The organism is Psychrobacter sp. AOP22-C1-C5, assembly GCF_052378885.1.
GTDB lineage: Bacteria > Pseudomonadota > Gammaproteobacteria > Pseudomonadales > Moraxellaceae > Psychrobacter.
In genome coordinates this window covers 403,701-517,488 of record NZ_JBQSYC010000003.1, presented here as the reverse complement: position 1 = coordinate 517,488, position 113,788 = coordinate 403,701, and the positions used below count along the sequence as shown (strand labels likewise).

Annotated in this window: 89 protein-coding genes, 1 tRNA gene and 1 other RNA gene (1 of these 91 running past the window's edge); 25 read left to right on the top strand and 66 right to left on the bottom strand. The window is 43.4% G+C overall.

The genetic code is table 11. The features are described 5' to 3' along the window. Window positions 1-84: 84 nt before the first annotated feature. From ACT3TH_RS06935 to ACT3TH_RS06925, 3 genes are all read left to right on the top strand, one after another. Window positions 85-519 (top strand): CidA/LrgA family protein, encoded by a 435-nt coding sequence (locus ACT3TH_RS06935; protein WP_444755109.1) that lies wholly within the window; start codon window positions 85-87, stop codon window positions 517-519. 16 nt (window positions 520-535) lie between these two features. After that, window positions 536-1,225 carry an LrgB family protein gene (locus tag ACT3TH_RS06930; RefSeq protein ID WP_444755108.1) on the top strand — a complete coding sequence of 230 codons (690 nt, stop codon included), beginning with the start codon at window positions 536-538 and terminating at the stop codon, window positions 1,223-1,225. Between the two features lie 483 nt (window positions 1,226-1,708). After that, a complete protein-coding gene (locus ACT3TH_RS06925) occupies window positions 1,709-2,521 on the top strand; it encodes a lytic transglycosylase domain-containing protein (protein ID WP_444755107.1) in 813 nt (270 codons plus the stop codon). Between the two features lie 181 nt (window positions 2,522-2,702). On the opposite strand, the gene tsf is transcribed toward ACT3TH_RS06925, so the two are convergent. The 10 genes from tsf to ACT3TH_RS06875 form a co-directional block, all read right to left on the bottom strand. Further along, entirely contained in the window at window positions 2,703-3,584 is an 882-nt protein-coding gene (tsf, locus tag ACT3TH_RS06920; protein ID WP_444755106.1) for a translation elongation factor Ts, read from the bottom strand. Between the two features lie 306 nt (window positions 3,585-3,890). Then, on the bottom strand, window positions 3,891-4,682 hold the full coding sequence (gene rpsB / locus ACT3TH_RS06915) for a 30S ribosomal protein S2 (protein WP_444755105.1): 792 nt from the start codon (window positions 4,680-4,682) through the stop codon (window positions 3,891-3,893). A 455-nt stretch (window positions 4,683-5,137) separates the two neighbouring features. Continuing rightward, window positions 5,138-5,587: a chemotaxis protein CheX gene (locus ACT3TH_RS06910; protein WP_444755104.1), complete on the bottom strand. Its 450-nt coding sequence runs from the start codon at window positions 5,585-5,587 to the stop codon at window positions 5,138-5,140. Window positions 5,588-5,625: 38 nt separating this feature from the next. Continuing rightward, window positions 5,626-6,075, bottom strand: coding sequence for a chemotaxis protein CheX (locus tag ACT3TH_RS06905; protein WP_444755103.1), 450 nt, complete (start codon window positions 6,073-6,075; stop codon window positions 5,626-5,628). Window positions 6,076-6,105: 30 nt separating this feature from the next. After that, complete coding sequence (locus ACT3TH_RS06900) at window positions 6,106-6,468, bottom strand: response regulator (protein WP_444755102.1); 363 nt, start codon at window positions 6,466-6,468, stop codon at window positions 6,106-6,108. Window positions 6,469-6,530: 62 nt separating this feature from the next. Then, entirely contained in the window at window positions 6,531-8,723 is a 2,193-nt protein-coding gene (locus tag ACT3TH_RS06895; RefSeq protein ID WP_444755101.1) for an ATP-binding protein, read from the bottom strand. Window positions 8,724-8,735: 12 nt separating this feature from the next. Beyond that, complete coding sequence (locus tag ACT3TH_RS06890; RefSeq protein ID WP_444755100.1) at window positions 8,736-9,611, bottom strand: transporter substrate-binding domain-containing protein; 876 nt, start codon at window positions 9,609-9,611, stop codon at window positions 8,736-8,738. 344 nt (window positions 9,612-9,955) lie between these two features. Next, complete coding sequence (locus ACT3TH_RS06885; protein ID WP_444755099.1) at window positions 9,956-11,215, bottom strand: multidrug effflux MFS transporter; 1,260 nt, start codon at window positions 11,213-11,215, stop codon at window positions 9,956-9,958. A gap of 256 nt (window positions 11,216-11,471) precedes the next feature. Next, the gene (locus ACT3TH_RS06880; protein ID WP_444755098.1) at window positions 11,472-12,284 is read right to left on the bottom strand and encodes a crotonase/enoyl-CoA hydratase family protein; all 813 of its coding nucleotides are present in this window, start codon (window positions 12,282-12,284) and stop codon (window positions 11,472-11,474) included. Window positions 12,285-12,526: 242 nt separating this feature from the next. Next, window positions 12,527-16,015: an ATP-binding protein gene (locus ACT3TH_RS06875; protein ID WP_444755097.1), complete on the bottom strand. Its 3,489-nt coding sequence runs from the start codon at window positions 16,013-16,015 to the stop codon at window positions 12,527-12,529. A 442-nt stretch (window positions 16,016-16,457) separates the two neighbouring features. On the opposite strand from ACT3TH_RS06875, the gene cysM reads away from it, so the two are divergent. From cysM to ACT3TH_RS06845, 6 genes are all read left to right on the top strand, one after another. Next, a complete protein-coding gene (gene cysM, locus ACT3TH_RS06870; RefSeq protein WP_444755126.1) occupies window positions 16,458-17,411 on the top strand; it encodes a cysteine synthase CysM in 954 nt (317 codons plus the stop codon). Between the two features lie 45 nt (window positions 17,412-17,456). Then, the gene (locus ACT3TH_RS06865) at window positions 17,457-18,281 is read left to right on the top strand and encodes a 3'-5' exonuclease (RefSeq protein WP_444755096.1); all 825 of its coding nucleotides are present in this window, start codon (window positions 17,457-17,459) and stop codon (window positions 18,279-18,281) included. A 72-nt stretch (window positions 18,282-18,353) separates the two neighbouring features. Beyond that, window positions 18,354-19,895 (top strand): 23S rRNA (uracil(1939)-C(5))-methyltransferase RlmD, encoded by a 1,542-nt coding sequence (rlmD, locus tag ACT3TH_RS06860; RefSeq protein WP_444755095.1) that lies wholly within the window; start codon window positions 18,354-18,356, stop codon window positions 19,893-19,895. A 386-nt stretch (window positions 19,896-20,281) separates the two neighbouring features. Next, entirely contained in the window at window positions 20,282-22,834 is a 2,553-nt protein-coding gene (locus tag ACT3TH_RS06855; RefSeq protein ID WP_444755094.1) for a RelA/SpoT family protein, read from the top strand. 55 nt (window positions 22,835-22,889) lie between these two features. Further along, entirely contained in the window at window positions 22,890-23,816 is a 927-nt protein-coding gene (gene mutM, locus ACT3TH_RS06850) for a bifunctional DNA-formamidopyrimidine glycosylase/DNA-(apurinic or apyrimidinic site) lyase (protein WP_444755093.1), read from the top strand. A 242-nt stretch (window positions 23,817-24,058) separates the two neighbouring features. Beyond that, window positions 24,059-24,499 (top strand): hypothetical protein, encoded by a 441-nt coding sequence (locus ACT3TH_RS06845; RefSeq protein WP_444755092.1) that lies wholly within the window; start codon window positions 24,059-24,061, stop codon window positions 24,497-24,499. 124 nt (window positions 24,500-24,623) lie between these two features. Here the strand turns inward: ACT3TH_RS06845 and typA are convergent, their stop codons facing one another. After that, window positions 24,624-26,474, bottom strand: coding sequence for a translational GTPase TypA (gene typA, locus ACT3TH_RS06840; RefSeq protein WP_444755091.1), 1,851 nt, complete (start codon window positions 26,472-26,474; stop codon window positions 24,624-24,626). Between the two features lie 356 nt (window positions 26,475-26,830). Then, window positions 26,831-28,147 (bottom strand): OmpA family protein, encoded by a 1,317-nt coding sequence (locus ACT3TH_RS06835; protein ID WP_444755090.1) that lies wholly within the window; start codon window positions 28,145-28,147, stop codon window positions 26,831-26,833. A 557-nt stretch (window positions 28,148-28,704) separates the two neighbouring features. On the opposite strand from ACT3TH_RS06835, the gene ACT3TH_RS06830 reads away from it, so the two are divergent. Next, the gene (locus ACT3TH_RS06830) at window positions 28,705-29,433 is read left to right on the top strand and encodes a prepilin-type N-terminal cleavage/methylation domain-containing protein (protein ID WP_444755089.1); all 729 of its coding nucleotides are present in this window, start codon (window positions 28,705-28,707) and stop codon (window positions 29,431-29,433) included. 21 nt (window positions 29,434-29,454) lie between these two features. Here the strand turns inward: ACT3TH_RS06830 and pdxJ are convergent, their stop codons facing one another. The 19 genes from pdxJ to coaD form a co-directional block, all read right to left on the bottom strand. Continuing rightward, window positions 29,455-30,234: a pyridoxine 5'-phosphate synthase gene (gene pdxJ, locus ACT3TH_RS06825; RefSeq protein WP_444755088.1), complete on the bottom strand. Its 780-nt coding sequence runs from the start codon at window positions 30,232-30,234 to the stop codon at window positions 29,455-29,457. Between the two features lie 109 nt (window positions 30,235-30,343). After that, a complete protein-coding gene (gene recO, locus ACT3TH_RS06820; RefSeq protein ID WP_444755087.1) occupies window positions 30,344-31,117 on the bottom strand; it encodes a DNA repair protein RecO in 774 nt (257 codons plus the stop codon). An 80-nt stretch (window positions 31,118-31,197) separates the two neighbouring features. Further along, window positions 31,198-32,163, bottom strand: a complete 966-nt coding sequence (gene era, locus ACT3TH_RS06815) for a GTPase Era (protein WP_444755125.1) — start codon at window positions 32,161-32,163, stop codon at window positions 31,198-31,200. A gap of 358 nt (window positions 32,164-32,521) precedes the next feature. Next, window positions 32,522-33,319 carry a ribonuclease III gene (gene rnc, locus ACT3TH_RS06810; protein WP_444755086.1) on the bottom strand — a complete coding sequence of 266 codons (798 nt, stop codon included), beginning with the start codon at window positions 33,317-33,319 and terminating at the stop codon, window positions 32,522-32,524. A 125-nt stretch (window positions 33,320-33,444) separates the two neighbouring features. After that, window positions 33,445-33,837 (bottom strand): DUF4845 domain-containing protein, encoded by a 393-nt coding sequence (locus tag ACT3TH_RS06805; protein ID WP_444755085.1) that lies wholly within the window; start codon window positions 33,835-33,837, stop codon window positions 33,445-33,447. 150 nt (window positions 33,838-33,987) lie between these two features. Continuing rightward, window positions 33,988-34,890, bottom strand: a complete 903-nt coding sequence (gene lepB, locus ACT3TH_RS06800) for a signal peptidase I (protein WP_444755084.1) — start codon at window positions 34,888-34,890, stop codon at window positions 33,988-33,990. 103 nt (window positions 34,891-34,993) lie between these two features. Beyond that, window positions 34,994-36,793: a translation elongation factor 4 gene (lepA, locus tag ACT3TH_RS06795; protein WP_444755083.1), complete on the bottom strand. Its 1,800-nt coding sequence runs from the start codon at window positions 36,791-36,793 to the stop codon at window positions 34,994-34,996. 212 nt (window positions 36,794-37,005) lie between these two features. Then, window positions 37,006-38,244 carry a capsule biosynthesis protein gene (locus ACT3TH_RS06790; RefSeq protein ID WP_444755082.1) on the bottom strand — a complete coding sequence of 413 codons (1,239 nt, stop codon included), beginning with the start codon at window positions 38,242-38,244 and terminating at the stop codon, window positions 37,006-37,008. A gap of 147 nt (window positions 38,245-38,391) precedes the next feature. Then, entirely contained in the window at window positions 38,392-40,902 is a 2,511-nt protein-coding gene (locus tag ACT3TH_RS06785; RefSeq protein WP_444755081.1) for a capsular polysaccharide biosynthesis protein, read from the bottom strand. Between the two features lie 55 nt (window positions 40,903-40,957). Then, window positions 40,958-42,730: a polysaccharide biosynthesis/export family protein gene (locus ACT3TH_RS06780; RefSeq protein WP_444755080.1), complete on the bottom strand. Its 1,773-nt coding sequence runs from the start codon at window positions 42,728-42,730 to the stop codon at window positions 40,958-40,960. A 52-nt stretch (window positions 42,731-42,782) separates the two neighbouring features. After that, window positions 42,783-43,889 (bottom strand): capsule biosynthesis protein, encoded by a 1,107-nt coding sequence (locus ACT3TH_RS06775; protein WP_444755079.1) that lies wholly within the window; start codon window positions 43,887-43,889, stop codon window positions 42,783-42,785. Then, entirely contained in the window at window positions 43,867-44,538 is a 672-nt protein-coding gene (locus ACT3TH_RS06770; RefSeq protein WP_444755078.1) for an ABC transporter ATP-binding protein, read from the bottom strand. Before ACT3TH_RS06770 ends, ACT3TH_RS06775 begins: the two co-directional genes overlap by 23 nt. Before the next feature lie 40 nt (window positions 44,539-44,578). Continuing rightward, window positions 44,579-45,391, bottom strand: coding sequence for an ABC transporter permease (locus ACT3TH_RS06765; RefSeq protein ID WP_444755077.1), 813 nt, complete (start codon window positions 45,389-45,391; stop codon window positions 44,579-44,581). Between the two features lie 246 nt (window positions 45,392-45,637). After that, window positions 45,638-45,714 (bottom strand) — tRNA-Met (locus ACT3TH_RS06760). Between the two features lie 121 nt (window positions 45,715-45,835). Next, an RNA gene (gene rnpB, locus ACT3TH_RS06755) (RNase P RNA component class A) lies at window positions 45,836-46,201 on the bottom strand. 77 nt (window positions 46,202-46,278) lie between these two features. Continuing rightward, complete coding sequence (gene bioD / locus ACT3TH_RS06750) at window positions 46,279-47,019, bottom strand: dethiobiotin synthase (RefSeq protein WP_444755076.1); 741 nt, start codon at window positions 47,017-47,019, stop codon at window positions 46,279-46,281. Further along, complete coding sequence (bioA, locus tag ACT3TH_RS06745) at window positions 47,019-48,326, bottom strand: adenosylmethionine--8-amino-7-oxononanoate transaminase (protein WP_444755075.1); 1,308 nt, start codon at window positions 48,324-48,326, stop codon at window positions 47,019-47,021. The genes bioD and bioA overlap by 1 nt, the downstream gene beginning before the upstream one ends. A 56-nt stretch (window positions 48,327-48,382) precedes the next feature. After that, window positions 48,383-48,631, bottom strand: a complete 249-nt coding sequence (locus ACT3TH_RS06740) for a YfhL family 4Fe-4S dicluster ferredoxin (protein ID WP_087042101.1) — start codon at window positions 48,629-48,631, stop codon at window positions 48,383-48,385. A gap of 227 nt (window positions 48,632-48,858) precedes the next feature. Continuing rightward, a complete protein-coding gene (coaD, locus tag ACT3TH_RS06735) occupies window positions 48,859-49,386 on the bottom strand; it encodes a pantetheine-phosphate adenylyltransferase (protein ID WP_444755074.1) in 528 nt (175 codons plus the stop codon). Between the two features lie 251 nt (window positions 49,387-49,637). Here coaD and smpB point away from each other — a divergent pair, with 251 nt between their 5' ends. Beyond that, window positions 49,638-50,114, top strand: a complete 477-nt coding sequence (gene smpB / locus ACT3TH_RS06730) for an SsrA-binding protein SmpB (RefSeq protein WP_444755073.1) — start codon at window positions 49,638-49,640, stop codon at window positions 50,112-50,114. Between the two features lie 95 nt (window positions 50,115-50,209). Here smpB and rarD read toward each other — a convergent pair whose 3' ends face one another. Next, complete coding sequence (rarD, locus tag ACT3TH_RS06725; RefSeq protein WP_444755072.1) at window positions 50,210-51,232, bottom strand: EamA family transporter RarD; 1,023 nt, start codon at window positions 51,230-51,232, stop codon at window positions 50,210-50,212. A gap of 240 nt (window positions 51,233-51,472) precedes the next feature. On the opposite strand from rarD, the gene ACT3TH_RS06720 reads away from it, so the two are divergent. The 5 genes from ACT3TH_RS06720 (at window position 51,473) to ACT3TH_RS06700 (ending at window position 56,999) form a co-directional block, all read left to right on the top strand. Then, the gene (locus tag ACT3TH_RS06720; protein ID WP_444755071.1) at window positions 51,473-51,940 is read left to right on the top strand and encodes an Lrp/AsnC family transcriptional regulator; all 468 of its coding nucleotides are present in this window, start codon (window positions 51,473-51,475) and stop codon (window positions 51,938-51,940) included. Between the two features lie 138 nt (window positions 51,941-52,078). Beyond that, window positions 52,079-52,810, top strand: coding sequence for a hypothetical protein (locus ACT3TH_RS06715; protein WP_444755070.1), 732 nt, complete (start codon window positions 52,079-52,081; stop codon window positions 52,808-52,810). A 214-nt stretch (window positions 52,811-53,024) separates the two neighbouring features. Continuing rightward, window positions 53,025-55,472: a YgiQ family radical SAM protein gene (locus ACT3TH_RS06710; RefSeq protein ID WP_444755069.1), complete on the top strand. Its 2,448-nt coding sequence runs from the start codon at window positions 53,025-53,027 to the stop codon at window positions 55,470-55,472. Window positions 55,473-55,807: 335 nt separating this feature from the next. After that, window positions 55,808-56,221 (top strand): hypothetical protein, encoded by a 414-nt coding sequence (locus ACT3TH_RS06705; RefSeq protein ID WP_444755068.1) that lies wholly within the window; start codon window positions 55,808-55,810, stop codon window positions 56,219-56,221. 214 nt (window positions 56,222-56,435) lie between these two features. Further along, a complete protein-coding gene (locus ACT3TH_RS06700; protein ID WP_444755067.1) occupies window positions 56,436-56,999 on the top strand; it encodes a hypothetical protein in 564 nt (187 codons plus the stop codon). Window positions 57,000-57,049: 50 nt separating this feature from the next. Here ACT3TH_RS06700 and ACT3TH_RS06695 read toward each other — a convergent pair whose 3' ends face one another. The 5 genes from ACT3TH_RS06695 to ACT3TH_RS06675 all read right to left on the bottom strand — a co-directional run bounded on the left by ACT3TH_RS06695 (window position 57,050) and on the right by ACT3TH_RS06675 (window position 67,992). Continuing rightward, on the bottom strand, window positions 57,050-59,263 hold the full coding sequence (locus ACT3TH_RS06695) for a tetratricopeptide repeat protein (RefSeq protein WP_444755066.1): 2,214 nt from the start codon (window positions 59,261-59,263) through the stop codon (window positions 57,050-57,052). Between the two features lie 3 nt (window positions 59,264-59,266). Beyond that, window positions 59,267-61,390: an NAD-dependent DNA ligase LigA gene (ligA, locus tag ACT3TH_RS06690; protein WP_444755065.1), complete on the bottom strand. Its 2,124-nt coding sequence runs from the start codon at window positions 61,388-61,390 to the stop codon at window positions 59,267-59,269. A 358-nt stretch (window positions 61,391-61,748) separates the two neighbouring features. Further along, the gene (locus ACT3TH_RS06685) at window positions 61,749-62,762 is read right to left on the bottom strand and encodes a cell division protein ZipA C-terminal FtsZ-binding domain-containing protein (RefSeq protein WP_444755064.1); all 1,014 of its coding nucleotides are present in this window, start codon (window positions 62,760-62,762) and stop codon (window positions 61,749-61,751) included. Window positions 62,763-63,069: 307 nt separating this feature from the next. Then, window positions 63,070-66,984: an AAA family ATPase gene (locus ACT3TH_RS06680; RefSeq protein WP_444755063.1), complete on the bottom strand. Its 3,915-nt coding sequence runs from the start codon at window positions 66,982-66,984 to the stop codon at window positions 63,070-63,072. A 72-nt stretch (window positions 66,985-67,056) separates the two neighbouring features. Beyond that, complete coding sequence (locus ACT3TH_RS06675; RefSeq protein ID WP_444755062.1) at window positions 67,057-67,992, bottom strand: hypothetical protein; 936 nt, start codon at window positions 67,990-67,992, stop codon at window positions 67,057-67,059. A 304-nt stretch (window positions 67,993-68,296) separates the two neighbouring features. On the opposite strand from ACT3TH_RS06675, the gene ACT3TH_RS06670 reads away from it, so the two are divergent. Next, complete coding sequence (locus tag ACT3TH_RS06670) at window positions 68,297-69,307, top strand: biotin--[acetyl-CoA-carboxylase] ligase (protein ID WP_444755061.1); 1,011 nt, start codon at window positions 68,297-68,299, stop codon at window positions 69,305-69,307. An 84-nt stretch (window positions 69,308-69,391) separates the two neighbouring features. Beyond that, a complete protein-coding gene (locus ACT3TH_RS06665) occupies window positions 69,392-70,120 on the top strand; it encodes a pantothenate kinase (RefSeq protein ID WP_444755060.1) in 729 nt (242 codons plus the stop codon). An 82-nt stretch (window positions 70,121-70,202) separates the two neighbouring features. Here ACT3TH_RS06665 and ACT3TH_RS06660 read toward each other — a convergent pair whose 3' ends face one another. From ACT3TH_RS06660 to ACT3TH_RS06605, 12 genes are all read right to left on the bottom strand, one after another. Continuing rightward, a complete protein-coding gene (locus ACT3TH_RS06660) occupies window positions 70,203-70,682 on the bottom strand; it encodes an energy transducer TonB family protein (protein WP_444755059.1) in 480 nt (159 codons plus the stop codon). A 123-nt stretch (window positions 70,683-70,805) separates the two neighbouring features. Beyond that, window positions 70,806-71,993: an isovaleryl-CoA dehydrogenase gene (locus tag ACT3TH_RS06655; protein WP_444755058.1), complete on the bottom strand. Its 1,188-nt coding sequence runs from the start codon at window positions 71,991-71,993 to the stop codon at window positions 70,806-70,808. A 187-nt stretch (window positions 71,994-72,180) separates the two neighbouring features. Further along, entirely contained in the window at window positions 72,181-73,101 is a 921-nt protein-coding gene (locus ACT3TH_RS06650; protein ID WP_444755057.1) for a hydroxymethylglutaryl-CoA lyase, read from the bottom strand. 14 nt (window positions 73,102-73,115) lie between these two features. Continuing rightward, window positions 73,116-75,200 carry an acetyl/propionyl/methylcrotonyl-CoA carboxylase subunit alpha gene (locus ACT3TH_RS06645; RefSeq protein WP_444755056.1) on the bottom strand — a complete coding sequence of 695 codons (2,085 nt, stop codon included), beginning with the start codon at window positions 75,198-75,200 and terminating at the stop codon, window positions 73,116-73,118. A 128-nt stretch (window positions 75,201-75,328) separates the two neighbouring features. Beyond that, window positions 75,329-76,141: an enoyl-CoA hydratase/isomerase family protein gene (locus ACT3TH_RS06640; RefSeq protein WP_444755055.1), complete on the bottom strand. Its 813-nt coding sequence runs from the start codon at window positions 76,139-76,141 to the stop codon at window positions 75,329-75,331. A gap of 169 nt (window positions 76,142-76,310) precedes the next feature. Continuing rightward, window positions 76,311-77,921 (bottom strand): carboxyl transferase domain-containing protein, encoded by a 1,611-nt coding sequence (locus ACT3TH_RS06635; protein ID WP_444755054.1) that lies wholly within the window; start codon window positions 77,919-77,921, stop codon window positions 76,311-76,313. 113 nt (window positions 77,922-78,034) lie between these two features. Beyond that, window positions 78,035-79,789: an AMP-binding protein gene (locus tag ACT3TH_RS06630; protein WP_444755053.1), complete on the bottom strand. Its 1,755-nt coding sequence runs from the start codon at window positions 79,787-79,789 to the stop codon at window positions 78,035-78,037. Window positions 79,790-80,097: 308 nt separating this feature from the next. Next, window positions 80,098-81,354, bottom strand: coding sequence for an FAD-dependent oxidoreductase (locus ACT3TH_RS06625; RefSeq protein ID WP_444755052.1), 1,257 nt, complete (start codon window positions 81,352-81,354; stop codon window positions 80,098-80,100). A gap of 334 nt (window positions 81,355-81,688) precedes the next feature. Continuing rightward, a complete protein-coding gene (locus tag ACT3TH_RS06620) occupies window positions 81,689-82,408 on the bottom strand; it encodes an amino acid ABC transporter ATP-binding protein (protein ID WP_444755124.1) in 720 nt (239 codons plus the stop codon). Between the two features lie 175 nt (window positions 82,409-82,583). After that, window positions 82,584-83,255: an ABC transporter permease subunit gene (locus ACT3TH_RS06615; RefSeq protein ID WP_444755051.1), complete on the bottom strand. Its 672-nt coding sequence runs from the start codon at window positions 83,253-83,255 to the stop codon at window positions 82,584-82,586. After that, window positions 83,252-83,998: an amino acid ABC transporter permease gene (locus ACT3TH_RS06610; RefSeq protein ID WP_444755050.1), complete on the bottom strand. Its 747-nt coding sequence runs from the start codon at window positions 83,996-83,998 to the stop codon at window positions 83,252-83,254. Before ACT3TH_RS06610 ends, ACT3TH_RS06615 begins: the two co-directional genes overlap by 4 nt. A 97-nt stretch (window positions 83,999-84,095) precedes the next feature. Then, the gene (locus ACT3TH_RS06605) at window positions 84,096-85,088 is read right to left on the bottom strand and encodes a glutamate/aspartate ABC transporter substrate-binding protein (RefSeq protein ID WP_444755049.1); all 993 of its coding nucleotides are present in this window, start codon (window positions 85,086-85,088) and stop codon (window positions 84,096-84,098) included. Window positions 85,089-85,475: 387 nt separating this feature from the next. On the opposite strand from ACT3TH_RS06605, the gene hslO reads away from it, so the two are divergent. Next, the gene (hslO, locus tag ACT3TH_RS06600; protein ID WP_444755048.1) at window positions 85,476-86,456 is read left to right on the top strand and encodes an Hsp33 family molecular chaperone HslO; all 981 of its coding nucleotides are present in this window, start codon (window positions 85,476-85,478) and stop codon (window positions 86,454-86,456) included. Window positions 86,457-86,612: 156 nt separating this feature from the next. Here the strand turns inward: hslO and ACT3TH_RS06595 are convergent, their stop codons facing one another. The 10 genes from ACT3TH_RS06595 to ACT3TH_RS06550 all read right to left on the bottom strand — a co-directional run bounded on the left by ACT3TH_RS06595 (window position 86,613) and on the right by ACT3TH_RS06550 (window position 98,224). Further along, on the bottom strand, window positions 86,613-88,118 hold the full coding sequence (locus ACT3TH_RS06595) for a PGAP1-like alpha/beta domain-containing protein (protein WP_444755047.1): 1,506 nt from the start codon (window positions 88,116-88,118) through the stop codon (window positions 86,613-86,615). A 357-nt stretch (window positions 88,119-88,475) separates the two neighbouring features. Beyond that, window positions 88,476-90,701 carry a PhoX family protein gene (locus ACT3TH_RS06590; protein ID WP_444755046.1) on the bottom strand — a complete coding sequence of 742 codons (2,226 nt, stop codon included), beginning with the start codon at window positions 90,699-90,701 and terminating at the stop codon, window positions 88,476-88,478. A 254-nt stretch (window positions 90,702-90,955) separates the two neighbouring features. After that, window positions 90,956-91,585 carry a fumarylacetoacetate hydrolase family protein gene (locus tag ACT3TH_RS06585; protein ID WP_444755123.1) on the bottom strand — a complete coding sequence of 210 codons (630 nt, stop codon included), beginning with the start codon at window positions 91,583-91,585 and terminating at the stop codon, window positions 90,956-90,958. Window positions 91,586-91,763: 178 nt separating this feature from the next. Beyond that, window positions 91,764-92,489, bottom strand: a complete 726-nt coding sequence (locus tag ACT3TH_RS06580; RefSeq protein ID WP_444755045.1) for an ABC transporter permease — start codon at window positions 92,487-92,489, stop codon at window positions 91,764-91,766. 12 nt (window positions 92,490-92,501) lie between these two features. Then, complete coding sequence (locus ACT3TH_RS06575) at window positions 92,502-93,236, bottom strand: ABC transporter permease (RefSeq protein ID WP_444755044.1); 735 nt, start codon at window positions 93,234-93,236, stop codon at window positions 92,502-92,504. Window positions 93,237-93,659: 423 nt separating this feature from the next. Continuing rightward, on the bottom strand, window positions 93,660-94,565 hold the full coding sequence (locus ACT3TH_RS06570) for an ABC transporter substrate-binding protein (protein WP_444755043.1): 906 nt from the start codon (window positions 94,563-94,565) through the stop codon (window positions 93,660-93,662). An 84-nt stretch (window positions 94,566-94,649) separates the two neighbouring features. Next, entirely contained in the window at window positions 94,650-95,624 is a 975-nt protein-coding gene (locus ACT3TH_RS06565) for a transporter substrate-binding domain-containing protein (RefSeq protein WP_444755042.1), read from the bottom strand. Window positions 95,625-95,674: 50 nt separating this feature from the next. Next, window positions 95,675-96,472 carry a transporter substrate-binding domain-containing protein gene (locus ACT3TH_RS06560; protein ID WP_444755041.1) on the bottom strand — a complete coding sequence of 266 codons (798 nt, stop codon included), beginning with the start codon at window positions 96,470-96,472 and terminating at the stop codon, window positions 95,675-95,677. A 289-nt stretch (window positions 96,473-96,761) separates the two neighbouring features. Continuing rightward, a complete protein-coding gene (locus ACT3TH_RS06555; protein ID WP_444755040.1) occupies window positions 96,762-97,559 on the bottom strand; it encodes an ABC transporter ATP-binding protein in 798 nt (265 codons plus the stop codon). Between the two features lie 308 nt (window positions 97,560-97,867). Then, a complete protein-coding gene (locus ACT3TH_RS06550; protein WP_444755039.1) occupies window positions 97,868-98,224 on the bottom strand; it encodes a hypothetical protein in 357 nt (118 codons plus the stop codon). Window positions 98,225-98,676: 452 nt separating this feature from the next. Between ACT3TH_RS06550 and ACT3TH_RS06545 the strand changes: the two genes are divergently transcribed. From ACT3TH_RS06545 to ACT3TH_RS06525, 5 genes are all read left to right on the top strand, one after another. Further along, on the top strand, window positions 98,677-99,978 hold the full coding sequence (locus ACT3TH_RS06545; protein ID WP_444755038.1) for a glutamate-5-semialdehyde dehydrogenase: 1,302 nt from the start codon (window positions 98,677-98,679) through the stop codon (window positions 99,976-99,978). 174 nt (window positions 99,979-100,152) lie between these two features. Beyond that, window positions 100,153-100,905: a ribonuclease domain-containing protein gene (locus tag ACT3TH_RS06540; protein ID WP_444755037.1), complete on the top strand. Its 753-nt coding sequence runs from the start codon at window positions 100,153-100,155 to the stop codon at window positions 100,903-100,905. A 1-nt stretch (window position 100,906) separates the two neighbouring features. After that, entirely contained in the window at window positions 100,907-101,266 is a 360-nt protein-coding gene (locus ACT3TH_RS06535) for a barstar family protein (RefSeq protein WP_444755036.1), read from the top strand. Window positions 101,267-101,426: 160 nt separating this feature from the next. Further along, complete coding sequence (gene gltS / locus ACT3TH_RS06530; protein ID WP_444755035.1) at window positions 101,427-102,701, top strand: sodium/glutamate symporter; 1,275 nt, start codon at window positions 101,427-101,429, stop codon at window positions 102,699-102,701. 196 nt (window positions 102,702-102,897) lie between these two features. Continuing rightward, window positions 102,898-103,596: a ZIP family metal transporter gene (locus ACT3TH_RS06525; protein ID WP_444755034.1), complete on the top strand. Its 699-nt coding sequence runs from the start codon at window positions 102,898-102,900 to the stop codon at window positions 103,594-103,596. 168 nt (window positions 103,597-103,764) lie between these two features. Here the strand turns inward: ACT3TH_RS06525 and ACT3TH_RS06520 are convergent, their stop codons facing one another. The 6 genes from ACT3TH_RS06520 to ACT3TH_RS06495 form a co-directional block, all read right to left on the bottom strand. Then, the gene (locus ACT3TH_RS06520) at window positions 103,765-104,850 is read right to left on the bottom strand and encodes a helix-turn-helix domain-containing protein (protein WP_444755122.1); all 1,086 of its coding nucleotides are present in this window, start codon (window positions 104,848-104,850) and stop codon (window positions 103,765-103,767) included. Further along, on the bottom strand, window positions 104,828-105,511 hold the full coding sequence (locus ACT3TH_RS06515) for a hypothetical protein (RefSeq protein ID WP_444755033.1): 684 nt from the start codon (window positions 105,509-105,511) through the stop codon (window positions 104,828-104,830). Before ACT3TH_RS06515 ends, ACT3TH_RS06520 begins: the two co-directional genes overlap by 23 nt. A 254-nt stretch (window positions 105,512-105,765) precedes the next feature. Then, window positions 105,766-106,506 carry a type 1 glutamine amidotransferase gene (locus tag ACT3TH_RS06510; RefSeq protein WP_444755032.1) on the bottom strand — a complete coding sequence of 247 codons (741 nt, stop codon included), beginning with the start codon at window positions 106,504-106,506 and terminating at the stop codon, window positions 105,766-105,768. Window positions 106,507-106,598: 92 nt separating this feature from the next. Next, window positions 106,599-107,855, bottom strand: a complete 1,257-nt coding sequence (glyA, locus tag ACT3TH_RS06505; RefSeq protein ID WP_444755031.1) for a serine hydroxymethyltransferase — start codon at window positions 107,853-107,855, stop codon at window positions 106,599-106,601. A gap of 460 nt (window positions 107,856-108,315) precedes the next feature. Beyond that, on the bottom strand, window positions 108,316-108,819 hold the full coding sequence (locus ACT3TH_RS06500; protein ID WP_444755030.1) for a chorismate--pyruvate lyase family protein: 504 nt from the start codon (window positions 108,817-108,819) through the stop codon (window positions 108,316-108,318). A gap of 37 nt (window positions 108,820-108,856) precedes the next feature. Continuing rightward, a complete protein-coding gene (locus ACT3TH_RS06495; protein ID WP_444755029.1) occupies window positions 108,857-110,203 on the bottom strand; it encodes a GNAT family N-acetyltransferase in 1,347 nt (448 codons plus the stop codon). Window positions 110,204-110,914: 711 nt separating this feature from the next. Here ACT3TH_RS06495 and ACT3TH_RS06490 point away from each other — a divergent pair. Continuing rightward, window positions 110,915-113,134, top strand: a complete 2,220-nt coding sequence (locus ACT3TH_RS06490) for an NADP-dependent isocitrate dehydrogenase (protein ID WP_444755028.1) — start codon at window positions 110,915-110,917, stop codon at window positions 113,132-113,134. A gap of 200 nt (window positions 113,135-113,334) precedes the next feature. On the opposite strand, the gene icd is transcribed toward ACT3TH_RS06490, so the two are convergent. Beyond that, window positions 113,335-113,788, bottom strand: partial view of an NADP-dependent isocitrate dehydrogenase gene (gene icd / locus ACT3TH_RS06485; protein WP_444755027.1) — the 3' portion only. Its footprint extends 806 nt past the window's final position; 454 of the gene's 1,260 nt are visible here — the last part of the coding sequence; its start codon lies beyond the right edge, outside the window; its stop codon occupies window positions 113,335-113,337.

Sequence of the window (113,788 nt, the reverse complement as noted above, 5' to 3'; positions counted from 1 at the left end):
AGTACAAACGTATAGGTCATCACAACTGGCCTATTTTAAATCATGCTACTGCCCTACCTATCTCTGACTTGGCCAGAATTTCTTATGAAATCTACGCATTCCTCCAATTTACCCTTATGGCTGGCAGTCATCCTAACGTCGTCGTTGGTCATTTTTGTCCGTGAGTCAGCCGTGATTATCTGCCAATGGGCAGGTATCGAAAAAGCCGCCAACATCGTCGGACTGGTTGCTATGTTTTTTATCCTAATGACGTGGCGACTGCTCAGAGGTTTGCCTAACTGGCTCACACACGCCAGTAATACCTTATTGGTCGATAGTGGTTTTGCCTTCCTACCCGTTTCCGCTGGGGCAGGCTTATTGTTGTTTGCTTTAGGAGATGAGCTATGGGGCGTGATGATCACAATTTTAATCAGTACGTTGATTCCCCTTTGGGGGCTGGCCATACTTGCCAACCGCTGGTTGAATCACGGTGCTGGTATCGATAGCAGCACGATTAATGAGCAGAAGGGACAGCGTTGAGCTGGGGAGAGATGTCATGATTTTTAATAGCATGTTTATGGCGACCCTTGCGGCGATATTATTGACCTTAGCGGCGCACGTAATCGCTCGAGTACTGGCACGTAAGCTTTCATGGCTGCCAATGGTGATTACCGCCCTTGCACTAGTTCTTGTATTTTTATTCGTTTTGCAGTGGGATTATAATCATTATTATAGTGCTGCCAAGCCTGTATTTGATCATCTTTTAGGATACGTCACCGTACTATTGGCAGTGCCACTAGCAGCGATGAACTTTAAAGGGTTGCCGATTAAAAAGCTTACTTTAATCGTCGTCATTGCGAGTGTCGTCGGTGCTTTATTACCCATGTCATTGGCTTATCTATTGTCGTTGAGTCATGATACGATACTTGCCTTTGCTACGCGGTCAGTCACCACACCCATTGGCCTGAGTGTGGCTGATTTAATCAAAGCCCCACTGGCAATGGCCAATTTGATTATCATTGTTTCAGGACTTATCGGCGGTACTGTCGCGCGCTTTTTGTTTCGCGGTGTTGATGATGACCGCGCCAAAGGCTTGGCACTGGGCTTGGCGGCTCACGCTTTTGGTACGGTAGAAGCATGGCAAATCAGTCATACCGCTGGGCGTTATGCAGCTTTTGGACTGGCGGTAAATGGTCTTGTTACCGCTGTCTGGGTACCTATCTTTATTAGTACGTTTAGCGGTTAAATGAGTAAGATGTCTTGCATAGATGGCATCCTATCCTCTCTTAACCGTTTTACTCAGATGAATGAGAGTCTGAGCCTCAATTTTTGAGTATGGGTAAAATATACAATACCGAAATACCGAAATACCGAAATACCGAAATACCGAAATACCGAAATACCGAAATACCGACGAGTGAGTAAATCAGACTGGTAAAATAAAAAAACAATATCCTATTGATTTATTTACAGTTATTTAAAGGATAATTTTGATATTTAGTGCTTATTTCTATAATTGAATGCGCTGAAAAGTTATTATATGTTATAGTAAGCCACTATTGTTTTTTGTATCTATCGCAAGTGGTTCTTAGTTAGACGTGGTTTTTGCTAGGTCGCTATATCCCTTATGGCTGTAAAACCCTACAAACACAATGACCGCTTAAACGCGCAAACCAACACGCCTATAAGCAAAGCAATTTGCTATTACTCGAGAAAAAGTGATAACCCTATGATAAATCTTGTAACCTTAGTTAATCGCTGCCTGCCTCCTGTTTTATTCACCACTTTCGTTCTCTCTAGCTTTCCCCTTGCTGCTCAAGCGGGCAATATGTATATCTACAAAGACAAAGGCGGACAAGTTCTACTGACCAATGTCAATCCAAGTGGTAACTTTGATAAATTTACCAAAAAAGTCAAAGTCACTTACTATAAAGACTCCAAGATGTATGACGGCAGCGCTAGCAGTAATGACTACGGTAGTAGTGCTGCCAGTAATAGCGGTAGCCGTAATGCTTATGACAGCTATATTCGTGCCTCCGCCCAGCGACATGGCGTGGATCCTGGCCTCATGAAGGCGATGATGCACACCGAATCAGCGTTCAATCCGAATGCACGCTCGCCTGTTGGCGCCCAAGGTCTGATGCAGCTAATGCCAGCAACGGCGCGCCGCTTCAATGTAAGCAATCCTTGGAACCCTGCTGACAATATTGAAGGCTCTGCCAAATATATCGCTTGGCTCATGCGCCGCTTCAACAACAATATTGAACATGCAGTTGCAGGCTATAATGCAGGTGAAGGTAATGTCGACAAATACGGCGGCATCCCTCCTTTTAAAGAAACACGCAACTATGTTCAAAGAGTAATGAGTCGTTATCATAGCTTATATAAGAATGATGTTGGACTTTCAGGTGGTGGCATGAGCGCCAGTAATCAAACGACCAACTCCAATATGAAAGATGGTTTACAAAATGTCAGTTATGGCACCAGTAGCAACATCAATAACGCCAGTTATACCAACTCAGCCTATGCTGCCTTACGCTAACATCAAGGCAAAGCGATCAATTAAATAACCAATATCCAAACATAAAAAAAGCCCGCTAATAAATTAACGGGCTTTTTTTATGTTGGTAGCTTTATCCTATATTGATGATATTAAGAATAAAGCCAAACAGTGAGCATTAAAGCTTAATTAATACTCACCATCATTCCAAGCATATTAACACTTACTTATTTGCCGCTTGTGTGGCAGCAACTTCAGCAGCAAAATCTTCTTGCTTCTTCTCGATGCCTTCGCCAACTTCTAGACGTTTGAAACCAAGTACTTTTACGCCTTCAGATTTTAGTACGTCACCAACTTTTTTCTCGTTGTCCATGACGTATGGCTGACGTAGTAAAGTTACTTCGTCTAGGTACTTACGTAGGCCACCTTCGATCATTTTTTCAACGATGTTGTCAGGCTTACCAGACTCTCTTGCTTTGGCTTCGATGATATCTTTTTCACGTGCTAATACATCAGCAGCAACGTCTTCATCATCTACAGCAACAGGGTTGAACGCTGCGATATGCATGGCAAGGTTTTTGCCAGTGTCAGCATCGCCGCCTTCATAAGATACTACAACGCCGATACGTAGACCGTGACGGTATGAAGCAATATTAGCACCTTCTAGCGTTTCAACACGGCGGATCTGAATGTTTTCACCGATTTTCTGTACAAGTGATACACGTGCTTCTTCAACAGTTTGGCCATCGCCGTAAGGCAATTCAGAGATAGCAGCTACGTCAGTGACGTTGTTTTCTAGCGCAAGATTGGCTACTTTTTCTGCGAAAGCTGTGAAGCTGTCATCTTTTGCAACGAAGTCAGTTTGGCAGTTAACTTCTAACAAGAATGCTTTGTTGTCACCTTGAGCAATGATGATAGCGCCGTCAGCTGCGATATTACCCGCTTTTTTAGCGGCTTTCGCTTGACCAGATTTACGTAGGTTATCAATGGCAACTTCAACATCACCGTTTGATTCTTCCAACGCTTTTTTACATTCCATCATGCCAAGACCAGTACGGTCACGCAATTCTTTTACCATTTTGGCAGATACTTTTACTTCTGTCATAAGAGTTACCTTAGTATTGTTATGTATGGGAGTGCTTAACTTATACTTGATGTTTTTACTGTTTATTTGTGCGATGTCGCTTTTATCTTAATTAAAATACTCATCATCGATCATTGATCATTGTAAGAATACTATATGACCAATACTCACTTATTTACGAGCTATTCATCAATAATAAGGCATGACGAGTAAAACTACATCATGCCTATTATAAGCTTGCTTGTACGCTGTTAATAACCTGACATGGATCATGATAGACGAACTACCATGGTATCCTTATGAGGTCAAACCCTACGGGTCAGCTATTTATTCTGCTGGAGTCGCAGCTTCTTCTGTTTCAGCTGGCGCTTCTTCAGTAGCAGCAGGCTCTTGCTCGGCTTTACCACCAGCTTGAGTTTGAGCGTATTCTTTACCAGCGATGATAGCATCAGCCATAGAAGTTACATACAAAGTCACAGCACGGATTGCATCATCGTTAGCTGGAATGATGTAATCAACGTTATCTGGGCTAGAGTTTGTATCAACGATACCGATAACTGGGATACCCAAGTTTTTGGCTTCTTTGATAGCGATTGCTTCATGATCTACGTCTACAACGAAGATAGCGTCAGGTAGGCCGCCCATATCTTTGATACCGCCCAATGAACGCTCAAGTTTTTCCATATCACGAGTACGCTCTAACGCTTCACGCTTGGTTAGTTTAGCGAAAGTACCATCTTCTGCTTGCTTCTCAAGCTCTTTTAGACGGTTGATTGACTGACGTAGTGTTTTCCAGTTAGTCAACATACCACCTAACCAGCGATGGTCAACATAAGGCATGCCAGCGCGGGTAGCTTGCTCACGTACGATACCGCTTGCAGCGCGTTTAGTACCAACGAACAATACTTTGTTTTTCTTAGCAGCTAAGCCGTTTACGTAAGTCAAAGCTTCGTTAAACGCTTTTACAGTATGCTCTAAGTTAATGATGTGAATCTTGTTACGGGCGCCAAAAATATATGGACCCATTTTTGGATTCCAAAAACGTGTTTGGTGACCAAAGTGAGCGCCAGCTTGTAATAAGTCGCGCATTTCGATTTTGGTTGGATTCTTTGTAGCCATGTGAAAATGTCCTATTGGTTGGGTTATGCCTCCACATCACAAAAACTGCCTATCTAGCGACACGCATCTGCTTACGGTTAATGTTGCTTAAGACCCCACTAACTTTTTGCAAATTAATCAAGTCACCAAACACCCAGCAATTTTTTGCCATGATGTGTGTGTCATTGGTTGGTTTAATGAAAGCTATTATCAGACTTGAAAAAAATGTCCAAATCTAACGATAAAGAAAATGATAAAAATAGCTGTGCTGTATTTTATCATACAATCCATTGAAACCTCTAGCAGTTTATCGCTCTAATGTCATTCGAGTAAGGCCGAAATATAGAAGTATCAAACGATAAAAAAGGCGACACAAATTGTGTCACCTTTTTAAATTTGGCTTCTACGTTTAGTATAGCCGATACTGACTCATCTTAAACAGCGCATGATTCAGTTTTTAGGAAGTTTGCTTTAGATTAAGCGATACAAATTCCGATCACTGCCTTATAACCGCGCCAAGTAAATGGCGTGATATAGCTTTGACGATCTTTTGGCAGATATGACACGCTTGGCGCACCTTCAACGATGTGCGGCGGTGAGATAATGAACTCCGAGCCAAACTCAGTACGAGCGTTACCAGAAATCGTATTGGCCATCTCACCCAGCAGATCTTTCATCATCGTGATTGAAGAGTCAGGCTCTTCCATCATTTTTATGACTTCTCGCAACATGGAGCTTGGCGCACTCACATACACGCACCCTTCAAGCGGCCCCGATATTTTGATAACCCCACTGTAGTCGTAACCAATAGCACTTTTATTGCTGTTTAAGTAGGGGGTATCAATCGCTACTTCTGAGCTATTGATCTGCACAAAAAATGCGTTAATCGAACTAAGAAACACACCCAGCTTTTCTACTTTAACCATAATATATTAATATCCATCTTTATTAAGCGGCAGAATAATTAATCCTGCAAACAGACCACGATCTCGCCAACTTGAGCGTGCCAAGTGATGGGAATGATAAAAGAACGCTCATCGTTTGGCAACACGATGCTTTGCGGCGCCCCTTTGAATACAAATGGTACAGAGATATGAAACTCCGGACCAAACTCATTGCGTGCATTGCCTGCGATTGTATTGGCAACTTCACCCGCCAAATCTATATAGTTTTCTTCACTTTTATCGGTTTCGCCCATGCTATCCAATATAGAAGAGAGTAACGGATGGGTTGCCGAAAAATACACCACGCCTTTTTGCTCACCTGATATACCGATAACACCTGTATAGTCATGAACCTTTGGCTGTTTGTTTTCTAACAGATATGGGGTATCAGCGATAAGCTCTTCTCCCCCAAACTGATTAAAGTAATTACTAATAATGCTCAAAAAAATCTGTAGCTTTTGTTCTTTCATAATGACATCTACTTAAGTCGTTGAATGGTATTAGTCTTGCACCAGCTCATACAAAGCCTCAACAAGCTCTTCTTCTGAGAAGGGTTTGCACAAAAAGCCGCTGGCACCCAACGAAAGCGCTTCGATACCAGTGGATTTATCAGACAAAGCTGATACCACCAAGATACGAACATCAGGATCGATAGCGATGATCTTTTCAATACATTCAAGTCCATCCATTTGCGGCATGGTCAAGTCCATGGTAATCACATGAGGACGATGTATATTGAACTTTTCAATGGCCTGAACACCGCTGGTGGCAGTTGCTACCAGCATGAACTTTCCTGAATCGTATGCGCGCTGAATACGGTTTCTGATAATATTTGAATCATCAACAATCATTAACTTATGCATAACTTATCTATTACCTTTAATGAAGTGCTTGTCGTCCTTGACAATATACCTGCTGTTGTTAATTAAGCTTTAGGTAGTGTAATAATAAATCGCGTCATCTGACCCAGTTCACTATTTACATTAAGCTTGCCATCATACTCTTTCACTTTTGCTTTAATGATGTCAAGACCAACACCGCGGCCGCCATCTTCGTCTGCGTGTTCTTTGGTCGAGAAACCAGAAGAAAACAGGTGTTTCAGTAAGTCATTTTGGCTAAGTAGGCTGGCCTCTTCTGTGCTAAAACGACCTTCTTGACTCAATTTGGTACGGATACTATCGTAATCAATACCTTGACCATCGTCTTGCACTGTCAATACGATGTCTGAACCCGTGTCTTTTATGTCTAAATCAATGGTTCCTACCGCTTTCTTGCCAGTCGCTTGGCGAGCTTCTGGCGCTTCAATACCATGTACCACTGCATTACGTACTAGCTGAATGCTAATCTCTTTGATCGGCTTTTCAAGATGCGCTGGTATCTGCACCTGTGCCAGAGTAGCACTTGTTAGTTGTACTTGCTTGCCTTGTCTTGCTGCAATGTCTTCAGCAAACGATTTATAGAATCCCAACTGATCGTCTGCTACATCACCGCCCAAATCGATGTTTTGACTGCCATCATTATCTAGGCTTACGACATCTTTTGCGATACTATTATGTGCAAGATTATCATTTAATGTAGCCGAGGCTTTTGTAGTGGCAGGCTTAGCGCTCGCTGGTGCTGAACGGTTGATGCGCTCACCCAAGGTTGTAATAGTATTCGATAAGCTGAGCAAGTCATCCAAGTGTACTGCCAATGGCAAGAAATCATTACCTGATAGCTGGCCTTGATTTTGTAAACCGTGTAACTTGTCTTCCGCCTCTGACGCAATTTTGGTAAAGCTGTGCAGTTTTAAGGCAGAAGCTTCGCCCTTTAAGCTATGCATTTCACGATAAATGGCTTTTAGTTTGCCTTCAAGCTCATACTGTGAGCTACCAGGATTTTTCAAGATATTGTTCATCTTCTCGATATGCAACTGAGTATTGGCGATAAACTCATTAATAATCTTCGGGTTTACATTCAAGATAGTGGTTAACATCTCAATCTGCATGTCATTTTCTGAACGTTCTTTTTCTAGGCGCTGCTCTAGATAAACAGCATCAGACACATCGTTAACGTTGACCAAAATACGGGCAATGTCTTTGTTGTCATAAACACGTGAGAATTTGAAATCTAAGAAGCGCTCATTAAGCGTCTTATTACCAGAGGTGTTATGTAGCATAACCTTGTGCAAAGGATTAAGAGAATCTACCAACTTTTCTTTAACGCGCGGATTATAAAGCTGCTCAATAAACTGCTGCGTAGTCTTTAGATCTTTATCAGAAATACGACCGCGTAGGACATTGGTAAAGTTCTCCCCTGCCAAACGATCAGCACCGATAATATCGTTTAGTGCTCGAGAATGCTGCTGTCCAATACGCAAGTCTTTATCAAGTAGGAATAGACCCGTATTTACCGTTTCCATAATTTCTTGAGTTTCACGACGCGCGGCTAGTGCCTCAGCATCTGTCTCACGCAAACGACGTACGAAGAAGAATACGAAGATCAAGAAGTAGGCAAAGATAGCAACAACCCCTAGTGCCTGAATAAGACGAATAGCAGTCGCTTCACGTTTTGCGGTGTTAAACACGTCGTTAGTAAGACTGTCTAAAGAATCGTTAATAAATAGACTCGATGTCTTTGCCTGCTCAACGGCCTGCGTCAACGCATCGGCAGAGGGTACCATAACGTTATCTGCATCTTTAAGATAAGCCTGAATCTTAGGCTCTAAAGCTGCCCATTCTTTATTGGCGGCAGCAATATTTGCCTGTGCATCACTATCAATTTTCGGCAGGTTATAGCTGTTGCCTTCATTGTCAGTAACCTTGCCACCTTGTTCGATAGCAGCAATAGTGCTGGTGATCGAAGCGGTGTTTTGCTCCAAGCGCTCTAACACTCGTTGCATGTGTGGGGAGTTGGTATCCTCACCATAACTTGCATCTAAGTCAAAAAGATCTTTAATTACTGCCTGTGCGCTGTTAGCGACTTGGTTGGTCTGGTCAATTAAAGCTGTGTTTCTTACTAATAAGCTTGAGGTAAAAAACGTAAACGCTAGCAAGGCACCAATCAAAGATAAGAATAGTGCAATTGAAATGATTAGACCTTGATAGCGCTTATTGTCAATATTTGGTGTGGTTGCCATCTTTAGAATTCCTTAGTTCAATTGCTTAGTAGTATCAGAAGCGCTCTTATCAGCAGAGGTATCTGCACTCAACCAACGCTCTTCAATCTTTTTAAAGGTACCATTCGCTTTTAGCTTAGTAATACCTTCATTCACCTGATTGATAAGCTTACTATTGCCTTTCGCCATCAAGATTACTTGCTGAGCGGCTGGATTATCTTGACCTTCATAAGGAACAATTTTGACGTCATACTCTGGGTGGTTTTTTGCCGTATATTGCAAAATAGGCAAATCATGCAATATAGCATCTACCTTGCCTTGTACGAGATCCTCATACATTAAAAAAGGAGTAGTTCTGGTAGTTAAATTACTGTAACTACCCATTGCTTTAAGCTGATCCTCTTGCTTTGTGCCTTCCACAATCCCTACATTCATACCTTGCAAATCTTCTAAACTATCGAGATTCAAATCGCTTTTAGCATACATGATTGCTGCTGGATTAAAAAAGTAAGGGACTGATAAGCCGTATCTTGCGGCTCGGTCATCTTTGTAAGAAATACCTGCAATACCCAAATCTCGGTTGCCTGACTCAACACTGTCAAACAAGTTTTGCCACGTCTCTTTATAGAATTCGACCTTGAATCCTTGTTCTTCGCCAATAGCACGAATGGAGTCAATATCAATGCCCTGCATATTGCCATAATCATCTTGGAACGAAAAAGGAGGCGTTGTACCAGTTGTCGCAACCTTAATAACGGGCGCAGTATCAGGTAGTTTGCTGACAAAGCTGTCTTTATTTTCTGTTACTGATGTACCAGCAGCGCCAGCATTTTCTTGAGTGGAGTTATTACCGCACCCAAATAATCCAACACTCAATATGATTGGTAGTACTCGATATAACTGCTTCATGATGTACCCTTTAAGCTCAACGTTGTTCCAAAATTCAGTGAATGACATTCTAGTGAGGTGAAGTAATATCTTCACAACATTTAATTACAGAAAGTTACGTAGGATAATACTTCTCTAACTTTGTTATTGCAATAATTATGTTTGGTTGTTACAAAGAATTTGCCCTATATAGCAAAAAAAGCTGAAATTTGGCGTTTATAAACTACTATTTTCGTTAAATATATAAATTTAATCAGAAAATGTTAGAGAGCTATATAAATATGTGAGACATAAAAAAAGCACTTATACAGAGTCAATGTATAAATGCTTTTCAAATAGGGCGTAAAAATATTAGCGGCTTTTAGTTATTCTGCATCATCTAAATTTAAAGTACGGTCTATTTTCCAGACTAAAAAAGTACCTAAGCTCATCAACGCAAACATGGCAATACCAATTTTGAGTACGGGGTTAACTGGAAACAGATTCAATAATAAACCGCCGAAAATACCAACTGAAAACATGAGTGAGCCTTGTAGCGCACTTGCCATACCAGCGCGACGTTTTTGAAAAGCAAGCGCAATCGCAGAAGCATTTGGCTGAGTCAAACCCAGACCTGCAATACAAAAGAAAATGCAGGCGAGCACCAATGGCAACCACGCATCTGTACCTAAGAAAAGACCAATAACGAACAGCACACCTGCAGAAATAACCTGCATCATCGCACCAAAACGCAAAATACTTAAAATCCGAAAACGATTGGTGAGCCATTGGTTTAATTGGGTGAGCGCCACAAAGCCTGCTGCATTCATGCCAAAGAGCCAGCCAAAATGCGTCGCTGATACGCCGTAAGTATCCATAATCAACTCAGAAGCTGAGCTAATATAGACAAACATCGCACCCATTAGTAGCCCGCCACCAATCGCTGGATAATTAAAGGTTGGGTCTTTTAACAAATCCCAATATTGACTCAGAACTTCTCTGGCAGGACGCACATTGCGATTTTCTTCAGTCAAGGTTTCAAAAAAGAAAAACTTGGTGAGTAACAAATTCAACGTACCAAAAGCTGCTAAAAACCAAAAAATAGAGTGCCAGCTAAAAAACTGTAAAAATACCGCTCCAAGCGAGGGCGCTAATATCGGTGCCAAGCCCATTACCAAAATCATAATAGAAAAAGCTTTTGCCGTTTGTTTGGCCGTTAAACGATCACGAATAGCAGCACGCGTCACCACTGCCCCCACACAAGCGCCAAGTGCCTGCATTGTCCGTCCGACAAACAACACATACTCATTATTAGTCGTTGCACAAATGATCGAGGCAATCACATATAATGTCATACCGATGTACAAAGGCTTCACTCGGCCTACCCGATCACTAAAGGGCCCATAAAATAGCTGACCGAACACCAAACCTAAAAAGTACGCAGGAACAGAGTTGGCCATAAAGGCAGTTGATACTCCAAAGTCATCGGCCATGGAAGGCAGCGCTGGCAAATACATGTCGATGGACAATGGCCCTACCGCTACGATAAGTCCAAGCATCATGATCCATGCAACAGGCAAATCAGCCGATCGCACTCGCTCAGAGGCGATGGGTCTATTGGGTAGGGAGGATTTTGGAGCAGACATATTCAGACCATTTTATATAGTGATTGTTTTATTATTCATGCGTTCTTACCTATCGATGTTCATTCGCTGTTAAAAGTGACCGCCATACATGATAAGACAACGTTACTTTTATATAGGTGCGCGTATATCGACAAGCAGACAATGCTATATTGCACTATACGCCTGTATTTCAATGTTTATATGACATTAACAAAACAAATCCTAACAATTATCGATTCCATGCGTTAAAAGATTAATTGGTTGTAGTGAAAATCTATTAGCGAAACTGACGCTTGGCAAAAGCGGTACTGGCTTGTTTGGCTTTTCTCAAGGCAAGCTTACGGTTACGACCGAGCATCATCTTAAGCTGCCATATTTTTTCTTTATATAAGGTAGTTGTCGATTGCTGATACATGGCATTGACGATTCGCTTACTCGCCAGCACAGCATCAGGGGAGCGCTCTGCAAATTCAGCGGCAAGCTTTTGTGCGTGTTCAAGTGGGGTGTCACTGCAATGACTGACCAGACCCAGCTCTCTGCCTTCAGTAGCGTCAATCATACGCGCACTCATTGCCAGCTCTTTTAGAGTATCTTCTCGCACCACTCCAAAGGCAGATTGAGTCAGTCCCATGTCTGGTACTAAACCCCATTTGGCTTCCATAATAGACAATTTGCAATCAGGATGACTAATACGCACATCGCACGCCAGCGCCAATTGTAGTCCGGCGCCAATACAATGACCTTCTAGGACAGCAATGACAGGTACTGGTAAATCGCGCCATACAAGACACACTCGTTGGAATGAGCTCTGACATGGCTTGATCAGCTCCCAAAGCGCAAATGCTTGGTTCTTTGGATGATTCAAATCGCTCAGATCAATACCTGCACAAAATGTCCCGTCTGCCCCTTTTAAAATGACTGCTCGTATCGTTCTGTCTTTAGCGATGTGACCTGCTACTGCAATCAGCTCATCCATTAACTGGAAGCTCATGGCATTTTTTTTGTTTGGACGATTTAAAGTAACCGTGAGTATCTGGTTAGTGATACTTACTTGTAATGTCTCATATTGGTAAGTGGCAATCGCGTTCATAATCGTCCTTATTAAAGAATAAATATCGTGTTGTTAATAGCAATATTATCAGGCTTACCCTTATCCCACCGCGGCAATCATTGACTGCCACGTTATTACTCATAAGCCCTCTATAAACGCAACTTTTTACAGGATAATAAAAAAACAGCGTTGCTCCATTCTAAATGAAAGAATGTAAACCTTTATAACGTGCTGTTAGGCCACTTTTGGCTACTAGGCCTAGGTAAACAAAAACTGCGAGTTTATATCATCTTCCATGTCATGTCGTTTTCACTCAAACGGTGATAATTGAGCTGAGGGTAAGTAGACAAATCCAGCGTTTGCAAATTGTTCAATGCCGTTAAGAGCGCTACATAATAAGGCTCAAGCATAGCAAACTGGGCAGGTGTGGTATGTTGCAGATTCAACAAACACTTATCTTCCAAGTCTTGACTGGCTTGTCGCAATTGCGGAACACCTGTGTAACGACTGCCCCCCAATATACGATGAGCTATTTGTGCCAGCATATGACGGTCACGGTTGTCCCAAGCTTGGGTCAAAGCCTGTTTTTCATCATTAATGGTATCAAGCATCATGATAATAAGCTTGGCTGCCAGATCAGGTTTGTTCGCTGAACGAGTAAGCGCGTCTTGCCAATCCAAAATATCTAAGGAATGGCTATCATCAACCCTTGGATAATGATGACTTGGATGATGACTACCTAAGTTTATTTTTTCTTGTTCATAAAGGGCTGACCCCATACTTGCTGTGCTTCCTTCATTGGCACTGTCCAGAGTATCTTTTGATGAATATAGTGATGAAGTAGCGCCCTGTTTGTGTAAGCGTAAGCTCTCATAACGTGGCTGGGTTTCGCGCGGCGTCTCTCGTCTATAATCCTCACGTGGCTGGCTATCGCGTAAGTAATCATCACGAATTTTTTTCAGTGATAAGGGACGCGTGAGTTTGCGCTGATTCGCCATATCAGGCACACCTTCCATACGGTTTTCATCACCTTTAATAATTGGATACGCCATCATCGTAGAATCTGATGGCCATGTCGAATAGTCATCAACATTTTGGCTTTGCGCAGGATTTTCTTGCAGATCCATGCCTTGTAAAGTGGTATCGGGCAATGCCGTTAATTGCGGCGTGGTCGTCGTACGTCCAAGCCATTTTTGTAATACTTGTAGCAACTGTGGCTGACTAATGGGCTTACCTACATAGTCATTGATGCCGCTTGCGATGAGCTTGTCACGCTCGTCCGCCAAGCCATGCGCGGTCAAAGCAATAATGGGCACACGGTTATCATCACTTTCGATATTACGAATTTGTCTTGCGGCCTCATGTCCTGACATACGCGGCATCTGAATATCCATAAATATTAGATCAATGTTACTCTTATCCTGAACCGTTCCTTTATCTTCGCTACTGGAATCTTCAGTATAAAGCGCACTATTTGATTTTTTGCTGATCTCATCACGAGCTTCAGCTTTGGAGAGCTGGGTTTTATTCGAAAGACTGCGCTTGTCACTCTTGGCTGTTTTGAGATTTTTGGTTTGTTGCTTGCTAATAATTTCAATAGCATCAAAACCACTACTCGCGGTGATAACCTGAATGCCAAGCTCGCTAAGTAAAGCATCAAGCACCAATAGATTGGGCAAATGATCATCCACTGCCAGTACCGTCACCCCCTTCCAGCGTGGTTCTTGCATACTATTTGGCACACTACGGTTTTGGGTATCGAGCATGGCGTAGAGCTGCCTTTTGTCCAGCGGCTCATACAGTATGTTAGCGTGATAACGGTTTAACAGAGCTTGGTCAGCGGCAACTTGATAACCAAATACCGCAAGCTTGCCTTGATAATGCAAACGAATCTGTTTGAGGAGCGCCATCATATCGTCTTGGGTGTCATCATCGACGATGACCCAGTCCCAATAGTTACCTCGCTCTTTTAAAGACTCAAGGACACCCGGTAACGAGTTGGCTTGGGTCAGTTTAATCGGTAAGTACTGCAAGCTGGCCTTGAGCACTTGAATAGAAGCAGTATGATTGATCCATACCAGTACATTGAACTCATCGGTGTCACTTGCAAGCGGTGCCAAAACTGGCAGCTCTATCGTCTGACCTGTAGCAGCTTCCAACACATCGACATGCGCTGGCATGCGAAACCAAAACGTCGCACCCTGATTGGCAATGTTTTCTTGAGCATTGTCATGAAAACCAATGTCGCCGCCCATCAGTCGGGTCAATTGCTTGGAGATGACCAATCCCAATCCTGTACCGCCATATTGACGGGTAATTGATGGATCACCTTGGCTAAAGCTTTGAAACAGCATTTTTTGATCGGCCAAAGAAATTCCTTTACCGCTGTCTTGCACGCTAATCATCAAATAGTTGTCGCGGTGATCGTCTAGGCTAACGCGCACGACCACATCGCCACTGTCAGTAAACTTAATCGCATTGCCAACAATATTGGTCAATACTTGCTTGAGCCTCAGGGCATCACCATTGATACGCATCGGCACATCGTTATAAAACAACACCGCCATGCGCAGACCTTTTTCTGCGGAAACAGGTGAGAGCATATCGACCACATCATAGATGGTGTCATAAAGATCAAACTCGTGACGATCAAGCACCAATTTGCCGGCTTCAATTTTAGAAAAATCCAAAACATCATTCACCAGTGCCAGTAAGTGTGCCGAGGACTTACGTATGGTTTGTACATATAAGTCTTGTTCTGGATTCAATTCACCATGACGTGCTAATAGGTTGATAAAGCCATCGATACTGTTTAGGGGCGTGCGCAGCTCATGGCTGATGTTGGCCAAAAACGCGGATTTGGCTTGGCTGGTTGAGATAGCGGCATCGCGCGCATTACGAATAGAGATGTTTTGCATCTCCATCTCATCGAAAGCAAGTCGCAAATCATCTTCAGTTTGCTCAGCGTGATCTTTCAGTTCTTGAAAGCTTCTGTGCAACCGGCGCAAGGTTTTGACCAAGTCTTGCTGCAACAAATTCAGCTCACCATCTGACTCCACCGGAATAGGCTGATACAAATTGTCGACATGGGTGCGTTGCAGCTGCAAACGTAGCTCATAAATGGGCGCAATCCAACGCTTTGAATAGATGTTTAGGCTGAGTAATAAAATAAGAATGGTGAACAAACCAGTAATTACCAGTGCCATGGCAATACGATAACGCGCAATATAAAGCGGTTCATTGTCCATATCCACTAGCAACCACAGCCTTCGCCCTTCAAAGTCTCCTAACACACTGCCATAAGCCGTACCGATCGCCGTTGGCTTTTGCGACACAAAATTCTCTTTTACATCTGAGCCGATATCTAGCGGCGGCCACTCTTCATTTAGCCCATAGCCGACCGCCATAAGTACTTCATTGTTCTCATTAATAATCGCAATACGCTGTACGTGTTGCTCTGACTGCATACGACCCAGCTTATCTCGAATGCCTTCAAGCTTGGTTGCCGCGGTCTCATCTGCAGCGGCCTCGCTATCTGTTTGTTGGCGTTGTTCTTGCTCTAATAGTTCAGGAACCAACTCGGCAATTGCTGGAGCATGGCGAATCAATACGGCTTCAGCCAATACCTCTTGTTCTGAATTGCTGGCACGCATGGTTTCATAAAAAACCAAAATACCGCCGACAGCTGCTAGTACACAGATTGGCAAAAACACCAATATGATGAGCTGACCATACGCACTACTGGTATCAAAACGTTTTTTGTATGCCATGCTCGCTTTACTCTCTACTGGGATTTGTGCTATCTATAAATAACAGAGATAGATTGCTTTTATTTATAAGCAAATGCTAAATAATTCAGGCATTTTAACAGTATTTATGAACGCCGATACTGTCATCGCACATCGTTGCTGACAAACGAGATCGCTCAAATATATTTTAGCTGGCTTGCTATTTTTAGACCCTACTCATTTATTAAAATTTCTGGATGCCATCAGCGTAGCCAAAAACAAAATGATATAATGACGCAACTTATTCCTTGTCGGTATTTTTTTGTGAAACTCATAATATAATTACTTACTAAATCAAAAGCTTACGCCGATAGTCACTTTATTAAATTATTTACTCAAAAACCAGAATTATATTTGAAAAATAAACCGTCATTTGAAAATCAATTTTGCAAACCAATAAGGATACCTTATGTCCGCTACGGCCATGTCAAACGCCAACTTTATCACTCAAGTCACTGTCCTCGCCGATTGCGTTGGCCAGACGCCGTTGGTTAAATTGCAACGCTTGCCTGAGCAAGCACCAATAACCAATGGTGCTGTACTACTAGCCAAACTTGAAGGGAATAATCCAGCTGGCTCTGTCAAGGACCGTCCTGCTTTCAATATGATTTATCAAGCAGAACAGCGCGGTGATATAAAGCCTGGTGACATGTTGATCGAAGCCACCAGTGGTAATACAGGCATTGCCTTGGCTATGGTTGCAGCCATGCGTGGCTATCCAATCACCCTATTGATGCCAACCAATTCGACTCAAGAGCGCAAAGACGCCATGATTGCTTATGGAGCAACTTTAATCGAAGTCGATGAAGGCATGGAAGCAGCACGCGATTTGGCATTGCAAATGCAAGCAAATGGCGAAGGTGTCGTTTTAGATCAGTTTAACAACCCTGATAACAGCCAAGCGCATTACCTAACTACAGGCCCTGAACTATGGACACAAACGGACGGTAAAATCACTCATTTTATCAGCTCAATGGGTACGACAGGCACTATTACGGGTGTCTCACGCTATCTTAAAGAGCAAAATCCAGACATCAAAGTTATCGGTCTGCAACCAGATGAAGAGGCTTCTATTGCTGGTATTCGTCGCTGGCCTGCCGCTTATATGCCGGGCATCTTTGACGCAGATTTGGTCGATGAGGTTATGGATGTCGATCAGCATACTGCAGAAATCTATATGCGTAAACTGGCCAAAAACGAAGGTATTTTCGCAGGCGTCTCTTCAGGAGCAGCTGCATGGGCTGCGATACAAGTGGCTAAAGAAAACCCTGACGCTGTCATCGCTTTTATCGTTTGCGATCGCGGCGATCGTTACTTATCAACAGGTCTGTATAGTGTTAATGACAGTCATGTCGATGATGGTAAAGAAGTTAATTAACGTACAGAACGCCGTTCAGTTTAGTTGGTTCAATCAGGAATCCTTATGCCACAAGCCCTACCATCCGACCCTATATTGGTCTTTGATATCGAGACTGTCGCTGATATCCAAGCAGCGCGCCGTATCTACCCACAATTGGCGGATCTCAATGATTCAGATACGCTAAGCGCGTTGACCGCGATACGCACACAAGAAGCGGGACACGACTTTATGCGCTTGCCGTTGCAGCGTATTGTTTGTATTTCCGCGTTGTATATCAAGGATGGCAACTTATCATTATTTTCTTTGACTGCCGATAAGTTTAGTGAAAAAGACATACTTGCTAAGTTTTTTCGAGCATTTAGTGATCTTGAAAAACTGCCTCAGCTCATCAGTTGGAACGGCTCGGGTTTTGACATTCCTGTATTGATATATCGCGCTATGCAATATGATTTGTCAGCGCCATGGTTGTTTGAAGAAGGCGAACGCATCAAAAACATGCGTTTTAACAATTACGTCAATCGCTTCCATACGCGTCATCTTGATTTGATGGACAGATTCAGCCAGTACGGTGCTAGCCGCCGCGAAGCCATGGACGTGGTTGCCAGCTTATACGGATTGCCCGGTAAGACAGATGTCGATGGCAGCATGGTAGGCGATCTTGTCAACAATGAGGATTGGCAGACGCTGTCTATCTATTGTGAGTCTGACGTCATGAATACTTGGCTGATATATCTGCGTTGGTTGCGTCTAACAGGACAGTTGTCCTCACCAGACTTTGAGGCGTGGCAGCAACAAAGTTATGATTATTTGGCAAAATATACCCAAGCAGATGGCAGTGCACGTCATCAAGATTTCATTGCTGATTGGTCATTTACGCCTAAATCTTAACAGACCATATTTTAAACAATCGCTTTCATACTTATTTTTTAATTATTTATCATTTATTACTAAGGCAGGTTTATGCAACCCACCGATTCAAAAACGTCTACAACACTTGATGCTCCTCAAACATCCAATGACAACCAAACCATTGCGATTCCCCCTAATAAGAAAAAGTCTAAACCCTCATCGAAGACGCGTCGTCGTCTAAAAGATGCAGAGCCTCTACCTTTTACTATTGATGGTTTGTCACATGATGGTCGCGGCGTGGCAGTATATGGCAATGGTTTTGGTGTAGCGGATGGCCATGTCGAAGACAAACATGGCAAAAAAGTGTTTGTGAGCTTTGCTTTGCCGGGTGAAAGTGCGGTGGTCAGGTTGACCAACGTTCGTAATAGTTTTGAAGAAGGCGATGCCATTAGTATCACTGCCAATCCAAACCCTGAGCGTGCTGTACCACCCTGCCCGCATTTTGGCGTTTGCGGTGGTTGTAATTTGCAGCACTGGGCACCTGAAGGACAAATCAATTTTAAACAATCTGTATTGGCTGAAATGCTTTTGCATCAAGCCAACATAGCGCCCGATCATTGGCTTGAACCAGTCGTTGGTGATCGTCTAGGCTATCGTACCAAAGCCCGATTGGGCGTACGTTATGTCGTCAAAAAAGAAACTGCCTTGGTTGGCTTTCGTGAGCGCTCAAGTAATTTCTTAGCGGAATTGAATGAGTGCCATATCTTAGATCCGCGTATTGGTTTTGAGATTGAGAACTTAAAAGCGCTGATTGGCAGCCTAGAGAGCCGTGACAAGATTGCTCAACTCGAATTGGCAATGGGTGAGAAAATCTCTGAACTACCCGACGGCGATCAACCTGTTGCCCTGATTGTACGCAATTTAGAGCCGTTGTCAGACGCTGATGTCGATAAGCTAAAGGTATTCTTTGCTGCTCGCAATTGGCAATTATACTTACAGTCTAAAGGCGTTGATAGCATCCAGCGTATTGCCTTGACGGATGCGGACGATATGAGCCAGCAATTCGGACGTTTGTATTATCAATTGCTAGAATATGACCTTACTTTTGAGTTTATTCCTACTGACTTTACTCAAGTAAACTTATCTGTCAATCGTCAGATGACAAAGCTTGCTTGTGACTTGTTGGATTTAAAAGCGGGCGAACGCGTACTGGATTTATTTAGCGGTCTTGGTAACTTTAGCTTGCCATTGGCGCGACTCGTTGGCGAGACAGGGTCGGTTGTCGGCGTTGAAGGTAGCGAAGCGATGACCGCACGTGCAGCAGATAATGCACGTCGCAATGGCATCAATAATACTGAGTTTTACAGTCAAGATTTGACACAAGATTGCACTGATAAACCTTGGGCCAATCAAGGCTTTGATGCATTATTGATTGATCCGCCACGTTCTGGCGCGTGGGAAATTATGCAATATCTACCTAAATTTAATGCTGAACGAATCGTTTATGTGTCTTGCAACCCGGCCACACTTGCTCGCGATACAAAAGCGTTATTAGAGCAAGGTTACCGCTTGACTCACGCTGGCGTGATGGACATGTTCTGCCATACAGGCCATGTTGAATCCATCGCACGTTTTGAAAAAATAGCTGTTTAACACTTACTTATTTAACCAAATCCTTCGAAGTAGTAAATGGCCGTTTTTTCAATAACTTATGCTTAATCAAAACCTTGGTTAAGCATGACTAATAAATGACGGCTATTTATCTTATTCACAACAGACATTACACATAGCCTCGCTTGATTTGTCATCTTAAAATGAGATAATAATAAACAATCTTCCTATATTTGTTTAGTCAAAGCATAGTGAATGTTTATACTCATAGCTTTATATACTGCACACGCATTTTATAACTGCTAAAAATAGAGATTTTTAGCAGTTATATTGATTTATGGTTGATGTTTTTTAGTATTCATAAATCGAAAGTATGTACATAATAGATGAAGTTATATTTAATTCAGGATAGCTAAGAGGAGTCGGCTATGGTAAAAATTCGTGAAGGATTGCCACTAGTGGATGGACAGACCACACAGGCCGATAGTGCAGCGCTTGCGGCACAACTGGTGGCGAGCCAACGCTCTCATCAGTCTGCGAACAGCTATGCCCAAATCCCGCTCGATATCAAATACCAGCTGTCTACCAATAAGCTACATACCACGTTTGATCGCTCAGCCTTGCACTCTTTTCACAGTCACGATTTACGACTCGAAAATGGGTATGACGATAATCCCTTTTTAAGCAAAAACAGTGCCCTTTCAGAAAAAGAGCTTGAGACGATAGATTTAGATCAAGTAAATATTGATGTTCCTACTTGGTTAGACAATGTCGCCAAGCGTATCGGACAAGAGTCAGTACCCAACTTAAGCGCTGCTTGTGAGTTTATTCGCAATCATATGAATACCAGTAAATCTGAGCGTTCAGGCGCTTATGTGACTGGTATCGGCATGACTGACATATTGACCTATCTTTATCAAGACGAAGATGCCCTTGTCGCTGCCATGCTATATCGAAGCGCCCGTAAATCAGTTATCAGCCTGGCTGATATAGAAAAAAACTTCGGTGCGGACATATCCACCTTAGTTAAAGATACTCTGGCCATGGGGCAGCTATCTGAGATTATCGAGAGTAATAAACGCTTAGAAGACCACTTTGTTAATAACCAACGCGACCAGCTGTCTAATATTTATAGCATGCTCATCTCTGTCACCAACGACGTGCGCGTGGTGCTCATTAAGCTTGCTGAACGTACCTTTGCCATGCGTGAACTGACTTTTTCTAATGAAGAGCGTCAAAGCCGCGTGGCACGTGAAGTCATGACTATTTATGCTCCTTTAGCCCATCGCTTGGGCATTGCGCAGCTGAAATGGGAACTTGAAGATTTAGCATTTCGTTATCTTGCGCCTGAGCGCTACAAAGAGATTGCTAAACTGTTGTCGGAGAAGCGTAGTGAACGTGAATCCTACATTCAACGGGTGCAAGATAAGTTGAATGAAGCGTTGGCGGAAGCCAACATCGAAGGTGAAGTCTCGGGGCGCGTCAAACACATCTATTCTATCTATCGAAAAATGAAGCTCAAAGGCTTATCGTTCGATCAGCTTTATGACATTCGTGCTTTGCGAGTATTGGTCACCAATCCTTCGGACTGCTATCACGTGCTCGGATTGGTACACGGTTTATGGCGTTATATTCCTGAACAGTTCGATGATTATCTCACTAATCCTAAGTCCAATGGTTATCGCTCCCTACATACAGCTGTTATCGCCGAAAATAAGTCTCTTGAAATACAAATTCGTACTCATGAAATGCATTTTGAGGCCGAGCTTGGCATGTGCGCGCATGTCAACTATAAAGAAGGCCTGAAAAATAAAAAAGACAACTATCTTAATCAAAGAATCAGCTCTCTACGTCAGCTCTTATCTATCAACAATGAAACGCGAAATCAGCCACGCTCGTCTTTATTAACAGGCGAAGATATAGATGATATGGGCTTTGACGAAGAAGAACAGCTTGTCGATTTTGATGAGCTTGAACGTATTTATATCTTTAGCCGCGACGGTGACATTACTGAATTACCAAAAGGCGCGACCGTTCTTGATTTTGCTTATTACGTACATACGCAAGTTGGCAATCGCGCCCAAGCCGCTCGAGTCAATCAGCGCTATGTGCCGCTGACCTATCAGCTCAAAACTGGCGAACAAGTTGAAATCATTACCAAAGCCTCACGCGAGCCAAACCGCGACTGGCTAGTCGCTTCGCTTGGTTATATACATACTAACCGCGCTCGCTCGAAACTGCGGCAATGGTTCAACAAACAAGACCGTGATAAAAATATCGAAATTGGTCGGCATATGCTTAGTAAAGAGCTTGAACGATTGTCAGTGCATCCAAACAGTATTGATTTAAACGACTATACTCAGCATTTTAATGTCAATAATACTGATGATATTATCGTTGGATTGGTTACGGGCGAGATTGGTCTCAACCAATTGACCAGCCATATTTCTCGTCAGCTACATTTAGAGCCTGAAAAACCACCAGAAGATTTTGTCCTAAGCATAGATACCAGAGATGTCGGCAAACTCGATGCTTATAAAATCCGTATTGATGGACTGGATAACATCGAGATCAATCTAGCAGGCTGCTGCCATCCTGTACATGGGGAGCCAATTGCTGGCTATATCACCTTGTCACGCGGGGTTAGCGTCCACAATCGTGGTTGTCCTGAGTATTTGCGACTTATCGAGCGCGACCCTGAGCGTGAGATAGCAGCGGCTTGGCGGGTTCAATCTGGGCGCTATCAACCAGTAGATATTCATGTAGAAGCGTACGACAGACGTGGATTGTTGCGTGATTTGACACAAATTATCGACAAAGAGAATGTTAATATTCGTCAGGTTGAGACATTAAGTAATGACGACAATATTGCCTTCTTAAAGTTTCATATTGAAGTATCAGGACTGGCACATTTATCTAAGTTGCTAGCCAAACTAGAGCAACAGCATGGTATCTTGCATGCCCGGCGTGCCGTTGCTTAAATATAAAACTGAGCGAAAATACATTCATTAAACAATAGAGTCATTATAAAATATCATGCCTGAATTGCCCGAAGTCGAAACAACGAAAACCAGCCTTGAACCATTATTAGGGCAACGTATTACTGATATTAGAGTATTTCAACCAAAGCTGCGCTGGGCGATGCCGGACGACTTGGATACGCTAGTCGATTATGTATTGGACAGCGTTGAGCGCAGAGCAAAATATCTGATACTCAATTTTTCACCTTTGCTGCCTGGTCCAGTTAATTCTGTTAATACCGCCTTTCAAACTGACCTACTGGCGCCGCGACAACTATTGATTCATTTGGGAATGTCAGGCAGTCTACAGCAGCATAGCTATGGCACTGACAAGCGCAAGCACGATCATCTGATGATTGAATTTAGTGACATCAACAATAAAAAATCGCAGCTACACTATTATGATCCAAGACGGTTTGGCTCAGTGTTATGGTATAAAGACTATGGAAATAAATTATTAGATCATCTTGGTCCTGAACCTCTTTCAGATGAATTTACGGCAGACTATTTATATCATTTTATTCAACGTACAAGCATAGCCGATAAGAACAAATCGAATAAACGACTTCAGCCTATCGCGCGCCCTATTAAATCAGTCATTATGGAACAGCAAGTTGTGGTTGGCGTTGGCAATATTTATGCCACAGAAAGTTTATATCTTTCAGGTATCAATCCCGCGACTCCTGCTCATCAATTGTCTTATGATCAGATAGCAGTGTTGGTTGGACATATTAAAGTCATTTTAAATAAGGCTATTAAACTGGGTGGTTCAACTTTACGAGACTTCACAGTTGCTGATGGTCAAACCGGTTATTTTCAACAGACGCTGAATGTCTATGGCAGACAAGGTGAAGCATGTTTGCAGTGTGATACAGTGCTTGAAAATATTAAATTAAATGGTCGAGCAAGTGTTTACTGCGCTAAGTGTCAACCTCTCCTTTAAATGCTATACAGACTTAAAACGTATCCAATTCATTAACCTACATATTTATCTATCGTCGATGTATCCTGCGTATTTTTGTTGCTTATTAATACGCATCTTGCTTTAATAGGACAAGCACTTACATAAATAGTGCAAAGTGTTAATTTATCTGTAGTATCCATTCTATTTGTCGCTATAGAATATTTCTGAACAGAAATAATAAAGCCCGTAATCATACTCATTGTGAATTTTAGGATATCGTCATGATTGTTAAAGCCAAGAACCCACGCACAGTAAAACAGAAAGTTTTTACTGTCGCTGCAAGCTTAAGTCTAATGGCCATTAGTATGCAGCCTGCCTTGGCAGCAATAGAAATCGATGAGACGGACTTCGGACCCTCTTACGAGACGATGGTGGTTGACACTGTGGTGGGTAAGCCTCTACAGTTTGTAAATGCTGTTGCTGGTACTGCCGCTTATCTTGTCAGCCTGCCCTTCTCTCTTATCGGTGGCAACGCAGATCAGGCGCAGCAGAAGCTGTTTGTTGAGCCTTGGAATGCAATGGGACGCTGCTTAGGATGTACTGTTGCCGAAGACAATTATTACAAGTCGCAAGTCACCAATAACAGTGTTGTACGTATTGTTGTCGATCAACCGTCAGAGATTTTGATTAATACCAACGATTATGTAGTAGTGAAACCATAAACGATTGTCTTAAGTTTTTTGCATAATACATATGTACTAAATGCTCAAACTTTATCAATCGACAAAAAAAAGGCTAACTTTGCGTTAGCCTTTTTTGTTGCTTGATTTCAGTCAAATCAAACGATTACGCACCTTTTTTGCTACGACCGTGACGCTTACGCTCACTTTCAGTCAAATAGCGTTTACGAATACGAACCGCTTTTGGTGTTACTTCCACCAATTCATCGTCCTGAATAAATTCAAGCGCTTGCTCAAGAGTAAACTTAATGGCTGGTGTTAGTGTCAACGCTTCATCAGTACCACTAGCACGAACGTTAGTTAACTGTTTAGCAGTGGTAGGGTTAACGGCCATATCGTCGTTACGAGAGTTAAGACCGACAATCATACCTTCATAAACTTCAAGCTGTGGCTCAGCAAATAGCTTACCGCGCTTCTGAAGGTTGAACAATGCAAAGCCTAGGCAAGTACCATTCGCCATAGAAACCAATACACCGTTAGAACGACCACCAACATCACCGATCTTTTGTGGACCGTAATGAGAGAAGCTCGACGTCATGATTCCGCTACCTGATGTCAGTGTTAGGAACTCTGAACGGAAACCAATCAAACCACGAGCTGGCATTGTCGCTTCAATACGCATACGACCTTTACCATCAAGCTCCATGTTGGTCATCTCGCCTTTACGCAAACCAACCTGCTCCATGATAGAACCTTGATGCTCGTCTTCAATATCAAAAACAACATTTTCATAAGGCTCTTGTAGCTTGCCATCTACTTCTTTTACGATAACTTCTGGACCTGATACACCAAGCTCAAAACCTTCACGACGCATGTTTTCAATCAATACAGATAAGTGAAGCTCACCGCGACCTGATACTTTAAATTTATCAGGAGACTCAGTATCTTCTACACGCAATGCCACGTTATGAATCAATTCACGCTCAAGACGCTCACGAATATTACGTGACGTTACGAACTTACCTTCACGACCAGCAAAAGGTGAATTATTTACTTGGAAGTTCATAGATACTGTTGGCTCATCTACCGTTAGTGCTGGTAATGCTTCAACGTTATTAGGATCACAAATAGTGTCTGAGATATGAAGCGCATCAATACCAGTAATACAAATGATATCGCCTGCTTGTGCATCTTCTACTTCGATACGGTCAAGACCATGATAGCCCATAATTTTTAAGATACGGCCATTACGTGTTTTGCCATGCTTATCAATAACAGTAACTTGAGTATTGGTTGTAACTTTACCACGCTGAATACGGCCAATACCGATCACACCAACGAAGCTATTGTAATCAAGACTTGAGATTTGCATACGGAATGGTGCGTCTGCATCAACTTGTGGCGGCTGTACAACATCAACGATTGTTTTGAAAAGTGGCGTCATGTCGTCAGCCAAATTATCAGCTTCTAGACCTGCAACGCCGTTCAATGCTGAAGCATAAACAACCGGGAAATCCAACTGTTCATCAGTCGCACCTAGGTTGTCAAACAAATCAAAAATTTGATCCATTACCCAATCAGGGCGTGAACCAGGACGGTCAATTTTGTTAATAACAACAATCGGCTTTAGACCTTGCTCAAATGCTTTTTGCGTTACAAAACGAGTCTGAGGCATTGGGCCATCAACAGCATCAACAACTAGAAGTACGCAGTCAACCATTGACATAACACGCTCAACTTCACCACCGAAATCGGCGTGACCTGGGGTATCTACAATGTTAATACGATATTCTGTATCTTCTGTGTGATCCGTCCATCGGATGGCTGTATTTTTAGCCAAAATAGTAATACCACGTTCTTGCTCAATATCACCTGAATCCATTGCACGTTCAGCAATGTTTGCGCGGTCGCCAAAAGTACCAGATTGATGTAATAACTTATCAACCAAAGTCGTCTTACCGTGGTCAACGTGGGCAATAATTGCAATGTTACGCAGGTGTTTGATATCGTTCGCCATATAAAATGCTCGTTTTGTCTTAAAAAAGTGCAGTAGCAGTAAGCGCCGCTGGATAAACTTTTATCATAAATCAGACAGATATTGAATACTTTCTTTTATTAAACCTTATGTTAAAAGAGGTTCATAAAATAATTTCAATATAATCATATATCTATGCTGATAAATTCATCATACAGATAGCTATGCTAATGTACATTCTGTCAATTTACAGAATGTTTCGGCAGCTAGTATAACATTATTGCTTCACAAATTTATGTAATAACTCACTTTTCTCTAGTCATAAACAAAAAAAAGCCACCCGATGGGTAGCTTTTTTTGTAATTAAATATTTATTAATATAACCAATTAACGGTTACTTATTGAACAACCATATCTTTAGTTTGTTCAACAGTCATTGTTTTGTCACCAGTGATGATGGCATAAACACGACGGTTCATAGCGCGACCTTCTTCAGTGTCGTTTGGCGCGATTGGGTTGTCATAACCATAACCAACTGTTGACAGACGGTTTGGAGCGATACCGAATTCATTAGTTAGCATAGATTTAACCGCAACAGCACGAGCTTCAGATAGGCGTTGGTTATAACGTGCTGAAGGACCAGTCTTAGAAGCATGGCCTTCGATGCGTGCTACAGAGTTAGGATACTCGCGCATCTTCTCAGCTACTTTAGCGATCTCTGGCTTGTATTGGTTTTTGATAGCTGATTTGTCGTTATCAAAGAATACACGTAGTTCCATTTTCAGCTCATCAGTAATATCTACTGGTACTGGGCAACCAACTTCATCAACAACCACATTCATCGGAGTGCCTGGGCACTGATCGATGCTATCAGGTACGCCATCGCCGTCAGAATCAAGATCAGACTCAACTACTACTACTGGAGTAGGTGCAATTGTTGGCTCTTCCATTGGTGGTACAGCTACTGTAGGTGCTAAATGGCCACCAAGTACAACTTCTAGACCGGCCAAAGCCATGCCTTCCCACCAGTTGTTATCAAAGTTGTGAATCGCACGAGCTTCACCACGTAGGCTTAATGCATCATTGATACGATACATAGCACCTAGACCTAGGTTACCGATAGTGTCTTTAGAGCTTGATACTTCAGTACCAGCATTAACAGTACCACCAGCAGGGATACCCGCTACTTCTGAGTCAGCAACATAAGTTTCTTGGTTTTCTACTTTAATCTTAGATTGACCAGCACCAACTAGTACGTATGGTTTGAACGCACTATCAGTGTATCCAGTGAATTCTTCAGTTCCGATTAAGAAGTTACCAGAAAGCATGGTTTGTTCTACGTCAAAACGGTTGATACCTGCTTGTGCAGAATCTTCAGAAGCTTCACCATTAGCGTTAGATACGCCATATTCTACTTGAAACTGAGTAGAAGGAGTAAGCTCGATACCTAGTGCAGCACCAGTGTATAGGCTGCTTTCTTTAGCAACGCCACCGTTGTTGTTACCACGAGTACCATCACCAATTACATCGCCATTAGCGTTTTCATATAGGTTTTTACCAGTACGCAAGATTTCACGTTGCTTATCAGCTGTATCACTGAAATCTTCAGTGAAGTGGTAACCTAATAATAGTGGGCTGATAGTAACGCCAGCATTAGCTGCTAAAGGGGCAGCTGTTACGGCAACCAGAGCTAGAGCAATTTTATTCAATTTCATGGACTTCCTCCAAAGGATAATTTTAGTGATGCGTTAAGCAAAACCGATTTTCAAGACGCTCTAAAGTAGACATCTTTACGCATTTCAAGTTACAAAGCAAAACCAATTACGAAGTAGCTTAGCGATTATCAATTCAGTTTACAACTTTTTTCGTTAACCAGCTACACATTATTACACGATAATGTTGTAACTAAAACACAATAAGCAGCTGAAGTTACCTAGAACTAACACACCTTACGCTTTTTATCTTTTGTATGTCAGTTCACAATAGATAGTGAACATAACAGTATCTATTGTCTGAGCGTATTTTAATACAGTTAGTAATTTTTCTCTATTATTAAAATCCTTTGTTCACTAATTGAAACATTTTTTGACAGTAGACATATATTCTGTTTATATTACAATAGTCAACATAATTTCATATTCACTTTGATTAGTAATTATTTGAGCTCATAAATCCTTACCTTTTAAGTTCTGAATTTTTAGTGAGTTTCTTCAAATAGTTAGCAAAACAAGGTGAGATAAATCAGGTTATTTATTATAAACAGTCAAACCTTATGACATTACTCTTTAAAGAATCGTTACGTTATAAAAATTTCTCTACAGGTATCTTGTTTAGGTACACTTTAATTAAGAATAGATTGATTCTTACTCCATTCTCCTCTTGCAGCAGCAAATCTTGTATTGCCCCTACACGCAAAACTACATTTGCCGAAAATGCCACAGTAGATACAATCATCCTTAGAGATAAAGTCACACAGGGTTTTACATTGGTTGAACTTATTATTACGGTAGCGATATTGGCGATTATCTTGGCTATCGCAGCGCCCAGTGTTCAAACAAAATTGGCAAGCATAGAAGCCTTACGTATCAAAAATCAGGTAGAAACCTCGCTCGCTATAGCGAAATCTGAGAGTTATATCAGAAAGGAAAACGTGCTTGTCTGTTTGTCTAATGATGGAGAGCACTGCCAAAGAGATGATGACAAAATGCTTTTGGTATTTATAGATAAAAGTGACAGTAAGAATTACGATGCCCAAGTAGATTTATTAATCACTCAGCAATCCTTAAATCCTAAATACAGTAAGCTAAGCTTACGAGTGGGAAATAGGCGTCATTACACTAAGTTTTGGGGTGATAGTGGGACGCCTCGAGGTCATTTCGGTCATATTAAGTATTGTCCAACTGCTGCTTACAATAAAGCAATGTACCTCATTTCTTTTAACCAAGCAGGCATCGTTAAACAAAAACTTGACGAAAACCATCCCACTCAATGTGATGAATAGTAAGACGGACAAGACGTGTTTTTAGTCTCTTTCGTGCATGGCACTTTTCATCATAATAACCGCTTGCTCAAGACCTACAAATATCGCATCTGCAATAAGCGCGTGTCCAATATTTAACTCGTAAATACCATCAATTTGCGCGATAGCGTTGACATTATCACGTGTCAGACCATGACCTGCATTAATAAGCAATTTGGGCCTAAGACGTTGTGCGCTAGCGACAGCTTGTTGAATCCGTTTTAGCTCAGCAGCTTGTATTTCCACATTACCGGTCAAACCAGCTTCAGCATAAGCGCCTGTATGCAACTCGATGGCATCTGCTCCACAATCAATGGCAGCTGCAATTTGAGTTTCATCTGGGTCAATGAATAAAGAAACCTGAATGCCTACAGCTTGCAGCTTTTTAATATAGTCTGTTAGCCAAGTTATTTGCCCTGAGACATCGAGACCGCCTTCTGTGGTCAGCTCTGCCCGTTTCTCAGGTACTAGGCATACCCAAAATGGTTCGACCTTACAGGCAATGGCTAGCATCTCAGTAGTAGCTGCCATTTCTAGATTCATTCTAGTTGTCAACTGCTCTGCTATTTCATAGACATCTGAATCTTGTATATGACGTCGGTCTTCACGCAAGTGTATGGTGATACCATCCGCCCCCGCCTTTTCACACAACAAGGCCGCCTCCAAAGGACTGGGATAACTTACACCACGCGCTTGACGCAATGTCGCCACATGGTCAATGTTTACCCCTAGCAACGGTTTCTTTGAGGCGTTTGCTGATAAAGGTGATGAGGAGATGGTCATAAGAAATCCTTTTAATAACCAGACCCAATTGACTGGTAAATGATCGTAAACAGCTGATATTTTATATGGTTGTTACTTTAACCATAATAGTCTTAAAATAATGAAATATTCATTGGTAACGTTGCTGTTGTTGCCACAATAAGCGACTGTGCAGCGGTTGATAATCAAGTAAATGATCAATCAGATGACGATGTATTTTCGACCAATGATTCAGAGTGTTGTCAGTAATGCCTAACTGTGACATTGCCATAATATCACTACCCATAAAAACACTTTGTCCAGTCGCGCTTTCTAGGTGTTCAGACTGTATATTATTTTGTGAAATAGCTACCAAACCTACATCTGGCAAAAAACGATAGGAAACGTCAGGCTCAATAGCATCTTGGACACTATCATGTGTCAGTGCCAAGCTGAAACCTAGCTCGCTGAACAAGTACTGCTCAAACTTGCGCAAGCACAAACGCAATTCGTCAGCACTCAAAGGCTGCCTAAGTTGCTGTAGACTGTTTTGATAATGTTGCCATAGTAGTGGCATTGGGTCTTCAGTAGGCAATAGCCGCCACAGTATTTCATTTAAATACAATGCCGAGTATTGATGTTGGCCAGTGATGTTTTCGTAAGGTAGTGCGTTTATAGCCGCAGCGTCATTGTCTTTTTCTATAGCGGGTTGAGCCGAGTGTTGCGATGCGATACCAATTTGACTGAACGTTTTTAAGTCACGTTTGCCCGTAGCAAAGAGCTGTAACGGCATAAATAATGGTGCGCCTTTTTTTCCAACACCATGTATTAGACCATGTTGTTGGGAAAACAAATAATATAAAGCGCGCTTTTCTTGATAAGGACGCTGATGTAATAAATAACCGACTAACGCTTCATTACGCATTTCTTATTACCTCAGCATCTAGCCCTGCGAATATCGATACGAGTGTCAACAGGCTATTCCCCAATCGCTACTCTAAGCTATCAATACCCTAAACTGGTCAATGCACGTTCGTCATCAGACCAACCGCGTTTCACTTTTACCCACAGTGTTAGCATGATTTTTTTGTCAAAAAGTTGTTCCATGTCTTTACGAGCATCCATACCGACTTGTTTGATACGTTGACCTTTATCGCCGATAACAATGGCTTTTTGACCACTACGCTCGACATAAATAGTCGCATCAATAAAGGTACATGCTTTACGCGGACGACCAGTCTTTGGATCAATATGCGCAGGCTCATCTTTAAAAGCATCAATTTGTACAGTTAGATCATACGGTACTTCATCACCCGCACTACGCATGATTTTTTCGCGGATAATTTCACTTGCCAAGAAGCGTTCTGAGCGATCGGTAATTTGCTCTGTATCATAGATAGGATCAGCGATTGGTAGATGAGAAGCGATCACTTCTTGCAACCGATCTAAGTTCTGATTTTTTAGAGCCGATACTGGTACGATATCAGCAAAATCGAAACTGTCATTAAAGGTCTCTATAAGTGGCAATACACTGCCTTTGTCCTTTAAAGTATCTGACTTATTAATGACCAGTACCACGGTCAAATCTGTATTGCCAAGCTTTTGCAAGGTCAATAAATCATCATCACGCCATTGGTCTGAGTCAACAACGAACAGCACCAAGTCTACATCTACCAAGGCAGACACAGCGGCTTTATTCATACGTTCATTGATAGCACGCACTTCATTACGGTGAATACCTGGCGTATCCACAAACACAGCTTGCATTTCATGATTGGACAAAATCCCGTGAATGCGGTGGCGAGTTGTTTGCGGTTTGCGTGAAGTGATAGACAGCTTTTGACCCAATAAGTGATTCATTAGAGTCGACTTACCAACGTTTGGACGTCCAACAATGGCAACATAGCCTGCTTTGAAGTTATCAGCAATACGACTCTGACGGCTAGGAGCGAAAAACTCTTCAATTGCCATGTCGTTTTCTAATGCGGCATCCTCTAAATGATGGGCTTCATCATTCGTTATACCAGTATTGTCTTGGTTTGAAGTCATGTCTGTATTTTCGGTCATATCGTTGGCACTATCTTCATTGTTTGATGGCAAATCAGTATGATTGTGCATGAATTAATCCTATAAGGTTTATAACCAGCCAAATGACGCTTGATAATATATTGGTTATATCAGCACTAAACAGGCAAAACCATCATTAGCTGGCGAGTATTTGAGTTTTAAAGCAAGTAAGGTTTTAAATAAATAAGTGGTTGCTAAAATAAAGAACACTTGAAAAATTTTCACAACGTTGTATTGATACTTGCAGCGAACTTTATATCAACTATGAGCGTTTCTTGGCGGAACTTGGCAGTTTATGTAACTGATTGATCATAAGCTCTGCAGCTTTTTGCTCAGCAATACGGCGGCTTTCGCCTGATTCAGTGATATCGGAGCAGTTATGAATATTGACATGACAACGCACAATAAAAATTTGATTCGGTGCATTGCCACGCGTTTCCATAAGCTCATAGGTTGGCAAATCGAATTGCTTAGATTGTAACCACTCCTGCAACCGACTCTTGGCATCTTTTAACGCTTTTTGATCATTGACGCTATCAATCAAATCGCCATACCATGAAAGAACACAGTGACGAGTAATATCCATATCTTGGCTGTCTAGGTAAATAGCACCAATCAAAGATTCTACTGCGTCAGCCAAAATAGAAGCACGATTTCGACCACCACCTTTACGCTCACCTACCCCTAATATAAGGTGGTTAGACAGTTCTAAATTTTGGGCAATGATAACCAGTGATTCTTGGCGTACCAAAGTCGCACGCATACGAGTCAGCCGCCCTTCGTTTTGACCAGGATAACGATGGTATAGCGCTTCTCCAACGATCATTCCTAAAAGTGCGTCGCCCAAAAACTCTAAGCGCTCATAATTTTTTTTGCTATCAAACGATCGATGCGTCAATGCAAGTTTTGGCAGACTCAAATCGTTAAAAACATAGCCCAACTTGCGCGTTAATACCGCTAACCGTTGAATAAATTCTGAGCTAACAACAAGCGTGTCGACAGACGTGCTATTTTTCTGGGGAATAGGAACCGCTTGGGAATGTTGCGAAGTTGGTTTCATGCGTGACTTATGGTTATCCCTTCTGTTTTACTGGTTGAATAAGTAATGGTATATGATGATTGGGTTTATAAAGAACATTCAAATGTTATTAAAAAGAATTAAAAGTGGTTTAACAACTGCTTAAATTATTTTGCAGTTGTCATATCAATATCACCTTCGAAACGATTGAGAATATCAATATTGCCAAAAAAATTGTTGGTTACTGCATATTGTTTACGAATAGCCAATTGACCTGTCTTCTTATTAGTGAAGATAAAAACATCTTCTGCTTTTGTATCATAATCGGCATTGATAGATAACTGTTTATCAACACGTTCCACAAACTGTTTGGCCGTCTCATTATTGCTATTTGCTTCTTTGAGCTGCGAGCTTAACGTTTTGGTAAATTGATAATCGCCAACTTGCGCGGGTATGATGGCAATCATCAATTTAATCGCCACGCCCAAAAAGATAATCATTAAAACGATACCAGTCACACCAGCACCGCGCTGCGTGGCCAACCCAGATAATTGCTGCATTACCGTATTCCTCTACTGGTCAATAACTATTTTTAGTAGATATCTTTTTTCAAAAGACACCCAAATGCTAACCATCATTATTTGTTAAATAGTCACAATATTAGCATAAAACTATTATTGGTAAATCAACCAATAAAGACTCTTGCAGTCTTAATTAATAGCACCGTTGCGTTCAAAGGTAGGTAGATTCAATCCTGGTGGTTTATGCATCCAAATATAAACCGCCTTACCTGCTAAATTCTCATCAGGGACAAAGCCCCAAAATCGACCATCAGCACTTCTATCACGATTGTCACCCATAACAAAGTAGTGACCTTCTGGAACAGTAATACGCCATTCCGTACCTTCTGAACTAACAACCTCTGGTGCTTGCTGCTGCAAAAATGGTGCATACTGAGCACTATTCATACCAGTCAAATAACGAACGAGGTGCGTGTTGTCGCCTTGCGTCTCTTGAAGGTACCGCGCGTTCTCTTCTTCTTGTTGACCCATCGCAGCTGCGCTTTCTTCTGTAAGCACTTCATTTGGCCCAACTTGTCCTGGCAAATAAAGCTGTGAAGTCAACTCAGTACTTGCCACAAAATCTAGTGGTGTCGTATCGACTGGTACGTCATTGATAGCCAGTATGCCTTGATTATAGCTGACGGTATCGCCTGGCAAACCAATGACACGCTTAATATAATAAATGCTGGGATTTTCAGGATAACGGAATACGGCTACGTCACCATGTTCAGGTTCGCCTGTATCCAATACTTTGTTGTAAGACAGTGGTAGTCTGACTCCATAAGCATATTTATTAACAGCAATAAAATCGCCTGTATATAGTGTTGGCACCATCGAAGAGGAAGGGATGTTAAAAGGCTCGATCAAAAAAGAGCGCACTATCAAGACCACGGCCAGTACGGGGAAAAAATCATAAGCCCAGCGTACCAGTAAACTTTCCTTACCAGGCCCACGTGTTTTGCGTTGTTTGAGCGCCAGCTTATCCAATAGCCAAACAATACCCAAGCCTATAGTCAACGGCACTAAAATCAAATTAAAATCAAAATCCATACCAAATTGCCTATTAACGAGCCGCTTATCTCATTGTATTGATGATAAAACTGGCTACATTTGACGTATTATGTGCAAAAACTGAATAAAGTTGACGCTAGTTTTAACTATCCGCTTTTAGCACCGCTAAGAAGGCCTCTTGCGGGATTTCTACATTCCCCACTTGCTTCATACGTTTCTTACCTGCTTTTTGCTTAGACAGCAGCTTTTTCTTACGTGAGACATCGCCACCATAACACTTAGCTAATACGTCTTTGCGCATGGCTTTGACCGTACTACGGCCAATAATCTGGCTACCGATCGCAGCCTGAATGGCCACGTCAAACATCTGACGCGGAATCAATTCTTTCATCTTGATCACCAATTGATTGCCACGGAAACGGGCTTGGTCTTGATGCACAATCATCGCTAGTGCATCTACTTTATCACCATTGATTAGCACGTCCACCTTGACCAGTCTATCCACTTGATAACGCTCAAAGCTATAATCCAATGACGCAAATCCGCGCGAGACAGACTTTAGACGGTCAAAGAAATCCATGACCACCTCACCCATCGGAATATCAAAAACCAGCTGAACTTGCTTACCCATAAAGCGCATATCGACTTGCACACCGCGACGCTCTATACACAAAGTCATGACGTTACCCAAGTAATCTTGCGGTACCAAAATCTGGCAGCGAGCAATCGGCTCACGAAACTCTTCGATATTGTTAGGCTCAGGCAATCTTGATGGATTATCAATGTGAATCACATCACCATTTTTCTTTTCAATCTCATAAATAACCGACGGTGCAGTAGTGATTAAATCCAAGTCATATTCGCGCTCTAGGCGCTCTTGGATAATCTCCATATGTAGCATACCTAAAAAGCCACAGCGAAAACCAAAGCCCAATGCGTCAGAGGTATCCGGCTCAAAAAATAATGACGCATCATTAATTTGTAACTTTTGTAGGGCTTCGCGGAATTTTTCAAAATCATTAGAATCGACTGGAAACATACCAGCGTACACTTGCGGGGTAATCTGTTTGAAACCAGGGATACGATCAACATCAGGTGTCTTAGAATGAGTAATCGTATCGCCGACTGGTGCGCCAGCAATGTCTTTAATACCGGCAATAATGAAACCTACTTCACCCGCCTCTAGAATACCCGTGTCTAAAGGTTTAGGAGTAAACACACCGATAGAGCTGACTGGATGCGCCTCTTTAGTCGATTTGATATAAATCTTATCGCCTTTTCTAACGGTACCTTGACGCACACGTACCAGAGAAACCACACCCAAATAACTGTCAAACCAAGAATCAATGATAAGTGCTTGCAAGGGCGCTTCACGATCGCCTGTTGGTGGTGGAATGAATTCGACCAACGCCTCTAATAGCTTATCAACGCCCAGACCTGACTTGGCAGATACTCTCGGCGCGTCTACTGCATCAATACCGATAATGTCTTCAATTTCTTGAATCACGCGTTCAGGTTCAACTTGCGGTAAGTCTATTTTATTCAACACCGCCATGACCTCTAGACCTTGATCAACAGCAGTATAGCAGTTAGCCACGGACTGAGCTTCTACCCCTTGCGCCGCATCAACGACCAAAAGCGCACCTTCACAAGCGGCTAATGAGCGCGACACTTCATAAGAAAAATCAACGTGTCCTGGGGTATCAATGAAGTTGAGCTGATAACGCTCACCATTAGGATGGTCATAAAATAACGTGACCGACTGCGCTTTGATAGTGATACCGCGCTCACGCTCAATATCCATGGAGTCAAGTACTTGCGCCTGCATCTCGCGATCTTGCAAGGCACCGCACATTTGAATAAAACGATCGGCAAGCGTCGATTTGCCGTGATCAATGTGGGCAATGATTGAGAAGTTACGAATATTGGCTAATGCAGTCACAAAGCGCCTACTAAATTAAGGGTGATAGAAAAATAAAACCAACGGGTATTCTAGCAGTTTTCCACTATAAAGTAAGGCGATTTTATTAGGAGAGATGTGATTAACAAATGAAGTGATAAGCTAAAAACGGTAAAGATAGAAAGCGAAGTACTTAATAAAGCTTCGTGAATTTCTAATACTTTACCGCTGAGTCACAAATTGAGATAAATAGACTAATGAGGCGTCTTAGTTTCAGAGAGCTCTACAGAGCTATCCCCCTTTTGATGTAGGTATTTATACATCCAAGGCGAACGACCATAGAATGCCCCATTTAACTGTGTTTGCTCTATCAAATACTCGCGAAATCGCAGATAAAACTCATTATCTGGACTACGGGGCTGTTTCCAAAAATCATTGAGTGACTTTTGATCAATCAATTTAGGTGTATCGTAAATCGCGCGGCCCATAATTTTGGTGGGTTTTTTGTGGTAGACCGACTGTAGACCTGTCGTACTGTTGATAGTTACCATACCAATACTATGCTTCATCAGAGTTGGCAAGTGCATGTCACAACCGTAAAAAACACGATGTGCGACTTGATAGCGCTCAGACAAACTAGAAACCAATTCGCGATAGTCTCGGTGACCGCGATCTAAGGGATGATGCTTAAATACCAATAGCTGTTTTTCATCAGCATAATCTGCAAAACTTGCGATAGACTCATCGATAAACTGCACCACATCACGATAATCACTGTGATGCGTAATCTGCGAGTCATTATGCACTTGTAAGCTAATCAGAAAATAATTATCACTGTCTTGATTGGTTAGCCTATTTTGCAACTGTTTATCAGGCAAATACCCACGCAATTTGCGCCATGGTGCTTTTAACCAAGCGATGGCTTCTTGCCATGCGGTCATACCGCGATAGTGTGAATAATGGGGATAACGGCTTTTATATATCCAAGCGATAATGTAATAGACAATGGCGGCAATACTCAATCGATAAAAACGATTGTGCGTATAAATAGGATGGTCATTGGCTTTTTTGAGTGCTTTGATATCGGCCGTATTCAAACGTGAATAGCCATTGATACCGTATTCTTGCAGGGTAATATAATCAGGACGCAAGTACCCTTCTTCAAACACAAAAAAAGAGATGCCCAACTGCTCACTGATACAACCAGCTTGAGTGTGATGCGGTCGGCAATCACCAAAGCATACAATCGCATCAATGCCATGCTTTTTAATAAAAGCATGCAACCAAGTAGAAAATTGCGCTAATGTGTCGGTGTATTCATACGTATTGGGATGATGGTAGAAAAACGCATCACCAGCATTAAAGTTAATTTTACTAACTTTAATATCCTGAGTTTGCAAAAATGCTGAGAAGCGGTTAAAGAATCCGCCCATTTTTCCTTGTAGCAGCAAAACGTGTCGATGAGTAAGTAAATGAGACATCGAAGCTGCCATAGAATTGAATTACCTTTAGCTAAAAGACAAAAAATGAAAACAAAAATAGTAATCAATTGCATGAATACATACAATTGACAAGTGGTTGATTATACCGAAAATTTCCATGCTTGTCGCAATGGATTTACGTTGCTAGTTTCGAGCGAACTAACGAGACAGTTTACGCAGCTTTTGTTGCCATCGATGACGCTGCTGCATAAAACGCGTGGCAGCGCGACGTTTAAAACGTGTAGGCAAAGTTAATACCACTGAAGTCAAAGTGTGATTTGAACTCTCTTGGTTGCTAGATACTCCAATTTGAGATTCTGCCTTATGAGTGTTTTTCAGCGGATATAAATAGTCAATCACTTGCTCTACTTGCGCAAGCCCGTACCCGTTAGGCAATCGATATAGTGGGTAGCAAATCAACGCACAATGTAGCAATTGCTCAAGCGTCAACGCAGTCTCCCGTTTGCGCCTTTCTAGATATTCAGCTTTTGGTGATAGCTGCGTATCAATGTCCGTCGTCAAACTCCAACCTGCATAAAAAGGTAAACCATAACAAGTCACGTTTAGACCACGCAGCAATGCCTCAAAGCCAGTTAATGAACTGATAGTATGAATGTCATCGACATATTCTAAACAGTCAGGCATGGCCGTATCGTAGGCGACTGCTTGTACCTGATGTAAGCAGGATTCTAACACCTTACCGGCTCTTAGCCCCGCTTCAACATCGGGGTGTGGCTTATAAATCAAATAAGCATCAGGGTTATCTTGGCGCACACGCTCAATCAAACCACTGTTGGTTTTGATGTTTGAACCACAATACTGTACGGACAAATCGTCTTCTACTTGACCGATGATAAGAATACGAGGTTTTCCAGACAGCTTCGCTTCTTGCATCCAAAAAGTCTTTTGACCATCGGTATTATCTACATTGGTACCAACATTGTATTTGCTGACGCGCTGCGTCAACAGTTTGGCTTGAAGTTTTTGTACACGTACATTCTGAGCTGCGCTCAATGGTCTACATTGACGCAATAACGTTTCTAAATCTGAAGACTGCGTAGCATCGTAATAAATGCCCTGCTTGTCTATGACAACGGACAATGGTGCCAATAACGTAGCGCCCAAACCATTGGAGCGGATAAACCCATCTTCCATACAGTAGATAGATGGCGTGTCTGAGTGCGACTGAGCCAACTTGTTTTGTCGTTGTTTTTGTACTTGTTGGCGTTTGGCCAAACCCCATACAAGTAGTGGTTGCTGATAATTAACCCGAAAATGATCAGGGTGCAATAAGTTTTTTAAACGTGGCTTTGGTTTGATAAACAATGTCGTGCGAGGTAGATTAACAAACGCTTTAACGAAGGGGAGTTTCCAACGACTGAATTCAAATACGGTCAAACTACCCTCAAGGCGTACTTGCCAGTAACGATTGGCGACCAACCACTCAATTGCCGTCTCAATATCGCAAGCTTGTCTCGTCGCTGGATCAACATAATGACTATAATCTATGTAGGCACTGTAGAATAATGTTTCTAACGTTGCATTGACTTTATTGTCAGAGGATAAAGGAAACAGCGCCAAGTTTGTACTTTTGCTATTCTTTAATACAGTGGCTGCCAGTGCTTGCCGGCGTTGCTCGACGATTTTTAGCAAACGTTTGGGAGCCCCACTATCATCTGTCAGCCCCCAGCCACTATACCAATTAACCCCAAAGCAGTGAACCGTTTTCCCTAGCATCAATGCTTCAAAACCCATATGTGAGCTGACGGTATAGACATGATCTACTTGCGTTAACAACTCAATAGGATTGAGCGCTTGATTTAATAATCGGACGTTTTTTGGCAGGTTTAAAGAGGTAAGGTATCCTGATGTTGCTGCAGGGTGAGCCTTGATCCAAATGTTAGCATTGGGGTGATTGCGACAGGCGGCTTTTAACATCCGTCTAAACTGACCCTTGTTTGCACCAGCGCCCTGAATAGAGGCGTCACCCGCAACTTGATCAATCAATAAGACATGGGTTTTTAAAATATTTTTTGAGGCATCGGCATTACCTGCCCCAGCCAGCGTATCTAATGAAGGACAGTCAATTACGGCATTATATTTACTAAGTTTTTCGTCACAGATACGCTTCATTAATCGCTGAGCATATTTGTTATCTAACACCCGTGTCTCAGGCTTAGTATCACCCTTAGTACGTGCAATGATCAATTGTTCAAGACGTGAACGCTGTGTCAAATCGAAGTAAATACCGATATCATCAACGACTACGCTTAACCCGTGACGGCTGCTTATTCCTGAATCTAATGAGCGCAAAAAGCCGTCTTCGATACTCAAGGTCGTAAGCTTTTGACGCGCGGCCACTTTATTAGCTCTTTGATAGCTTTTTTTCTGGCCCCAACCAATAAAAGCGTCGGGTTGCTGTTTCGATAAATCACCAGTTCGATAAGGTAGACTCGATTTTAGACCTTGTTGTAAACGCGACCACGGATACCAGCGCTGGATATCTGCTTGTAGAGCTTGGGATAATAGCGCATTGTTATGACGCATGCCTTTACCAATGACTGCCAGACGTTTCGGTATTTGCGGCTCGGTTAATGGCAAAAGTGACGCATCTTCAGAGGCAGATATGACTGCTACCTTACCCTTCTTATCTGCGACACTTTTTACCATTTTTACCACCTTTGTTCATTATGTTTACTTTAACCAATAACTCTGTGGTTGATTATCATAGATCTAAGACAACTTTTGCGGCAATTGCTAACTGATAAACAATCTGTGATAAACCACGAGTAATTTCTACACGCTTGGTTTTGACTTTTGGTAGAACCATAATCTCATCACCTTGCTGTATACGGTAAGCAGTATTGACCACCTCACTAGCACCATTTTGGTGAATGATTAGGATCTCTTTAGTGTCTGCATTATCCGAGAAGCCGCCAGAATTGGCAACATAATCACCAACGGTATAATCTGGATTGAAGGTAAGCGCGCCTTGTGCTCGTACTTGGCCATTTACCGTAACCACTGAGGTTTGCGCCGGTATCTCAATAACATCGCCTTGCTGCAGAATAATGTCCTGCCATGAGTTTGGTACGACGACAATCTGCCCATCAGTCTGTACATTACGAGCTTTTGCCACAAACTGTTTGACCAAATTCGCATCATCTTGACGAAGTGCAGCCTCTTCACGAGTCGTTGACTGGCTTGCAAGAGTTAACTCTTCTAAGCGATCAAGCGACTCATTAATCATGCGTTTTTGTTGCTCAGCAACCGATTCGCGATAAATCGTCAAATGAGTCAACCTTGCTAAAGGACTTGGTTGCAATTGTGGCACAATGTCTTTAAGACGCGCGCCATATGGAACAACCATCGCACCATTACCAGTATGGGCGCCCTTTACTTGTACAGCGATCGTACCAGCATAGCGATCTGAGGTAACTACCATTTGATCGCCATTATAGACAGGAACGTTTTGTGCCTCAACCAGTGAGTAATACTCTGCCGTTTGAGCACGCCCTGCACTACGAGTAATGCTAACGTTAGTGGCATTTGCTTCTGGATTGGCAACTTGTAACACATCACCGATGGTTAAATCGTTTACATCAAATTCAAAGGTATATTCGTTCTGGACTTGACCGCTTACCTCAAACGTTTTCTTTTGCGGCGCAACGGTAATCACATCACCATCGCGGAAGGAGAATGCCTGCAACTTACCTGCCAGTAAAAAATCGTACAGATTGACTTGCTGTAACATCTGACCATTACGCTTGATCTGGATATCAATATAACTACCACGAGTTGGGTCAACACCGCCGGCTCTATCTAAATATGACAATACTGAATCCGCTGCAAGACCGCCATAATAGCCAGGCTGTTTGACAAAACCTGTAACGAACACTTTAACTGGCTGCGCTTGCTCTAATGAAGCATATACACCAACGTTTGAGCGATAAATGCGACTGACAGCATTTTTGACTACATTTTGTAGACTGCCATTTTGCACACCAGAAATACGTACTGGACCAACATTAGGTAAGAAAATATTGCCTTGTGGGTCAACAGTCATGGTCGCGGCGTATTGGTAAGCACCCCACATCCGTACTTGAACATTATCGCCAGGATTAATCACATAACTGTCATTAAAAGTAGAACCAGATGTCGTTGAAAACGCGCCACGAAACAGCTGCTCACCAAACATTAAGTCTTGAGTATTAATATCTTGATAAGGTCGTGTAGTATTGATAACCGACTGACTTGGCAAACTTGCTGCATTAACGGCTTCTTGCGTTGTGGCTTGCCCTGGCACACCGCCAGCAAACGCTTGTGTTGAGACGTTAATATTATTGCGATTTTGATCCTGACTCATATTGTTATTGCTAGTACCGAATCCCGATCCCGATATTTGATCGGCATAACTCGTGGCTGCCATGACTGACATGCTCGTCGTTGCCATTGCCAAACTTATCATCATCACGATAGCACGTGGTTTCATATTCATGCGTTGTATTCCTTTGCTGATCTATCGATCATTACTGATATCTGGTTGAAAACTAGCTGCGATGATCACGAACAACCGCCATTACCAAGCGTACAAATCCATAAAGCATCAAAAGCAAAGCTAACGATGTCCAAATAATGTAAGCGCGACGTGGATAAGTTGCTTCTTCAGCCTCATAAGGGGTTGAGATGACAATCAAGTTTTTCATTTTCTTGAAAGCTTCTAAGCGCGCTTTTTCGAGTGATGATAAAGATAACTTATACAACTCGGTCGCGAAATCAACATCGGCTTTGATAGTCTCAAACTGTACAGCTTGACGATTTAACTTAGTCGTATTTGGTGATGTTAGTTTGGTTTGTTCTTGAGCAATTTGCTCCTCAACGGCCTTTATTTGACTTCTTAGTGAAACCACTTGCGGTGCATCTGGGTTCAAATAACTGAGGAGCTGTCGCTCTTCAGTACGTAATGAGCTAAGCTGAGCTTGCAGACTGCCGATTAGCTGATTAACGATCTGAGCGTTGGATTGCGGATCATAAATTTCATTTTCATTTTGGTATCTTAACAGCTGTTCTTTAGCCTCATTTAGACGATCTTGCGACTCATCCAATTGGGTCTCAGCGAATACCAACTGATCGCGCGCAACCTCTTGCGAAATACGGTTTACGAACTGCTCAGACTCATTCAGAATCGTTTTATTAAGCTCAAAAGCATATTTTGAATCAAAAGCCTCTGTCGATACTGAGAGCACATAGCTCTGTTCATCTAAATTGATGTGGACACGTTTTTTAAAATATTCTAGTAGCTCTTCTTGCGTGGCATTAGGATCGATCTCATTGATCGGATCCGAACCATCTACATGATAAGCTTCGCGAAACTTAAACTTATTATCAAGTCGCTTCACCATATCATTGGATAGAATATATTCTGTCAGATAGGTCGCGTCTTCTTTGCTCGTACTGTTGACACCTAATAAAGCTGATAGCCCGCCGCCAGAGGGCACACTAGTATCACTCACCTGCTTAACGACAACATCAGCAGTTGATATAAAACGCGGATGTGCAAGCGTCATGACATAAAATATCACAAGCACCCAAGGAAGTATCACCAAGCCGATAAACAGCGAGAAGTTGATTATGTTATTTTTTCGCTTTGTGGACATGCTCTTCATATATCTCAATCGCTTCTGTTGTATCGTCAAAGACGTGTGCTGTTTGATCCATTAGTACAATACCAATGTCACAGTTGCGCTTAATATCGCCGATGTTGTGCGATACTATTAAAAATCCTGCTTGCGCACGGCGCGCAGCCAAAATCTCTTCACTACGCTTACGAAAAGCGGCATCACCAACCGCGCCCGCTTCATCAAGCATATAGTAATCAAAATCAAAGGCCAAACTTAAACCAAAGGTTAGGCGTGCTTTCATCCCGGACGAATAGCTTTTCACTGGCATATCAAAATAATTACCAATATCTGCAAACTCTTCGACAAAACGAATTTTTTCGTCAATATAAGGGCCACTTGAATATAAACGACAGACAAAACGTACGTTTTGACGACCCGTTAGGCTACCCTGAAAACCTCCAGCTACCCCTACTGGCCACGAAATCGTAGAATTAGTAATAATTTCGCCATGATCGGGCTTATCTAGTCCGCAAATAATGCGTAACAAGGTTGATTTACCTGCACCATTTCGCCCTAGCAAACCCACACTTTGTTTGTCACCAATGGTCAGGTTTAAATCTTTAAAGAGATAATGTCGACCTTTTTTGGTCATAAATGACTTAGACACATTTTTGACTTCAATCATTTGCTTGCCTTAAGTTAAAACTGGTATCACACCTAACAATTTATTTAGAACGTATTAAATCTCTTTCTACTGCTTTATACATTAGAAGACCCAAGAAATTTACTGCAACCGTCCATTTTAGAAAATAAGTCATATCAATATGGTAGGCTGGGTAATTCGGGGCAAGAGCATGACGTATTAACTCAATATTATGAATAAAAGGATTGTATAACAGATAACTGAAATAAGGCTCAGGAACAATATGAATAGAATACATAATTCCAGAAACGAAATACAAAATAGTAAAAATTAAAGTAATGATCTTACTAATCTCACCGCCATAGTAACCTACGACCATCATGATCATAGCTAAACCAAAACCAAATAAAAACAAAGTTATCCAACAAAACAGCACTATATGCAATTGTGCGAAACTAATCGGGATGCCAATAAAAGCTAGCATAACTAATAGCAGTACGAAGGTAAAAAAATAGATTACCAATTCTAAAAATGATCGTGCAATAATTACATCGATATGACGTACTGAACGATACATCAAAAGTCCTTGATTAGCTTCTACTGCTCCCAATGATCGCGTTGCTATCGTACTCATCATACGGAAAGGAACTAAGCCTGCTACCAGAAACAACATGTAGTCCATTCCTGGCAAAACTCGGGACATAATAGCCCCAAATATCACCAAATAGATAATGACCTGAAAAAGAACTTCTAGCGGTGCCCACAAATAACCCAGTCGATAACCACCAAAGCGCGTTTGCAGCTCACGCATCAATAACGCGTGGAATGCCGCACCCATGACTTTAAGGCCACTGCGATGCTTGATAGGACGATAAGGGGGTAATTGTACAGACATAACGTTACAGGGCTTTACCGAAAACAGTCCCTATGATAAGTAAGCGGGACATAAGTTACAACAATTAATCTGTGTCTACACAGATATACCTGTGATTGAGCAAGAAACCAGTAGGGATTAAGTATAGATTCTGCTGAAATATTAAAAGAGCTTGAATATTATATACAATTTTCAAACCTTTATTTGAGCCAAAAAAAAACCAATCACGAAGGATTGGCTTTTTAAATACTACAGTCTTGCTATAAATGGTGGCGATGAAGAGACTTGAACTCTTGACCTCACGATTATGAGTCATGCGCTCTAACCAGCTGAGCTACATCGCCATTTTAGGCTCGGTATTATGCCGATACAGGCATTGGTCGTCAACCCCTATTTGGCAATTTTTGCAAAAAATATGAATATTTCTTCAAATTAATGCAAATATTACTACCACGAACGATAAAAAAGTTTGGTAAACCGATAAGCCGGGTTCTGTCGTGGACAATCATTCCTCTAGGCGTATCATCGCTAATACGCTCAAGCAACCTACCCGCATCGAACGCGGGCCGCGCCATACCGATGCCTATTTGGTCTTGCTACGCGTGGAGTTTACCATGCCGTGAACTGTTGCCAGCCACGCGGTGCGCTCTTACCGCACCCTTTCACCCTTACCGATGATATCTAGGATACCAAAGGCGGTCTACTCTCTGCTGCACTGGTCGTCAAGTTACCCTGCCCAGCCGTTAGCTGGCACGCTGCCCTATGTAGCCCGGACTTTCCTCCCCTGCATGTCTGTTGCCAGTGTGCAGCGGCGATTGCCTAGTCTACCAAGCGCGATAGTATAGCAAACCTGATAGTTGGCTGGGAACCTCTTTTTGGTTTATTTTTACCTATAAGCATAAACCCTTTTAAATAAAATCGTTTGGTAAAGATAAATGATAAGCCTCTGACAGTCTTTTAGTATTAGCCAAGGATTCATTGTCTAAATAGGGTATTTGTAGCCAATGGGTGGCTGGATAATGCTGTTTGAGATGCTGTTGTAAAAACTCAACGGTACTGTTTGCTATTTCGGCATCCGTATTCGCACTGCTATCATGGATGTGATTATAGATGATAGTGTGAACCTTTAAACCACGCGATGTGATGGCTTCCAGACTCAGCAAAGTATGATTGATACTACCCAAGCGGCCGGAAGTGACCAAAACAATAGGATAGCCTTGAGCGGCAACATAATCTAAGGTTAGCAACTGCTCCGTTATTGGTACCAATAACCCACCTGCGCCTTCTAACAGCACCACGTCATAGTCTGCTTGCAAGCAGCGCGTTGCATTAGTAATCATGTCAGGATTAAGCGTTTGCCCTGCAAGTCTTGCAGATAAATGCGGTGATGCAGGCTTCTCATATCGATAAGGACAAGTGGTGAAATCAAGGTCACACGGCTGTAGCGGCATGCGCATCAACTGACGATGGGTAATAATATCGTCGGCAATGCCTATATCGCCGCTATAAGCATCCACTGCTACGCCCGTTTGTACGAGCTTTTGGGTAATAACATTAACCCCTTGCTGCATGAGCGCTTTGGCCAGCATCCCAGTTGCATAGGTTTTGCCAATGTCGGTATCGATACCAGAAACAAATAAAACACTCATCATTGACCTTGCTTTGTTAAATAAGTGCGCACCACTTTTGCCAACGCTTGGCATAAATGAATAAGCTCATCATCAGTGATCACGTAAGGCGGCATAATGTAAACCAGTTTGCCAAAAGGTCTGACCCAAATACCATTATCAATCAGTAAAGACTGAAAAAGTGGCATATCAACAGCCTTATGCAATTCAATAACGGCGACCGCACCAAGACAGCGAACATCTTTCACACCAGTCAAAGTCGCAGTAGAAGCAAGTTGCTCTGTCATTATGGCTTGCATATTGGCCGTGCGCGCTTCGATGTCATAAGACAATATCAAGTCAATTGACGCACACGCGACGGCACAGGCCAGCGGATTGCCCATAAAAGTAGGTCCATGCATAAGCGCTGGATAATCACTATGATGAATCGTATCCGCAATCTTGCGAGTACATAAGGTTGCAGCAAAGGTCATGTAGCCGCCCGTCAACGCTTTGCCAATCGTCATAATGTCAGGACTGATATCGGCGTGCTCACAAGCAAAGAGCTTGCCGCTACGACCAAAACCCGTCGCAATCTCGTCCGCAATCAATAGCACCTCATGCTCATCACACAGCTGACGCAACAGCTGCAAATATTCAGGGCTGTAGAAGCGCATTCCACCTGCACCTTGAATGATTGGCTCAATAATAAAGCCAGCAAGCTGCGAGCCATACTCTACAAAGAACTGAGAAAGCGCAGCGCAATCTTCTCCTGTCAAAGGACGTTCAAACCCTAATGGCGGTGCAAAGACAAAATGTTGCATCGGTAATTGCTTACCATACAAGCTGTGCATACCGTTAACTGGATCGCAAACACTCATGGCATGCCACGTATCACCATAGTAGCCTGAATGCGTAGAGGCAAACTGCTGCTTAGAGGGACAATTGGCGGCGATTTGATATTGCAAAGCCATTTTTAGCGCCACTTCCACTGCTATACTGCCACTGTCCGCATAAAATATCGCATCAAGTCCAGCAGGCACAATCGAGAGCAGTTTTTTGCCTAAATCTATCGCTGGTTGATGGGTCAAACCCCCAAACATCACATGTGCCATCTTGTTTAACTGTGCAACGATAGCTGCATTCAGTTGTGGATGATTATAGCCATGCACACTTGCCCACCATGACGACATACCATCGATAAGACGGGTGCCATCTTGCGTGACAATATAGATGCCATCAGCGTGGTCAACAACGATATTAGGATACGTTGGCGGCAGGCTGGCATACGGATGCCAGAGGTGTTGTTGATCAAAATCGCTCGTTGACTGAAGTACATCTGTCGTCATGGTTTTATCCCTAAAACATTTTTTATGCTAACTGTTATCCATCTTCTTTCAATAATTTATTGACCAGTAATACGCTTATACTTGGCCAACAAATCATTTTCGGTTTCGACATGGTTTGGATCATGAGGAATACAGTCCACAGGGCAAATCACCACGCATTGTGGCTCATCGAAATGACCCACACATTCGGTACACAAATCAGGGTTAATGACATAAATATCATCCCCTTCTGAAATTGCCTCATTCGGGCAAGCAGGCTCGCAGACGTCACAATTGATGCATTCATCAGTGATTAATAGCGCCATAAACCGCTCCTTTTTAATTTGCTCAAATCATTTGTCATATAGTTGATGCTAAATAAAGTAGGTACAAGAGATTATAACGCGTGACTGGAATAAATTTTTCTCGCTTGCTGTTCGCAAGCGTGACAGAGGCTTCGAAAAATTTATTCCAGCCCTGCTATCTCTCTTTTGTACTGAATTCTCTATAGTAAAGTCCATCAGCGCATATTCTATCTACTTAGTAATTAAATCTATTTAAGATTCAACTTTTCAATAAAGGCTTGCGAGACACAGGGCGGGACAAACTTATTCACATCACCGCCAAGCTTGGCAATTTCACGAATCATGGTCGATGAGATAAAGGAGTAGTTTTGAGAAGGCGTTAAAAAGACAGCTTCAAAATTTTCATCAAGCTCACGATTCATATTAGCCAGCTGAAATTCATACTCAAAATCTGACATGGCACGTAATCCACGCAAGACGGCCGTGGCGTTTTTTTCACGCATAAAATCAACGAGCAGCCCTTCAAAGCCAATCACTGATACTTGCGGCAAATCCGCAAATACGGTTTTGACTAAGGCAACCCGCTCCTCAAAATTAAACAAAGGCTTTTTGTGATGACCTGAGGCGACGGCTATCACAACCTCATCAAACAACTTAGTTGCGCGTGTGACCAAATCCACATGACCATTGGTAATAGGGTCAAAAGTACCAGGGTACAAAATCTTGGTGTGTAGCTTTGAAGACTTGGAGGAATGAGAAGAAGTAGGAAGGCTCATAGCATGGCTAATAGGGTCGGTAATATTGGACTATATGCTAGCAAATTTTGCTCAAACTTAATACTTATCTGCTACATTTGTCCTAACAGCTGACTTACAATTTCACCAGAGGCTTTGCTACAATACTTGGTTCGACTCATCCGTCTTACCAGTCAAAGGTAAGACAATCCTAATGGTAGGGTTTAGATGAGGAATTAGTGGGACTAGTCAGATAAGAACGCTGTTTTCTAGCCCGTTCTTATGGAGAAATTATGTCAAAAAAATCAAAAAAACCGGACAATCAGATTTGTGCCAATAAAAAGGCGCGTCATGAGTACTTTATTGAAGAGGCATTTGAGGCCGGTCTGGCGCTACAAGGCTGGGAAGTCAAAGCGATTCGTGCTGGTAAAATGACCATCACGGAAGCTTATGTTATCTTCCGCAACAACGAAGCTTTCTTATTTGGTGCGCATATTCAGCCGCTGTTATCCAGTTCAACGCATGTCAGCCCAGACAGTATTCGTACGCGTAAGCTATTGCTTAATCGCCGTGAAATTGAAAAGCTATTTGGTGCAGTCAATCAAAAAGGTTATGCCTGCGTGCCTTTGTCTTGCTATTGGAAAAACTCACTGGTGAAATGCCAGATCGGATTGGCTCTGGGTAAGAAACAGCATGACAAACGTAAAACACTAAAAGACCGTGATTGGGAACGTGATAAGCAGCGCGGCTTTAAACAGCATTTAGATTAAAAGTCGTTTTACTTTAATCTAACGCAAAAAAGACGATTTAACATTGAGTTAGATCGTCCTTTTTTATTAGCTCGGTCGGTTATTCGGATACTATTTTAGACGGCTTCAGCCATTTTTTTCATTTGTACACCTTTACTAGCACAGCGTAATTGACGTACACCATGGACAATCAAGCAAGCAATACCAAGCCAAATCAATCCATAACTGTAAATCATCGCTGATTCAAAAGGATTACCCAATACCGTTATCGCCAAAATAAACAACAATGCTGGTTCTAAATAACTCATCATGCCATACACATTCACTGGTAGCATTTGACTGGCATCCACGTTGGTTTTCATCGCTAAGACACTGAGCACACCCAATCCTGCCAGCATTATGATAAAAAACCCTGAACCACTAACGAGCGTCAAACTGCTGGGCGCAAAGAAAGATAAGTAAGCCAAAGCAAACGGGGCAAAAACCGTCAAATCAACTAATAGACCTGTCACTGCGCCAATACCTTGCTTGCGGCGTAAAATATAATAGATCGGATAAGACCCGCAAACCCAGAGCGTGGCCCATGACACGCTTTGCGTGCGCACAATCTCACTGCCCACCCCTAAGGCCGCAAAGCTGACGGCCAGCCACTGTAAACGGCTCAATTTTTCACCAAACAAGACGCAGCCAAATATCACCATCATAAGTGGGAAAAGAAAATAACCCATCGCCGTTTGTACGCCTTGCCCATTGACGGGCGCCCACATAAACAACCAAAACTGACTCAAAAATATCGGCGTTGGCAATAGCAACCAAGCCCATTGCTTTACTGTACCAAGCGCTTTTAACTTACTCACGTGTAAACCCAAACGTCCACTAATGAGCAAATATCCTACCAACGCCGCCCACATCGCTAGCATGCGCCAGATGAATACTTGCGTACCTGATAACGGTGCTAAAAAACTGCTATAAGCGTAAAGCACGCCAAACAAGAGATTTGATACTACCGCTAATACCACGCCCAATATTAAGGTGCGTTGCTGGGCGCTTCCTGCTGTCCAAATCGCAGGCAAAGGCAATCGCGAAACCGTATTCGCTAGCGTATTAGCAAATGCATGAGACAGCATTGAGGTAGACATATAAGCACCATAAGGTTAAGTAGACGTTGAAAAGGACAAGGATTTTTTACAACTGAGCATCGCTTGTTAGGGTTTATTCTACTGAAGCAGCATGCAAAAAATTCTCTTTATAAATTTATATTTGAATTTATTTTTCAAAATATCTGTTAATTTCTAAATTATTTATTAGTTATAAAGTTATAGAGATAATAATTATGAAAATATAAATTAGTAAGATTACGTATTATTAGAGGAAATCCCATGAGTGAGAATCTAGATGATATCGACAAAGCCATTTTAAATTTGCTGCAAGATGATGCGACGCTGCCATTAAAAGCAGTGTCAGAAAGCGTTCATGTCTCTATCGCCACAGCACAACGCCGTATTCAAACTTTAATCAACAGTGGTGTCATTACCAAGCAGGTCGCTATCGTCGATCCTCATAAGGTCGGTTACGGACTGACGGCGGTGGTGATGATAGAAATGGCACGCTCGAATACTTCGATGCAACATCGGTTTGAGCGCTTGATGAATGCACAGCCACAAGTGATGAGCTGCTATGAAGTGTCAGGTGATGCGGATTTTATGTTGATGGTCAATGCCAAAAATATGAGCGATTACCATCGGTTCACTACTGGTCTGCTCACCTATGAAAACAACGTGCGCAACTTTAAAAGCCAGTTTGTAATGAATTTCACCAAAAGTGGCACGAAGATTTTATTGGATTGATCTGTCTATAAATTATGAATCATTTCTAAAGTTAATTATGAGTAGATATGTCGTGACCAAACGAGGTACGATATAAACGAAAGTTTAGCAATAACTATTAAATAAAAAATCAATCGTCATAGACAAGGAAATCCTACCATGACCGAGCACAAAAACACCCTAACGACACGAGTTAGTTTAAAAACAGCCATAGTTGGGGCGTCAATCGTCACATTGCTCGCAAGCTCAGGCTGCGCCACCAGCTCATTATTGGAAGACAACAAGCGCGTCGACACCAAGACCACTAAAACTGTCTTGTCTGAAGATCAAATTGTCGCCTTTGGTCGTCCCGCGCAAGCATTGCCAAAAATGCCCAACGCGACGATGGTTATCGTTGGCGAAAAGAACAGCTATGTGCTGACCCAAGGCGGGACAGAGATGGTGGGTTTATTGACCAATCTGACACCAAAAAATATCCAAGTCGATAATGACATGAATTTTTATGTGCCCAATAACGATGGATATTTTCAAGGAGAAATGAAGCTATCTTATGCCAAATTAAAGGACGAATTTAAGCGCTCAGATTATCAGTTCTTTTTACAAAATGGTGGCCGAGAATGTACCTCAGCCAGCGACCAGCGTATCAATGCTCAGCGCTTTTGCTTCAGCGTTCCTGTGAAAGGCGCTATCTATCCGCAAGTCAGTAATTTAAGCCTCATCCAGTCGAATTATCGCGCCTTGACCAAACCTTATACGGTAAGTTTTTATACCCAAAACCAGCAAAGCCAAGTGTCTCGTGGTGGCACAAATACGGCTCAGAAATTGGTACTGCTACCTTTTGCGCTCGCTTTTGATGTAGTGACCTTCCCCTTCCAATTGTTAGACAATTAGAAAAGTAATCGCCCGACTAGAATTTGGTCTCAAGTAAGAATAGTTTTTAATGTTTAAAAGCTATTCTTATCTATAGATTATCTTACGCTATCAATAACTTATCCCTACCTGAGTGCAATTCATGTTAAAATGAGCGCTTTTAAATTCGCCATGATTATTGCTTATCAATAATGGCTAAATTTTAGTGCCACTTTTCTACTTAACAGGTCCGCTCATGTCTGCCGATACCATCGCCCGCACCGCCTTTAAACAAGGCACCAAAGCCCTTTATGACTACGACAAACATTGGGCGAGCTGCTACGAGCCAGCCCCTTACCTGCCCATGAGCCGCAAAGAGATGGACGATTTGGGCTGGGATGCCTGTGATGTTATTATCATCTCAGGTGACGCTTATGTCGATCACCCAAGCTTTGGCATGGCTATCATCGGTCGTTTACTTGAGTCACAAGGGTTTCGTGTTGGTATTATTGCCCAGCCAGATTGGAAGAGCAAAGACGCCTTTATGGAACTTGGCAAACCCGTCTATGCTTATGGCGTGACGGCAGGCAACATGGATAGTATGATCAACCGTTACACTGCCGATCGTAAGATTCGTAGTGACGATGCGTACTCTCCAGGAAATGTCGCCAATAAACGCCCCGACCGTGCAGCTATCGTTTATAGCCAGCGTTGCCGTGAAGCTTATCCTGATGTGCCTATTATTTTGGGCGGTATCGAAGGTAGCTTACGCCGCATCGCGCACTATGATTATTGGTCAGACAAAGTACGCCGCAGTATCTTGATGGATGCGCGTGCCGATGTCTTATTGTATGGTAATGCTGAGCGTGCCATCGTCGATGTGGTACATGGTCTATCAAAAGGCTATACCTTTGAGCAGATGAGTAAATTGCGCGGTACGGCATACTTGTTGACCCCAACACGTCGCCACTGGCAACAAGACATGACGGAAGTTGCGAGTAATGATGTCGATACTGTGGGCCGTGTTGATCCGATTATCAATCCATATGTAATGACCGAAGACGTCGATAGCTGCAAAATTGAGCAAGAAAAGCCGTCTGATTCGCCCGTTGGTCAAGCCATGCCAGCGCTGTCATCAATGTCATCGCAGTATCAGGGCTTTGTGGCCGAGCCAGTGACCAATAAAATCATCAACGCTGACCAAGTCGATGAAGAGACGCAAGTGGTGCAAATGCGCGGCTTCGACAAACCAATGACGGCGCGTAAGCATAAACTGAAAATGCCACCACGCGAGCAGACTGTGATTCGCCTCCCAGACTATGAGCACGTCAAATCTGACCCTGTGCTATACGCGCATGCCAGTCGTATCCTACATCTTGAGACCAATCCGGGTAATGCACGTGCTCTTGTGCAGCGTCATAGTAGCGGTGCGGGTAATTCGCACACGTCTATCGATGTTTGGCTTAACCCACCACCCATTCCTCTCTCAACTGAAGAGATGGATTATGTGTTTGACTTGCCGTATGCGCGTTTGCCGCATCCAAGTTATGGCGATGCGCGTATCCCTGCTTATGACATGATTAAGTTTTCGGTCAACATCATGCGCGGCTGCTTTGGTGGTTGTACTTTCTGTTCTATCACGGAGCACGAAGGGCGCATTATTCAAAACCGTTCAGAAGACTCGATCTTGCGTGAAGTAGAAGCGATTCGCGATACCGCGCCAAACTTCACAGGCGTTATCTCTGATCTTGGCGGGCCAACTGCCAATATGTATCGTCTGAGCTGTAAAGATGAGACGATTGAAAAAAATTGCCGTAAGCCATCTTGCGTTTATCCTGATGTGTGCGAGAACCTGCTGACCGACCATAGTAATTTAACCAAGCTGTATCGTAAAGCGCGTGACATCAAAGGCGTAAAAAAGATTCTTATCGCGTCAGGCTTGCGTTATGACTTGGCCGTTAAAGATCCTGAATACGTTAAAGAATTGGTCAGCCATCACGTCGGCGGCTATCTAAAGATCGCGCCTGAGCATTCAGAGGAAGCGGTGCTATCAAAAATGATGAAGCCTGGTATGGGCAGCTACGATCAATTCAAAGCCATGTTTGAGCAGTACAGCCAAGAGGCTGGTAAAGAGCAGTATCTGATTCCTTACTTCATCGCCGCGCATCCGGGCACCAAAGATGAAGACATGATGAATCTTGCCCTTTGGTTAAAAAGTCATGGCTACCGCGCGGACCAAGTACAGGCGTTTTATCCCAGCCCAATGGCGACCGCGACCACCATGTATCACACGCACAAAGACCCGCTACACAAGATTAGCCGTAGTGAAGGCGACATGGACATCGTCAAGTCCGGCAAACAACGTAAATTGCACAAAGCCTTCTTGCGCTATCACGATCCCAAAAACTGGGTCATGCTACGTAAAGCATTGCAAGACATGGGTCGCAGTGATTTGATTGGTAAAAACCGTGGTTGCTTGATTCCGCCGTTTAATGCCAGTTTAGAAGGTCGCGATGCGGCGCAAGACAGCTATCAATCCGCGCGCAAAAAGAACAGCCGTCTTGGTAATGACTCGGTAAAACGCAGTAATAATTCAGCGACCAATGCTGCGGGTAAAAACTCTAGTAGCAACAATAAAAAGAAAGTGAGTAAAGGCAATTTCCAAACTCAACATACAGGTCTACCACCGCGCAAAACCAAATAGTTGGAATAGTAGTTCACACTTTTATGCTAAGATTGTGCAACTAGGCTAGTGTGTCTTAAAGAAGTTCAAAACAAAGCGCCTATCGGCTACAAAGTCGATAGGCGCGTTTTTATGGAAGCAAGTTTGTCGCCTCAGCTTTCGCAATAGCCCATTCTCGTTATTCCAAAACCCTGTGAAAGGAGTGTTACATTAGTCAATGATCGAGTAACGAAGCAAACATGTAACAAACAATTTCTAACATTCTCTAAGAACCGTTTTGGTTACCATATGCGCTATATGCTTAACGCATAGTTAAAAAGAAATACATGATAACCCTAATATCTTTGGAGAACACCGTGAATACATTGACTAAAATTGTAACCGCCCTACCTGCTCTTGCTTTACTGAGCGCCTGCGCAACCACTGCGCCTACGACGCCAAATGCTTCAGAAACGCCTGTCAAAGACAGTATGCCTGATGCGGCTTATGACCGTATGGCAGCAGCCCCTTATACTTGTACTGATGACAGCAAAATCATGGCAAAGCAGTCTATTAATAAAAAACAAGCCATGGTTAATGCTACTTTACCTAAAGTAAAATGGGCAGAGCAAAAGATCGTCTTAAATGGCGGTGTGCAAGGTGATGTCGCAAGCTACGTCAATGACTCAAACCCAGAAGCGACTTATGCATGGCACATGAAAGGCGATAAAGGCATCTTCGCCATCAAATGGGCAAACGGCAAAGAATATCAAGTAAACTGCCAAATCTAGTACGCTAATCATTTTCGAAAAGTAAATATAAATATAGAACAGTCATCATAGGGTGGCTGTTTTTTTGTGCCTGCATTATCTAATATTTAAATCGAAAAACTGATGTAAGAAACCCCATTTTTGACAATTAACTTTATTAGAATTGATGGCTTGCTGCTTTTATCTAGAGAAGCGGCAAGAAACCTGTCAAAATAGCGCTTATATGACAGGATTTATGACCAATAATACAAAGGATACGTCGATGGCTAAGCGCTTAATAAATGGGATAATCATTGCTACTGCAAGTGTATGGGCATTGGCAGGTTGCGATAACAGTACTAATACTACTGAGCAAGCCGCTGAACCAGTAGCAACGACAGCAAAATCTCCAGTGCCTGCTAAAACTACCGTAGACTGGTCGCTAGTCGCCAGTGGCGAAACGCCTGCAAATCTTGCAAGCTATCAGTATCCATTTGCGCTTGATAGCCGAAATGTGCGTGATTACGCAGAGTACTTCGATGTGGATAATGCCACCGCTCAGCACAATCTGACGATAAGTATGGCTAGTAATGAAGCATTATCAAAAGCCTTGGATCAGCTGAGTGACAGCTATGTCTCCCATGAGCTAATCGATGGCGAAGACATGAAGCTCATCATTCATACCACCCCCGATGTCGCTGCCAGTCGCTATGATTATGTGCTGTCCGATGACTTTGCTAAAGGACTGGTATTACCCATTGAAATCAAACCTGATGGTAAGATAGGTGATGTGAAGGCGCATGGGGAGGTGGTGGAGTAGAAGTAGATAGCGTGTGGTTTAATTGATGTGACACACGCTACTCAAAAATATTAAGTTTGACGGTAAGGGTTGTTTGAAAGTTCTATTTTCACGTTAGTGTCACAAAGTAGCTTAGCTAAATAAGGCTGGTATTGAGTAGCAGCGGGTGCGATATAAATTTTATCAAGATTATCTTTAATATCCGTTTCATATTCTATATATAAAGCTTGTCCATATACCATCTGAACTTTCGAATTATTGATTGTAGTTATATACATCATTCTGCATTCTTGCTCTTCTTGAAATGCAGAATGCTTGATTAGATATTTTAGAGGTAGTAAAATTTCATTTAGAAGAACGTCTAATTTCTTACCTAGCTTAGGGTTTTCTTCAAGAGCCTGATTTTTAGCATTAGTAATACCTAAATAGCTATTCTTCAAATCAGTAAGCAAGCTTTGAACCTTATCAGTCTTAGAATCTATTTCTTTCTGATAATTTTCCCAACGCTGTTGAGCATCTTTTTTGTCACTGAATTCACGATAAAATGTTAGCTTATCTCTTTGAGCTAATCTAATATAACCACTATTAGGTTCAAGATATACACAGCGTAATAAAATTTGTTTTGAAAAAGAAGAGTCTTCCTCACTATTATTCTCAACTTCAAAATCCCTATTGAATCTACGTGGTAACTCAAGGTTGCTCACTTCGTTGTAATAATCAGTTTGAAAATAGCTATTCTTAAAAATCAAACTGACACCTGATGCTTCTCTGTTGTCCTCTTTACCATACAAGCGAAACTGATTCAGACTATCATGATTGAAGGTAAAACAACTTACGAATACTTGATTGTTTTTTTCAAACTTTAGAGTGTTGACATTACTTTCAGTTAGATAGTTAAAAAGCACTAATCCTTCACTTGGATCATTAACATTATTGATAGTATTTAGTCGGAATTTACTTCCTAACTCGCAAATATCATTTTTATAGTCGTGCTTTAAAAGTAAATCAGCTACATAGGTACTAGTATAGTGTGCAAACTTACGTTCAGGAGCTTTCTTAGTACTATCAAGATATTTTGAATAGATTGTTAACTCTTCAATTATATCTAGGATTAAAATAAAAGATGTCAGAAAACCATTGGCTATTTCTGAGTTTAGATCCATTCTAAACAACTTATCAATCTCTCCAAAGCAATTCATCTTAAATGAATATTTGTTGCCAAATTTGATACTTCCACTAAGCTCTTTCCATATACTATATGCTTTGTCTATTTTACCTTCTCTGAAATAACACATCCCGATATTACGTTTAGCAGTTACATAATGTTCGTAACCATACTGTAACTTTATATTTCCCCAAAATTGAATAGCCATATTAGTTTCATTTTGGCTGGCATATAGGTCAGCTATATGTAGCTGAGCCTTACTATATGCTTCTGTATTATCTTCAATCCTTATATTTTCCAGTATAGTTAACGCATCTTCTTTTTTTCCTAGCTCGAGGTATACAATTCCTGTATTGAACTGTGCTTCCGCATAAAATATGGAGTTGTCTTCACGTATTATTGACTGCCAAGCTGTCAAAGCACTATCTACATCCTGTTTTTTTTCAAGAATTGTTAAACCTAGGTGAAAAGCTGCAGCACCAAAAATTTCAGAAGAATATTCTCGTTTTACTCTAGAGAAATATAGTATTGACTTTTCAATTAAATTTAATTTGTAGTATATAATTCCTAGACGTAATTGTGCCTCTGCATACACTCCCACATCATCTTTTAAATCAATACTTTCAAGTATACTAACAGCTCTTTTTACATTGCCTTTTTTATAATAAGCAACGCCTATATGAACCTGCAACTCAATATAGGTTTTAAAATCATCATTCTTTCTTATTTTACCCCAAGCCTTTAAAGCTTCATCATACTTTTCCTCTTGAGCATAGACTATTCCTAAATTAAACTGTGCGTCTACAAACGTTTCTTTACCCCACTTACGCTTCACTTTACTCCAAAAAGCTATAGCATTCTCTGTATCTCCCAATTTTGCACATGCTAACCCTTTGTTATATAAAGCGTAGCTATAAGCTTCTAGACCATCGCTTTTCTGTACATTTTTCCAAGCTTCCATTGCTTGTATTAGGTCATCATGGCTAGCGTAGATATTTCCAAGACTGTGTTGAGCATTTACAAAAGCCTCTACCCCATCCTTTTCACGTGTTACCTTCTGCAACTCTTCAATTTCTTTCCGTGTCGCCTCATCTACACCTTCCATGTCATCAATATTCATCATTTACTCCCCAACCAACGCCAAAAACTCATCCTCGCCCACCACTTTGACGCCCAGCTTTTCCGCTTTTGCCATCTTGGAGCCAGCTTTTTCGCCTGCCAGTAGCGCAGTGGTTTTTGCCGAAATGCTGCCCGAGACTTTTGCTCCTAGAGCTTGTAGCTTGGCTTTGGCTTCATCACGTGCCATGCTACTAAGCGCGCCTGTGATGACCCACGTTTGCCCGTCGAGCGGCAAACCAGTCGTCGCTTTTCGCTCAACCTTATCCCAATGCACGCCCGCTTCTCGTAACGCCGTGATGACTTCGATATTGTGTGGCGCGCGGAAGAATTTATACGTCAGCTCGGCGGTGATTTCGCCAACATCTGGGGTTTTTATCAAGGTTTCAATATCGGCATTCATTAAGGCGTCAAGATCGCCAAACTGCTGCGCGAAGTTCTGTGCCGTGCCTTCACCAACGCCGCGAATACCAAGCGCATAAATAAAGCGAGCCAATGTCGTATGCTTGCTGGCATCGATGGCAGTGATGATGTTTTGAACCGATTTTTCGCCCAATTTTTCAAAGTTAACCATCTCGTCCTGATGCTCATGCAGTTTATAAATATCAGCGACCGTCTTGACCAAGCCATGCTCAAAAAAGCTGATGAGCCAGCTTGCACCTAAGCCATCGATATCCATGGCGCGGCGTGAGACAAAGTGGATGAGAGCTTCCTGCTGCTGCGCGGGACAAAACAAACCGCCAGTACAACGTGCCAAGGCTTCATCTTCGGGCAAAACCACAGGCGAGTCGCAGACAGGACAAATCGATGGTAGTGTTACAGGTTCAGAGTTTTCTGGACGCTGATCTGTCCAAACGCGCGTGACTTTGGGAATGACATCGCCTGCACGGTGGACGCTGACCATATCGCCTGCGCGTACGTCCAAACGCTGAATCTCGCCAAAGTTATGCAAAGTAACATTGCTGACGGTGACGCCGCCGACTTTGACCGGTTCAAGCTTACCGACTGGCGTGATTTGTCCTGTCCGTCCGACTTGCCATTCAATCGAGTGCAAGCGCGTCATGACAGTTTCGGCAGGGAATTTATAAGCGGTAGCCCAGCGCGGCTCACGCGATAAGAACCCAAGCTGCTGCTGCAATGCCAAGCTATTAACCTTAATTACCATGCCATCGATCTCAAACGGCAAGTCACTGCGCGTTTCAATCATCGATTCATAATAGGTTTGTGCCTCTCGTGGATTTTTTACCACTTTCACGGCACTGGCGCTAAAGCCTAGCGCCTCTAGCCACACTAGAGCGGCTGACTGGGTCTCAATAGTCTCAGGCAGACCTTGATTGACTGAATACACATAAAAAGCCAATGGACGACTGGCCGCCACATTAGGATCTAATTGACGCAAACTGCCGGCTGCCGCATTGCGCGGATTGGCAAAGGTCTTGTCACCGCTTTCGCTTGCCAAGCGGTTAAGGCGCTCGAAGCCTGCTTTTGGCATCAGTACTTCACCGCGTACTTCTAGCAACTCGATATCGGCAGCATCGGCGAGCCAAAGGGGCAGATTACGAATGGTTTTAGCATTTTGAGTAATGTCCTCGCCCGTTTGTCCATCGCCGCGCGTGACGGCTTGCACAAACTTGCCGTGCTCATATTTTAATGACACTGCTAAGCCATCTAGCTTTAGCTCCATTTCATACTCAGGGTTTTGTTGCGACACGCTAAGACGATCATTGACGCGGCGCATAAAGTCACGCAGATCATCGTATTCAAAGACATTGCCCAATGACAGCATCGGAATATCATGAGTGACTTGAGTAAAGGCAGACAGTGGTATGTCACCGACTTGATTGATCGGACTGTCAGGCTGCACCAAATCTGGATAGGCTTCCTCTAACTCAAGTAGTGTGCGACGCAATTGATCGTATTCGCTGTCTTCTAACGTGGGATTGTCGAGCACATAATAGGCATAGTTATTTGTTTTGATAGCATCAATAAGCGTGCGCATCCGCGAGACAATCTCTGTACTATTATTTGTACTGTCATCGGTCGAACTGGACATAGTAGATTTCGCAAGTGTTTGGGTTTCTACTTGAGTAGATAGGTTTTTAGAATTATCTGGTGAGTTAGAGTCGGTCATAGTCGGCGTCTTTTTTGCGATTCAAGATGTCGATATGATAACAAGTTTGGTCGATGCTCAGATACAGTTTTATCGAAAATCAGGATATAAGCGGAACACCTTAAAAACAGCTATGGTACGGCTGGTATGCGTATTTATGTACTGAGGGTTTTGCAGCCTCTGTCTATAACGGCACAGCAAGCAAGAAAAAGTTATACCAGCAGTACGTGATACATTGATATCACTTTTCTCAGACTATACTTAAAAATAAACATGATTAAAAAGTAAAAAAAGGCAAATAACGTCAATCGCTATTTGCCTTTTAGAATACAGTTAATATTTTTCAGTACTTAGTATTCAGCGCTTAACCTTCAAGCTCTTAACCCTCATAGTCACGAACTTGGTTGCGCAGTTGTTGCTTATATTCTGGCGTGATTGGTTCGTTTTCTTCATCCAGCATAATGGCGTCCAAATCACTTGCCATCATGTAGGCAATGCTCATCATACTATCAAAACTACGCAAGGCTTGTGGATGCGGTAAAGATAAGAACACCACCACGCCATTGTAATTATTGGTCGCCACGCTGTGTGGATCAAAAGGTGCGATTCCATCGTCAGTAATGCCCATCATACTGAACCATAGCATGCCAGTACCGTCTTTTTGCTCATAGCGATGGAACATATTCATTGCGCCATAACGCAGACCGTATTTATCAATCAATGCCAATAAGTCACGACCACGAATAATAGACACAGGACGATCACGGTATTGGTGCGGCAAGATGGTGATGTTAATATTATCTTTAGCATTAATTAATGGGCCATTTTGAGCTTCATCAACTGGCTCTGACAGATGCTGGTCAAGTATCGGACTGTTGTTATCAAAACTTGGCTCTTCTGCCGTGTCAATCGTTGGCATCAGGCTGTCAGTGGCTGACACCAAGCTTGAAAACGCATCAGGCTCTTGTTCGATATGCATTTGCTCAGCAGCTTCTACAAACTCTGCATTATCAGCGCGTCTTTGCTCTTCCTGCCAGCGCGTGTAGTCATCACTTTCTACTATGTCGCTATCAACGCTTACATCACTGCGCGCAGCCGTCAGCGGTGCATCGACTTTGGTATGTGCTTGGGTCACAGGCTCTTCTTCCACAACCGCATTTAAATAACTTCGATCAGGACCAATGCTCGTCTCGCCAGCGACCGTATCATCTAAGTCTGGCTGATCGATAAGATTGCGCTCGTGACGCGGTATGATGGGAATACCGTTTTTATCATAATTGACCGCTGCAGCTTCAGCATCTTTGCGGCGCTTAAAGCTACGAATGACCATAAATAGCCCTGCGAGCACGATAAATGCAGCAATGGCAATCAATATAAACTGAATAGCGGTCATGAGAAATACATCCTAATATACGACAAAAGGGAATACATAAGAGAGGATAAATGGCAATAGTCTAGCATGGCTAATTCATATCGTCACCATATAGTCATCGTTTATCGTCAGCCCGACACACTTGCGTGACCTTACCATCTAAACCGTAACTGTATCATAGCAATCCCTGCTATCATTTCGTTATTTATACCAATCAACGACGTCATTATTGCTAATAATTATTCTTACTAATAATCATCGGTACTCATAGTCATTGGTGCTAATCAACAACGCATTTAGTCAGAAATGCACTTAGTCAGAAATAGCATTAATCAGAAACGTAACGCGCGGCCTCATCGAGCGAGACGCTGACCAAAGTAGAAATACCAGCGCTTGGCATGGTAACGCCTTTTAACTCATCCGCAATCTGCATGGTCAGCTTGTTATGACTGATAAAAATGAACTGCAAATCGTCCGCCAACTCGTAAATTAAACTGGTAAAACGAGCGACATTGGCATCATCAAGCGGTGCATCGACTTCGTCAAGCACACAAAACGGTGCGGGATGCTGCTTAAATATGGCAAAAATTAAGCTCAAGGCCGTGAGGGTTTTTTCGCCGCCTGAAAGCACAGCAAGACGGCTATTACGCTTGCCTTTTGGCTGCGCCATCAATGTAAGTCCTGCCCGCCATTGCTCTGACTTGTGTTTATCTGCGGGGATATTGGCTGGCATATCATCTGTGTTTAAAGTTAGACTGGCTTGCCCGCCGCCGAAGACTTTGGCAAACAAATTGGACAGTTCTTGATTGACCGCCTCTAACGTTTGCATAAACAAGGTTTTGGTCGTCTCATCAATTGACGCAATCGCTTGAGTCAAAGTTTCCATACTCGCAGCAATGTCTGTCGTCTGCTGCTCAAGTGGCTCTAGACGCTCATTGACCTCTGCCAATTCTGCCACAGCCGCGAGATTGACCGCGCCAATCTTACTCAACTGCTGCTCAAGCGTGGCATGTTCTTTTTCAAGCTCAGCAATTTTATCTGGCCGCACACGGCGATCATGCACAATAAAATCTGCCAACAGATTAGAGACACTCAGCGTTTGCTTGGGTAAATCGGATGGCGCTTTATGCTTATTACTCACACTAGAATATGCTGCTATAGCCTCTTGTGTGTGACGACTAGCATCGTCCAAACGTGCTGCGCTCAGCGCCAGATCGGTGGCGTGCTGCGCAAGCGCGCGTTGCTGGCTTTGTAGCGTCTCTTGTTGCGTCTCCAGCAGCGTTTGCTGCTGAGCATAATTTTGCTTAAGCGCGCTCAATACAGACTCGCGTTCTATTAACAAAGCTTGCTGTTCATCACGCGCGCTCTGTGCTTTTTGCAATGCCTCTTGCAACGCTGGCAGTTTATTCTGCTGTTGCTCATAACTGACTTTTAGACGTTGCTCACTTTGTAGCGACTGCTCATGCTGCTCGGTTGCTCGTGCGAGACTGTTGACACTGTGTTCAAGCCGCATCTCGCTTTGCTGAATGCGAAGCTGCAATGCTTGCCAAGCATCTTCGTCTGATTGGCGCGCGCGATTTATCTCACTGCGCTCAGCTTGCAACTGCTGACTGGTCGTCCGCGCCTCGGCTATTTTGGGTGTCAGCGCTGCGATCTCGCTGTCAATATGCTGCTGCTCTTGACTCAGCATTTGCTGCTCTTGCGCCAACTCGTGCTGCTCTTGCTCGAGCGCTACTTTGTCACTATTAAGACGCAGGCTATCGGCGCTCAGGCGCTCAGCATTGGCTTGCTTGGTGGTAAGCTTTTGCTGACACTGATGTTTATCACGAGTCAATTGCTCAATTTGAGCGCGCGTTTCTTCTACATTCACCGTTAAGGCATCATAGTCACGTTGGCTTTTGGCGATAGATTTTGTCTGGTCTTGTATGCTGGTTTCGATTTCATTAAGCATGTCTTCTAACGCTTGCAAACGAATACGCTGCTGCAAGCGCTGCGTCAAGAACTGGCTGCTTTGATCGTTTTGCGTGCCAGCAAATTTGCTGAGATTGATCGTTCCTTGGCGACTGATGAGCCAACCGTCAGTGGTGAGCAAAATGGCTGATGAGGGTAAGGCTTTTAAGACATTTTTAAGCGTTGTTTTATCATCTGAGTCAGATTCTGCTGCGTATACATAACACTGCTGCCAAAGCGCCAAAGTGGGCTTCACTATCAGCTCAGACAAAGGCCATACTTTATCGATCACTGTCTCTGGCAAAGTGGCAATAAACGCGCTTCCTTTTGTCTCACTTTGCTTAGCCGATAGCCACAAGCTATGACCACTCTTTATAGATAACTTATTGGGTGTATTAGAGCGCAGGTTCTGCTGCGTTTGGTACGTCAATAAATCCGCTACATTGGGTTCAAGTGTTTGCCACAAGCTCGACACCTTTTGCGAGTTTTCATTAGTGTTATCAACGCTTAATTGATTAATTTGATTGGTAACCAACAGATGACTGTCCAGCCAAAGCGAGAGTACGCTATCAAGTAGCGCGGCTTGCTCTTGTCCTTTTGGACTCAGCTCAATTTGCTCGCGCAAAGTCGTGATGGCAAGCTCATTATAGTTATTGGTGAGGTTATTTTCTAAGCTCGCTTCTGCATGATTGGTTTGCTGTTGCGATTTTGGCGTAGGCTTGGGATGCAGTATCTGATGCAAGGTATCGTACTCACCTGCCAATAACGCATGACGTTTTTCATGCTCACTCAACTCGCGCTGCTGTACCTTCAAAGTTTGCTGTAAATGGTGCGCTTGCGGTTGCAACTCAGACAAGCGCTCATCGACGCTGTCTTGCTGGCGCTCAATCTGCTGCAATTGTTTATTCAACTCATTGATTTGCAACTCTAACGTCTGCTGGAAATTTTTTACGTCCGTCTGCTCGTTGGCCTTATCATGCATCGATACGGACTGGGCTAATTGCTGCCACAGATTCTGCCAATTCTGCTGACGACGTTGCCATTTATCATAACTTTGTTGATGGCGTTTTTGCGACTGGGTATTGATGGCTTGCTGCTGTTCAAGCGTACGCGCGTTGTCTTGTAAGCGTGATAATTGATTTTGTGCGTCGTGCCATGCGCGCTGTAATGGTTGCTCGTTGCGCCGGTAAGCTTCGCGCTTATTTGTTAATTCAGTGAGTCGTGGACGCAAGGCTTCTAGTATATTTTGCTGGTCAGCTTGCTCAGCTTTTAGCTTATCAATCTCATCCACGGCTTGCTCGCGCTGCTGATCTACGCTTGCCAGCTGCTGCTCAATCGCTGTCAACTGAGAGGTTGCATCGCTCAGTTGATGTATGGATTGTTGGTGGTTCAGCTGCTGCTGATAATGGGCGCTTTGGGCATCGTCTTTTAACCATTGTTCTTGGTTGATGTGGGCGGCAAGCTTGTCTTGCTTAGTCTTTAACGCTTCATATTCAGCTTGCAAAGCTGCAACCTCAGCTGTGCTGTGCTCATGAGCGATTTTCTGCTGCTGCTGATTGTGTTTGGCCTGATACAGTTGTTGAATGGCAAGCTGTTGCTTGATGTCTGCAAGCGTTAAAGCCAGCTCTTCATAACGCTGGGCACTGGCGGCTTGCTTCGATAAGGTTTTTTGTTGACGCACCAACTCACTTTGCATGTCATGCAAACGGGCTAAATTTTCTTGGGTTCTCTCTAGCTTTTTTTGGGTCTCTTCACGGCGTGCTTGATAGCGCGACACCCCAGCTGCCTCTTCGATAAACTCACGCAGCTGCAAGGGACTCGAGTCCACAATACGCCCAATCATACCTTGCTCAATGACGGCATAACTGCGCGCGCCAAGCCCTGTCCCTAAGAATACATCGACCACGTCACGGCGGCGACAGCGCGTGCCATTGATGAAGTAATCTGAGCGTCCCTCCAAATTCACTTGACGGCGCACGGACAACTCTTGATAAAGATTGAACTCATGGCGAATGCCGTTTTGCTCATCTTGCGTGTGCTCAAATATCAGCTCGACGCTAGCAACGCTTTTGGCGGCTTTGTCCTGCGTGCCTGCAAAGATGACATCGCTCATCGCGCCGCCGCGCAGTTGCTTGGCGGAAGTCTCGCCCAGTACCCAGCGAATGGCATCAATCACGTTGGATTTGCCACAGCCGTTCGGCCCGACGATGGCGGTAATACCATGACGAAAGGTAAAAGTCGTTGGATTGGCAAAGGATTTAAAGCCTGCCAGTTTTAGAGATTTTAAACGCATGAATAATCGATGAACTTAGCAAAAACAGGCGGCTATTCTACCTGAAATTGTGGTGGGTTTTTAGGGTTAACATTATAAATGCATAAACGATTTTGATTGCAGGCTTTGATTAAATCCTCGTAGCAGTTTCTGTTCTACTTGGCAGAGGTCATTTTCTGTTAAATAGCGATAATTGAACTCAATCAGTGATGACCACGTAATACTTGCAACTTCTGATTGCATAACAACCTCTAGCAACTCCTCTCTCAGCAAATTTTTATATTTTTTAGGCTTCTTTTGACACATTGCGATTTCTTGGGCCACGAGACACTGTTTGTCTGCTCCTAGTATATTATTACCAATAAACAATAATAAAAACTTTGCGCCTTCATTAATAAAGCCTTTTTCTAATAGGTGTTCATACATTAAACAATACTTTAAAATCTGATCAACATTTTTCTTACCGTTAAGCTTAAGTTCATTAGCAACCAATATGTTCGCTTGATGGTTGTAGGCTAAATTGTCCATAAACATGGCTTTTAGCTCTGTACTGAATTCAAAAATACCACTATTACCGTGTGTTGACCACAAGCCACCTTGATCGAAGCTGATGAATTGCCCATAAAACTGATCTAAATAGTGATCGCTACACAGATTTAAGAAAATATCGAACTCTTTATTCAGATAATCCTCAGAAAAAAACTTTACTCGGCGTACTGCTTCTCTAGCATTACAGATGCCTACCGTTTGCCCTGAATAAGTATCTAATTGCTCAGACTCACTCATTTTTTGATTAAGTTTTTTGCTAACTACGCTCTCTATTTCTTTTAAATCTTTATCTTCCAGTTCTGGAGCTCTCGCCCATTCGATAATTTGACGTACATATTGTTTTTTACTAACACCAAGCACACGCTGTGGTTCCCATACCAAAAATTCTACCATGTTGGACAAACCCATAGTCCATGGTAATGACTCTTTTAGATGTTCGATTGACCCAAAAACACGGCGATATTTTTCTGCAGCTTTCATACCAATAATCATTCCAATTTAACAATTTTATGTGTATTACTATCTAAGAACTTATCTTAATCCAATTCTACTCAACAATCACTAACTGCAAACGTGATTGAAGTCACCAACCTCACCTATAACATCGCTCATTTAATCCTCCTTAACCTGTAAGCTTTCTCAAAATTTTCTTTATCTAAATTTTTTTGTTGCAGTAACTGACGCAAATGCTCAATGAATTATATTTGCCAAATTATAAACCGACCTTTATGCTGTTTACTCTATATTCTTCACCAATCTCAAATCCATCACATCGACCAAATTTATGCCGCTACCTGACTGTATATACGAATCTGAATCGCTTACGCTTGACCATTTGCCCGAGCTTAACCATCGTCATCTTGTGAGTAGTGGCTCTACCAATAGCGAGCTTATTGCCGCGGTGCAAGCTGGCACTTTAGATCAGACGCAAATGCACTTATTGACCGCCGAAACCCAAAGCTCAGGTCGCGGTCAACACGGACGCTCATGGCAGTCACCGCGCGGCAATGTCTATCTGTCGCTATATCACCCCGTGCATATGCCCATTAGCGGATTGTTGTCGTTAATCATTGGTGTTGAGCTAGCAAAAATGCCGGTTATCCAATCGTTAAATGAGCAGTTACAGGCGCAAGGTCTGATACCAATTGGTGTAAAATGGGCCAATGATTTGGGCTTTTATCAGCTTTCAAAGCCGTCTAATAATCAAGTCGGAGACCAAAGTCATCATCAATTTGACCGCCAATCCGCTTTAGATAATCCTGAATCAGACGCACAAAAGCTGCCCTTTCATAAACTAGCAGGCATCTTGATAGAGCCAGTGACACAATCTGGTAAATTGGTTGGCATCGTGATAGGTGTGGGTCTCAATGTAAAAGCCGCACCAAAACTGACCGTGCAAACCTCCGAAGGGATGAGTTACCAAGCTATTAGCTTGCAAGATATTTGTGAATTGCTAACGCCAAAGGCAGAGGCTATCAATCTACCAAGCTTACGCGTGCTCTATCAGCAAATGAGCAAGGCGTTAATAGCGGCGATGACTCGCTTTGAACATATGGCACTGGAAAAACCCACAGGTCATACGTATTACTTGGACAGCTTTTTAAAGCAGTTTGATTCTATGGACGCATTGGCTGGTCTGCGCTTACGCGTTACTCAAGATAATAATGAGGCAGGCCAAATGGTGACAGGGCAAGCCTGCGGTATCGATACACACGGATGTTTGCAATTGCGCCAAGATAACGGTAAGATTTCTGCGCTTTTTACCGGACGCATTGACGTTATGCATCAAGCTTAAACCGCTTATTTGGCGAGCACTCACGTGAGTCAAGTATCCACTTGGTTTATTGATAATTGGTTCACTGTATATAAAGGGAATTTTATGCTCTGGCTTGATCTTGGTAACACTCGTCTAAAATATTGGCTCACCGACGATATCGGACAGATAGTCGCACATGATGCCAAACAGCATCTACAAGCGCCTGCCGAATTATTAATGGGTCTAACCGATCGGTTTGAGCGTTACGCCCCCGACTTTATTGGCATATCTTCTGTGTTGGGTAATGATCTGAATCTTAAAGTCTCAGATACGTTGGGTCGTCTGAATACGCCATTTGAGTTTGTTCATGTCGATGCCGCGCATCCGCTGATGAAGAGCGCTTATAATGACAAGCAGTTGGGCTGTGATCGCTGGCTACAAATGCTGGGCGCCGTCGATAAGAAAAAACGACAATGTATCATCGGCTGCGGTACGGCAGTAACGATTGATTTGATTGATCATGCTGAGCATTTGGGCGGTTATATTTTTCCGAGCATCTATTTGCAACGTGAGTCGTTGTTTTCCGGCACCAAGCAAATCACCATTTCTAATGGCACGTTTGATAGTATTGGCCAAGGGCTGACCACACAAGATGCCGTACATCGCGGGATACTATTATCGATTGTCGGGGCAATCAATGAAATTAGCCATCGACATCCAAACTTTGAACTGATTATGACGGGCGGTGACGCACCTATTATTGCCCAGCACATCAATCGCCCAGTGCGTCTGCGCGATGATTTATTGTTAAATGGGCTGGCGCGTTATTTTGACCATACCAAACAGTCTTAATACTCAAAAAATACTTTTACATTGAGAATAAAAAAAGCAGTACGTATAAGGCGTACTGCTTTTTTACAATTACTAACGGTATCTAATCTTCCCAATCCCTTATCACAAATTTCAGTGGTAAAGTGACTCGAATCTTTACTTTATCTCCTTTAAAAGTCAAAGGCTTTAGTTGCCCTCTTCTTATTTGCTTGAGTGCCATTTCATCAATACAAGCATCGCCACTACTTTTGATAACTTCTGCACTGATTATCTTGCCTTGCTCATCAGTCATAAAACTTAATAAAGCGTTAAGCTCAGTTCTGTTATTTAGATGTCTTAGACAACGCTCATTAATTCTAAAATTTGGCTTTATCAGCCAATTAGCATCTTGAGTAGATAGTTGAATCACTGGTTCTGAATCAGACAAATCAATCAACTCTGCCTGTGCCGTCATCGTACTTGCTATACAAGTGAGAAATGCAAATGAGACAGCTAATAAACTGTGCCTAGTAATATTTTTTGAGTACTTGATAAACTTATGAAGGGTGTTAAAGATGTGTTTAGTATGTAATTTACTAGTCATGATAAAATCTTTTATATTAAGTCATTGAAGTGTGCGACGCATCCTATGCATAACGTAACACACTCCAATACCTTAAAACAAAAATTATTCGATAAAAGTTAGGTTTTAAACAGCTTTTAATAGTTATTTAGTCTCATTAAACAGCTCACGGCCAATCAGCATACGGCGAATCTCACTGGTGCCCGCGCCAATCTCGTACAGCTTGGCATCACGCCAAAAACGACCGAGTGGATACTCATTGGTATAGCCATTACCGCCAAATATTTGAATGCCCTCGCCTGCCATCCATGTGGCTTTTTCGGCACACCATAAGATCACGCTGGCACAATCTTTACGCACTTCTCTGCTGTGACCGGCACCGCGCGCATCCAACATATCGAGGTTTTTGCCCACCGTATATAAGAAGCTGCGTCCTGCTTGCAATATCGTATACATGTCAGCGACTTTACCTTGAATCAGCTGAAACTCGCCAATTGCTTGACCAAATTGTTTACGATCATGAATATAAGGCACGACGTTGTCCATCACCGCTTGCATGATGCCGATGGGACCTGCGGCCAGTACGGCACGCTCATAATCCAGCCCGCTCATCAGTACTTTAACGCCCTCGTTTAGTCCGCCTAGGATATTATCTTTTGGCACTGCAACATTGTTAAAGGTCATCTCACCCGTATGACTACCGCGCATGCCAAGCTTGTCTAGCTTTTGCGCTGTGCCAAAACCTGCCATGCCTTTTTCAATAATAAAAGCCGTCATGCCTTTCGCGCCCAGCTCAGGATTGGTTTTAGCATAGACCACCATTACATCGGCATCAGGACCGTTGGTAATCCACATTTTGCTGCCGTTTAGCACGTAATGACCGTCTTTTTCTTCTGCTCTTAACTTCATACTAACAACATCTGAGCCAGCGCCCGTCTCACTCATTGCCAGCGCCCCAATGAATTCACCGCTGATAAGTTTTGGCAGATACTTTTGTTTTTGCGCTTCAGAGCCATTACGTTTGATTTGATTGATACATAAATTAGAATGTGCACCATAGCTGAGTGCAACGGAGGCAGAGGCGCGACTGATTTCTTCCATCGCCACCATGTGTGCGACGTAGCCCATGTTCGAGCCGCCGTACTCTTCAGGAACGGTGATGCCGTGTAGACCAATTTCTCCCATCTTTTGCCACAAATCCATAGGGAATTCATCACTGCTATCAATCTCGTTGGCACGCGGGGCGATCTCATTAGCGGCAAACTGCTGGACGACATCGCGTAACGCATCGATGTCTTCACCCAACTGAAAATTCAATCCAAGTAAACTCATAACCATTCCTTGTTTTTTGGTATTTTAATTTATTCATAAAGTTAAAACGTTTTAAGGCAAACATAGCAAATGGAGCTGGGATGAATTTTTCGAAGCCTCTGTCGACAGCGGTACAGCAAGCGAGAAGAATTCATCCCAGTTACAAAGAATCCATGCCATAAGGCCTTTATAGTAATCAATCTGTTAGTTAAGACTGCCGCTTATTAATTAAGGCGCGAGCCACGTTGGAACCATTTGCACGTCCCAAGAACGCACTGATGCGCTCGCCTGCAACGACCAATTTGTCTAAATCAATGCCCGTGGTGATACCCATGCCATGCAGCATGTAGACCACGTCTTCAGTGGCGACATTACCCGTGGCGCCTTTGGCATACGGACAGCCGCCCAGTCCAGCGACGGACGTGTCAAACTCCCTAACACCCATTTGTAAAGCGGCCAAAGTATTACTCAAGGCTTGACCGTAGGTATCATGAAAATGGCCTGACAGCATCGTAATATCGGCATACTCAAGTGCTGCTTGTAGCGCCCGCTGTACTTTGAGTGGCGTACCGACACCGATGGTATCAGCGATGCCAATTTGTTCTGAGCCAATCTCTACCAAACGTTTGGTCACATAGGCCACTTGGCTGGGATCAATCTCGCCTTCATAAGGACAACCAACCGTACAAGAAATAACGCCGCGTACCTTAATGCCTTGTGCTTTAGCCGCCGCTGCAACAGGTGCAAAACGTTCAATACTTTCATCGATACTACAGTTGATATTTTTTTGACTAAATGATTCGCTGGCTGAGCCAAAAATGACGATTTCATCTGGGCGGTACGCAATCGCATTGTCAAAGCCGCGCATATTTGGCACCAGTACCGAATAACAAACTTCTGCACGACGTGTGGGAGCTAGTGCTTCGAGCAGCGCGCTGTTGTCACCCATTTGCGGCACCCATTTTGGCGACACAAAACTGGTCGCTTCAAGCTTTTTAACACCTGCCGCGATCAAATCATCGATCAGTGCTTGTTTAACCGCCGTCGGCACTGTCATGGACTCATTTTGTAAGCCATCACGTGGACTGACATCAACGATTGAAACGTGATCTGGGTATGAAATACTCATTTTTATTGTCCTTATTACTCACTTTCTTCACTATCAATACGCAGTAACTCATCACCATCTGCAACCACATCGCCTGCTGAAAATAATAGCTCTGCTACCACACCATCAGTCGGCGCAGTAATGGTATGCTCGATTTTCATGGCTTCGATGACGGCAAGTGGTTCGCCTTTTTTGACCGTGTCGCCAACAGCAACTTTAAAGGCCACTACCTGTCCCGGCATCGGTGACTTTAAGCTGCCGACAGCCGCTGTGTCTTCGCCCACATGCGCCATGATATCAATCAAGGTGATTTCATCACGTCCCATATCGGTAAAGACATAGACTGTCTCATTATGTACCCAGCTTTGGGCACTGATACGGGCGTTCTCTAACCATAGAGTATGGTTGTGAGCATCAGTGCTGACATAGCTGATTTGCCCTTCATAAACTGTCTCTGCTGGCTCGTCTTTGTTGTCGATGCCTTTCTCAATAATGAGATCAAAGTGACTGAGAGTGTTCGCGCCCTTTTTGCCATTAATGTCTTTAGCATTGTGCCAATCACTGATACGAGCGCGGTAAGACTGCTCATCATAAACCAAGTGGAACGATCTTGTGTAATCACTATAGGCTCGAAAGCCTGTTGCTTTACTAAACGGATCAGAATCCACGCTTTGCGCTGCCGCTTCACTGGCAAGCTGCTGAACAATCGCTGTCACCGCCAATGTCGATAGGGTAAGCGGATGCTGATTAAAAAGCACCTCACGCTCGCGCTCAATCAATGCGGTATCTAGGTTGGCGTTGCTAAACGAATCCGTATTGAGAATATAGCGCAAAAACGCCACGTTGTTTGGTAAACCTACAATACGCGTTTGTGCAAGCGCCCGATCGAGTCTCGCCAACGCTTGCTCGCGCGTGGGCGCATGGACGATCAGTTTGGCAATCATAGAGTCGTAGAACGGACTAATGACATCGCCCTCGCGCACGCCATCATCGATACGCACATCATCAATCTCAAAGGTACTGTGTTCAGGTTTTTGATAAGTGAATAATGTACCTGTCGCTGGCAAGAAATTGTTGTCAGGGTTTTCAGCACAGATACGCGCCTCAATCGCATGACCGTTAATCGCCAGTTCGTCTTGCGTTTTGGGTAACGGCTGTCCTGCTGCTACCAATAATTGCCACTCGACCAAGTCAACGCCTGTAATGGCTTCACTCACAGGGTGCTCAACTTGTAGCCGCGTATTCATCTCCATAAAATAAAAATTCATCGAGCCTTCGCGCTGCTCAACGATAAACTCAACCGTACCTGCGCCAACGTAATTTACCGCCCGCGCGGCTTCAATCGCCGCTGTGCCCATCGCTTCACGCATGGCGGCATCTACGCCGGGTGCGGGCGCTTCTTCTAATACTTTTTGATGGCGACGCTGCACTGAGCAATCCCGCTCAAACAGATGCACATAATTACCATGCGTATCACCAAACACTTGGATCTCGATATGGCGTGGTTTTAGCGCATATTTTTCAACCAGTACTTGATCATTGCCAAAACTGGTAATCGCTTCACGGTGACAGGAATCTAGAAGATCAGCAAAGTCACGGCTTTGCTCGACGATACGCATACCTTTACCGCCACCGCCAGCACTCGCTTTGATGAGGACAGGATAGCCAATACTATCTGCTTGCTGCTGCAAAAATTCTGCATCCTGATTGTCACCATGATAACCCGGTATCAATGGCACACCAGCAGTTTCCATTAAGCGTTTGGACTCAGACTTGCCACCCATCGCACGGATAGCCTCAGCTGAGGGACCGATAAAGACCAAATCGGCATCTTGACAAGCTTGCGCAAAGTCCGCATTTTCACTTAAAAATCCATAACCTGGGTGGATTGCTTGTGCACCTGTTTTTTTGGCAATTGCAATGATAGCATCGCCTTTTAGATAGCTGTCTTTGGGTGCTGAACCGCCCAAATAAATCGCTTCATCGCAAACAGCCACATGCTTTGCCTCACGGTCGGCATCAGAATAAACAGCGACGGTACGGATACCCAAGCGCTTGGCAGTCGCCGCTACTCGGCAAGCAATCTCACCACGGTTGGCGATTAGAATTTTAGTAAACATAACTATCCCTGTTTCTTGTCGTTTTTATTGATTATCAACAATAAAAGTAAATCCTGATGAGTGCATGTACCTGTTTTATACAAGACAGCATTTATTGCTCATACCTTCTTAATTTACCAAACGCTTTTTTATGCGTTGTCTTTCGTCAGCCAGTTGGGCTTACGTTTTTGCAAAAATGCTTGTACGCCCTCGCGGCCTTGCTCTGACGAACGGATATCAGCAATGCTTCTGACAGTATCGGCAATCAATTCGTCAGTGATGGGCGCACCTGCGACTTCATGTAATAAATGCTTGCAAGTCTTGACCGCATCAGGACTGTTTTTGACCATTTTGGCGCAAAACGTCGCTACCACATCCTCAAGCGACTCTTCGCTGACGCGCTCATGAATAAAGCCTAATTGACGTGCCTTTTTGCTATCGAAAACCTCGGCACTTAAGAAATAACGCTGTGAGGCGCGAGCACCCAACGCTTTTATGACATAAGGGCTGATCGTCGAAGGTGCCAATCCCAAACGCACTTCACTGAGACAAAAATTTGCGATATTAACCGCAATGGCCACATCGCAAACGGCCACCAACCCCATACCGCCTGCATAGACATCGCCCTGAATAGCCGCAACCGTTGGCTTGGGGCATTCATAAATGGTTTTGAGCATTTGCGCCAATTTTTCAGCATCGGCGAGATTCTCTTCGTAACTATAATCTGCCATCTCACGCATCCAGTTAAGGTCAGCGCCCGCACAGAACGTCTTTCCAGCCGCCGCTAAAACAATGACCCGTACCTCACCGTTCGCGCCCAAACTATCAAAAACGTCTGTCAGTTCTGCAATCATCTCATCATTAAAGGCATTACGTATCTCAGGACGATTTAGCGTCACAGTCGCCACATATTGTTCGATATTAACCAATAGGCTTTTATAGTTATTCGTCTCTTTTTGCATGACTCTCTCTTTCTTTCATATTGTTATGTTCTAATAAGAATTGTATAGCTGGGAGATTCTATTTTCTCAGCCCCGTTTGTTTAACATACGCCAATATAAACATAAATTTTGACTTCTTGATGACGGACATAGCCAATAGCGTTTTTCAGACAAACAGTTATATAAACAACTACATTCTAAACACACCGTACGTCGTCTCTTCAATCGGTGCGTTGTAAGCGGCGCTCAACCCCAGTGCAAGGACATTGCGGGTGTCAGCAGGATCAATCACGCCATCATCCCACAGACGCGCAGTGGCATAATAAGGATGACCTTGCTCTTCATACATCTCACGGATAGGCGCTTTAAAGGCCGCTTCATCTTCCTCACTCCACGCCTCGCCTTTACGGTCAAAGTTGTCCCGTTTGACTGTGGCCAATACGGATGCTGCCTGCTCACCGCCCATGACTGAGATGCGAGCATTTGGCCACATCCATAAAAAGCGCGGGCTATAAGCGCGGCCGCACATACCGTAGTTGCCCGCGCCAAATGAACCACCGACGATGACGGTAAATTTTGGCACTTTAGCATTGGCCACGGCCATCACCATCTTGGCACCATGACGCGCAATGCCTTCGTTTTCATATTTGCGACCGACCATAAAACCGGTGATATTTTGCAAAAAGATTAAAGGGATTTTGCGTTTACAACACAGCTCAATGAAGTGAGTGCCCTTTTGTGCCGACTCACTAAATAAGATGCCGTTGTTGGCGATAATGCCGACTGGCATACCTTCAATATGGGCAAAGCCGCAAACCAACGTCGTTCCAAAACGCGCTTTAAACTCGTCAAAGGCACTGTCATCGACAACACGAGCGATGATTTCTCTGATATCAAATGGCTTGCGTTTGTCGGTTGGAATCACGCCGTACAGCTCTTTGGCATCATAACGCGGCGGACGTGGCTTGATTTGATTGGGGATGTGTTTGGCTGGACGGTTTAGGTGGCTGACGATATTGCGTGCGATTGATAACGCATGGGTGTCGTTTTGTGCCAAATGATCAACCACGCCTGACAGACGAGTATGTACATCGCCGCCACCCAAATCTTCTGCGGTGACTTCTTCACCCGTTGCTGCTTTTACCAATGGCGGCCCACCCAAAAAGATAGTGCCTTGGTCTTTGACAATAATGGATTCATCGCTCATCGCTGGTACATAAGCGCCGCCCGCCGTACAGCTGCCCATTACTACTGCAATCTGCGGAATACCTGCGGCACTGAGATTGGCTTGATTAAAGAAGATACGACCGAAATGCTCTTTATCTGGGAACACCTCATCTTGATTGGGTAAATTGGCACCACCAGAATCGACCAAATAAACACATGGCAGATGGTTTTCTTGCGCAATCTCTTGTGCGCGCAAATGTTTTTTGACCGTCATCGGAAAGTAAGTACCGCCTTTTACGGTGGCATCATTACAGACAATCATGCACTCAGTGCCATTGATGCGTCCGATACCCGCAATCACGCCAGCCGCTGGAATGTCTTCACCATACATACCGTGCGCTGCCATGGGCGCCACTTCTAAGAATGGCGTACCGACGTCTAGCAACTGCTCCACACGCTCGCGAGGTAGCAGTTTGCCCCGTGCTAAATGCTTGGCTCGTGCCCTCTCTGACCCACCCTGAGCGACTTTGCGTAGATGTACATACAAGTCATCGACCACCGCTTGCATAGCGGCGCGGTTTTGCTGAAAGTCGCTTGCGTTTGGACTCAGTTTACTGGTTATGATAGCGCTCATGACATCCCTTTTTTAATACATAAATGCGAGTATTTTTTAATTTTAGTCTTTACTCATCGTGTTAGTTTTTATTCATACCAAAGCTTTGCAGCAATAGACCCGATAACTGCTTTCTATAAACCCAACTCTTCTTTCATCTGTTCAATAATTTTATACTTCTGAATTTTGCCAGTAATGGTCATCGGGTACTCGGTCACGAAGCGATAGTAGGTTGGCACTTTATAATGGGCGATATGCTCATGACAGAACTGACGCACCTCTTCTTCGGTCAAGCAGCCGGGTTCTTTTGGAATGATCCACGCAGCCAGTACTTCGCCATAACGCTCATCTGGCACGCCAACGATTTGTACGTCTCGAATCTTGGGATGACGGTATAGATAGTTTTCGATTTCTACGGGATAGATGTTTTCGCCGCCACGAATGACCATGTCTTTACTACGACCAACGATTTTGACATAACCGTCCTCGTCCATCGTTGCCAAATCACCCGTATGCATCCAGCCATCTTGAATTGCCTCGCGCGTTTTAAAACGGCTGCCCCAGTAGCCTTTCATCACAGAATAGCCACGGGTCAATAGCTCACCCGTCTCGCCTAGCGGTACAATCTCACCTGTCTCTGTATCGATCACTTTAACTTCAAGCGCAGGTTGAACAAGCCCTACGGTCGATACTTGCTTCTCAAGTGGCGTATGTTCGTTGGTTTGGCAGGAAACCGGACTGGTCTCGGTCATGCCATAAGCGATGGTGACTTCCTGCATATGCATCTTATCAATGACGCGGCGCATGACTTCAATCGGACAGCTGGAACCTGCCATAATGCCCGTACGCAAAGTCGACAAATCAAAACTCTCAAATTCAGGATGATCCAGCTCCGCGATAAACATCGTTGGCACGCCATGCAAACCGGTACATTTTTCCTTTTCAACTGCTTGCAAAACGGATAATGGCTCAAACCCATCATTTGGATAAACGATACAACCACCGTGCGTTAAGATGGCTAGGTTGCCAAGTACCATGCCAAAACAATGATACAGCGGCACAGGAATACACAGCCTGTCTTCCTCACTGAGGTTCATGGCCTCACCGATAAAGTAACCGTTATTTAGGATATTGCGATGGCTTAAAGTCGCGCCTTTTGGTGTGCCAGTCGTGCCACTGGTAAACTGCACATTGATGGCATCCGTGTTTTTAAGCTGGGCTTGACGCTCTGCCACGCGCGGATCATTGGCATCGCCCTCACCCATCCATGCGGAAAACTTTTGCATAAAGCCAAAGTCTTCATCGCTGTCTGGCTCATCAATCCAAATAATGCGCTCAATCGTTGGAATCTCGACCAAATCAAGCTGCGTATAATTTTTATGATATATCTCAGGACACAACTCGCGAATAAGACTGGCATAATCGCTGCTCTTAAAGTGGCGCATAAGCACAAGCGCCGAGCAGCCCAATTTATTCAAGGCGTATTGCAACTCAAACGTCCGATAAGCAGGATTGATATTGACGAGAATCACGCCAACTTTTGCAGTTGCTAGCTGCATCAATAGCCACTCAGCATTATTATGCGACCAAATACCGATACGATCTCCAATCTCAAGCCCCATCTCAATCATACTACTTGCCAACTGATTGACCTGTTGTTGCAACTCATGATATGTCCAACGAATGTTTTGATGGCACACGACCAATGCTTCACGTTCAGGATATTTGGATACGATGGCATCAAAAAAATCACCGATGGTCGCTTCAATCAGCGGTACATCAGGGCCTTTGTCATAGCTTTGGGTGAGAGGCGCATTTGCCGAGCGCGCGCCCATATTGACACTTGGAATGTTTTTAAGAATGGTATCGAGATCGGGGGTATGAGTCATAACGAGTCCTTTCGTTTTACTTTTTATGGTGCTTATGGATGGCCTGTAGACAAATCACTCTTCCTTGAACAAGTCTTACATAGCGTTAGCTACTATACCGCCATCGATGAAAGCCTGTCAATCATATCAATACAGTACGTATCATTTAATTAGAGTCAAAAATAGTGGTTCAGTCAAAGATAACACAACAACATGGCAAATATTTGACAAAAAGAAGCCAGCCATACTATGTCGAGTATGGCTGGCTTAGCCGTTAAAACTAGCTGTAAATCAGCGAGTTTAGAGTTTGTCTAATCAAGCTTTGAGTGTTAAGGCGCTTTCGGCGTTGGGGGCATTTTGATGGTCACTGTAGCGCTGATGTCATTATTGTCATCAAGCAGTTCCATGATAAGTTCATCATCGTTTTCACTCGTGACTTGCCAATTACCCTGAGCCTGCGGTGTGCCCGTTGCCATCACAGAGATGGCTTTGTTTTTTAGGCGAATCATCGGTGGCTTGTGATCATAACCACCGTGCTCTAGACCTAAGATATCATCCGCGATGGTCGCAGCCTGCGCGCGTAATGGTGCTACATAACGACAGGCAACCCCATTGATCGACATACAGTCGCCAATAGCATAAATGTTATCCGCCGTGGTACGCAGCGTTGGTGCATCCACCACGATACCAGTGCGACGGTTATAATCAATACCCGCGGCGGTTGGTAAGGTGTCATCAACGGTCAGACCCGTACTGGCAATGACATGATCGACGATCAAGGTTGCAGGTTGTTTAGCATCTGCATTTTCTGTTGTCGATGGTACTGGCTCATAGCGGACTTGCAGCTTGCCTTTGATTTCATCGTCATTGTCATTGTCACTACCGCTATTATTAATACGACTGACGCTAGATACCTGATACCCGCCCAAGAAGTTAATGCCTTGTGACTTTACGGCCTGAGCGATACGAGCCGTTGCTTTTGGCGGCAGCATTTGCGAGAGTGGCGCATCATTTAGATCAATCAATGTCACTTGATGCCCTGCTTTGAGCAAGTCTTCGGCAATCTCAGTGCCAACCATACCAGCCCCGACGATGGCGACGTGCTGACTGCCTGTGGCTAGCTTTTCTTGGAGCTGCCCGAAGCGCTCAATGTGGTTGACATGCCAGACCAAATCCTCTGGTAGACTTTTTGGAAAAATAGGATGCGCTCCCACTGCCAATACCAGCTTGTCATAGGTGAAAACAGCGGGCGTGTCTACCTGTTCAGTCGCAGCAAGTTGTACGGTTTGCGCCGCAGGATCAATGTCTACAACATGGGTGTTGGCAAGTAGCGTCACTTGTGCCGCCGCTGCCGCATCAACACCCGTCGCTCGCACCAAGTCAGAAGCGCGTTTGTTTTGACTGATTGCCATGGTCAACATTGGCTTATGGTAGCGATCGCCACTGTCAGTCGTAATCAACGTGATGGGAACGTCTTTGTCTTTTGCACGAATGGCATCAATGACGTGCCAACCTGCCAAGCCTGCACCAATGATTACGATACCGTTAGCATTATTTTGGGTTGCGGCCAAATTTTCTACGCTCATATAAGCTCCACTATCATTTATGAATTATTTTAATTATAAAAATATTGAGGGCTATTGTATCAGTAAACAGATAGTCACTCACCTTAACATTCCAGCACATCCAAATGCAGACATTTATATCCACAAAAAAACGCCTATAAATAGACGCTTTTTATCAGTTATTTTGTAAATACAGTCGGACAAAACAAGAGCAATAACTCAATAGCCAGTGCTGCTGGTATAAATTTTCCTTGCTTGCTGTCGATGCAAAGGCTACGTAAAATTCATCCCAACAGCACTATATTCTTTTTAAACTACATCAAGCACTCTTTAATTGAAATATTAAAACTATTTTTTAATGATTCAAAATCTTCGATAAGAACAATTGCGCGCGATCACTTTTTGCGCCTTCAAAGAACTCATCTTTACTACAGTTTTCGACGATATTACCTTCATCCATAAAAATGATCCGATTGGCTACCTGACTGGCAAAGCCCATCTCGTGAGTCACACACATCATGGTCATGCCATCACGAGTGAGCTCCACCATCACATCAAGCACCTCTTGAATCATCTCAGGATCAAGCGCAGAGGTTGGCTCATCAAACAGCATTGCTACAGGATCCATCGCAAGTGCGCGAGCAATCGCTACCCGCTGCTGCTGACCACCAGACAACTCGGCAGGGTATTTCGCCGCTTGTACTGTCAGGCCAACGCGGTCTAGATATGCCATGGCCTTTTTCTTGGCCTCATCCTCTTTGCGTCCCAACACCTTGATTTGCGCGACTGTCAAATTGTCAATAATGGTCAAATGCGGAAACAGCTCAAAGTGCTGGAACACCATTCCGACACGGCTACGCAATTTTGGCAAATTGGTTTTTGGGTCACCAACAGAGATGTCATTAACCGTGATCTTACCTTTTTGAAAAGGTTCAAGCCCGTTAGCAGTCTTAATCAAAGTTGACTTACCACTACCCGATGGGCCACAAACGACAACCACATCGCCTCTATGGACGTGGGCAGTACAGTCTTTTAGCACTTGGAAGTCACCATACCATTTGCTGACCTCACTCATCTGAATGACTATCTCGTCACTCGCATGACCATTATTGGTGACCAGTCCACCAAAAGCATTTATATACGTATCAGCATTGCTCATCACTGGCTCCTAACCACATTATTTTCGATAGTTTTTACTACTAATAGTTATAAAATAAAAGTCTTAACGCGCAAAAGCATCGAAGAGATTACTAAAATCTTAAACGCTTTTGCAGCTGTTGTACGCCAATAGAAGCACTCAAGCTGATGACAAAATAAACGGCACCAGCACCCAAGATATAAGGCGTAAGCAAACCCATCAGCTCACCGCGAACGTAGGCTGCGCGGAAAAAATCTGTCAAACCAATGGCAAATACCAGCGTTGTGTCTTGGAATAAAATAATACACTGCTGCAACAGCAATGGCAGCATCTTGCGAAAGGCTTGTGGCAAAATCACCAGACGCATGGTCTGCCCATAAGTCATCCCCAAGGCTTTAGCTGCATTGACCTGTCCACTACCAATAGACTGGATACCTGCCCGCACCACTTCTGAGAAGTAAGCGGCCTCAAACATCATAAAGGCAACCACACAAGACGCAAATGCGGCATCGAGTTGTAGATACTTACCCGCTATCCAAAAATAAATCATCGGTACGGCAAAGTAAAACCACAACAGTACTAATAGCAGTGGTACTGAACGAAAATAATTCACATACAGCTTGGCAGGGACTTCGAGCGCTTTAATACCAGATAAGCGCATTAATGCCAACACTGTCCCTAAACTGATACCGCCAATAATTGCCAGAACCAGCACTTTTAAGGTGGTGAGCATACCGCCCATCAAACCCGGATAGGCTGTTGCCAACTCGGTCATCATGTTCATTTCTGACCTCCTGCAATCAGTCCAGGCACGCGCAGCTTACGCTCAATCAAACCCATAATTGCAATCAAAGACAGATTGAACACAAGATAAATAATCGTCGCGTACGTATAAATCTCAATGCTATTTTGGGTATATTCACTGATAGTCTTGGTTTGGCTAATCAGCTCCATTACTCCGACCAGCGATGCGACAGATGCGTTTTTAAAGCAGTTGGTTAGTTCAGAGCTGAGTGGTGGCAAGATGATGCGAAAGGCTTGTGGCAGCAATACTTCTTTATAGACCTGCGGAATACTAAAGCCAAGTGCGTAAGCGGCATTGACCTGTCCAGCGGGCAACGATTCAATACCAGTACGTACCTGCTCAACGATACGAGCGGCGGTAAATAAACCAAGACCAATACTGGCTGAAAGCATGGCTGACGTATTGGGTGATAAATCCTTATACCACCAATCTTGAATCGCAGGGGTGAGCCAGCCTGGCGCAATATAAAACCAAAAAAACAGCTGAACAAGCAGTGGAATATTGCGAAAAAACGTCACATAAGCCGTACCGATGGCACGTGCGGTCTTATTGGGTAAAGTGCGCATAATGCCAAAGATCGTACCCACGACCATGGCGATAACCCAAGCAATACTACCAATCAATAACAGCCAGCCAAGACCGGTAATCATCCAATGGATATAAAGCTCGTTACCGATACCAGTTTGCTCAAAGAGCACACCCCAGTTCCAGCTATAATTCATGATTGTCTCTCCGAGCAACGATTGAAAAGCCGACGCGCCAGACTGACTATAGTGTCAGTCTGGCGCGTAAGCGACGCTATATTGAAAGACAAAGGGCTTATTGTGCTGCCGCTGCTTTTGGCTGAGCACTGTCATGCGGATTGGCAATCAATGCTTTTAAGTTGTCAGACATCTCAAAGTTTAGATTGACATTTTTTGGTGGAATTGGGTTCGTGAACCACTTGTCATAAATGCTATTAATCTCGCCTGAGCTAAAGACATTGGTAAGTGCTTCATCGACCACCGCTTTGAACTCAGGGTCGTCTTTACGCATCATACAACCATAAATCTCAAATGACTGCGGCTCGCCTACAATAACCCACTCATCTGGATTTTTTGCTTTGGCTTTTTCGCCAGCCAGCAAGACATCATCCATCATAAAGGCATCAGCACGGCCATTTTCTAGCATCAAGAAGGCTTCGCCATGGTCTTTTGCTGAGATGATATTCATATCCATCTTGTTGTCGTCATTGTACTGGCGGATGTAACGCTCTGACGTTGTACCTGCCGTTGTGACCAAAGTCTTGCCTTTTAGATCAGCAAAATCTTTGATGCCTGAATCGTTCTTGGTTAATAGACGCGTACCGATTTCAAAGAAACCATTAGAGAACGCGACTTGTTTTTGACGCTCTTCGTTGTTGGTGGTTGAGCCACACTCAAAATCGACCGTGCCGTTTTGTACCAAAGGAATACGAGTTTGCGAGGTTACCAAGTTATAACGGATTTTGAGGTCTGGCATATTAAGCTTTTCTTTAACTGCCTCGACCACTTTCATCTCTAAATCGTGTGCATAGCCGATAGGCTGATTTGGATCATCAGCAATATAAGAAAAAGGAATAGAAGAGTCACGGTGACCGACAACGATGGTGCCAGAGTCTTTGATTTTTTGGAGCGTGCCGTTGGTGTTCGCGGCAGGTTCTGTCGTCGCTGATGCGGTTTCGCCTTCTGCTGGTGCAGTCTCAGTAGCAGTTTGGTTGCTGTTATTACAACCAGCTAAGCCAAGCGCCATAAAAGCAGCCAACGTCAACGGTTTGGAGAATAAATAACTCATGAAATACATCCTTTTATCACATTACACAAGATTGAATGAGTGCTTTGACGACACAGGTCATAATCATCGACCTTATTGCCACGCATCCCTGTGGTTGTTGCTGGTGTTTATCATAATGCAACTTAATGTTACTGTACAACAAATTAACAAGCGTAGGGAAATTTTTTTTAATGAGAATGACATTTTATTTTTTACTGATTATTTGCTTAGTCACTACGCAATAAAATAGGCGTTAAGATCAACGATACTTATCATTATTTAATGAATTCATAGCGTTATTTCTCTTTAACAAATACAGTTTAACCGCGCATCAATCTGCAAGTGGCAATTGATAAATCACGATGAATCCCCATAAACCTAACAACTTCTTAATACTACAAATGACCTATGACTCAAGATACTCAAGTCCCCAATATGGACAACCAAACCGCTGACAACCATAACAGCAACGATGTACGCCAACGCTTCTTTATAAAAGACTCACCTGTACGCGGTGACGTGGTACGCCTATCACGCAGCTATGCCAGCACAATCGCTCAAAAGCCCTACCCCGAAGCCATCAAGCGCTTATTGGGCGAGATGCTGACGGCGGCAAGTTTGCTTATCGGTACTGTTAAAATCAATGGCCATCTGTCCATCCAACTTCAGTCATCAGACAGCGATAGTTTGCTCAATTGGGCGATGGCAGAATGCGACCAAGACGGCGTTATTCGCGCGCTTGCTAGCTGGAAAGGTGAGACCGAAGAGCAAGTGCAAGCGTGGGACAATATGACGCATGCCAAAGAAGCATTTGCAGAGCTGGGCGCACCCGGACAAGGTGTATTGTTTATCAATATTCAGCCTGAAGGCGGCGAGCCGTATCAAGGCATCGTTGAGCGTAGTCACGACAATCTGGCGGATTGCTTGGCTCATTACCAAAAGCAGTCGGCGCAGATTCCAACGCTGATTAATTTGGCCTCTGATGGCTTGCAGGCTGGCGGGATATTAGTACAAATGCTGCCTCGTACCGCTGAGGAAACTTATGAAGTTGAGCAAAATGAAGATGCTGGTATCGATGATGATTTATGGATACGCTTGAGTGTTTTAACACGCACACTCAAAGCAGAAGAGCTGAACACGCTTGATACCAACGAAATTCTTTATCGCTTGTACCATGAAGAAAATGTCGTCGCGCCCGACCCTATTGCTTTGTCATTTGGTTGCACCTGCTCACGCGAGAAATGTGAGATGGCAATCGAGCAAATTGGTGAAGCCGAAGCATTGGAAATCGTTGAAGAGCAAGGCGGTACGTTTGAGATGGATTGTGGATTTTGCGGTGAAGTCTATAAATTTAATAAAGACGATGTGGCAGCGATATTTGCTGATTGATTTTTTACGAAAGATTTAAGTTTAAACGTATATTGAAAAACCCCTAAGTGTGATGCTTGGGGGTTTTCTGTTTTTTTCATTGTGAGTTTCTTAGAAAGGAGATATAAAACGAATTGTCATACGGTTTTATATAACGAAGATGAGAATATTCGTTTTTTATAAAGCTAACGCCAAGCTTTTCGGGTAAGAGTATATCCGAGGTCTGTCCACATAGTCGCTTTGACCATTGTCTAGTAACCACTCCACTACTTGCTCACGCACCCTTCTACTATTGATTAAGTTCATGTGACTCACACCATAAAACACCGCTTTGTGACCATCTGGCACAAACAACGCATGCTCAACGTCATCTTCCCCAAGCGCCGATGCGACCGATACGAGACCATCGCCCAATAGGCTGGTCATTTTGGAATCATAATGAGTTTCAAGTAGCGCGCTGGCGGCAAAATAGGTTTTGATACCACTTGGTAGACGCGCAGGATGGCGAAAATCTTGCGGCAACACGCTACGTCCTTCTAACGCATTCCAGTCGGCATCGCGAATACTGCCATGACGCAGATCAATGATGCCTGCACTACGCATGTCACCCAGCTTAGCAAGCGAACCGGCAAAGGGTAGCTTAGCAATAATATCTTGCACATGATTGCCAATACGTTCAAGGACAGCACCATGATGCGGTGAGCCGAGCGTAATCAGATTGCCGACGCGCATGATCCAATCTAGGTGCTCTTGCTCTGCATAAAACAGCGCACTACGAGACACCAATCCGCCCATACTATGACCAACCAAATCGATCTGACTAATATTGGGGTTATTATCGACCAAATTTTGTAGTAACTGAGAGAACTGACGGCCGCTACGCGAAATACGCCGACCGGTATTATAATCCAGATATAAAACCGTCGTATCTGGCTGACTCTCACCAATGGCTTCACCTATCCCATGATCATCCGCTGATTGCCAGCTTAAGTGGCTCATACACAGACCATGACACAGGATGACAATACGCCCTGACAGTGTATCGCCTTGTGGATTACCCGCTTTGTCATAAAGCATCATCGGAATAGCGAGGACATTTTTATGATTGACAAGGTGATCACCCATGACACCATTGAGCACATGCACCAGTTTTTTTAAGGAGTCAGGCAGAGGTTGAGGCGTCTTTTTGCTGATAGTGTTTTTATAAAAACGTAACACTGATGCCAGATTATTACCCACGAGCAGCACGATGCGACGTACCGTACCGTAGATGCGTCCAGTGATACCGCGCTGCCACTTATTGAGATATTTTTCGTTAAAATGACCCAAAGGACGCAAGATAACTTCGCGGTGGATAGCCTCCACAATATCAGTAATCTCAACCACGCCCATTGTCGCAAGCTGCGCCAATCCTTCAAAAAAGTCAGCGAGCGTGACAGACTTCGTGGTTGTCTCATCCCCTCCATCTGCGAGCAACTTAACCAGCTCATCCACATCGATGGCTTCGAGCTGGTCTATTTGCTCATACAGATCACCGTGCACAGGCATACTGGTATCCGAGTCCAACTGCGTCTCAAGCTTATGCCTGTCATTGGCGTCATTATTACCATTATTGGTATGAGCATCACTATTATTGCTGCCATAGTTGATACTGTCGTTATAAAACAAGTTTGGACTGCTCATAGTATTTATCACATTGGCATATTACGCTGATACATCACAATCGCACATTCAGCGAAAAGAATAGTTGCCTATACTATCCTTTAAATACAAAAAATAGAAGACAATGATTTGACCTGTAAGTAGTTTATTATCAAAGGAATTTAATAAACCACTCATGGGTTTGACTTAAAAGATACGATTGATAATTAAAATTATTTCGCTTAAAAAAAGAGACACTATTGGCACTCGTCTTATTTACCGCTCTTATTGTTATAGGTATTATTTTCTACTGTCATAAAAGTCGTTAAAAACAAAAATCCCAAGCCGTAACTTGGGATTCTTTTTTTAATGCTATCTGATTAAATATTGATACGTTTTCTATGTCGTACTAGTTGCTGAATCAAACGACTCTGCCAATATGACGCCGCCATCTTCTTTAGTGATCATCACCGTCGCTGAGCGCGGTATGCTGCCTCCTGCGACCGCGCCCCAAGAATTGCCAGGATGCTGGATATTAATAAAGAGGGTTTTGAAGTCCGGCGTTAGGGTAATGCCTGTTACTTCACAGCCTTCTGGGCCGACAAAAAAGCGTTTGATATTGTCGTTACTCGCAGCCATACCGACGCGCGTTTGTTGTCCTGCTGAAGTAGTCGCAGTTGTACCATCACTCACTTTACCGGGTAGTGCGGCCAGTAACATACAATTGGTAGTATCGGTATAAGCGCCGTCATCCGTCTGAATCCACAACACGCCACGTGGATCGAAGTACAATCCATCTGGTGAAGATAAGTCGTTGCTCTCGCTAAGTCTTGATAAGTTTTCGGCGCTCAAGTCATAAGGCGTGGCAAATAGATAAATGTCCCACTCAAAGCTCAACGCTGCATGATCGCCGCCTGCTTCTGCCCAGCGAATGATATGACCATTTTCATTACCGCTTCGTTTGCCATCTACCGTGTAACTACGAGGGTTAGAAGCTGAAAGTGGCTGGTCATCTTTGACACCGCGATTGGTATTGTTGGTTAAGGTTATATATACCTCGCCTGTAATAGGACTGACCGATACCCATTCAGGACGATCCATCTTGGTCGCACCAAGTACGTCAGCAGCTGCACGGGCAAAGATCAATACTTCATCTTGTCCATTGAAAGGCAAATCGCTATTAGAAGCATCCAAGCCGTTTTGACCATGGACCAACGCTTTCCACTCACCGCTACCGTCTTCGTTGAAAATGGCAACGTACAGCGTACCGTCATTCAGGTATTTGTCACCTGCTTTTAAGCCGCCACCGATATCACTATTCGACCACGTGGCTTTAGATACAAACTTGTAGATATATTCGCCGCGAGCATCATCACCCATATAGAAGACGACAGGTTTGCCTTGCTCAACTGGCGCATAAGCACAGTTTTCATGAGCAAAACGTCCCATGGCTGTACGTTTTTGTGAGATAGAGTTCTGATCAAACGGGTCGATTTCTGTGATATAACCAAAGGTATTAAAGTTATTGCGGTAATCTTCAACAGCATTTGCACCAGCGGCTGTCATGTCCCAGCGTGAAAACTCGTCTACTATTGTGGCATCTTTAGCATCAGGCGTATGCCATAGATATCTTGAGCCTGGCGTGTTTTCTTTCGCACCGTAACGCACACGGCCGTAGTCATGCCCAGCACTCAATTGACTGGCATCTTGCCCACGCGCAAACACGCCTAAGAAGTTTTCTTCTGTGGTCAAGTATGTGCCCCAAGGTGACAATCCTGCGCCGCAGTTGTTGTTAATACCGCGAGTCTGATAGCCTGTTGGATCAAACTTGGTCTTCACCAAATCTGAGCCTGCCACAGGACCAGCCAACTGCGCGGTCGTGCTGCTCGTGACGCGGCGATTGTATTTTGAGTTTGGTACCATCTCATAGCCTTTGCCATCAGCGCGGCGCTTCATCTCAACCACGGCCACACCGTGACAGTTGACTTCACGGCGCACGTCACTTGCAAGACGACGGTTTCGGAATAGAGGAGCCGCATCCTTATCTTCAACGACATAATAGCCAAATGGGCTTAACTCTTCACTGTTCACGTATTCGTGATTCATGACCAGCAGGCCGTTTTCTGAAGCTTTGGCGTCATAGGCATTGCCTTTTTTGCCAAAGAACCACATACCATCATGATTGTCACCCATGCGCCATTCAAATGACTCTGCTGACTGCTCGCGATTGTCTTTCCAATCCTCAATCCCAGACATGAGTGGTGTGCCAAGCGGTAATATTATCTCCGCTTTATAGCCATCTGCTACAGTCATTGTCTCAGCGGTTGAATGCGCTACTGCGTTAAACTTTAAGGTTTCAGGACGTTTTAAATCGCCTTGTGCAGGGATAGCGGCATCGTTACCGTTATCTCCAATAGGGCTGCTGATATCATCATCGTCGTCGCTACAACCAACCAAAGGTATCGCACCAAAGAACGCAGCAGCTGTCAATCCTGTGCCACCTTTTAAAATACTACGGCGGTTTAGACGACGACTAATAATGGTCTGAAAGTCGGTATTATTGGTAGGGTTCGAATCTTCAACGATTTCGTGGGCGTGCTCTAGCTTGTCATTTAATGATGTCATTATCAGTCACCTTGCTGTTGGGCTGGATTGGCATAAAAGATAGGATTTCGGCTTGATAACACTAACCGCCAAAATACGAATTACGACTTAGTCTAATGCTAGTTTGTGACAGTACGTTGACATTCTGAAGTTATGCTAACGAAAATTATCATAATGAGAAATACACGGACATAAAAAAAATCCCAAGCAATCACTTGAGATTTTTTGTGTTAGAGCATTTATTTAAAAAAGTATGACACCGCTAGAGTAAACGCTTATCGGACTTGAACCTGCCATTCATGAGCACCAAGCGTTAATTTTAGCTGGTCATTTGCTTGCAAGACGCCAACACCGCTTGGTGTACCCGTCATAATCACATCACCTGCTTGCAGACTAAAAGCATGGCTAATCTCTGCCAGTAACTCATAAACCGGAAACAACATCAAGGCACTATCGCCATCTTGTCTTAGCGCATCATTGATGGTGAGTTGATAACGCACTTGACTAAAATCACCAAATGCTTGCGGCTCAAGCCAATCAGCCAGCACACACGCGCCATCGAAGCATTTAGCGCGCTCCCAAGGATAACCTTTTTCTTTTAGCTCACTTTGAAGATCACGTAGGGTCAAATCAAGTCCCACCGTCACACCGCCAACGGCTTGTTTTGCCTGTTCAACCGTTGCCGCAGATAGATCCGCTGAAAGCTGAATACAAAGCTCGGCTTCATAATGCGTATCGCCATATACCGATGGGTTGGGACGGACAATATCATTACGCACACTGACCACTGATGAGGCAGGTTTCATAAACAAGATAGGCGTCTTAGGGACTTCATTCCCAAGCTCGCGAGCATGCTCGGCATAATTGCGGCCAACGCAGACGACTTTACCGATAGATGCACGTATGCCTTTATTGGCGTTGTCGATGCTCATATCATCATTGACACTTCCAGCAATCGCATCAACTAAAGACATATGTGGTGATTGACTCATATTATGCACTCCCAGCAAATTATTAATAGTTTAGGGATACATACTGCCCTATCTGTGATTATTTTTCTAACACTATTTCCCAAACAAACTACTAAGGTATGGTGTTGGTAATGACATCTGGCGGTACATAGCTTGCATGACGATTCATTCTTTTTTCAAACAGTCTAAAGCTAAATAAAATCACCCACGACAATAGAAGGTAAATAATACCGGCGGCGAAAAACAGCTCCATCAAGGTATAAGTACGCGCGCTGATCGTACGCGCGACGCCTGTGATATCCATCAATGCGATGGTTGATGCTAGCGCACTGCCTTTTAGCATAAAAATGACTTCGTTACTATAAGCTGGAATCACAATGCCGAAAGCGCGAGGCAAAGTAATGCGCGTAAGCTTTTGCCATTTCGACATGCCAATGGCATCGGCTGCTTCCAACTCACCCACAGGAATCGTTTGAATCGCGCCGCGAATGATTTCGGCTAAGTACGCGCTGGTATTCATGGTAAATGCGATAATAGCACACCAATATGCTTGGCTAAGTACAGGTTCCCATAAGAACGAATTACGCACAGCCTCAAACTGACCGAGACCATAATAAATCAAAAATATCTGCACCAGTAGCGGTGTGCCACGGAAAAAGAAGATATAAGAAAACGGTAGTATCTGTACCAACCAGTTTTTTGACAAACGCAATTGCGCTAAAATCAAACCAAAAAACAGCCCAATAACGCCTGAGACAACGACCAGCTGTACGGTCAAAACAGCACCGTTTAATAATTCAGGAATATTATCAAAAATGACCTGCCAATTCCAATCCATAGTATCTCTCCCCTATCCTATGGTCGATTGACGGTGAGTTGATTGACGGCTCAGCTTTTTGGCATAACGTGCCGCTGGATTGGCGCGCCATTCAAGCCACATCATAAAGCCTGTAATCAACATGGTCAGACCCAAATAAATAATCGCCGCTGCCATATAAAAAGTAAATGGCTGCTGCGTTGATTGGGCGGCACGCGATGACTGATACATGATGTCTTTTAGACCCACAACCGAGACTAAGGCTGTATCTTTAAGCAAAACCAAAAACAAATTGCCAAGTCCTGGCAACGCAATTTGCCAAACTTGCGGTAAGGTGATGCGGTAAAACGTCTGAAAAGGGCGCATACCAATGGCTTGTGATGCCTCACGCTGTCCTATCGGGATCTCTTGGATCGACATGCGAAAAATCTCAGTCGCATACGCACCAAAAGCAATAGACAGCGCCATGACGCCACCCCAGAAGGCACTAATCTCAATATATTCGTTATAACCGAATTTTTTGAGAATCGTCATCAGCAGTATGGAGCCGCCATAATAGATAAACAGTACCAAGAGCAGCTCTGGAATACCACGCATGGTCGCTGTATACACAGTCGCAATCTTACGCAGCAGCCAAATATTAGACAGCTTAGCTGTGGCGCCGAGTAGCCCTAAAGCCATACCGATGACTAAACTGGTCATAGCAAGCTTGATAGTGACGGTAGCGCCGCTCAGTAATAGCGCGCCAAATCCTTGTAAATCAAACACAATTATCCACTCAGTCTCTTTATATTAGCAATTTGCAAAATATGAGTTAAAAGAATCAGCATCAATGGCTGAGCGCTGCTCATAATCGTAATTGATCCCAACCAAATAGTGGTCGTTTGCGTCATAAATTGACGTCAAATCCATACGATTATTGCTGCGAAAATTGACACGGTAGAAATGAGCGCTGATTTTATCATAATCGCTGCACGCTATGTTAATACTCACGCGTAAAAGCTTCGTTTAAATAGACACTTATTTTTTTAAAAGTGAATTAAATCAGCTATATTGGCACAAACCGCATAGTTAGTATTGGCAAATCAGATCATTTTGATAAAAATAAAAAAGGATATTGCCATTAAGACAATACCCTTTTCCTTAAACGGACGTAATCATCACTATACGATTAGCTAAGGCGTTCAATGATCACTCAGTCGGTTTTTGCGTCGTTTGCGTCCCGACTGCCGATACTACCTTGGGCGCCGCAAAATACTTCTGATTGATTTTGTCATAAGTGCCATCGGCCTTGATATTGGCCAACGACTGATTAATCTTCGCTTGTAATTCATCGCCTGGACGTACCGCGATGGCAAAGTGATCGTTGATATCAATCTCATCACCTTTGAGCGTGTACTTACTACCCGACGTGGTACCAAGCCATTCTAATGCTGGCAGCTTATCCGATACCATTGCATCAACACGATCTGAACCTAAATCCAAAAATGCATTGCTCAGCGTATCATAAAGCTTCATTTCAGCCTTTGGATAAGTCGTCTCAAGCCACTGTGAAGAGATGGTTGAACGCTGGGCGGCGATAGAGTTCGAATTGATATCATCACTGTTGCTCGGATCAAAGGTGCTGTCATTTTTGGCTAAAAAAACCAACGTATTGCTAAAGTATGGTTCCGTAAAGCTCACTTGTTGCTCGCGTTCAGGCGTGACTGACATAGCAGCGACAATCGCATCGTACTTACCCGCTTTTAGACCCGGAATGATACCGTCCCAATCTTGTGCGCTAATGTCACAAGTCATTTTCATATCAACGCAGATAGCGTTGGCAATATCGACATCGAAACCGCCAAGCGTGCCATCAGCATTGGTATAGTTGAAGGGCGCGTATGCCCCTTCTGTAGCAATACGCAGTACCTTGCCCGCCGCAGCTGAACCTTCAGTAGTTGCATCATTTTGATTATTACTACAACCCGCCAAAGTCAAGAAGACCGCTATTGTGGCTAAAGGCACTGAGAGCGGCACTGAAAAACGTCGTGCCTTTGTGTCATTAACGCCAGTTGTCTTTGGACGTGCTTGATATTGGCTAAAACAGTGGCTCATGATCATCCTTGATACTTGCGGGTAAAAACGCTCATCCTTGTTGTCTAACTTTGCGACGAAGAGATACCGATAGACGTCTCAATCTTAGTTGGTAGTCGTTTCTGCTGGCGCTTCTGTGGCAACGACCGCATTGGTATCAGCATTGGCATTGTCACCTTCAACTACCACAGCTTTATTTACGTCTGGCGTTGCCACGGCTTTTTGCGCTGCAGCCGTTGAGCTGGTGCCAAAATAGCTGCCCGTGATTTGGTCATAAGTACCATTGTCTTTTATCTCAGCCAATGCTTTGTTGAACTTGGCGACCAATGGATCCCCTTTACGGAACGCAATACCCATGGCATCTTCGTCAGTGCTGATTTCTTGTCCCTTCACTTCATAGTCTTTACCAGCATCCGTTTTTAACCAATCTATCCCAGTCACTTTATCAGACATCATCGCACGCACACGACCTGAGGTCAGATCCAGATACGCATTGTCTTGGGTATCATAAAGTTTGATATCAGCATCGCCATGCTCATCCTGCAAGTACTGCGAAGCAACGGTTGAGCGCTGTGATGCAATTGGCTGGCCTTTTAGCTCTGCAACACTGATGTCGTCGCCTTTTTTACCAATTAAAATAATACCAGTGTGGAAGTACGGGTCAGTAAATTCAACCACTTCTTTACGCTCAGGCGTGATCGACATACCAGCGATAATTGCATCAAATTTTTGTGCGTTTAGTCCTGGAATCAGACCGTCCCAATCTTGTGAGATGATGTCACATTTTGCCTGCATTTGCGCACATAGAGCATCAACCAGCTCAATTTCATAGCCAATCAATTTGCCATCCGCATCGGTATAGCTAAATGGTTTATAGCTTGATTCGGTGGCGATTTTTATACTCATTGGCGCGTCGGTTGCGGTATCAGCTGTAGCGCCCTCTTCTGGCGTTGAGCTATTGTTACAACCAGCCAGCATAAGCATAGCCGCACTTAATGGTGCTAGCCAAAGTGCTTTTTTGGTCAGTGACTTCTTGTTTAAGGCGTTGTTTTTTAATGATGATGCTATTGATATTGTCATGTTTGCTATTCCTTCATTTTTTAATCAGAATATTATTGATCAACAGAAGACTATTGGCCAAAGTTCGCTTGTTCAAGACGTGCCAGCTCACCGCTGCTACGGATTTCGCTGAGAGCTTTATTAAAGTCGTCTCTGAGTGCGTCACCTTTACGAACAGCAATGGCAACATTATCGTCGTTATCAATTTCATCACCAACGATACCAAAACCTTCAGGGTTGTCTGCTAACCATGACTTGGCAGATACTTTTTCCGCCAATACGGCATCACTGCGACCAGATTTTAGATCCAAATAGGCATTGTCATAATTGTCATACAACTGCACGGTATTACCGTTTTTGCCTTCATAGTTGTCTTGTAGATATGCGCCAGGCGTGGTTGAGCGTTGACCACCAAGTGTCAAATTACTGATCGCCATAGGATCAAATTTGCTGTCGGTACTGGTCAGCCAAACCATGGTGTTGGCGAAGTAAGGTTCAGTGAAATCGACTTTTTCTTGTCGCTCAGGTGTGATGGACATACCCGCCACGACCGCATCGTATTTTTGTGCCAGTAGCCCAGGAATAATACCGTCCCAATCTTGGGCAACGATCTCACATTTGGCTTGCATCTGTTTACACAAGGCATTGGCAACGTCTATATCGTAGCCTGCCAAGCTGCCATCAGCATTGGTATAGTTAAAAGGAGGATAAGCGCCCTCGGTAGCGATACGAATGGTCTTGCCAGACGTTTCTGCCGCTGCATCAGCGTTGGTATCAGCAGCGTCATTAGCAGGTTGACTACAAGCACTAAGCATCAACGCAGCGGTAATGGTCATCGACGACCACAATAGGCGAGAATTCGACATCATACATTCCTTAAATTCTGATGGGTTTTCGTATGGGGTTCTGATATTTTGTTTTCTGACGTCCCGGTCAGACAAGCAATATAGAGAGTAGAATTTACTAGCAGCTATCACAATTGGCTGCCTATAAGCTTTCTGATAATACCTGAGTAAAATATCAAAAACAAACATTTTGCATACCGTCTGTCATTAAAGTGTAATAAACAGTCAGTGTTACTTATTAAGCAGTGATTTTATATATGAGACGACAATAGGATGATCAGAGATTGATCATCCTATGCATTTGAATATAGAACTAGTGTTGACGATGCGATGCCATAAAGTCTTTGACGCGCTCAGAGGTAGGATTATCAAACACTTGCTCAGGTGTACCAATCTCTTCGATAACACCCTGATGTAAAAAGACAACTTTGCTCGATACTTCTCGGGCAAAGCGCATTTCATGGGTGACAATCAGCATGGTACGCCCTTCTTCTGCCAGCTCTCGCATCACTGCGAGCACTTCATTGACCAGCTCCGGATCTAGAGCGGAGGTTGGTTCATCGAACAAGAGCACTTGCGGCTGCATGGCAAGCGCACGAGCAATCGCCACACGCTGACGCTGACCACCAGACAAATTCGCAGGATACGCGTCCTTCTTATCAAGTAGTCCAACTTTATCGAGCAATTTTTCAGCATCGCTAATAGCTTGGGCTTTTTTGATTTTTAAGACTTGCGTTGGTCCTTCAATAATGTTTTGCAGAATTGTTTTATGCGGCCATAGGTTAAAGTTTTGAAAAACAAACCCCACGCGCGCACGTAGACTTTCTAACTGCTTGGTGTCTGCCGCTTGCAGTTCACCTGACTTAGCAGGCTTTAGGATAAGTTCATCATTACCAATAATGATACGTCCTTGATTTGGCTGTTCAAGCAAATTGATGCAACGCAACAAGGTGGACTTGCCAGAGCCTGATGAGCCCAAAATAGAAATCACATCGCCATCGTATGCGGTGAGTGACACACCTTTTAGCACTGCCAATGAGCCATAGCTTTTATGGATGTCTTGTAAATCTAAGGCGATAGGCCGAGTCGGATTTTTTGCAGTATCAAGCATGGTTTAGCAGACTTCCAATAAATATGAGTGAAAACGTGAGTAAAAGATAGCTGTATACGCTGTATATATAGTACAACCGTCAACCATAGCGTTGTAGCGATACTGCTATGATCTATAAGACAAAAATAAAAAGTCTCTATTGTCTCTTATTCGGCACTCAAAAGGCAAATCTTGTGTAAGCTCATGAGTTGCCAAACAGCTTATGCCATTGCAAAACAATTGACATAAAAAACCCAGACTGCATTGGCAGCGCTGGGTTTTATTTTATCACTTAAATGTATAGGACGTGGTTTTATCTGAGCAATGACTTAGTAGGTTGAGACATGTTCTTGGTCTTCAGTGCCATCTAGTATTTCTGCATCATCTTCAGGGCCAACTGTGACTTCATCAGTCGTACTTACTACCGTACCGTCATTAGTACTAGCGACAGCCACATCATCCGTGTTACCTACAGCTTGGCCATCATTGGCACTGGCTACAGCCACGTCGTCGCCCGCTGTTGCAATACCAGTGGCCTCATTCTCTACCGCTGTCTGTGCATCAACGGGCGATTCTGTCTCCATTGGGGTTTCGTCTTTTTTACCACAAGCCCCTAGCGTCAGTGCTGCTGCAACCAATCCAACCGTTAGCCAGTTTTTCTTAGTATTGTTACCTTTAATAATCATTCTTCTTCTCCGTAAATAATAATTGGTACTCAATGGATAACTTATTGGTACCTTTTATGAGGCGTCAGCCATGTAATGAGGACCTATACTCATAACGTTTGTACTTATAATAGCAGTACTCACTATAGTCATGATTGATTACGGCTACCTTAGTAGTTACAGCACAGTTCTGTTAAGGCACGTAACAGTAAATCTGCGTCTTACCTGTTTTTCTGAGCGGTTTTGGCTTAATAAAAAATCCAAAACAGAACGAAGAAAATAATAGTAAAAAATTGATGATAAGAGCGTCGTAGCGCGAGCGCTGTTCACAAATTCGGCTTTACTATCGCCACAATCTCCTCTATGTTAAATAGCATACTACCTCACAGGTATTAACATCATTTTTTGTCAAACTTTCGCCTTTTTGGGCGCTTTTATTATTAAGACTGTTATAACATTAAGGAAAATAATCTATGAGTCAATCGAATACCGCAGACGTCACCACCTATATGCAAGCTGTCGGCAAGCAAGCACGAGCCGCATCGCGCGCCCTCGCTGCCGCAAATACGGGCGATAAAAACTCAGCCCTAATGGCGATTCACGATGTGTTAAAAAACGCCAAACCAGACATCTTGTCCGCCAATAAGATCGACATGGACAATGGTCAAAAAAACGACTTAGATGCGGCTTTACTTGACCGTCTTGAACTAAATGACGCGCGCTTCGATAGTATGTTGCAAGGGTTAAAGGACGTGGCTGCGCTGCCAGATCCTATTGGTGAAGTCACTGATATGACCTATCGTCCCTCAGGCATTCATTTGGGCAAAATGCGTGTGCCACTCGGTGTGGTCGGCATGATTTATGAATCGCGTCCTAACGTGACATTAGAAGCCGCTTCATTGGCATTAAAATCGGGCAATGCTATTATTTTACGTGGGGGTTCTGAAGCTTTCGAATCCAACCAAGCGATTGCTAAATGCATTTTAGAAGGCTTACAAAAAGTTGGTCTGTCTGAGCACAGTGTGCAAGTACTACAAATGACCGATCGCGCGGCTGTCGGCGAACTTATTACTATGACTGATTATGTCGATGTCATCGTGCCACGCGGCGGTAAAGGTCTGATTGAGCGTATTAGCCGTGACGCGCGCGTCCCTGTGATCAAGCACTTAGATGGCAACTGCCATACTTTTATTGATAGTGACGCCGATACTCAAATTGCCATTGATGTCAGCGTCAATGCAAAGACCCACCGTTATGGTACTTGTAATACCATGGAGACCTTATTGGTCGATGAATCAGTTGCCAGCGAGCTATTACCAAAAATTGCTGAGGCGATCATAGCCGCTGACGATGCGATGCAATTGCGCCTTGATAATTCATCACAAGCTATTTTAAATGGTAACGCGACACTCGAGGGGCATCTGTCTGCTGCGACGGCAGAGGATTGGGACACAGAATATTTGGCACCTATCTTGGCCGTAAAAGTCGTCTCAGGTATTGACGAAGCGATCGAGCATATCAATACCCATGGTAGCCATCATACCGATGTCATCATCACCGATAACTATACTAAGTCTCAGCGCTTCATTCGTGAAGTGGACTCTGCCAGCGTGATGATTAACGCGTCCAGCCGTTTTGCCGATGGGTTTGAATATGGACTGGGTGCCGAAATTGGCATCTCGACCGACAAAATCCATGCCCGTGGTCCTGTTGGACTAGAAGGCTTGACCTCACAAAAATGGATCGTTTATGGTCATGGCGAGACACGCGCTTAATGTGCTATTTTTTCATTTTGTTTTGCAATCTATCACCTAGCGTCTAACTTGCCGTATAATTTATCAAAAAACGTCAGCCCAATAGCTGGCGTTTTTTTATTAGCAGCCAATATATTGTGATATGGCATCACCTTATTTGCCTCATAACAGAAAATTGTATAGGAACCTAGGCTCATGCAAAGTGGCAAAATCAAACGCTGGAATCAAGAAAAAGGCTACGGCTTTATTGATGTAGACAATCAAAGCGAAGACGTGTTTTTTCATGTGAGTAATGTGCGATTGTCACAGCCTATTAGCGTGGGTCAAAACGTTTATTTTAATAGTGAACGCAATGCAAAAAACCAGTTGAGAGCCACTGAAGTCACATCCACTATACTGAGCATACAAGAAAGTACGGATACAAAAGCATCCAAACGCTCGTCCACTCATACTGGCCGCAATCATCCTTCGCGGAACGCTCAAAGACCTCAAAAGGCTCAACGTAGTACGCAATCCAAAAAGAATCCTTTATCGACCCTATTTGCCCTCATAACCATTATCGCTGTTGCGGTGTATTTTTTTGGAGACTTGGGCACTACCTTTTTTGGTGGTAACACTGAACAGGTAACGATATCGCAATCGTCTTCTGAAAATGCAGCCCAAACATCTCCTGTTGATATCACGGGTGATGCGCAAATAGACAATACCATCGCCCTCATTCGGCAAGGCGGTCCTTTTCCTTATCCAAATAAAGACGGCACGACGTTTTATAATCGCGAAGGCAAACTGCCCACGCAGTCGCAAGGGTATTACCGAGAGTACACAGTGCCCACACCTGGCGTTTCACATCGCGGTGCGCGCCGTATCGTTACTGGTGGTAATCCACCAACCATCTATTATCTGACGGTGGATCATTACGATAGTTTTAGCAAACTACAGGTAAATTAATATGAGCCAAGCCATTTACTATGTTAATCAACACCACATTAACCAAAAAGGTACAGCACTAAATGCGAGCATTCCGTCACAGGCTGTTAACATACCTGTAGGCGAGATACTCGATAAAACTACCTTGCTGACCAGCTTGTCTCAGGCTTGTGATTTTCCCAGCTATTTTTCACATAACTGGGATAGTGCGTGGGACTGCCTAACGGACAGTACGGTGTCTCATCTAGTGCTAGACCTAACGTCCGTAAAAATAATCAACACCCAAGATCTTGATAACTTCAAAAGCATGATTGAAGATGCTTACAGAGATTTTGGCAAGCCGCAATTGTGTATTATCATGCCGCCTGCGGACACTATTTAAGCTTACAAACGTTTGAGCCTAAAAACATTATTAAAAAGGGCGGTTACTGTTTAACCCGACAGACATTGCTTAACCGCCAATCAACACAAACCTGAATTCGAGATAAAACCATATTTATCCCGAATTTGGGTTAATTCATTTGTATAGAAAGGATTAACATATGGAAATTACCTTAAACGGCTATTACACGCTGATATTAGCCACTCTCGTGCTGCTGCTCGGGCGCGTTTTGGTAAAAAGAATCAAGTTCTTAGAAGATTTTAATATTCCAGAGCCAGTGGCTGGGGGTCTGGTTGCAGCGATTGTGGTTTATGCTCTCAATATTGTTTGGGGATACAGCTTCAATTTTCATCAAGGGTTGCAGACAGCGACCATGCTGATGTTCTTTGCATCCATCGGTTTGAGCGCTGATTTTAGTCGATTAAAAGCAGGTGGGACACCGTTATTGATCTTTACCATCGTGGTCTCTGTGTTCATTGTTTTGCAGGACATCGTTGGGGTCGCTATGGCAAGCGTGCTGGGCCTTGATCCCTTACTTGGATTGGTAACAGGTTCTATCGCTTTGACTGGAGGTCATGGTACGGCTGGTGCATGGGGCATTACCTTAGAGCAAGAATATGGTGTGGTCGGCGCGACGACACTTGGTATCGCAGTGGCCACTTATGGTTTGGTCGCTGGTGGTATTATAGGTGGTCCAGTGGCAAGGCGCTTGATTCAAAATCTTGGTCTAAAACCTACCCTTGCCAACCCAAACCCTAGTGATATCGAAAAAGTGGCTGGCGCGCAGTCACTTTATAGCACCAAGCATGACGAAGACTCAGCACACAGCAATAAAGAGATTTTCGAAAGACCTGATAGTATGCGCTTTATCACTGCCTCCTCTACCATCGAGACGCTAGCATTGTTTGCAGGGGCATTGGCTTTTGCCGAGGTGATGACACTCGTGGCTCAAGGCACGTGGTTTGAGCTGCCCACCTTCGTTTGGGCTTTGGCAGGTGGCGTTATCATCCGTAACGTCTTAACCACTGTATTCAATTTTGATATGTTTGACCGCTCGATTGATGTGTTCGGTAACGCCTCTTTGAGTCTGTTTTTAGCAATGGCGCTGTTGTCTTTGAAGTTATGGCAGTTGACTGATTTGGCAGGTCCTGTGCTCGTTATCCTGCTCGTACAGACAGTCATTATGATTATTTACGTTTACTTCATTACGTTCAAAGTCATGGGTAAAGATTATGATGCGGCTGTCTTGTCAGCAGGTCATTGTGGGTTCGGTATGGGTGCAACCCCAACGGCGATTGCCAATATGCAGGCAGTCACGGATCGTTATCTGCCTTCACCTAAGGCGTTTTTGATCGTACCAATGGTTGGTGCATTCTTTGTCGATATCGTCAATGCTACGGTATTGCAGATATTCACTAAGCTGCCATTTATGTAAGATTAGACCCGCTATATCAGCGTCAGTTAAATGACATAAACCCCAATTATATTTTAGGTAATTGGGGTTTTTATTTTTCACAGTTTTTATTCAAATAAGTCAGACATGAGTCATTGCGTCCTAGTTACGCAACTTATAATGATTTGAAAACCATTAACCGTTATCAATACCGTAGCTAAAAAGATTGGGGCGTATTATGCTAATGTTTGCAATTATTGTTGTGGTGTCAGGTGCGCTCATTGTAGGCGCACTTTGGGGCTTATATGGTCGTTTGCCTAGCTGGTTAGAAGGTAATTTACTGGCCCTCGCTGGCGGGGCGCTCATGATATCGGTCGTGGTTGAGCTGGTACAGCCATCGCTCACTAACAGTGGTATCTGGCTCACAGCGGTGTTTACTCTACTGGGCGCTTTGGTATTTGCAGGCGTTGATTACTTGATTGATGAAAAACTGAATTCGGGTGGTGGTGGCGGACTGTTGGCCGCCATTACGCTTGATGGTGTGCCAGAAAACTTAGCATTGGGTGTGTCATTAATCAGCGGGAACGTAATGCAAGTTGCTGCGCTGGCAGGCTCTATTTTGCTGTCCAATCTGCCGGAGGCCGCAGGCGGCGCTAAAGAGATGCGCGAAAGTGGCAACAGTCATAAAAAAATATTGATGCTTTGGATTGGGGCTGCCGCTTTGTTGTCCCTTGCTGCTATCTTAGGTAAGATGCTGCTTGCAGACGTCGATAAAGGGATACTAAGTGCCATCAATTGCTTTGCAGCGGGCGCTGTCATTGCCTCACTTGCGACCGAAGTATTTCCTACCGCTTTTAAACATGACAATCACTGGGCAGGCATTAGTACTGCTGTTGGTTTGATTATGGCGTTGGGTTTAACCCAGCTTGGTGGTTAGGGTTTTAGCTTTTGTAATCAAATAATGGTAACGATACGCCTTGGTTATAAAATACAGTTTTTAGAACCACAATAATGAAAACCGCTCAGTATAATTGCTGAGCGGTTTTTTATTATATCGATGTACTCAAAATTCTCTAAGCATAACAATTAAAATATTTCTTGTACGTTAGTAGTCTAAAAGAGTTGGCATAAACATCAAATTGGTTACTTCATCTAGAGGTAATTTCAATTCTTTAGCAAAAGATTTTACGCCCAAACCTTCCTTAGCTAACACTGGCATTATCTTTTCAAAAATTAAGGACTTTTCTCTAGGAATAGGCTGAGGCTCTTCCTTTCTATAGCCTCTTATTGAAGCTTCTTCCATAAGTGTTCTATACTGCCACTCCGTAATAAGATTAGCTTTATACAATCTAAATATTAGGCTAACAGCAGATACCGACCACTTACTTTTTAGTTCAATAATGTCCTCTATAGTTATATAGTTGGGAACAGAATTTGCGACACTTACCTTTGGCATTAGAAATGCAGAAGCAAAATTATCAGCTTCTTGTTCAGCGACCCGACTCGGAGATAATGAAACGTTAATAGGGTCATCAAAAGGTGAGGCATGCTTGTGCAGCAGTAAATGTCCCAATTCGTGAGCAGCGTCAAACCGACTACGCTCTGCTGACTTCCTATTATTAAGAAAAATAAATGGCAAGCCATCTTTCCAAAAAGAAAAAGCATCAACATCTAGAGTATTTTCTGCCAATGAAAAGACACGAACACCTTTAGATTCTAACAGATGAATTAAATTACCTATCTTCTTACTTCCGAGCGCCCAATGCTCTCTGATTGTCTCTGCTGCTACTTCAGGATCACAACCTCTTAAATCTATAAAATCTTGTTTAGGGAGTTCAAAATTATCTTGTATATAATTGTTGAGGATGAGACTAAGTCTTCCAGCAGATATAGCAGCATCTCTTTGTGCAGCTGTCATCTTACTTAATGCACGAAATGAAACCGTCTCCGTAGATATTTCATCAATATCATCTTCAAAGAAGAACTGTGCAGGATAACTAAGAACTTGCGATATTTTCTTCAAAGATTCACTAGAAGGTGGGTTATTAATACCATCTTTCTCGTATTTAGATATAGTTTTTGAAGACAGTCCTGTTTGCTCAGCAAGCTTCCTATATGTCATCTTGCGTCTTAGTCTTGCAACTTTCAATCTATCAGGATTAAACTCTTTATCCACTCTTTCTAGGCACATCAAAATCAACCCCTACAGTTGAGTCTTCTTCACTCTTCACGGATGTAACTTTAGGCTTATTCGAAGTATCAATAGGTGACAAAATAATTCGCTTTTTATAGCCAGAAATAATTCTATTCTCTATCTTCGTAGGCAATAATAGCTCAAATCTAATTTCTTCCTTCTTCTCGTCAATATAAAAAAGAAGTAACCATGTTTGATTTGGGTCAGCAGATTCCCCAGTAATAGCATTTGCGTCAAACAAGTCGTCACAAGAAGTGAATAAATCTAAATTATCACTCATCAGAATGTTGTAGCCCGAACCCTTTTGATTCTTAGGCTTTGGCTCTTTATCTTTGATACCAGTATTCGTATTACCTGAATTAACAATAATTGTAATTTTTCTCAGTGAACTTTTAATACCTTCAATACCATTACTTTCGAAAGGCTTTCCCCATTTGTGCGCTAGAGCCTCTAGCCTTAGTTCTTTTACAGCATAATTCCAAGCGTTGTATCCTGCTGCAGACTTTGTAGAAATACCCTTATGCTCACGTCTGTGCGCTCTAAATCCTGCATCTACTGCCTTCGCAAATACTTCATAAGGAAGACCAATTTTCTTAAAGTCACTATCATCCTTAGGCTCATCTAACTGGGTTATATGTTCAATCTTATAAGCGTGCATTTTTCTTCCTTTATTAGCATTAGTTCCACTATTTTAACCTCAAATGAGGTTAAAAAACAAGAACTAACTACTTTCGAAGTATGTACTTATGCAACCACTAATTATGAAGTATATATTTAAAATTTTGTACGTAAGTACGTATAAAACCGCCTAGCAAACGCTAAGCGGTTTTTTTACAATCCTAAGTCACTTACTTTTCTGTCATGCTTTCCATGTTCCCATCTTAAAAATGCTCTTTCCACAACTCATTAATGTCATTTTTCCAGATTATCCAGCATCATAGAAAGCCACGCATTGTTGTCTGTAATGTACTTATCACCTAGCGCTATTATCTTCTCTCCTGATTGTACTGAGTCAGGATAATCAGCTATTGCCTCTTGTATATAAGTTTTTCCGTGCGCCACCATATCTATCATACTTTTTTCAGTGACTTCAAAATGACATTGCCAGCCCATCACCCAAGTGCCCAACGCTTTATGTTTTGGTGTTTGGTAGATAAATCCTTGATTTGCCCATACTTGTGACGTTGCAATTGGAATAGCACCTTGAGGACATTCAAAACCATCGCCATGCCAATGAAATACAGTAAACGCCTCCTTTGGCAAATCTTTTAGCAATGGATGATCTATTCCTTGCGTGGTTAATTGGATTGGCATCCAACCAATCTCTTTTATGCCTGATGGCGCAACTTTTGCACCCAAACTGTCTGCTATCAACTGCCCGCCTAGACAAACACCGATAACCGTTTTACCCTCATCAATACTCCGCTGAATAAAACACTTCTCATCAACCAACCATGGAAACTCCGTTTCATCATGGATACTCATGGGTCCACCCATAACAACCAACCAATCAAAACTGTCTTGAGCTGGTAATGGGTCATTTTCATAAAATCGTGTCACCGTAATACTATGACCTTGATTGTCTGCCCACTGTTTAATATAGCTAAGTTCTTCAAAATCGACATGGTATAAAGCATGAATGCGTAGGGTCATCGAACTATCCTTTTATGAAAAAAGTAAAAACCACCTAGCAAAAGCTAAGCGGTCTTTTTGTTATACAACTCTTTATAAGAGAAAATTAAGAATTACTGATTTTTTTCGTAAACTGGAAGCTCTTTGCAGATTGCTTCTACTTTACCGCGTACTTCAGTCGCTACGGCTTCATCACCGCGACTGTCTAGCACGTCACAGATCCAACCTGCCAAATCACTTGCTTGCGCTTCGTTGAAACCGCGAGTGGTGATCGCTGGTGTACCAATACGAATACCAGAAGTCACGAATGGAGACTTTGGATCATTTGGTACGGCGTTTTTATTGACAGTGATGTGTGCATCGCCAAGCCATTTGTCCGCTTCTTTACCTGTCATTTCTTGCTTAACCAAGCTGATCAGCATCAGATGGTTTTCAGTGCCGCCAGAGATGATTTCATAGCCGCGATCTTGAATGACTTTTGCCATTGCTTGCGCGTTTTTGACCACTTGCTGCTGATACGTTTTGAAGTTGTCTTCTAGCGCTTCTTTAAAACAAACCGCTTTCGCCGCGATGACATGCATCAACGGGCCACCTTGATTGCCTGGGAATACTGCTGAGTTAAGCTTTTTCGCCAGTGCCTCATCACGAGCCAAGATCATACCTGAGCGCGGGCCACGTAGGGTTTTGTGCGTCGTCGTCGTGACCACATCAGCGAACGGTACTGGGCTTGGGTAAACGCCACCAGCGACCAGACCGGCCACGTGGGCCATATCGACTAACAGATAAGCGCCTACTTCGTCAGCGATGTCGCGGAAACGCTGCCAATCAACCACTTGTGAATACGCTGAAAAACCCGCAATAATCATTTTTGGCTTGTGCTCACGCGCTAAGCTGTCTACTTGGTCATAGTCGATAAGACCTGTGCCTTCTACCAATCCGTACTGTACGGCATTGTAGTTCAGACCTGAAAAGTTAATATGCGCGCCATGCGTCAAGTGACCACCAGCGTCTAGGCTCATGCCAAGTACGGTGTCGTTTGCTTCAAGTAATGCTAAAAATACCGCAGAGTTTGCTTGGCTACCTGAATGCGGTTGGACGTTGACGTATTCAGCACCAAACAGCTCTTTTGCACGGTCAATGGCCAATTGTTCAATGACATCAACATGCTCACAACCACCGTAGTAACGCTTACCAGGATAGCCTTCAGCGTACTTGTTGGTTAAATCAGTACCTTGAGCTTCCATCACCGCTTGTGAGCAGTAGTTTTCAGAAGCAATCAATTCGATATGGTTTTCTTGACGAACGCTTTCTGCGGCCATCGCTTCAGCAAGAGCAGGATCAAAATCTTTGATAGAAATATCTTTAAACATAGTGATGTCCTAGGTAGTGACTATTATTAAAAAAATGCCATTAAAAAATTGTCATTGAAAAGAAGCTTATAGCTTGCCCACAATAAAACGACTACTGTGTCAACGTTGCTCAAAGTACGATCGGTACTCTTACACTCGGTTTTATAGTATTAAATTATTGTCAATGGCATCTATGAGCAAAAATAAACAGGAGTAAACGCAGGCAATTGGCCTGTTGTTAACTTGTCCAATTTGGCAATAAAGCCGATACGCACTGGCATCGAAATCATCGCTAAAGATTAAGTGTAACATGAAAATTTGCGCGGTGAGCGCAAAAAAACATCACCTTAAGTTAAGTAAACCCAATGGTCATATAACATAAATAAATAGCCAATAAAATAAACGGCTTATCAATTTTTAACGTCGGCAATCTGTATTTTATATACGGTCATTTAATGATTAGTGGCTATCGACCATGTATCTATCTAACTTCACTAGACAAAAACGCAGGCAAAAATATTTCACTGATCATAAATTTTCGACCGTACCAATCATAATGGGTTTGCCGCTGCCAGCCCTCGCTCGTATACTGAATGACGCGTTGATTAGGCAATGTACGACTGCGCTTAAACAGTACATAGCCGATAGGCGTACCTTTGAGCTGTTGCAAGCGCCGCGCCCGACCTGTCAGACTGGGCAATGGAAAAATGCTTTGTGCTTTTACCCACGGCTGCTCATCATTACCATAGAGCTGCACTTCACGCACCCAAGCGAGCATTGGGCGATTAAGCATTGCACCCTGCACGCCCAGTTGCTTTTTTTGTAATAAGGTTAATCGACGATACCCCTCAAAGACACGCTCGACGCGCAACGGCTGCCCTGCTTTGACTTCTAGCACGGCAGTTAAAGAGCCATCGACACTGAGCCAAGGTAGTAGTATTGCAGGCGGTGATAGATGAGAGGAAAATAAGTGAGTGCTGGACATAGTTAATGGCTAATTGAGAAAGGTTAAAAAAGAAGATTTAAAAACCAGGCATGTTATCGGCGTTGAATGGCAACGCTTCAAAAGCTTGCTGACGATACTGCGCCATGTGCATTCGATCTTGAGTACAAAACTCACTAATCGCGGGTACAAAACGCGGATCATAAATGCGATGTAAGGAGTGAGTCGTCGTTGGAATAAATCCTCGAATCAGCTTATGCTCGCCTTGCGTACCTGGATCAAAATACGTCAAACCTTGCTCAATGGCAAACTCAATGCCTTGATAATAACACAACTCAAAGTGCAAGCTGTCGTACTCGCCAAGCGCGCCCCAATAGCGGCCATACAAGGTTAGCGCTTCACTAATCCTACCGCTGTCAGGCATATCGTATAAGAATAAACTGCTGGCAATGATATTACCCTGCCCGTCTAATGCTTGCGCCAGCATCAGATGCTCAGACATGTCTTGCGCCAAGGCCATAAAAAAATCAATCGTCAAATACGGATGCTGACCCCGCACTGCATACGTCATCACATAACAATGATAAAACGCCTTCCAGTCCTCATCAGTGATCGCATCGCCGCGTTTGCGTTGACAGCTGATACCTTGCTCGGCGACCTTGCGACGCTCAGCACGAATGGTCTTACGCTTTTTGGCTTTTAGGGTCGACAAAAACGCCTCAAAGTCTGCAAACGGCTGATTGTCTTTGAGTAAGTCTTTATTTTGCCACAAAAACTGACACCCTTGCCGCTCAAGTATCGGCATGTCGATAGTGACTGGCTCCATCCCATTGTCTTCTGCCGCTAAAGCCAGCGCCACATCGATATCCGTCGGCATGGACGTGGTCGCGATAGACGCCATCTCAGGAGTGACAAAAAGCCCATGCCAGCTCGACGCGCCTACTTGCTGCGCAATATCATCGACACCTGCAATCGCAGTTTTAACGATATCGTCATTTAGTGTCTCACCTTTTGCCAACCAAAAGCGCTCACCTGTAATGGGCGTATAAGGTACGCTCGTGACCAATCGCGGATAGTAATCGACTCCGTAACGCGCGTAGGCTTCTGCCCACGCATGATCAAACACAAACTCGCCGCGATGATGACCTTTTATAAAGACCGGCAGTACCGCAATTGGTTTTGAATCGCCTTGTCCTGCGGGCTGGTTTTCACTGAGGCTATCGCTGCTTGCTAAACTCTCTAGTGATTGGTCAGCAACGCGATATACCAAAATAAATATCGGTAACCAGCCAGCCTCTTCACCAATGGCACCTGTATCACTGAGCGCCTGCCAAAAAGCAAATGACATAAAAGGCGTATCTGGTGTTTGCCAATCAGCTTGACTCTGCCAACTGGTGTCGTTCATCAATGCGTATTGTAGATTCATACTTATGCTTACTCTATGTTTGCCGATATTCTATCGATCAGTCATCTAGCCTAGCAAATTTTTACTCGCTTGCTGTCACAATTTGCAAAAATGGTGCACTCTTCGGCAAAAAACCACCTACAGTTATATAGGTAGTTTTTTATTATGATTATTTATTATATTGATATAGAGGTTTAATAAAGCTTCGTTGAAAGGTAAACATAAAGACAATATAGGCGATCTAAAATAGAGGGGACGCCATTAAAACCATGTTGTGCTGGGCTAACTGCACTTGCCTTTTATAAGCGTTATCACTCAAAGACTTCAAAAAAATCCTCTTAGCTATACCGCCTTTTTCGTCAGACAAAAAGGCAGGGGTTGTATGGAAAAGATGATATTGAAGCGGATGGCTGGTAGAATAAGGTTGTTCTTAGCTTAATATAATTCAAACATATAGGATATGAGCGAAAACAGTATACTTAGTTCACTATACGAGATTGACAGAAAAGATGATTTATAGTGGATTAACGGCCCAGTAGTAGCATACGGTCTCAAAGCACAAGTTTAGTGAAAATTAAAAAGAGACCTGTCCAGCAGTTTCAAAAGATTTTAAGAGGCCAGATATGATGAACTTGATCGCATCGTTCACCATTGCATAGTACCACTCACGTATTTTTGACGTCATATCTGAGCTTTATTTTTAACTCCAGCCTAAAGGAAGACACTACTAAAATGTCAAAAATTATTTATACAAAAACTGACGAAGCCCCAGCGCTTGCGACACTATCATTTTTGCCTATCGTTAAGGCGTTTACACAAACCGCAGGTGTTGCGGTTGAAACCAGTGATATCTCTGTTGCCGCCCGCGTATTGGCTGAATTCCCTGAGTATTTATCTGAAGAGCAACGTGTTCCTGACAATCTAGCTGAGCTGGGTCGTCTGACGCAAGACCCAAACACCAATATCATCAAATTGCCGAACATCAGTGCTTCTGTACAACAGCTAAAAGCGGCGATTAAAGAACTACAAAGCAAAGGCTACGCCATCCCTAACTTCCCAGATGACCCAAAAACTGACGAAGAAAAAGAGATTCGTAAGCGTTATGGTAAAAACCTAGGCAGCTCTGTGAACCCTGTCTTACGTGAAGGTAACTCAGACCGCCGTGCACCAAAAGCCGTCAAAAACTTTGCTCGCAAGCATCCGCACTCTATGGGTGAATGGAAGCAATGGTCAAGCACGCACGTATCGCACATGCATAATGGCGATTTTTATGACGGCGAGCAGTCTATGACTTTAGACAAAGCACGCACTGTACGCATGGAGTTGTTGACGGATAACGGCGATACCAAAGTACTAAAACCTGAGATTGCTTTGTTGGACAAAGAAGTCATCGACCTTATGTTCATGAGCAAAAAAGCGCTGCTTGAATTTTATGAGCAAGAAATGGAAGATTGCCGTGAAGCCGGTATCCTATTTTCATTGCACGTAAAAGCCACCATGATGAAAGTATCGCATCCTATCGTGTTTGGACATGCGGTCAAAATTTATTATAAAGATGCGTTTAAAAAGCATGGTGCATTGTTTGACGAGTTAGGTATCAACGTTAATAACGGTATGGCAAGCTTGTACGAAAAAATCGCAGAGCTACCAGCCAGCAAACGTGAAGAGATTGAAAGTGATTTGCATGCTTGCCAAGAGCATCGTCCGCGTCTTGCCATGGTTGATTCATCAAAAGGCATCACCAACTTCCATTCACCAAGTGACGTGATCGTCGATGCATCAATGCCAGCCATGATTCGCTCAGGCGGTAAAATGTGGGGCGCTGATGGTAAAATGTATGACTGTAAAGCGGTCATGCCAGAGTCTACCTTTGCTCGTATCTATCAAGAAATGATTAACTTCTGCAAATGGCATGGTAACTTTGATCCAACCACGATGGGTACTGTACCAAACGTTGGTTTGATGGCGCAAAAAGCAGAAGAGTATGGCTCACATGACAAGACATTTGAGTCTAGCGATAACGGCATTGCTCGTATCGTCGATGTTGAGACAGGCGAAGTATTACTTGAGCAGCGTGTTGAAGAAGGTGATATCTGGCGCATGTGTCAGACCAAAGACCTGCCTATCCAAGATTGGGTAAAACTTGCTGTGAGCCGCGCACGCGAATCAAATACGCCAGTCATCTTCTGGTTAGATCCGTACCGTCCACACGAGAATGAGCTGATCAAAAAGGTAAGAACGTACTTAAAAGAGTACGACACCGAAGGTCTACACATTGAAATCATGTCTCAAGTTCGCGCCATGCGTTATACCTTAGAGCGCGTCGCTCGTGGTTTGGATACGATTTCTGCTACTGGTAACATTTTAAGAGATTATCTAACGGACTTGTTCCCAATTCTAGAGCTAGGAACGAGTGCTAAAATGCTGTCTGTCGTCCCACTAATGAAGGGCGGCGGTTTGTTTGAGACGGGTGCTGGCGGTTCTGCACCAAAGCATGTCGAGCAACTGGTCGAAGAAAACCACTTGCGTTGGGATTCATTGGGTGAGTTTTTGGCCTTGACCGTGTCTTTGGAGCACTTGGCAAAGAACGACAACAACGCAAAAGCGCAAATACTGGCAGACACGCTTGATAAAGCAACTGAAAAACTGTTGTTAAACAACAAGTCGCCATCACGCAAAACAGGTGAGCTAGACAACCGTGGCAGTCATTTCTATCTGGCCATGTACTGGGCAGAAGAGCTGGCGGCACAGGATCAAGACGCTGACCTAAAAGCAAAATTCGCACCACTAGCGCAAACGCTTGAAAGCAACGAAGCGACCATCGTCAAAGAATTGAATGATGCTCAAAACAAGTCAGTGGATATTAAAGGTTATTACTTCGCTGATGAAAAAATTGCTGAACAAGTGATGCGTCCAAGTAAGTTATTCAATGAGGCCTTGGCTTCTCTATAAGCTTCATTATAAAGGGCTTAGCTGAATGTAGATCCTCTTTCATTTAAAGGCTTTATACCAGCGTATGAATAAAAAACACCCCAACGATCTTAGATCTGAGGGGTGTTTTTTTGTCTAGATAATAATCCAACAATTATATTTATTGTCATAAAAAAGCCATCTACATAGTGGTAGATGTCATTCGATAGTGCGACTAAATTCTAAGCATCCATATGCTTAATCACGGCTTCACCAAATTCGGACGTACTGAGCAACGTCGCATCTGGCATTAAACGCTCAAAGTCATAAGTGACCGTCTTATACGTAATAGCACCTTGGATACCATTGATGATAAGATCAGCCGCTTCTATCCAGCCCATATCACGTAGCATCATTTCAGCAGATAAAATCAATGAGCCTGGGTTTACTTTATTCTGACCTGCATACTTAGGCGCCGTACCATGAGTTGCTTCGTAGACAGAGATAGCGCCACTTTTATTAGCGCCCGGGGCGATACCAATACCGCCCACTTGAGCGGCGAGCGCATCAGAGATATAGTCGCCGTTTAGGTTCAAAGTTGCTATCACCGAATAATCTGCCGGACGCATCAAAATCTGCTGCAAGAACGCATCAGCGATTACATCTTTTATAATGATATCATTGCCCGTTTTTGGG

Bases quoted from the DNA above. Each gene is read 5' to 3' on its own strand.
- ACT3TH_RS06935 (WP_444755109.1), top strand. From the start codon at position 85: ATGAAATCTACGCATTCCTCCAATTTACCCTTATGGCTGGCAGTCATC.
- ACT3TH_RS06930 (WP_444755108.1), top strand. From the start codon at position 536: ATGATTTTTAATAGCATGTTTATGGCGACCCTTGCGGCGATATTATTG.
- ACT3TH_RS06925 (WP_444755107.1), top strand. From the start codon at position 1,709: ATGATAAATCTTGTAACCTTAGTTAATCGCTGCCTGCCTCCTGTTTTA.
- tsf (WP_444755106.1), bottom strand. From the start codon at position 3,584: ATGACAGAAGTAAAAGTATCTGCCAAAATGGTAAAAGAATTGCGTGAC.
- rpsB (WP_444755105.1), bottom strand. From the start codon at position 4,682: ATGGCTACAAAGAATCCAACCAAAATCGAAATGCGCGACTTATTACAA.
- ACT3TH_RS06910 (WP_444755104.1), bottom strand. From the start codon at position 5,587: ATGGTTAAAGTAGAAAAGCTGGGTGTGTTTCTTAGTTCGATTAACGCA.
- ACT3TH_RS06905 (WP_444755103.1), bottom strand. From the start codon at position 6,075: ATGAAAGAACAAAAGCTACAGATTTTTTTGAGCATTATTAGTAATTAC.
- ACT3TH_RS06900 (WP_444755102.1), bottom strand. From the start codon at position 6,468: ATGCATAAGTTAATGATTGTTGATGATTCAAATATTATCAGAAACCGT.
- ACT3TH_RS06895 (WP_444755101.1), bottom strand. From the start codon at position 8,723: ATGGCAACCACACCAAATATTGACAATAAGCGCTATCAAGGTCTAATC.
- ACT3TH_RS06890 (WP_444755100.1), bottom strand. From the start codon at position 9,611: ATGAAGCAGTTATATCGAGTACTACCAATCATATTGAGTGTTGGATTA.
- ACT3TH_RS06885 (WP_444755099.1), bottom strand. From the start codon at position 11,215: ATGTCTGCTCCAAAATCCTCCCTACCCAATAGACCCATCGCCTCTGAG.
- ACT3TH_RS06880 (WP_444755098.1), bottom strand. From the start codon at position 12,284: ATGAACGCGATTGCCACTTACCAATATGAGACATTACAAGTAAGTATC.
- ACT3TH_RS06875 (WP_444755097.1), bottom strand. From the start codon at position 16,015: ATGGCATACAAAAAACGTTTTGATACCAGTAGTGCGTATGGTCAGCTC.
- cysM (WP_444755126.1), top strand. From the start codon at position 16,458: ATGTCAAACGCCAACTTTATCACTCAAGTCACTGTCCTCGCCGATTGC.
- ACT3TH_RS06865 (WP_444755096.1), top strand. From the start codon at position 17,457: ATGCCACAAGCCCTACCATCCGACCCTATATTGGTCTTTGATATCGAG.
- rlmD (WP_444755095.1), top strand. From the start codon at position 18,354: ATGCAACCCACCGATTCAAAAACGTCTACAACACTTGATGCTCCTCAA.
- ACT3TH_RS06855 (WP_444755094.1), top strand. From the start codon at position 20,282: ATGGTAAAAATTCGTGAAGGATTGCCACTAGTGGATGGACAGACCACA.
- mutM (WP_444755093.1), top strand. From the start codon at position 22,890: ATGCCTGAATTGCCCGAAGTCGAAACAACGAAAACCAGCCTTGAACCA.
- ACT3TH_RS06845 (WP_444755092.1), top strand. From the start codon at position 24,059: ATGATTGTTAAAGCCAAGAACCCACGCACAGTAAAACAGAAAGTTTTT.
- typA (WP_444755091.1), bottom strand. From the start codon at position 26,474: ATGGCGAACGATATCAAACACCTGCGTAACATTGCAATTATTGCCCAC.
- ACT3TH_RS06835 (WP_444755090.1), bottom strand. From the start codon at position 28,147: ATGAAATTGAATAAAATTGCTCTAGCTCTGGTTGCCGTAACAGCTGCC.
- ACT3TH_RS06830 (WP_444755089.1), top strand. From the start codon at position 28,705: ATGACATTACTCTTTAAAGAATCGTTACGTTATAAAAATTTCTCTACA.
- pdxJ (WP_444755088.1), bottom strand. From the start codon at position 30,234: ATGACCATCTCCTCATCACCTTTATCAGCAAACGCCTCAAAGAAACCG.
- recO (WP_444755087.1), bottom strand. From the start codon at position 31,117: ATGCGTAATGAAGCGTTAGTCGGTTATTTATTACATCAGCGTCCTTAT.
- era (WP_444755125.1), bottom strand. From the start codon at position 32,163: ATGGCAATTGAAGAGTTTTTCGCTCCTAGCCGTCAGAGTCGTATTGCT.
- rnc (WP_444755086.1), bottom strand. From the start codon at position 33,319: ATGAAACCAACTTCGCAACATTCCCAAGCGGTTCCTATTCCCCAGAAA.
- ACT3TH_RS06805 (WP_444755085.1), bottom strand. From the start codon at position 33,837: ATGCAGCAATTATCTGGGTTGGCCACGCAGCGCGGTGCTGGTGTGACT.
- lepB (WP_444755084.1), bottom strand. From the start codon at position 34,890: ATGGATTTTGATTTTAATTTGATTTTAGTGCCGTTGACTATAGGCTTG.
- ACT3TH_RS06790 (WP_444755082.1), bottom strand. From the start codon at position 38,244: ATGGCAGCTTCGATGTCTCATTTACTTACTCATCGACACGTTTTGCTG.
- ACT3TH_RS06785 (WP_444755081.1), bottom strand. From the start codon at position 40,902: ATGGTAAAAAGTGTCGCAGATAAGAAGGGTAAGGTAGCAGTCATATCT.
- ACT3TH_RS06780 (WP_444755080.1), bottom strand. From the start codon at position 42,730: ATGAATATGAAACCACGTGCTATCGTGATGATGATAAGTTTGGCAATG.
- ACT3TH_RS06775 (WP_444755079.1), bottom strand. From the start codon at position 43,889: ATGTCCACAAAGCGAAAAAATAACATAATCAACTTCTCGCTGTTTATC.
- ACT3TH_RS06770 (WP_444755078.1), bottom strand. From the start codon at position 44,538: ATGATTGAAGTCAAAAATGTGTCTAAGTCATTTATGACCAAAAAAGGT.
- ACT3TH_RS06765 (WP_444755077.1), bottom strand. From the start codon at position 45,391: ATGTCTGTACAATTACCCCCTTATCGTCCTATCAAGCATCGCAGTGGC.
- bioD (WP_444755076.1), bottom strand. From the start codon at position 47,019: ATGAGTGTTTTATTTGTTTCTGGTATCGATACCGACATTGGCAAAACC.
- bioA (WP_444755075.1), bottom strand. From the start codon at position 48,326: ATGACGACAGATGTACTTCAGTCAACGAGCGATTTTGATCAACAACAC.
- ACT3TH_RS06740 (WP_087042101.1), bottom strand. From the start codon at position 48,631: ATGGCGCTATTAATCACTGATGAATGCATCAATTGTGACGTCTGCGAG.
- coaD (WP_444755074.1), bottom strand. From the start codon at position 49,386: ATGAGCCTTCCTACTTCTTCTCATTCCTCCAAGTCTTCAAAGCTACAC.
- smpB (WP_444755073.1), top strand. From the start codon at position 49,638: ATGTCAAAAAAATCAAAAAAACCGGACAATCAGATTTGTGCCAATAAA.
- rarD (WP_444755072.1), bottom strand. From the start codon at position 51,232: ATGTCTACCTCAATGCTGTCTCATGCATTTGCTAATACGCTAGCGAAT.
- ACT3TH_RS06720 (WP_444755071.1), top strand. From the start codon at position 51,473: ATGAGTGAGAATCTAGATGATATCGACAAAGCCATTTTAAATTTGCTG.
- ACT3TH_RS06715 (WP_444755070.1), top strand. From the start codon at position 52,079: ATGACCGAGCACAAAAACACCCTAACGACACGAGTTAGTTTAAAAACA.
- ACT3TH_RS06710 (WP_444755069.1), top strand. From the start codon at position 53,025: ATGTCTGCCGATACCATCGCCCGCACCGCCTTTAAACAAGGCACCAAA.
- ACT3TH_RS06700 (WP_444755067.1), top strand. From the start codon at position 56,436: ATGACCAATAATACAAAGGATACGTCGATGGCTAAGCGCTTAATAAAT.
- ACT3TH_RS06695 (WP_444755066.1), bottom strand. From the start codon at position 59,263: ATGAATATTGATGACATGGAAGGTGTAGATGAGGCGACACGGAAAGAA.
- ligA (WP_444755065.1), bottom strand. From the start codon at position 61,390: ATGACCGACTCTAACTCACCAGATAATTCTAAAAACCTATCTACTCAA.
- ACT3TH_RS06685 (WP_444755064.1), bottom strand. From the start codon at position 62,762: ATGACCGCTATTCAGTTTATATTGATTGCCATTGCTGCATTTATCGTG.
- ACT3TH_RS06680 (WP_444755063.1), bottom strand. From the start codon at position 66,984: ATGCGTTTAAAATCTCTAAAACTGGCAGGCTTTAAATCCTTTGCCAAT.
- ACT3TH_RS06675 (WP_444755062.1), bottom strand. From the start codon at position 67,992: ATGAAAGCTGCAGAAAAATATCGCCGTGTTTTTGGGTCAATCGAACAT.
- ACT3TH_RS06670 (WP_444755061.1), top strand. From the start codon at position 68,297: ATGCCGCTACCTGACTGTATATACGAATCTGAATCGCTTACGCTTGAC.
- ACT3TH_RS06665 (WP_444755060.1), top strand. From the start codon at position 69,392: ATGCTCTGGCTTGATCTTGGTAACACTCGTCTAAAATATTGGCTCACC.
- ACT3TH_RS06660 (WP_444755059.1), bottom strand. From the start codon at position 70,682: ATGACTAGTAAATTACATACTAAACACATCTTTAACACCCTTCATAAG.
- ACT3TH_RS06655 (WP_444755058.1), bottom strand. From the start codon at position 71,993: ATGAGTTTACTTGGATTGAATTTTCAGTTGGGTGAAGACATCGATGCG.
- ACT3TH_RS06650 (WP_444755057.1), bottom strand. From the start codon at position 73,101: ATGAGTATTTCATACCCAGATCACGTTTCAATCGTTGATGTCAGTCCA.
- ACT3TH_RS06645 (WP_444755056.1), bottom strand. From the start codon at position 75,200: ATGTTTACTAAAATTCTAATCGCCAACCGTGGTGAGATTGCTTGCCGA.
- ACT3TH_RS06640 (WP_444755055.1), bottom strand. From the start codon at position 76,141: ATGCAAAAAGAGACGAATAACTATAAAAGCCTATTGGTTAATATCGAA.
- ACT3TH_RS06635 (WP_444755054.1), bottom strand. From the start codon at position 77,921: ATGAGCGCTATCATAACCAGTAAACTGAGTCCAAACGCAAGCGACTTT.
- ACT3TH_RS06630 (WP_444755053.1), bottom strand. From the start codon at position 79,789: ATGACTCATACCCCCGATCTCGATACCATTCTTAAAAACATTCCAAGT.
- ACT3TH_RS06625 (WP_444755052.1), bottom strand. From the start codon at position 81,354: ATGAGCGTAGAAAATTTGGCCGCAACCCAAAATAATGCTAACGGTATC.
- ACT3TH_RS06620 (WP_444755124.1), bottom strand. From the start codon at position 82,408: ATGAGTGAGGTCAGCAAATGGTATGGTGACTTCCAAGTGCTAAAAGAC.
- ACT3TH_RS06615 (WP_444755051.1), bottom strand. From the start codon at position 83,255: ATGAACATGATGACCGAGTTGGCAACAGCCTATCCGGGTTTGATGGGC.
- ACT3TH_RS06610 (WP_444755050.1), bottom strand. From the start codon at position 83,998: ATGAATTATAGCTGGAACTGGGGTGTGCTCTTTGAGCAAACTGGTATC.
- ACT3TH_RS06605 (WP_444755049.1), bottom strand. From the start codon at position 85,088: ATGAGTTATTTATTCTCCAAACCGTTGACGTTGGCTGCTTTTATGGCG.
- hslO (WP_444755048.1), top strand. From the start codon at position 85,476: ATGACTCAAGATACTCAAGTCCCCAATATGGACAACCAAACCGCTGAC.
- ACT3TH_RS06595 (WP_444755047.1), bottom strand. From the start codon at position 88,118: ATGAGCAGTCCAAACTTGTTTTATAACGACAGTATCAACTATGGCAGC.
- ACT3TH_RS06590 (WP_444755046.1), bottom strand. From the start codon at position 90,701: ATGACATCATTAAATGACAAGCTAGAGCACGCCCACGAAATCGTTGAA.
- ACT3TH_RS06580 (WP_444755045.1), bottom strand. From the start codon at position 92,489: ATGGATTGGAATTGGCAGGTCATTTTTGATAATATTCCTGAATTATTA.
- ACT3TH_RS06570 (WP_444755043.1), bottom strand. From the start codon at position 94,565: ATGAGCCACTGTTTTAGCCAATATCAAGCACGTCCAAAGACAACTGGC.
- ACT3TH_RS06565 (WP_444755042.1), bottom strand. From the start codon at position 95,624: ATGACAATATCAATAGCATCATCATTAAAAAACAACGCCTTAAACAAG.
- ACT3TH_RS06560 (WP_444755041.1), bottom strand. From the start codon at position 96,472: ATGATGTCGAATTCTCGCCTATTGTGGTCGTCGATGACCATTACCGCT.
- ACT3TH_RS06555 (WP_444755040.1), bottom strand. From the start codon at position 97,559: ATGCTTGATACTGCAAAAAATCCGACTCGGCCTATCGCCTTAGATTTA.
- ACT3TH_RS06550 (WP_444755039.1), bottom strand. From the start codon at position 98,224: ATGATTATTAAAGGTAACAATACTAAGAAAAACTGGCTAACGGTTGGA.
- ACT3TH_RS06545 (WP_444755038.1), top strand. From the start codon at position 98,677: ATGAGTCAATCGAATACCGCAGACGTCACCACCTATATGCAAGCTGTC.
- ACT3TH_RS06540 (WP_444755037.1), top strand. From the start codon at position 100,153: ATGCAAAGTGGCAAAATCAAACGCTGGAATCAAGAAAAAGGCTACGGC.
- ACT3TH_RS06535 (WP_444755036.1), top strand. From the start codon at position 100,907: ATGAGCCAAGCCATTTACTATGTTAATCAACACCACATTAACCAAAAA.
- gltS (WP_444755035.1), top strand. From the start codon at position 101,427: ATGGAAATTACCTTAAACGGCTATTACACGCTGATATTAGCCACTCTC.
- ACT3TH_RS06525 (WP_444755034.1), top strand. From the start codon at position 102,898: ATGCTAATGTTTGCAATTATTGTTGTGGTGTCAGGTGCGCTCATTGTA.
- ACT3TH_RS06520 (WP_444755122.1), bottom strand. From the start codon at position 104,850: ATGTGCCTAGAAAGAGTGGATAAAGAGTTTAATCCTGATAGATTGAAA.
- ACT3TH_RS06515 (WP_444755033.1), bottom strand. From the start codon at position 105,511: ATGCACGCTTATAAGATTGAACATATAACCCAGTTAGATGAGCCTAAG.
- ACT3TH_RS06510 (WP_444755032.1), bottom strand. From the start codon at position 106,506: ATGACCCTACGCATTCATGCTTTATACCATGTCGATTTTGAAGAACTT.
- glyA (WP_444755031.1), bottom strand. From the start codon at position 107,855: ATGTTTAAAGATATTTCTATCAAAGATTTTGATCCTGCTCTTGCTGAA.
- ACT3TH_RS06500 (WP_444755030.1), bottom strand. From the start codon at position 108,819: ATGTCCAGCACTCACTTATTTTCCTCTCATCTATCACCGCCTGCAATA.
- ACT3TH_RS06495 (WP_444755029.1), bottom strand. From the start codon at position 110,203: ATGAATCTACAATACGCATTGATGAACGACACCAGTTGGCAGAGTCAA.
- ACT3TH_RS06490 (WP_444755028.1), top strand. From the start codon at position 110,915: ATGTCAAAAATTATTTATACAAAAACTGACGAAGCCCCAGCGCTTGCG.